Origin of the sequence: Burkholderia sp. LFS061 (assembly GCF_047978125.1) — a bacterium.
GTDB classification, from domain to species: domain Bacteria; phylum Pseudomonadota; class Gammaproteobacteria; order Burkholderiales; family Burkholderiaceae; genus Burkholderia; species Burkholderia pyrrocinia_C.
In genome coordinates this window covers 56,543-139,097 of the sequence record NZ_JBFPFS010000015.1, presented here as the reverse complement: position 1 = coordinate 139,097, position 82,555 = coordinate 56,543, and the positions used below count along the sequence as shown (strand labels likewise).

Below are 82,555 nucleotides of genomic sequence, written 5' to 3'. Positions count from 1 at the left end.
CCTGATGCACCGGTACAACTGGATACGGCCGCATCAGTTCAACGACGGACTGGCGCCGGCCGTTGCGGAAGAAAAACTTAACGCAGTGTCCGGGATTAGTTGACCACTACAGTGCCAAGCGCTCGAGCGTACGCAACCCATGCTGCCGATGGGCTTCGGCTACGTCGAAGGCGTCACGCACGATTATGTTCGTCACGGCACCACCACATTGTTTGCCGCCCTGAATGTACTCAACGGCGCCGTACTCGCCACCTGCAAACCACGCCATCGACATCAGGAATTCCTGTCGTTCCTGCGCGAAATCGACAAGGCCGTCCCGGCTGATCTCGACGTGCACTGCATCGTTGACAACTACGGCAGTCACAAGCATCCGAAGGTCAAAGCGTGGCTCGCGGCACGCCCCCGCTGGCACATGCATTTCATTCCCACCTACAGTTCGTGGCTCAACCAGGTCGAACGCTTCTTTGCGTTGATCACCGACAAGGCGATCCGCAGAGGCTCGTTCAGTTCGGTCAAACAACTGATCAAGCGTATCGATCAATTTGCTTCCCACTACAACGAAAACTGCAAACCGTTCGTCTGGACCGCCTCAGCCGACTCCATCCTCGAAAAGCTGCATAGACTTTGTTCGCGAATCAGCGGAACGGGACACTAGACGACAATCGCATTTCCTGAACGTCTTCCGTTGGCGGGGGAAAACCATGGACATGCAGTTAGCGGGTGAAGAACTGATAGTCAGATTCCGGGAAACGATCGACAAGGGCGTGAGCGGAATTCTGAGGCCGTGGCAGATCAGGCGGGAGGACCGCGCGCGACTGCAGGACCACCTACGCCGAGCTTCGGTTATTAGATCTCACGGTGTGGACGTCTTTTGACGGCCGATGACAGTCATCAGCCGCGAGGCGGCGTGACTATGCGGGAGATTTTTCCAAAGACAACTTTTCTGGGAATTCCCGCACCCAAGGACGTCATTTCTGAGACGGGCGATATCGAGTCATCTCGGAAGAGATGTCCGAGTTATTGATTTCAATAGGGTGCCAAAGACACCTTTTCTGAGAGCCCACAGGTGGTCTTTTTGTAGACCCGCAAAGCATGTTTGCCGCGTTACCCGGTCGCCGCTGCTTCGAGCGAACAACAATAGCGAAGCAAGTTATCTACCTATCAGGACAACCCGTCACGCGCGTTGCGTATGGGCGTCCGCATGTTTCGCGTGCCCGGTGCCGCCACGTATTTCCTGTTCCAGAAGCGCTTTCGCGGCTTGCCACGCTCGCCCTGCGGACGCCGAATCGTTGAACGCTCTCGCTTCGACTGTCGCACCGTCCAGCAGCATCATATAAACGGCCGCCAGCCGTTGTGCCGTTTCGGGCGAAACGAGAGCCGCGAGCAGTTCGGCGATCCATTCGACCATCTTGCGGCGATAGCGGATCGCGACATCCGAGATGGGGGCATACGCCGTTCCGAATTCGGCCAACGCGCGCTCGAACAGGCAACCGGCGAATGCCGGCGTATTGAACCACGCTTCGTACCAGTCGAAAATCGTCTTGACCCGCTCGATCGGATCGGTAACGTGCTGCAGCTGCGCGTCGATACTGCCTACGATCAGGTCGTAACGCTGGACCAGCACTTCCCGGATCAGTTCGTCCTTGCTCGGAAAATGCCGGTATAGCGTCATTCGGGCGACGCGAGAATCGTCGATGATCCAGTCGACACCGACCGGATGAAAACCGTGCTTCGAGAACAGTTCGGTAGCTTTATCTACCACCAACTGGCGTTTGCTGGCTCGCACGAACGGCTCCCTCCTTGATCCTTCCGACTGCGTAGATACAACATTCTAGCATTGTACCGCTCGGTCACATCCGGTCTGGCCACTGGCCTCCTGGATTGGTCGGTCCCGCCCATGACGCGTGTTCGCAAGTTGTCTTGACTATGATATAGACCGATATGTATCATTTGAAACCGAAAAATGATGGTCGACGATGCGTGCTTTGAAAAACCAGGAACGTCAGCCATCGGTTCACCGCTCGACGGTGCCGCAGCGGGCGCAGTGGCGGAATTGAAAGAATGCGGGGGCGGCACCCAGTGCCGCTTGCCGGCTTCTGACGATGCAGTGGTAATACAAGACGACAAGAGAACCTGAGAGAGCCTTGGGCTGCGTGTCGGCGTTGGCGGATGTATTCGCACGCGCCGTGCGCAAACCGGTGCGCGCTCGCGGGGCGGGATCGCGCGAAGCAATCGGCGCGAATAAAACTCGAGGAAAGCACAAAAATGTACCGCCGTTTACTCGCACCGGGGCTGCTGTTGCTGCTGGCCGCGTGCGCGCAGGATCCGTCCGTGACCAGCAACACGGTGCGGATCTGCGACGACACCGGCTGTTCCTATCGACCTAAAGATCAGGTCTCCTACCAAAAGAAGGACGATGCGGAAGATCGCGAAGACCCTCGCATCGTCGCGCTGAAGGAGGCCGCGAAGGCCCAGCCGAAGGCTGCCTACGATCTCGGCCTGCGTTATTTCCGCGGCGACGGCGTGCGCCAGGACAGCTACCAGGCACTCAAGTGGATGCGCGACGCCGCCGAGCGCGGCGACCTGCGTGCGCAGAAGGCGCTCGGCAGTTTCTACCTGTTCGGCCTCGAGGAAATGGGCTCGGATCCGCGCGAAGCGGACAAGTGGCTGTCGATCGCGGCCGGCCGCGGCGACAAGGAATCGAAGAAGCTGCTCGAGCTCGCGCGCAAGGCGAAGAAGGAAGACGAAGAAGACTGGAAATGGCGCACGCAATGGCGTGACGTCTATTACGGCTACTGGAACTCGGGCTATCCGTACTACGGCGTCTGGAATCAGACGTACTGGTACTACTGACCGGGCCGGAAGCAACGGGGGCGGCAGCGGGGAGACCACCATCGCGCGCCACGCCGGGGGGCTTATCGACGTTCGTACGGACACGTAAGCCGAACAACGACTCTATCGATCGATAACGACATGAAGACCATCCTTTCCCATCGCCTCACCCAAGGTGCGCTGGTTGCAGCGCTTTGCGCGTCCGTCGCGGGCTGCGGCGGCGTGGTGACGCCCGGCGGCCAGAACGCCGGCGTGACGGGCGCCGCGGCAGGCGGCACGAGCGCCGGCGCCGATTCGGGGCTGCAGCGCTGCGCGTCGCCGCTCGGCACGATCGCGGTCGACGACGGCCGCAACGCCGACTGGTGGGGCCCGTTCGGCAGCGCGACCAAGATGACGACGATTGACCCGCTGCTGCGCCTAGCGGTGCAGCAGTCGAACTGTTTCGTGATCACGTCGATCGGCAACCAGAAGAGCGACGCGCGCCTGTCGCGCATCACGCAGTTGCAGCGCAGCTCGGGCGAATACCGCGCGGGCTCGAAGCAGCAGAAGGGCCAGCGCGTCGCGGCCGACTACTACATGGAACCGCAGATCGTCATCAACGATTCACCGATCGGCGGGATCGGCAGCATGATCGGCGGGCTGATCGGCAACGGCGCGGTGGCGGCGGTGGCCGGCCACCTGCAGGCGAAGGCATCGGTCGTGACGCTGACGCTGTTCGACGTGCGCTCGGCCGTGCAGATCGCGGCGTCGGAAGGCAGCTCGACGGCGACCAACTACGGCGCGGCGCTGGGCGGTTTCGGCGGCGGCGTGGGCGGCGCGCTTGCGGGCTTCTCGTCGACGCCGGAGGGCAAGGCGACGGTCGTCGCGTTCATCGACGCGTACAACAAGATGGTCGTCGCACTGCGCAGCTACAAGGCGCAGGACGTCAAGGGCGGCCTCGGCCGCGGCGGCCAGCTTCAGGTCAATTGACGTCCACGGACCGGCGGCGCGCCGCCGGCCGATTTCCGATACGTGAATGTCCGTGCGTGCGGCGTGATCTGCACGTATCGGCTTCGTTCGTCCTTTTCGTTCCGAGGTGACTCCGATGAAAGCCGTTGCATTGATCGCATTGACCTGTCTGGCGCTGACCGCTTGCGGCGGCGACAACAATTCCTCGTCCGCATCGTCCGGCAGCGGATCGGGCACGAGCAATAACGGCGGAAGCGGCGGCACTGGCGGCACGGGTTCCGGCGGTACGGGAAGCGGTGGCAGCGGCGGTTCGAGTGGCTCGGGCGGCAGCATGCTGACGCTGCGCTACGACGCCCAGCCGACCGCGGCGGATCAGGCCGGCTTCCTGACGCTGCTCAACAGTGAAGGCGCGAAGGGCTATCGTTATCTGGGCGACTACTTCTACAACGCGTCCAACGGCGGTTCGCGCTCGATCTTCGTGAGCGACGGCACCGCACAGACGTACACGTACCAGCTGCAGTCGACGCCCGCCGACATGACGGGCTTCGTCAGCCAGGCCAACGCGCAAGGCGCGAGCGGTTACCGCTTCGAAGGGCCGCTCACGTACGGCTATCTCTATCGCAAGGACGGCGGCTCGTCGGCCACCTATACGTATGCGACAACGGGCCTGCCGGCCGACACGAACGCGTTCCTCGCGCAGGCGAACGGCCAGGGCCAGTCGGGCTACTGGTTCGTGGGCCCGATGATGGTCGGATCGGTGCAGGCGAACGTGTACATGAAGAACAACGCGTCGAATTCGACTTATACGTACAACGCACTGGTGCCGACGTCGAACGTCGGCGACTTCATCGCGCAGGCCAACAGCGAAGGCGCGAAGGGTTATCGCGCGAAAGGCGGGATGCTGTTCGGCAGCACGATTTCGTGGGTCTACGTGAAGGACCAGACGCAGTCGCCGACCTTCACGTACCAGTCGGCCGCGATCCAGGCGACCGGCGCCGGCTTCGTCCGGCAGTCGAACGATTTCGGCGCGCAGGGCTCCGCGTATCTGGGCGATCTCGCGCTTGGCACGACGACCCCGGTGATGGCGTCGTTCTATTTCAAGCCAGCCAACTGCACGGGCTTCCTGTGCACGACGCTGAATCCGCTCACGCAGAACTGAGCGGGTGCCTCTGGCGCAGCAGCATTGCGCAGGTCATTCGCTGCTGAATGACCCGCGCCCGCTGGATCGAGTGCCTCAGGTGCGCCACGTCATCCGTGGACGCATCTTTTGCCGCCGGCTTGCCGGCGGTATTTCGTTTTCGCGTACGGCAGAAGCCGGCCAAACGCCGGCCCCTTTTTGTCCGGCGGACCAGAAAATCGGCCGGAACCGAAGCGAAGCTGCCGGCCTCCATCGACCGCCGGGCCGGGGAAACGCTGATTCGTTTTCCTGAGGGACAGAAGCCGTGCCGGACGCTGGTTTCCGCGAGTGCATCACCTACAATGTAAAGATGGTCGCGACCTGTCAAGGAGGCTGCCATGACTCAGTCAATGATTAGCTTTGTAGTTGGCCTGGCGGTCGTACTCGCCATCGCGGTCATGCTGGCGCTGCGTTACCTGCGCGACCACAAGGGCGAAGGGATGGTTCAGTGGCTTGACGCACATCACATGGGCTGGATGCACCACAAGCACTGACGGCGTGGTCGATGATGCGGTTCCGATCACGCTCCACGAAGCAGTGACGACAGTTGTGCGCGACGCTGAACAAGCCGCCGCGCACGCTGCGCGTCGTTTGGGTCGTGGGGCCGGGAAAATGCTGGCCGGCGGCCGCCCAGTCCGGTTGATGACAATAGTGTGGCCTGGAGGGAATCGTGCCGTTGATGGCCCTTGACGCGAGATAGCGCTTGCATGGCCGTGATATAGGGCGCATTCTCATGAGGTTCGATGTGTGCGACCGGTGATTTTGTTTCGACTCCTTACGCTTCCCCCTGTCCGCACGGTTCCGCAGAACGCTCACCACGATGACCCCGCGCGCGAACGTCGAAGCTGCGAACGTCGTGCGTCAACCCGGCCTCCCCGCGAGGCTCGATCCGGCAGTTCAGTGCGCAACAGAGGCCGTCGGCGGCAAGCCCGCGGGTAGTCCGTTCGTGCCTCCTGGGCCGGACGACGACGAAATTCGGTCGCCGCGACGGTCCTGACATTTGAAATTCATTTTTCGGGAACCGGCATGCCCAAGCAAACCGAAGGAAAGTCAGCCACGTCCGTCAGGCAAAACGATTACGTCGACGCGCAAAAGTCCCGCGCCCAGGCACTGAAGCGCGCGGACATCGAGCGCGCCGAGAAGCGACGCGAAAATGATGCCCGCCTCGATGTCAACGCGAGCAAGTGGCGTTATATCTGCCAGGAGGGTTAGATGGGAAAAATCGACGCGGCACTCAACTTCCCTAATCCCAGTCGCACCTACGACATGTCCAGACACTGCGTGTGCTTCTGGGGCTACGACAATGCTCGCGAGATTACCTTTCTGGTCGACGATGCGATGCTGGCGAAACTGAACTCCGACATGGATTCGAGCGAGCCCGCGTTGCTGGCGGCCTTCGACCGCAACCGCGACCGGATCCTGGGGCTCGCCAGAGATCTTTACAAGGGCGGCCCCCAGAACAGGTACATGATCTCGTGAGACGGGGCCGGTTTGCGCACGCACCCGACCCGACGTGTGCCTTCCTTCTGACCTGCACTGGCCGTGAGTAGTCGTCTGCGGGCGTCGGGACTGCCGATCGTTCGGGCGGAGAGCACGGACGGCTCGGTCCGGCGGGCACGCGACCATTTCCTGTCGATCGCATACTGAAGAGTTCGGGGAAAACAAGCACTCGCACCTCGGCGAATTCGACGTTGAAGGAAGGGGAAGGCGCGCGCCGGATTCCCCGACATGATGACGGCCGCGCTTCAGCGTCGAGCCATCCGGTTTTGTACAGTGCGTATGCGGTATTCCGGGTCTGAGGTGGACATGGATCGGTTAAGGCATGCGCTGCTTGATTATCACGAACGCAGCAAGCACCGTCTCGACTTGTACGCTCCCGGCCCCGGGAGGCTCGACTGGGCAACCCAGCCGGACCCGTTCCGGGTGTTTCGCGGCGCACCGCGCGTTGCTCTGCCATTAGCCGCGGACACGCTGGCCACGCGCTACAACGCGTTGCGTTGCGGCAACCTGCCGCCCGCGCACGAATTCGATCTGTCCAGTCTGGCAATCCTGTTCGAACTCTCGCTCGGCTTGTCGGGGTGGAAATCCTATGGCGCCCAGCGATGGGCACTGCGCTGCAATCCTTCGAGCGGGAATCTGCATCCAACCGAGGGCTATCTTCTGTGTCCGGCCCTGCCCGGCTTGTCCGCAGGCGTCTACCATTACCTGAGCCGGGATCATGCATTCGAACATCGTGTCGCGGTGGACGAGCCGCAATGGACCGACGCGTTTTCGGGAAGTGGCGTCCTGGTCGGCATCAGCTCGATCCATTGGCGCGAAGCGTGGAAATATGGCATGCGCGCGTGGCGCTACTGCCAACAGGATTGCGGCCATGTCGTCGCTGCGATGAGTTATGCAGCAGCTGCGCTCGGCTGGCAGACGCGATTGATGGAGGCGGCTGCGGATGATGCAGTGGCCGATTTGCTTGGCGTGGACCGCCGCGAAGATTTCAGCGAAGCCGAAGCGGAGGCGCCGGATCTTTTGCTCTGGATCGGCAACCCCGAGATGCGACCCGATCTCGACAGCATGCGGATCGCTTTGGGCAGCGCACGGTGGCACGGGCGCGCGAATCAACTGAGTTCGGGGCATGTGGCCTGGCCGGACATCGATTCGATTCATCGCGCCACGCACAAGACCCGTACTCGCGAACCACCGTCGCCGAACCCGGAGCCGTGCCCGGCGCCGGCGACGCCAGCCCTCGATCTCGGCTTCGCCCGAATCGCCAGACAGCGTCGCAGCGCCGTGAATTTCGATGGCACGACGCGCATCGGCGACGCGGCCTTCTTCAGCATGCTGACCTGCCTGCTGGCACGTCCCGGCACACCGCCGTGGAATGCGCTGACGTCTCCTGCCGCGGTGCAGGCGGCGCTGTTGGTGCATCGCGTCGACGGCCTGGAGCCGGGCCTCTATATGCTCGCAAGAAACCCTGGCGCACTGCAGGATCTCAAGCGATCCCTGCGTCCGGAATGGCTGTGGCAAAAGACCGGGCCGGACGACCTGCCGCTCTATCTTCTACTGCCTTACGATTTGCGCGCGGTGGCAAGGTTGATCTGCTGCCACCAGGATATCGCCGCCGATTCCTGCTTTGCGCTCGGGATGATCGCGAGATTCGAAATCGCGTTGAAGCAGCCATGGCGTTATCGCCATCTGTTCTGGGAATGCGGGATGCTTGGCCAGGCGCTCTATCTCGAAGCAGAAGCCGCCGGCGTGCGCGCGACGGGGATCGGCTGCTTTTTCGATGATGAAATGCATGCATTGCTCGGCGCGAAGGATCATGCCTGGCAATCCCTGTATCACTTCACCGTCGGTGGCGCGATGGACGATCCACGTCTGTCGGAATTTCCGCCGTACGAGAGGCAGCCTTGACGGACAGTCCACGCGTCGATCCTGTCCCGATTCGACCTCTCCGGTCAATTTCACCCGGAGTGCTAGGATGATTGAACACGTGCAGAAAGTCATCATGGACGATTTCACATTCAGTACCAAAACGCACTTTGCGCGCATTCGTGTGATGGAATCTGCGCGTGGTGCGTACCGAGGTTATGTGTATTTGCGCCGCACCAACGAGGGGCCGAACGATGATCCCCCATATCCGACCGATTTCGATCGGGAGCAGTACGATCTCGCGCTCGAAGATGCCAAGATCCTCGCGCAGCGTCTGCTTCGCGAGTTCGAGTCTTGAGCCGATGACGCGTCGTGGCGTCGAGCCGCTCCGGGTGGAGGCCGCAATCACTGCGGGAGCGACCTATGTCGGGGCAGCCATCTCCGATTGACAATCATCTGCTCGCAGCCTTGCCGGCAGAAGCTCTGGCGCATATTTCGCCGCATCTTGTGCTGGTCGACATGCCGTTGGGAAAGGTGCTGTACGAGTCGGGTGGCGCGCTCAGTCATGTCTATTTTCCGACGACATCCATCGTCTCGCTGTTGTACGTGATGGAGGACGGCTCGTCAGCCGAAATTGCCATCGTCGGCAACGACGGGTTGATCGGCATAGCGCTGTTCATGGGGGGCGAAACGACCCCGAGCCGCGCGATCGTCCAAAGCGCCGGACACGCTTACCGACTCGATGCACGCATCCTGAAAGACGAGTTCCGTCGAGGCGGGTCGATGCAGCGGCTCTTGCTGCGCTACACCCAGGCGCTCATTACCCAGATGGCGCAAACCGCCGTCTGCAATCGACACCATTCAATCGATCAGCAGCTGTGCCGCTGGCTGCTGCTCAGTCTCGACCGGTTGCCATCGAGCGAACTGAAAATGACGCAGGAGTTGATCGCCAACATGCTCGGTGTCCGACGGTCGGGCGTGACGGAAGCTGCGCTGAAACTTCAGGATGCCGGATTGATCCGCTACAACTATGGACACGTCGAGGTATTGGATCGCTCCGGGCTCGAAAAGCGTGTGTGCGAATGCTACGGCGTGGTCAGGCGAGAATTCGACCGCTTGCTTCCCGATTTGAAACGCCTTTAGAACCGGCACCGAGGCCACGCGCCTGTCCGTGCCATCGGGTCCGTACGGCAGCGTACCGACTGCCGGCGCCCGCAGGCGCATGGTCTTATATGACGCACAGACTGCTGATCGGCCGCGGACGTCATGGAGAGAGGTATGCCGTGATGGAAGCGGGCCGTTGCGATCCGTATCGCCTGCGCAGCTTGATCTCGACTCGGGCGGTGCAAGCCAATCCATGACGAAACGCGGTTTCCTGAGGGAGCTTGTCGATGAACGATCATCCGAAACGAGAAAAGAATTCGCAGGACGGGCAACAGGAACAGGCGGACGCACGCGCGACCGACGACGGCATGCCCGTTGTTCATCCGGACTGGCAAAGACGCCCTACCTTTTCGTGGAAAGCCGTCACACCCAAGCAACGCATTTCCGATGCAAGGAAACGTCTGGGCATGGGTTTTATGTCGAACCATTAACCGAGGCGTAGCAAAACTCCTCGCTCTCAAACAGAACGAGGGGCCGCCCCAGCAAGGCGGAAATCGAAGCCGGCCAAGCGCCGGCTTTTTACTTTGGCACGTCGCTCGTTACGACAAACAGATGAATCCGCTGAGCCTTGTTCGCGAGCTACGCCAGGACAAGTTCGCGGCACGAGGACCGCGATGCGGTTACGCCATTTCGTTCGTACACTCGGCCACTAACGCTTCGCGGCTTATATGGCTGGCGCGATTTCGCCACGGCATCGATTTTGTCCACGAGCTCCTTGGCGCATTGCTCATACAGTGCATCGACCCGATCGGTCGCTCCGTGGCCCTGTCCGGGTACGTCACCGTACAGATTTGCAGCGCAATCCGGCGCACGTTCTGAACGGGTACCCAAACCGCTGATGCCTGGGTGCCAGAGGGCAACCGGGCGAACGGGTGTCGTGCTTCGTGACGCTGCCGGAAGTCGGCATCATCGAATGGAGCGCCGCCATGAATCCCGTCACACTATTTCTTTCCGCCGCCTTTATGCTTGCCGCGCTAGCCGTCGGCGCCTTGGTCAATCCGTATCTCGCGTTACCCTTCTTCATCGTCGCCGTCCTTGTCGCGCTCTCCGTGAAAGTGGCAAATGTCTGGGAGAAGTTCGTGATCCTGCGCGTCGGGAAACTGCAGAGCGTCAAGGGTGCCGGTTTTTTCATGATTATCCCGATACTGGACAACGTCGTCGCAGTGATCGACGAGCGTATTCAAACGACGGCGTTCAACGCACAGGAGGCGCTGACCAGGGATACTGTGCCGGTCAACGTCGACGCCATCATTTTCTGGCACGTACACGACGCTCAGAAGGCGGCACTCGCCATCACTGATTACCGGCAGGCCATCGATCGCGTCGCCCAGACCTCGCTGCGGGAGATGATCGGTTCATCGATGCTGGCCACGCTGCTCTCCGATCGAAAGGCTGCCGATGAACACCTGGCAGACGAGATCGGTAGAAAAACCGCAGACTGGGGTATCACGGTACGGTCCGTGGAAACCCGGGATGTGGCGATCCCTGTCGCGCTGCAGGATTCGATGTCACGGCAGGCGCAGGCGGAACGCGAGAAGCAGGCGCGCGTGATACTCGGTTCGGCGGAGGCCGAGGTGGCGGCGAAATTCGTCGAAGCTTCGAAAGTCTATGAAAATCACCCGTCCGCACTTCAGTTGCGGGCAATGAACATCATCTATGAAACGACGAAGGAGCGCGGGGCCACGATCCTGATTCCGAGTTCGATGGTGGACAGCTTGAACCCGGTCCTGGCGTTGGCAATTGCCGGGCATGACGTGGCGGAGTCGACATCGCCGCCGACGCTCAAGACAGCGGCCTAGCCATGCAGACAGCGCGTGTCGCTCGCGACCGCGCTGCTCCGTGGCGCGGAGCCGTTACCGGGCCGAAGCGCAGAACGAGGAAACGCTACGCAGATATGGGTTGGGCACGCCGGACGACGGGCCCCGGTCGCCCGAGCGGTGTCGTTGTGCGGAGCAGCGCTGGATCAAGGCCAGTGCCGAATGCTCGACCCGCCTTGGCCAGTGTGTCTGATGCCGCAACGTCTGCGTTGCAGCCTGCGCGATGCGCGCACGACGACACGAGGCGCGAACGTCAACCGCCGCCTGCGCCGGGAGCAGTGTCGCGTCATTTATTTCACCTGATGGTCGGGACGGAAGTAGCGCCACTTGCTCGCATTGGAGTCGATGCGGGCGTCGTTTTGCGTACGCTTGTCGGTCCGTTCGATGTCGGCCCGGGCGAGGTCGTCTCGCTGCTTTTGCCGGGTTGCCTGATCGCGTCGATCGATTGCCGTGCTTTCCTGGTATTTCATGATTCCCTCGGAGCGAGGTGAGCGGGTTGTCGGCCAGTCGCGGCGAATTCGCCGCGGTTGGTGGGTCGGATCTCTGCTGGAGCGATCTCGTTATCGACGATGTCCCTGCCGAATTGCATCGCCAGTTCGACGGCGAACACCGCCGTTTGCGGCGCGCCTTCGTGGAAAACGGCCGTGTCGCGTGGCGCGGCCGCGGAGGCGGTCGAGGCCGGGCAGCAGCCAGCGGCACGGTTGCCGATCGATCGAGTGATGCGGTTGCAGACGGCGGTCTGCGCCATCTGCGTGATTGGACGCATTGTCGCTCGTGCGAGTGCTGCCGCGATCAGACATGCTCCCTGAGGTAGCGGATGCACTTCATCCGTAGACTCGCCCGACCCGCGAGAGCGTCTCGTGGAGGGGGCGCCGGGTCTTTCGCCGCACCAACGAGCGGCTCCGAAAATGCAGCGTTGTCGACCGGGCGGACCGACTTCGCTATCTGAAGCGACGCATGGCCTATCCAGACACGATCGCGCCACTCGCATTTCGCGCGATGGACGATCAGCCAGCCTTGCAGCGATTCGACGAGCTGAAAGGGCGACAGCCACTCGCGAGACTGCCTTTGGGTGACGAGTTGCAGGACAACCAGGAAATAGAGCAAATCAACGTACTTGGTCGGGACGCGCATAGTCCATCTTCTGGTTGTCGATGCTCGCGAGTGTGGCGGCGTCGGCTCATCCCTGGATGCTGAGCGCCTTCTCGATCGCGGCAATCAGTTTGAACGCATCGTCCCGCCCGATCAGAAAACCGCGGCTGGTGTACTCGCATCCGAACGCATAGAAGCTCGGCAGCAGTGTCACCATGTCTTTCTGCTGATCGAAATCGACTTCGCATTTCGTCAGCGGGAAAAACGGCGGCTCTTCGTCCGGCATCTTGTACACGATGTGCTCCCTAGTACATTTTGCGGGGCGGCAACATGCGCTTCGCGCGCAGGCGCTGCCTGGAAACGGCGCTGGCCTTTTTCCGCTTGCGTTCCGTCGTCGGTTTTTCGTAGCTGGTGCGACTGCGCAACTCGCGAATCAGCCCGGTTTTCTCGATGGTGCGTCGGAATCGCCGCAGCGCGACGTCGATCGGTTCGTTGACCTTGAGTGTGACTGTTGTCATGTGGATCCTGTTTGGGAACGTTTGAACGGAAAACTAGCCGAGTCGTGTCATGACGGCGCTCGCTATCTCGTCGGACTCGAATTCCGAATATCCGGCTCCCATCGATAGCGCGCGTACCGCCACGAACATTTGCAGTTCTTGCTGATGGCTTCGTGCCGAGTCGGCGATTCCGGCGGGCAGGACGGTGCCGGTCCAGGTGACCTCACGCCGTCTGATCAAGCCGAGTAGTTCGTCGATGATCATGTTGTCCTCCAAATCGCCGACCGATTGCGTTGCGTTGCCGCGGCGTGTCAGAGCCCGTTGGAAAAGAAGCCCTGTTTCTCGCGATTGTCGTCGATGATGTTCTCGGCGTAGCGCGACGTGCGTCACCGGCGCTGTCAAACGGGGAGTTGTCGCGCAATCTGAACGTCTGGCTCTGCGTCACCGTGTCGGGGGTGCCGCGAAGGCAAATCTTGACTGCCGCGTCGAAACCGGCATCGTAGTTATGCGGACTGCCATCCGGCGCCGGTACGTGGGGGTAAATCAGTGGATAAATCTCGAATCCACGGTAGACATGCATGCTCATGGCAATCTCCTGGCGTTCGGCCACCACGAATTGCATGGGCGAACACATCCGGCCAGTATCGCCGTTGCAGGGCGTGCCGGTGGGGTGAAAGGGACAACGTTGCAGCGCGAGGGAGGGGCGATGCAGCAAGAGGGTAGATGGAGGGGTGAGCAGTCAGACGGCAAGTGATCGCCCGAATAAAGCCATCATACGCGCATCGTTTGTTGGGCGTTCAACTTATTCCGGATTGTGCGCGTCGACGCGCTTCGGCCCATCACGCCGAGATCGCGCTGCACGGCAGCGGTGGCCGCCTCTTTGCCTCTTCGTCGCGCAGCGGTTGGCTCGTTCCGCTATTACGGAGCAGGCGGGCGCTTCTTCGGGCGCGATTTCTCGATAGCGGGAGCCTTGGGCGGCACCCAGTTCAATGCCGTGCCGAGCTTGGGCAGGGTCATGGCAGGCTTGGCACGCGGAGGCGCCTTGTTACTGCGAGGTTGACTTCTGGTCATGCGGGTTCTCCTGCTGCGCGGCTTGAGCGATCCGCCGAGCGGGACTCGTCCGATCACGCACGCGCGGCTGGACACGCGCGCTGCGCGGGGGCTGGGCATCTGCATACGCGCATGTTCGACGTCCGAATGCGAAACGGATGACCCGGTCGAGCTTGCATCGGGACGCGTGGCGCCCGCGATGGAGGTGCGTATGCGCAGGAAGCGGCAGTTACGTGCCGCTCCGTGAACGGGACTGACGGCTTGTGGGGACTTACAGGCCGGTAATGTTCGACGCCTGCAGGCCTTTGGGGCCGCTCTTGGTTTCGTAGCTGACTTTCTGGCCTTCGGCGAGCGTTTTGAAGCCGTCGCCGCGAATCTCCGAGAAATGCGCGAACAGATCGTCTCCGCCTGCGTCGGGCGTGATGAAGCCGAAGCCCTTGCTGTCGTTGAACCACTTGACGGTACCGGTATCCATGTTAGATCTCCTGAAAATGGACGAGCGTATGCGCCCTGAATGGACGCGGGAAAAAATAATCAAGGAGGGAGAGGACAACGAATACCGCAGGCCGCGGTTAATGATGGGCAGCAATCGCGCTTCTTGAATACTTCAGCGGCTGACAGTACGCCTCGGCAACGAAGGTGTCAAGCGCTTTCGGCCGAGGGGCAGAACAAGCGACTGCCCAGGAAAATCAGCATTCCATAAAAATGCGCGAAAAATCCCTGCGCGCGGCCCTTCGTCGGCCCTGGCCGTACGCCGTCCCGACTGCAACGTCAGAGGGTTGCCAGCAAATGCAGCTGATGCTCGGTCTCGGTTCCGGTGATCAACGTGAAGAACCCTGTTTCCCGACGCTCGATCATCGAAAGGCCCTCTGCATCGGAGAAGATGTTCCACGCGACGTCATCGACATGTGCGTACCTTCCGCGCGTTCGCGCGAACGCTCGCAGCAGCGGGCTCGCTTCGCGGCGGAGCACCAGGCGGTCTGCATTCAACACATAGGGTGGCCAGCCGGCACGAAGGACGAGGTAGTGGGGAATGGAACTGCGGTCGATTTTCATGGGTGGCGCTGTTTGTTCCAGGGAGGGCTTACGTTAGCCGGTCCAACTCGTGTCATTGCGGTCCTTCGAACAGAGCGTCGATGTGGACGCGAGAGACCGTTGGTGACGTGCTCGTCGCTTGTGCGTCGACGCTGCTCGATTCGCTGGACATCGTCGAATGCATCTTCAGTATCGATATTCCCGGTTCGTGCAAACCAGGTACTGCATGCTTCGAATTCATCGGTGCTTCATGATGCCGGCCATGAGCATCGGCTCCCATGCGTGACCTGCCTCCTGAATGCCGGAGCCGTTTTCTGGAACCGGAGGTGCAGCTAGCCCAACTATACGCGCTGCCGTCGTGACTCACACCTCGCTACAGTACGAAGGCACGCTCCGGCGACGGGAATTCAATCGAAATTTCGCTACACAAACGTATAGAACGGCGTAGCATCGAATTATCGGGTGACCAATGACCGATCCCAGCGCCTTGCTCAGCGTGCCCCTCTGAATGCGATTCGGCCTCTCACCGTGGCCGATCGTCCGGGCACCATTGATAGTGCTGACGTTCCCCTCTTGTCCCGTCGCTTGAGCGTGGCTTCGGAGGTATTCCGGAGCAACGGGCTTTCATTTCTGCCTACGGGCGGCACTTCATTCGCCGGTCTATCCGCGACCATCGCTGCGAGGTCGATGCGGATGCTTTCCTGATGTTCGTATCGGGTCGTGCGCCACACTGCAAAAGCGAGATGGCGAGTCGTGAATCCTGTCAGGAGGCCGATCGGACAATGGCACTTCTTGAAGTCCGACGCTTTCTCGCGCTGCTCCCGCGACAGCCTGGTTCGCGGTAACCCAACAGGGAGGAGCCCATGCTCTTCAATTCGACACGGTTCCGAATCGATCCGACACCCCGCAGGGCTGACGGAGAGTACATCGCGCATGTGAGGATCACCACGGTTCTTCTGGATGGAGGCGAGCGGGAAGTGCACGCCAGCGGCGATCTGGCTGGTTTCGATGCGCGCGATGACGCGGTTGCATACGCGACAAAATGGGCCGAAGGATGGCTGACCGCCCAATTTGGTTGAAGCGAGCGCTGCTTGGAGCAAGTCTCCGTCGCACTCGTTTGCGTCGACTGTAACTTCAGCGACATGACCCGCATTTGTGCTCGGTGTTGAGGCCGTTTGCGGCAGCAGGATCGTGCACAAGACACTCGTTCTACTTTCGCAAGCGGCCAAGGACACAGGCGGCCGACACAACGCCGGATCTGCGGCGTGTGGCTCGCACGGCGACGGCAGGGTGTCGACGAACGCGCTGCAGTCCTGCCGAGCGATTTCGGCCTGGATCACCGCGTTGCCCGGGAAATGGTCGATCGCCCGAGGACGTCGAAATCCTTGTGCAGACGAAGCGACAGCGTTGTTGTCTTGTTCGGCATACCCCTACCCCCTATATGGAAAATCCTTTCCGGATATACTCCCCCCCGGTATATGAAAGGATTGCCATGAGCCACACCGTCAAGGAAAAGCAGAAGCTGCTGAATCGTGTCCGCCGGATCAAGGGACAGGTCGAAGCGATCGAACGCGCGTTGGAGGAAGAGCGCGGTTGCAACGAAATCCTCCAGCTCATCACGAGCGGCCGCGGTGCGATGAACGGCCTGCTCGCGGTCGTGCTCGAGGATCACATCCGCAGCCATCTTGTCGATGCCGAAGGGCACGAGGACGAGGGCAGCGCGACCGAACAGCTGATCGAAGTCGTTCACAGCTACTTCAAATAATCGGGGCAGGGATGAGCGACTTCAGGAACGACGCCTTCGGTGCAGGGCACGACCACATTTTTCTCGGCGTGGCACACGAACAGAACGAACGCAGGACCTGGATGGTCATCGCGCTGTGCGCGGCAATGATGGTGGTCGAGATCGTCGGCGGGTCGATTTTCGGCTCGCTGGCGCTCATCGCGGACGGGCTGCACATGTCGACGCACGCGGGCGCGATGCTGATCGCCGCGCTCGCGTACACCTACGCGCGCCGGCATGCGAGCGACCCGCGATTCGTGTTCGGCACGGGCAAGCTCGGCGACCTGGCCGGCTTCACGAGCGCCATCGTGCTCGCGATGATCGCGCTGCTGATCGGCTATGAAGCGGTCGCGCGTCTGCTCGCGCCCGTTCCGATCCATTTCGACGAGGCCATTCCGATTGCGGTTGCCGGCCTGCTCGTCAACATCGCGAGCGTCTGGCTGCTGAGCGGCGATCATCATGGGCACGGTCATGGACATCGCCACGGGCATGGGCACGACGATCACGACCATGACCACGATGAGGCGACGCACAAGGTCTTCGACCAAGGCGGCGCGTTCTTCGTGTCGATCTTCGAAGACGGCGTGCCGCCTGTGTTCCGGATCGCACCGGCGATCTCCGGCACGACGCTCGGCGACTTCACGGCTGCATCGATCACGACGATTCGTCCGGACGGTACGCGGCAGGCGTTCGCGATGAGCGTGCGCGGTGCGTGCCTGGAGTCGGTCGAGAACATTCCCGAGCCGCATGAATTCAGGGCGATTGTCCGGTTGAACGGGCGCGAGCACGAACTCGCATTCGAGGAGCACGACCATGGCGCGTCCGCGGCGGCGGCGCGCGATCACAACATCCGGTCGGCCTACGTCCACGTGATCGCCGACGCGGCGGTCTCCGTGCTGACGATCGTCGGGCTGCTGCTTGCGCGCGCGTTCGGCTGGCTCTGGATGGACCCGCTGGCCGGCATCATCGGTGCGCTCGTGATCGCGAACTGGTCATACGGATTGATGCGCGACACCGGCGGCATCCTGCTCGACATGAGTGCGGACCGTCGGTTGGCGGACAACGTGCGCAGCGCAATCGAAGGCGGCGGCGACACGATCAACGACCTGCACGTCTGGCGTCTCGGGCCGGGGCACATGAGCGCGGTCGTGTCGGTGGCGACGGACGACCCGAAGCGGGATTCGCGCTTCTATCACGGCGTGCTCCAGCGGTTCAAGGATCTGTCGCATGTCACCGTCGAAGTCGTGCCGGCGACGCGGAGGCAATAAGCATGGCGGTCAAATCGCCCTGCATCGACGTGTGCTCGTTCGACGGCAGAACGGGCTATTGCGTGGCGTGCCTGCGAACGCGGGACGAAGCGCGCGCGTGGAAGAAGATGACGGATCATCGGCGTCACCAGATCGTGAACGACCGGGGCCGGCGGCAGGCAAAGCTGGCACGGGAAACATCGGACTGATCGCGCACGCGCGGCAATCGCGGTGGCGGCGGCCGCGATCCGGAAAACCTGGATTCGACAAAGGCATCGATCCGTGCGCCGGCATCGGCCGGATCGAATTCGGCGCCGACGCTTTACCATTTCGCCATGTCACAAGCGCTGTTCCCGGCGTTACCCGCGCTTGCGCACCCGCCACCGCGCACACTTGAACAGCAACCGAAGCGCACCGACACCGCCCGCTACCGGAATCCGCGGCAGCAGAAACGGATCGTCGGACGCGTCGGCGCACCCGCGCCGGGTCGTCGTCGCATTGCCGTACCCGGCGGCGATGACCTGATCGCGGACGCGCGCGTCCAGATCGCCGTACGGATAGCAGAACGATTCGACGCGCCGGCCGCTCAACGCTTCGAGCCGCCGCTTCGACTCGGTTACCTGAAGATCCGACACGTGCGCCGGCACGTGTGACAGCGCGACGTGATCGAGCGTGTGCGAGCCGATTTCATGGCCGTGATCGTGCCACGCGAGCATGTCCTTGCACGTCATCAGCGGCGAGCGTGCGGTATCGGCGCCCGCATCCCAGTCGTTCTCGCCGCCGAACCGGCCGGCGACGAAATAGCAGGTCGCGGTGAACCCGAGCTCGTCCAGCACGGGCATCGCGTGCGTGAGCACGTTGAGAAAGCCGTCGTCGAACGAAATGCCGAAGACCTTCCCGCTGCGCTCCCCGCGCAGATACGGCTGCAGTTCGCGCACGCTCAGGCCGCGGTAGCCGAGCCGCCTGAACAGCGTCATCTGGCGGCGGAACGCGTCGGGCGCGACGCTCAGGCCGCGCAGCCGGTCGGGCGGCAGCGGGCGTATCTGGTGATACATCAGGATCGGATAGCGCGTGGCGGATAGAAGCATCGGCGGATCGTGACAAGGCAAGGGTTATGCGTCCTTGCGGAAAATCCGCAGGGTCTTGAAGTCGCCGACCTCGACGAAATCGGCATTCGCCGCCCATTGCTCGATGATCGGTTCGGCCTTCCGATAGGCCGACGAGCCCTTGTAGAACAGCAGGTGACCTTCGCGTGCGGTATGGCGGGCAAACAGGTCGAGCACTTCCGCGTCGGTCTTCGCGCCATAGCGGCTGTTCGTCTCGTCGCGGAATTCGCACAGGTGGAACAGCGTGACGACGTCGAACGACGGCAGCAGGTCCGAGTTGCTTGTATAGACGTCGCCGAAATACGCGAGGTAGGTCTTGCTGACTTCCGGCTGCCGCGTGACGAGATCGACATACGACTTGTATTCCTTCGGCGACGCCGTCACGCCGAAGACCGTGTTGTTGAGGTGAGGCCGCGCGCATGCCACGCCGACATGGTGGTGGCCGCCGGTGCCGAAGTGATAGATGCGGATGCCGTTGAGGCGAACGGATTCCAGCCACTCGACGAAGTGCACGTCGCACGGGCACTCCTGCGTCCGGAGGTCCCAATACTTCTTCCAGATATTCATGGCCATTACATGGACCTCAACGATGCCACCCAGCGATACGGGTTGTGTCGAATCGATTTCTGATAGACGGACAAAGTTGCGTCGACGAATGTGTCGAACGAGAACTCGCGCTTGCCTTTCAGCCGCGCGCTGCGTCCCATCGCGCGGACGCAGCCGGGCTCGCGCACGATCGCGCGCAGGATCTCCCCGATCGCTTCGGGCTCGCGCGGCGGAACGACCCATCCGTCCACGCCCGGCTCGACGTTCTCGGGCAGCCCGCCCACGCGCGTCACGATCGCGGGGCAGCCCAGCGACATCGCTTCGCGGCACGCGTACGACAGGCTCTCGTGGTACGACAGCACGAACGACACGTCGATGATCGAGAACGGCGCGCATACGTCGTCGAGCCGTCCGGTGAATGCGATGCGCGACGTCATGCCGTGCCGCGCGATCTGCTCGCGCTGGTCGCATGACGGCTCCGCACCGACCAGCAGCACGCGAAACCGCTCGCGCTCGTGCTCGGGCAGGCGGCCCAGTGCCGCGATCAGATCCATCCAGCCTTTTTCCGGCGCGGTGCCGGCGCTGCTGCCCAGCACGATCGCGTCCGCGCCGGACGGCCCGAACAGCGCGACCTTGCGGCGGCGAATCTCGTCGCCCGCCAGTCGTTCCGCGGCCTGCCTGCGCACGCCGTGCTTGACGACCGTGACGTTCCCGTACGGCGACCGGAGCGCGAGCATGCCCGCGACATAGTCGCTGACCGCGATGGTGTGGTCGGTCGCAAGCCGTGCACGCAGCAGGTTGCCGAAGCTGTCGGCGCGATACGTGTTGTGCTTGGTGAGCACGACCGCGGGCCGGTGCCGGCACCCGAGGAGCGCCAGCATCACCTGCCGGTGATCGGCTGATCCGTTGACGTGAACGACGTCGAAGCGCTCGGCGACGATCCGCTGGCGCAGCCGGACAAGCTCCTGGCACAGCCGGTTCCAGCGCGGTTTGAATTCCATGTCGAAGATGGCCACGTCGGGGCTGTCCTTCAACAGCCGCGACAGGCGGCTTCCCTCCGGCGACGCGACGGTCACGCGGTGATGCCGGCTCATCGCGGCGGCGAGATCGCGGACGTAGGTATCTTGGCCGCCGCCATAGTCGCCGTGGAAGTTGGTGTACAGAATGTTCATCACGATGCCGATTTTTCCCGTTCATTCATTGGGAGGACTGCTTATCAAGCGAACGACCCGCCCTGTCTGGAACAATGGCTCGAACGCGGCTGCGCATTCCCGACTCGCGATTGCGCATTGCCGCTCGGGCGTGACGGCAACGCGAATCATTTCGAAATATTACATAGAGGTTACGTCCGGTAGTGTCGAGGTCTGCGCATCTTTGTGCGAATGTGTCGCGATCGTCTTCCCGTGTCGTCGCGGGTCGACACGGGCGGCCTGTCCGTCGAGGTCGCGGCGCTCGATGGCCGCTCGCGCCGTTCGGCCGGATCGCGACAAAACCCGCCTTTCCGGCGGCCGCATGGACGCAGATCAACCGCCTTTTCTTTCAGATTTGAAAGCAGACGCGCCATTTGCGTTAGAATGCCCCCCCTGTCCGCCCTGGCGACCGCCGGAAGCGGGCCTGTCGCACGCATGGCGACGTGAGTTCCGATTCACAGCCGGACGCGAATGATTTCCCAGCCGTTAGAAGCACACGCTCTGTAATTTGGATTGCTAATGAAGAAGAAGCACAACATTACCAAGTACATCGTCGTCGCGATGATTCTTGGTATCGCAGTGGGTTACGCGTGCCATAGCGCGTTTCCCGACCCGAAGATGGCCAAGGAAGTCGCCGGCTACGTGTCGTTGCTGTCCGACGTGTTCCTGCGATTGATCAAGATGATCATCGCGCCGCTGGTATTCGCGACGCTGACCGTCGGCATCGCGCAGATGGGCGACGGCGGCGCGGTCGGCCGTGTGGGCGTCAAGGCGTTCGGCTGGTTCTTCATCGCGTCGTTCACGTCGTTGCTGCTCGGCCTGCTGACCGCGACGATCCTGCAGCCGGGCAGCCACCTGAGCCTGCCGTTGCCGGCGTCCGACGCGGGCCTCAACCTGAAGACGGGTGCATTCACGCTGAAGGATTTCGTGGTCCATCTGGTGCCGAAGTCGATCGCCGAGGCGATGGCGAACAACGAAATCCTGCAGATCGTCGTGTTCTCGATCTTCTTCGGCACCGCGCTGTCCGCGCTCGGCGAAGCGGGCAAGCGCCTGACCGGCGTGATCGACGATCTCGCGCAGGTGATGCTGAAGGTAACGGGCGCGGTGATGTGGTTCGCGCCCGTCGCGGTGTTCGCGGCGCTGGCGTCGACGATCACGACCGAAGGGCTCGGCATCCTGCTCACGTTCGCGAAGTTCATGGCCAGCTTCTATCTGGCGCTCGCGCTGCTGTGGGGCGTGCTGACGCTCGCCGGCGTGACGTTCCTCGGCAAGCGCGCGTTCACGCTGATCCGGCTGATCCGCGAGCCGTTCCTGCTGTCGTTCGCGACGGCGAGCTCCGAGGCCGCGTATCCGAAGCTGCTGGATGCGCTCGACCGCTTCGGCGTGAACCGCAGGATCTCGAGCTTCGTGCTGCCGATCGGGTACTCGTTCAACCTCGACGGCTCGATGATGTACTGCACGTTCGCCGTGCTGTTCATCGCACAGGTGTACGGCATCCATCTGCCGCTGGGCACGCAGATCACGATGCTGCTGATGCTGATGGTGACGTCGAAGGGGATGGCGGGCGTACCGCGCGCATCGCTGGTCGTGATCGCGGCGACGCTCAACCAGTTCAACATGCCCGAAGCGGGGCTGCTGCTGATCATGGGCGTCGACATGTTCCTCGACATGGGGCGTTCGGCCACCAACGCCGTCGGCAACTCGATCGCGGCTGCCGTGGTCGCGAAGTGGGAAGGGCAGCTCGACGCGCCGCGCGACGACGACGATCCGGACGGAGGGCGCGTCATGCAGGTGAAGGTGCCGGAGACGTCGGCATCGGCATGATGCGTGGCAACGCGGCGACGACGGCGCTTTGCCTGCTCCGCGATCAATGACAATCGCCGGCCTGGATTCGAAACGGATTCAGGCCGGCGATTTGTTTTTGGGGCAATGATTCCGCATTGCATGCGGTATTTTTCCCGATTCGCCGGAAACGGCATTCGCGGTTTCAATCTTTCGTCGTTGAACCAGCTGCGATATTCCCGCGGGCGAACGGCCTGATTTCTCCGATTTCCCTCATTCCCGATCGAGCGCGCAAGTGAACATTCACTGTCGCACCGCCGCGCCCGCTGTCGGGGTGCCCGGTTGCCACGGGCGATGCGATCGAAGCCGATTCGGCGAAAAGCGCCGTGGCACGGACGGTCCGCAATTTTTTTCGATTTATATAACGCTATTCTCGCCCTGCTCATTATCGAACGCATGCCGCACGTAATACCGACTGCGCCGGATGATTCAGCGGAACAATTTACGCATCGCGGATTTCAAGTCATCCGGCCGGCCGCCCCCTCATGTGAATGTTTGCCCCATTCAGGAGAGCATCAGTCATGGTCGCTGGAAAACGTATTCAGGCTGCGCTTCTTGCCGGCGCAATCGCCGCGATCGCGCCGGCCGCTCACGCAGGCAACACCACCGACTGGCTGGCGAACACATACGGCACGCTCGCGGCTCATGTCGGCAACGTCGCGCGTTCGATGTGGGTCGCGCCCGAAGGCGTCATCTACACGGCGTCGATGTGGGACGAAGATGAAGGCGGTGTCGCGATCTACCAGAACGGCAAGAGCGTCGGCTCGATGGGCACGCATTCGGAATTCCAGGGCAGCGCGATCACGGGCAACGCGACGTCGCTGTTCGTCGCGCTGCAGCCCGGCAAAACCTACGGCAGCGGCGCGGTCGGGCGGTACAACCGCGCCACGAAGTATCGCGACCGAGTGATCCAGATCAGCGCGGCGACCAACCAGCCGCGCATCGACGTCGTCACCGGGCTCGCGACGGCCGGCTCGCTGCTCTATGCGAGCGACTTCTACGGCAATCGCGTGCGCGTGTTCACCACCGACGGCGTCTGGCAGCGGGACATCAACGTGTCGGGGCCGGGCGCGCTCGCGGTGGATGGCGCGGGCAACGTGTGGGTCGCGCAGAAAAGCGCGGGCTCGGTCGTCGGCTTCAGCCCGGCCGGTGCGCTGCTGAACACGATCCGGCTGCCGGCCGGGTCGCAGCCGTCGGCGCTGTATTTCGATGCGGCGGCCGGGCAGCTCATGGTGGGCGACGAAGGCCCTGACATGAACGTCAAGCGCTATACCGTGTCGGGCCGGCCCGCGCTGGCAGGCACGTTCGGCGTGCGCGGCGGCTATCTCGACACGACGACGGGCATCAAGGGGCAGGTCGGCGCGAAACGCTTCACGCGCATCGCCGGGATCGGCAAAGACAGCGCCGGCAATCTCTATGTGCTCAACAACCCGTGGGGCGGAAGCTGGGATCTCGGCCGCAACGGCGCCACCGACATTCATGCGTACAGCAGCGCCGGCAGCCTGCGCTGGACGCTGCAGTCGCTGAACTTCGAAGGCATCGCCGCGCCGGACCCGGTCACGGACGGCGCGCTGTTCTATGGCGGCACGCACGTATACAGCGGCAGCGCGGGCGGCACGTTCGTCGCGAACACCGTCGATCCGTTCACGTACCCGTCGGATCCGCGCATCAACATGAGCGACACGCAGCGCGACGAGCATTTCGGGCTGCTCGCGTCCGTCGGCGCGAACCGGATCCTCGTCGCGGCGGGGCAGAATCCGCCGGTCTTCTATTTCTTCCATTTCAACGCGGCGAACGGCTATGTCGCGATTCCGGACGGATCGATTCCGGGCCCCGCGTTCAACACGACGCAGCGCGTCACGAGCGGGTTCAGCCTCGACAGCAAGGGCGGCGTGTGGGCCGGCCAGGACAAGACCGGCGCGATCTATCACTACCCGCTGACCGGTTTCGACGCGAGCGGCAAGCCGTCGTGGGGGGCGGGCGTCGCGACCCGCGTTCCCGCCAGCATCCAGCCGCTGACGCGCATCGTCTACCTCGCGGACAGCGACACGATGGTGCTCGCGCAGGGCGCGGTCGGGACCAACGACTGGACGTCGATCGGCACGCGCATCGAGGTGTATCACGGCTGGAGCGCGGGCAACACGTCGAAGCCGGATCCGGTGATCACGCTGCCGCACAGCGGCGCGAAATCGATCGACGCGGCCGGCAACCATCTGTTCGTCGGCTACTGGTTCAGCAGCAGCGGGCCGCTGTGGCCGAACGTCGACGCGTTCAACCTCACCACCGGCAACCTCGACACCACGCTGGTCAACACGAGCCCCGCGACCGTCGATACCAGCAGCGCGATCGATGCGATGTACAGCATTCGCGCGTACCGCCGGTCGAACGGCGAGTATGTGGTGATGAAGAACAACGTGAAGGGGAACAGCATCACCGTGTATCGATGGACGCCTTGACGGCGGTGCGGCCGGTGCCGGTGAAGCGTGCCGGTCGCCGCTTCGACTGGCGGCCGGGCCCGCGAAGCAACGATCGTATGCGACGTCTACGATGAACGGCGCGCGCAACGCGCGCTTCGCCGCCTCGTGCGGCCGCCCCCGACCTCCCGACGCGCAAACGCGGTTCCGTGCACAATGACAGCGGCACGGGCGGAGGCTGCCTGTGCTCGTGATGTCGAACCTGAATGAACGGTTGCGCCGATGTGCTGCTGCGTCGGCGAATCTGCGCGGCAGCCCCATGCCGCGTTCCTTGAGCACGAAGCGATCAAACGATGAAGATGAAAACGACACCGAACCGCCTGTTGCTGATTGCCGCGCTGGCGGGCGTGCTGAGCGGTCCTGCTCTCGCCCAGACGGCGGCTGCGTCGCTGCCGTCCGGCGCGACGGCAACCGTTGCGACCGTCAACGGCACGGCGATCACGCAGGCGGACGTCGATGCGGTGCTGCGCGCGTCGGGGCAGCCCGACTCGCCGCAGATCCGCGACGCGATCAAGCAGCAACTGATCACGCGCGTGCTGGTTCAGCAGGCCGCGGAGAAAGCGAACTACGCGGACAAGCCCGAGGTCAAGGCGGCGATCCAGCAGGCGAAGACGAATGCCGAGGTGCAACTGTACGTGCGCGACAACGTGAAGCCCGAGCCGGTGACCGACGAGCAGGTCAAGGCGCGCTACGACGCACTCGTCGCGGCGCTCGGCAAGAACGAGTACAAGCCGCGGCTGATCGTCGTCAGGGATCCGGCGACGGCCGCGACCGTGCTGAGCGAGCTGAAGTCGGGCAAGTCGTTCGACGGGCTGGCGCGCCAGTACAGCATGGCGCCGAGCCGCGATGCCGGCGGCGAGCTGCCGTGGGTGAGCTTCAATACGCCGGCGGCGGAAGGCAAGACGGGCGGATTGCCGCTGCCGATCGCACAGGCGCTCGAGAAACTGACGGTCGGCGCAGCGACGAAGGATTCGATCCCGGTCGATGGCGTGCGGGCCATCGTGAAGCTGGATGCGAAGCGGCCGACGCAGGTGCCGGGCTTCGAGACGGCGAAGCCGGTGCTTCAGCAGCAATTGCAGGCGATTGCGGTCGAGAAGGCGAGTGCGCAGATGATCGGCAAGTTGCTGAAGGACGCGAAGATCACGCAATAGCGCGGCGTCGATATGTGACGCGTCACGCGCGCCAGACGAGGCTCGCACTCGTTTCCGTTTCCGATGCGGGCCGGAAGCCGAGCCGTTCGTAGAGGCGCCGCGCCGGATTGCCGTGCAGCACGCTGAGCGATATGCACACGTTCTCGCGTGCCGCATCGGTCAGCAGTTCGCGCAGCACGGCTTCGCCGATGCCCCGGCCCTGGCGGGCAGGGAGGATCTGGATCTGATGGACGTGCCATTCGCCGGCGGAGCGCGTCACCTTCAGCAAGCCGATTGCATCGGCGCCTTCGCAGACGATCATCGCGTCTTCGAAGTGCGCGCGGATGCGCCGGTCGTGCGCTTCGTCGTCGGTCGGCGCGCCGACCCGTTGCAGATGCTCCGTCATCGTGAGCCGGCGGAGGGTCTGCAGGAAGGGGAGGTCGGCCAAGGAGGCAGGACGTAGATCGATCGCCGGTTTCATGATGAATGACGGGTTGCGTTGGGAGCGTGGCCTTCGACGCGGATCAAAGGCCGGGCAACTGAATCTGCAGGCCGGCCGGGCGATGTTCGAGGACATCCGTGACCTCGTATTCGGTTTTTGCGCCGTCCGAGGTTTGCCACTGCTGCATTCGGACATTGCAGACGAGCACGTCCCCCTTGCTGAAGCTGATCTGGCTGTTGTTCACGCGCGACAGGAAGCGGGTATCCGTGATCGCCGCGTGAATCGTCGATGAGCCGTCGTACAGTCGCCACTTGTTGTCGTCCTTGAACGCGAGCGACACGATCGAGAACGCCATCTTTCGATGCTCGTCGAGAAGGAGCGCATCGGCTTGTTCGGGCGCGATAAACCACGCGATCTCGTTGCGGGTGACCGTCTCGATGACTTCCGTATCGGTGCCGGCCGCGAACATCACGATGCCTTCACGCGCGAGCGGCGCAAGGACTTGTGCGGTTGCGTTGCGAACGCGGACGTCGCGCAGCAGGGTGAGGACGGGCAGGTCGATCTCGAGTTCGTCGCCGTCGACGTGCAGCACCGCGGTGTGGTCCTGCATCCGCACTTGCTGGATCTCGCGCCCGCGCAGCCATTTGAGGACGGCGAAGAGCCCCTTTCTTGCCCGGGGCGCGGCGATGCCGAGCGCGGTCAGGATCGTGACCGCATTGGCGAGCGCCGTGCCTTCGTTGCCGCTCAGCATGTCGCGCATGCGGCCGAGCAGCGATGTCGCGAGCGTGAAGTCGACGCCGAAGCTGCCGGTCTTGAAGCTGCCGCGCACGTTCACCTGCGGCCGAACCTGATCGCCGCACAGCGCGCGGGTCGACGCGTCGAGCAAATCGCCGATTGCAAGCAATGCGGGTGCAAGTTCGCGCACGTCCATCTCGGACGATTCGAGCGCGGGCCCGTCGTACGTGACGCGAAATCTGCTCATTGCATCAAAGGGGCCGATATCGGCCGTGCCGGTACGGTTTCCATTGGGTGTGGTCATACGGAATGTTGGCTGGAGACGTGGACGATACCTGAAACGAACACTTTCGGATGCCTTTCATGTTAGGCGTGATCGACCGGCTGCGCGCGATTTTGGCCGTCCGGCCAAGACGACACGCTGACGTGTCCTGATAGCGTCCGGCAAACGACGAACTTTTCCGATACTTTGCCGGTCACAAGCGTCGACTTGCGGGGGTACCGCCGGCCGATCGATGCGCTTCCGGCTCCGGTATTCCCCCGTCCGCTCCCGCCGCATATCATGCGCACATCGCGTACGCGCCGGTGGCCGGTGCGCCTGCCGTTGACAACGCGGCCGGCGCGCTCGCCCGCACGGCGCAGCACACAGGAATCCTCGATGGACACCAAACGTTCCCGCCCGGGGCTCGTCGCCGCGCTGTTCTGGGCGGTGCTGTATCTCGCGACCGGCTACATCTCGCACGAGTTCAACGGCCCCGTCCGGCTGACGGGCTATATCTGGCTGCCGGCCGGCGTGACGGTCGGCGCGTTCATGTTGCGGCCGTTGCGCGAATGGCTGACGCTGGCCGGCGCGTTCCTCGTCGCGCAGCTCGCGCTGACCGGCATCGAACACGGCAGCCTGGTCAACGCGGTGCTGTTCACGGTCGACGAAGTCGGCGCGGCCGCGCTCGCGGTGTGGCTCGTTCAGCGCGTGCGCTTCTCGCTCGAAGGGCTGTATTTCCTGCGCTCGGTGATCCTCGCCGGGCTGATCGCGGGCGTCGTCGGCGCGATCGGCGGCGCGGCGTGGTACGCGACGCTCAAGGACGCGTCGTTCTTCGACGTGTGGTTCGTATGGGCAGCTTCCGATTTCGTCGGCGTGCTGCTGGTCACGCCGGTGCTCGCGTCGTGGTCGCGCTTCCGCGCGCACCGTTCGGGCGATCACGAGCGCTTCGACCTGATGCTCGGCGTCGTCGCGTTCGTGCTGCTCGCGATCGTCGCGCTCGTGATCTTCGACGGCGACACGTCGCGGAAATTCGGTACGGGCGCCGGCTTCGCGTTCACGTATGTCCCGCTGTTCCTGACCGTCGCGGTGACGCTGCTGCTCGGCGGCCGCGCGGGTTCGTCGTCGGTGCTGATACTTGCATTGATCGTGATCGAGCAGACCGCGCAGGGCGACGGCCCGTTCGCATCGTTCCACGAGCACTACGGTAGTTCGCTGCTCGAGGCGCAGCTCTATCTGGCGGTCGCGTCGCTGCTGGTGCTGACGGTGAGCACGCTGAAGACGACGCGCGAACGCGTGCACGAGCATGCGGCGGTGCTGCAGAACAACATGGAGCTCGCGCTCGCGAGCGCCGGCCAGATTGCATATGTGCTCGATCCGGAGTCGGGGCGGATCGAGTGGAGCGGCGACGTCGAGCGCGTGTTCGGCGTCGGCGTCGAACACGCGCAGATCGCGAGCGTGCCGCTCGTGCTCGAACGCGTGCAGCCGGGCGACCGCGCTGCACTGAGCGACTACTGGAATGCGGAGATTGCGGGCGAGGATCGCGCGTCGCTGTCGCTGCGTGTCGTGCAGCGCGACGGCGGCACGCAGACGATCACCGATCACGGCGCGCCGCTGCTCGATTCGAACGTCGACGTGACAGTAGTCGCAGGCGTCTGGCAGATCGAGCGTGTGTGGCCGGCGGACGAATGAGCGGACGCGCGTCATGACAGGCCGCACGGGCGTCCTGCTGATCCACGGGCTCGGCGGCACGCAATACGATCTCGGTTCGCTGCACAAGGCGATGCGGCGCGCGGGCGGCGACACGCACATGATCACGCTGCCGGGGCACGGCACGCGCCCCGAGGATCTGATCGGCGTGCGCGCTGAGACGTGGCTCGACGCGGTGACCGAGCAGTATCGCGCGCTGGAACGCGAGTACGACACGCTGCATGTCGTGGGCATGTGCATGGGCGCGCTGGTCGCGCTGCTGCTGTGCCGCCGCGTGCAGCATGCGCGCGGCCGGCTCGCGTTGCTGGCCACGCCGGTGTTCATCGACGGATGGTCGACGCCGTGGTATCGGTCGCTGCGGCATGTGCTGTATCGCGTGCCGGGTGTGGCCGAGCGGATGCGCGTCGAGGAGGGCGAGCCGTTCGGCATCAAGAACGCGACGATCCGCGCGATCGTGAAGAAGAAGTTCGAGCGGCAGGACGGTTTCCACTATGCGTGGGTGCCGCTCGCGTGCGTGCGGCAGGTCGACCGGATGCGCGACTGGGCGCTCGAGGCCGCGGCCGATACGCGATGCCCGACGCTCGTGCTGCATGCGCGCGAGGACGAGCTGACGAGCCTGCGATCGGCCGATTTCCTGCTGGAGAAGATGCCCGACGCGCGCGGTATCGTGCTGGAGAACAGCTACCACATGATCTGCGCGGACAACGATCGCGACGACGTCGCGCGGCACGTGCTCGAATTCTTCGGGTTCGATCCGGGGTGCGCGGCGAGTCCGGCGATGGCGCGCAGGATGGGGCGGCTGGAGTCGTGACGGTCGATGCGCCGGCCTGTTGCCGGCACCAGGAACCGATGACGGCTTACGCCACTTCCGGCCGACGCGCGATCCGCTCGCGGATCTCGGGCGACGCAAGGCACGTGGCAACCGCTTCGTAGCCGGGGGCGCCCGGGTAAGGCGCCACGCGCGAAGGCGGGCTGTGATTGGCAGGGCACAGGATGATCGATTCGTTCGGCCCGACCGCCGACAGATCGAGGATCGCCGACGAGCGCGTCAGCAAGAACAGCGGCCGCATCCCGGCGGTTGCGCGTTCGCGCAGATGGGCGATCAACGCCTGTTGCGTGGGCCGGTCGAGATCCTGTTCGATCATGTCCACGACCAGCGCGCGCGGGCCATCCGCTTCGAGACTGACGAGCAGCGCAGTCAACGCTGCCGACGGCGTCGCGCCGTTGCGGGCAAGCGCGGCCGATGCGCGGTCGACGCGCGACTTCAGTTCCGGATCGACGCGCAACGCATCGCATGCGGCAGCGCCATCGTTTTTCAGCCGATCGAGGCCGACGAACGCGGCGCCGGGCAGCGCGTCGGCCAGCCGAAGCGCCAGCCGCGTCTTGCCGCTTCCCAGCGAGCCGATGATGTAGTTCAACGGCCGGATATCGCGACACTCGAACCACTCGCCGCCCCACGGCCACGGCAGGCTGAACGCGACGCCGGCGCCGGTATCGTCGAGCAGCCGCGCCAGTTCGCCGTCGGCCGGCATCCGGCCGCGCGCAAGGCCGGCACGGATCGCGCGCACGCTGTCGACCTTGCGCACGAGATCCTGAATGCCGTGCTCAAGCACTGCTTCGTGAGCGGCCAGCGCGCCGTCCAGGCCGCGTGCATCGCCATCGAGCACGCTCGCCACCTGTGCCAGACTGAGGCCGAGCGCTCGCAGCGCCGCGATGTCGGCCGCGCGTGCGAGGTTGTCCGGGCCGTAGGCACGGTATCCGGCAGGCGTTCGCTCCGGTGTCACGAGGCCGTGCTGTTCGTATAGCCGCAGCGCTTTGACCGATACGCCGAGCTGCGCGGCTGCCGCCGATGCGCTCAAACGGGGCGTGGACGTACCCATCCGTCACCTCTCTCTGCTGTCGATCCGTTGTGGACAGCATAAAGGCGACCCCAAGGGCCGGGTCAAGCACGATTACGGGCGACGGGGCGAATACGCGACTGGGCGGATGCCTGATCGACGAGATGGGGAAAGGCGCGGAAAGCGGCGTTATCCGCGAGCCGGCCGGAATGGCTCGTCGAGCGCAATCCGGTAAACGCGCACCGCGTTGTCATGCCAGATCGCGCGGCGTGCCGCGTCGTCGAGGTTCGCCATCGCGCGGGCGAACGTGCGCAGCAGCGCGGGATAGGACACGCGCAGGCCGGCCACCGGGAAGTTGCTGGCGAACAGGCAGCGTTCCCAGCCGAAGATCGCGATCGTGTCGCGGATGATCCGCGCGTTGTCCGCATCGTTCCACACGGCGTCGCGCAAGCCGAGTTCGGAAATTTTCACGACCACGCGCGGCGATGCCGCAAGCGCTTCCATGCCGCGGCGCCAGCGCGCGAGCCCTGCGTCCGAGCGATCCCACGGCAGCCCCGCGTGTTCGAGTACGACGTCGACAGCGGGTGCGTCGGCGAGCAGCGCGGCCGCGTCGCCGAGATGCCAGAACGGCACGCGCAGATCCCAGCACAGGCCGTGCGCGGCGACGCGTTCCAGCGCGGTCGGCCAGCGCGGATCGTGCAGCGTGCCGGGCCCGTCGACGGGCGTATCCGGCGACGATGCGGTGCGCGGCTTGAAGCGTATGCCGCGCACGCGCGGCCACGCGGCTTGTTCGGCGAGCCGTTCGTCCGCATCGCCGGCCAGCAGGTCGACCCACGCGACGACTGCCGACGGCAGCCCGTGCGCCGCCGCGACTTCGTGCAGCCAGCGCGTTTCCGCCAGCGCTTCGTCGCGTGCGCGTTCGGCCTCGACGTGCACGCTGGCGACGATCGGCGCGCGCTGCGCCGCGTGCCGGAAATCGTCCACGCCGAAATCGCGGCACAGCGCCGCGTAATCGCCGAACATGAAGCGTGCCGGATCGTAGTGCGTCTGCAGCCACGGATAGTGCGCGCCCGCATCGAGCCGCCACAGGTGGTGATGCGCATCGACGAGCGCGTCCGGCATGCCGTCGGGCGGTGATCCTTCTGGCGGCGATCCGTCGCGCATGTCAGCGCGCTGCCGCGAGCACGTACGACGCATCGGGCTCGCGCAGCGTCGCCACCGCACCGACGAAACGCCAGGTTTCGAGATCGAGTTCGCGCACGTAGTCGTCCTGGAACGACACGTAGGCGACGCGCCGCGACGGATGGAACGACAGCGCGGTCGGGTTCGCGGGCAGCGCGATGCGTTCGATTTCCTCGAGCTGGCGTGCATCGAACACGGAGATCGACCGTTCGCCCGAGTTGGTCAGCAGCAGCAGGTCGCGGCCGTCCGGCGCGCTGGTCCGGTAGATGCGGTTCGGATCGCTGCGCGTCTTCACGCGGCGGCCGCAGGTCATCGTTTCCGTGTCGATCTCGACCAGCGTGTCGTCGCCGCGATTCGCGACGAACAGCGTGCGCTCGTCGGCCGACAGCGCATTGCCTTCGGGGCGCGGGCCGGGCATCACCGCGCGCGGCGCGACCGTCGCGTCGCGCGGATGAAACTGCGTGACCGTGTTCGACAGCAGGTGCACGCCGTACGCGCGGCTCGCGTCGCGTGTGAGCGTCACGAGGTGCGTCTTCACGCCGCCGGACGGCACGGCCATGTTCGGCACCGGTTGCCGGGTCGGCTCGTCGAACACGAGCAGCATGTCGTGCGCCTCGCTCATCGCGTACAACCGGCCGTCGCGGTCGCTCGCCATGCCGTGTGGCCGGTAGTACGGCCACAGGTCGAGCATGCGCGTGTGCGAGCGCTCGACCAGGTCGATCTCGGCGATCCGGTGGTCGCCTTCATGGCCGCGCGACCACGCGGTCTCGATCCCGAAGATGCCGACATACGCGTAGCGCTCGTTCACGTCAACGGTGAACTCGTGCGGGAAATTCGGCAGCACGATGTGCTTGAGCGCGGCTTTCGTATCGAGGTCGTAGAAACTGAAGGTATGGGCGCATTTCTGCACCAGCAGCAGGATGTCGTTCAAGGTGTGTCTCCGTAATTTCGTTCGCGGGCCTGCGTGTCAGGTATCCCGTATCAGTCCTCGCAGCGCTTCGGCAGCGTCAGCGCGAGCAGGCCGGCCACCGCGAGCGTGACCGCCAGGCTGTACACACCGGCCGCCGAGCTCACGTGCTGGGTCAGCACGCCGACCGCATACGGGCCGCAGAACCCGCCGAGATTGCCAAGTGCATTGATCAGGCCGCGTGCGCTGCCGGCCGTCTCGACGCTGCACAGCTTCGGCGGAATCGCCCAGAACACGCCGGCGGCTGCCTGCAGGAAGAAGCCGCAGCCGATCAGGAACGCGAACGACACGGCCATCGACGCGTGCGTGAGCACCGACAGCGCGAGGCACGCGGCGAAGCCGACGAGCGGCAGCAGCACGAACAGGCGTCGTTTGCCGGTTCGGTCAGACAAATACGACGTGACGAACATCCCGATCACCATCGCGACATACGGCAGCATCGCGAGCAGGCCGACCTTTCCCATCCCGCCGTGCGTGAGGTTCTTCAGCAGCGTCGGCAACCACATCGTATAGCCGTAGATACCGACCTGATAGCAGAAGTTGATCGCGATGAGCAGCCAGATCGTCGGGTTGCGCAGCATTTCGCCGAACGATGCGGCGGCCGGCGTGCCGGCCGCGCGCTTGCGTTCCTGCTCGTCGCGCAGCGCGTCGAGGATGTACGCCTTCTCGCGCGGCGACACCCAGCGCGCGGTCTCCGGGCCGTCGTCGGCGAGCAGCATCCACGCGACCAGGCACAGCAGCGACAGTGCGCCCGCGCTGTAGAACAGGTGACGCCAGTCGTACGCGGCGAGGATGAAGCCGGACAGCGGCGCGGTGATCATGCCGGCGAGCGGCACGAACATGATGACCATCGCATTCGCGCGGCCGCGTTCGCGGTCGGGGAACCAGTGGCTGACCATCGTGAGCACGACGGGCAGCATGCCGCCCTCGGCCACCCCGAGCAGGAAGCGCAGCGCCAGCAACTGCCAGGTGTGCGTGACGAGCCCGGTCAGCACCGACAGCACGGCCCAGCTCACGAGCGACCACGCGATGAACTTCTTGCCGCTGCCGAGCGCCGCGCGCCGGCCGCCGGGAATCTGCAGGAACAGGTAGCCGAAGAAGAAGATGCCGCCGGCGAGGCCGGCCATCGTCGCGTCCATGCCGAGCTCGGCGTTCATCCCGCCGGGCATCGCGAACGCGATGTTCACGCGGTCCATGTAGGAAATGATGCAGGCGAGCAGCAGCGGCGGAATCACGCGCAGCCAGCGGCGGCGCGGAATGGCTTCGCCGGCTTCGTATGCCGGGGTGGCCGGGGTCAACGAATTCATGATGTCTCCAATATTGTCGATCTGCTGCAGCGATCTTCCGATGGACCGCTGTCACGCCGTGACGAATCCGCACGGGGTTAACCGCCTATGTGCAACGCATGTACGCATTCCCCATCGGCGCGAACGTCTGTCCGGTCGCGCGGCACGCGCCTCGGGCCGGAGCCGTGAAGCGCACACCGCATGCACCTGAACGTCTAATGCCCCCAGCGCAGCACGAGCGGGTCGAGCCGGCGCGCGACGTCGAGCAGCCCGGCCCGCACCTGCGGATGCAATTCCGGCCATGGCGCGCGCGGCCGGTCGCACGCGATCACACCACCTTCCCGCATCAGCGCCTTCGCGGTCAGGAAGCCCGACTGGCGGTTCTCGTAGTTGATCAGCGGCAGCCAGCGCGCGTACTGCTCGCACGCTTCGTCGCGGCGCCCGGCGAAATACGCGTTGGTGATCCGGCGAATTCCGTCCGGATAGCCTCCGCCCGTCATCGCGCCGGTCGCGCCGGCATCGAGATCGGCAAGCAGCGTGATGCCTTCCTCGCCGTCCCACGGCCCCTCGATCGCGTCGCCGCCGAGCGCGATCAGCTCGCGCAGCTTCGACGCGGCGCCGGCCGTCTCGATCTTGAAGTACGACACGGCATCGATCTCGCGCGCGAGCGTCGCGAGGAACGACGCGGACAGTGCGACGCCGCTTGCGGGCGCGTCCTGGATCATCAGCGGAATGCGGAGCCCGTCGGCCGCTTCGGCGAAGAACGCGCGAACCTGCGCTTCGGGCACGCGAAACGTCGCGCCGTGGTACGGCGGCATCACCATCACCATCGCCGCCCCCAGCGCCTGCGCGTGCCGGTTGCGTTCCGCGCAGATCCGCGCGCTGAAGTGCGACGTCGTGACGATCACCGGCACGCGGCCTGCGACGTGCTCGAGCGTGGTGCGCGTGATCAGGTCGCGTTCGTCGTCGCCGAGCGCGAACTGCTCGGAGTAGTTCGCGTGGATGCAGAGGCCCTGCGAACCGGCATCGATCATGAAGTCGATGCAGCGGCGCTGGCCGTCGAGATCGAGCGCGCCGTGCGCGTCGAAGATCGTCGGCGCGACCGGAAAGACGCCCTGGTAGCGTGCGTTCATGGTCGGCCTCACTCGACGATGTCGAACTGGTCGAGGAATTCGGTCTTCAGCGTGAGGCCCAGGCCCGGCACGTCGTCGCGCAGTTGCAGGAAGCCGTTTTCGGCCACCGGCTCGCCGTCGAAGATGTAGTAGAACAACTCGTTGCCGACCTCGACGTCGAACATCGGGAAGTACTCGCTCATCGGCGACGCGAGCGTGCTCATCGTCAGGTGATAGTTGTGCATCTGGCCCGCATGCGGAATCACCGGCACGCTGTACGCCTCGCACAGCGCGTTGATCTTGTGCGCCATCGTGATCCCGCCGACGCGGTTCGTGTCGTACTGGACGACCGACACGGCCTTGCGGTCGAGCAACTGCTTGAAGCCGTACAGCGAGAACTCGTGCTCGCCGCCGGAGATCGGAATGCGTGTGAGCTGGTTCAGCTCCGCGTAGCCGTCGATATCGTCGGCGATCACCGGCTCCTCGAGCCAGCGCGGCTGGTATTTCTCGAGCTTCGGCAGGATGCGCTTCGCGTACTCGAGATTCCAGCCCATGTAGCACTCGAGCATCAGGTCGTTGTCGTAGCCGATCACCTCGCGGATCGCCGCGACCGACTTCAGGTTCTCGACCACCCCCTGCTGCCCGTGCGCCGGCCCGTAGCCGAAGCGCATCTTGAACGCGCGGAAGCCTTCCTTCAGATAGCGCTGCGCCTCGTCCTGCATCGCCTTCAGGTCGGTGCGGTAGAGCTTCGAGTAGTAGCAGGGGATCTTTTCCTTGGTGCGGCCGCCGAGCAGCTTGAACACCGGCTTGCCGACGCTCTTGCCGAGGATGTCCCAGATCGCGATGTCGACCGCCGAGATCGCGGCCATGCCGATGCCCTTGCGGCCCCACGCGTGGGTGGCGCGATACATCCGCTGGTTAAGGTATTCGTAGTCCCATGGATCCTGGCCGATCACGAGCGGCGCGAGGTACTGGTCGATGATGACCTTCGCGACGTGCGGCGCGAGCGCGACGTTGCCGAGGCCGACGATGCCGTCGTCGGTCTCGACTTCGACGACCGTCCACGAATGGAAGCGGAACGTGCTCATCGTTTCCTGCGGCGCATACAGCAAATCCATCGCATTCGAGCAGAAGTTGCCCTGCGGCGGGACGGTCTTGCCCTTCCACTGGAATACGCGTGCGCGCACGGACCGGATTTTCATGATGGTGTCTCCGAGAATCGATGTTGTCGTGTGTGAAAGGCGGGCGGCAGGCGTGGCCGTCACGCCGAAACGGCGGGAGTGCGGCGCGCGGCGCCCATCCGGCACGCGATCTGCAGCGCCTGCCAGGTCGCGCCGACGTCGGCCGTGCCGCGGCCCGCGATGTCGTACGCGGTGCCGTGCGCGGGCGTCGTGATCGGCACGGGCAGCCCGCCCTGCACGGTCACGCCGCGCGAGAAGCCGAGCAGCTTGATCGCGATCTGCCCCTGGTCGTGGTACATCGTGACGATCGCCTGGTAGTCGCCGGCCTGCGCCTTCAGGAAGATTGTGTCGGCGGGGAACGGGCCGTGGAACGGCGCGTCGGTCGGCCAATCGCGCGACTGCAGCCTGCGCACCGCGGGCTCGATGATGTCGACTTCCTCGCGGCCGCAGCTGCCGCCGTCGCCGCCGTGCGGGTTGAATGCGGCGATCGCGACCTTCGGCGCGGCGACGCCGTTCGCGAGCAGCGACCGGTAGATCAGTTCGGATGCCTGTTCGATCCGCTCGATGCTCAGGCAGCCTGCCGCGTCCTTCAGCGGGATATGCGACGAGATGCGCGCGGTCCACAGTTCGCCGAGCGTGTTGAATTCGCAGAAATAGCCGGTCACGCCGAGCGCTTCGGCGAAGTGGTGCAGTTCGTCGTCGTGCTTCAGCCCGCCGAGCTTCATCGCGTACTTGTTCAGCGGCGCGAAGCAGATCGCGTCGATGTCGCCGGCGAGTGAGGCTTCCAGGCACTGATCGAGCACGGCGAGCGTCGAACGGCCGCCGGCCGCGCCGGCCTGGCCGACCGTGACCTGCGCGCGATCGACCGTATCGACTTCGACGAACGCGGCGCGCGCGGCGGACGGCCGTCCGCGCACCGTGGCTAGCGATGCGACGGGTTCGACGTCGATCTGCACGCCGGCCACGCGCTGGCCGGCTTCCCACAGCCAGCGATCGCCGATCAGCACGAGATTCGCGTGCGCCGTCGCGTCGGGCCGCGCGAGCAGTTTCGCGATCAGTTCGGCGCCGATGCCGGCGGGGTCGCCGAGCGTCAGCGCGACGACGGGCAGGGGGGCGGCGGTCGTCATGCGGCGTCTCCGTGGCGGGCCGCGCGTCGGGCGGCGGTCGGTTTCGTGTTCATGCTGCGTCTCCGGTGGCGGCGCGTGGCCGTTCGTGTATGGGGTTCATGCTAGGTAGACGGAATGAGTCGGTAAATTGAAAACTCTTGATGAATCGATAACCTGGAGTAATCGAAATGGGCTCGATCGATCGACGAGACTCGACTCCCCAATTGCTGAACCGGCTGCGCATGCGGCAGATCGCGCTGTTGCTTGCCGTGGACGAATGCTCGACGCTGCGCGCGGCGGCCGAGCAGATGGGCCTCACGCAGCCGGCCGCGACGAAGATGCTGGCCGAACTCGAGAGCGCGCTCGGCCAGCGGCTGTTCGATCGCATCGGGCGCGGGCTGGTGCTGAATCCGGCCGGCGCGCGCGTGCTCGGCTATTTCCGTGGAATCCGCGGCAGCATGGAGGCGCTGAACCGCGAGCTCGCCGAGCTGCAGCTCGGCAGCGCGGGGCGGCTGGCGATCGGCAGCATCATGGCGGCGTCGCCGGGGCGGCTCACCGAGGCGTTGGTGCAGTTGAAGGCGCGTTACCCGCTGCTCGCGATCGACATCGCGGTGGACACGAGCGACCGGCTGATGCCGCAGCTTCGCGAAGGCGTGCTCGAGGTGGTGATCGGGCGCAACGTCGGGACCGATTGCGACTTCCGGGTGGTCGACGACGAGGCGCTCGCGATCATCGCGGGCCGCGACCATCCGCTCGCGGGCGCCGGGCCGGTCGAATTCGACGCGCTGCTCGATTACACGTGGATCCTGCAGCCGGCCGGCAGCCCGGCGCGCGAGGTCGTCGAGCGCGAGTTCCGCGCGCGCCACCAGCCGATGCCGCGCGGGCTGGTCGAAACGGGCTCGATCCTGACCACGATGAACCTCGTCGACCGTTCGACGATGCTCGGCGTGATTCCGCTGACGGTCGCGCAGCGCAACGCGGAGCACGGGCTCGTCGCGATCCTCGATTACGAGCTCGATCAAAAGCTGCCGTCATACGGCAGCCTCGTGCGGCGCGACCGGCCGCTGAGCATTCCCGCACAGCAGTTTCTCGTGCTGTTTCACCGGGAGGGAGTTCAGGACGACGACGATTGAAGGGAGGGCTCGAGGGGTATGCCGGATTTGCCGATCACGCATCGCGGAACGGAGCGATGCGTGATGGCGATAGCGGCGATACCGGCAACCCGGGCGCCACGGCTGCGAACCGCTTCAGCGCGCCGACGGCGCGGCGGGCGCATCGGCGAGCGATGGCATCGATGCCGACAGCGTGCGATCCGGACGAATCCGCAGCGCGGCGACGATGCCGATCATCAGCATCGCGACCGACCCGATGAACGGCACCGTCCAGCTACCCGTGCGGTCGACCAGATATCCGAACAGGATCGGCGACAGGATCCCCGCGATCGCGGAACCCGCGTTCATCATTCCGCTCGCGATGCCGGCGTGGGTCGGCGCGATGTCGCTCGGCACGGCCCAGATCGGCCCGATCGTCAGTTCGAGGCACAGGAACGAACCGGACAGGCACAGCGCAATGCCGGCCGTGGAATGCACGAACGCGAGCGGCAGCAGGCAGACGAGCGCGCCGGCGAAGCTCGTCACGATCACGCTCTGGCGCGACAGCGCGAGGTTGCCGGTCTTCCGGAAGATGCGGTCGCAGAGCCAGCCGCCGAGCGTGTCGCCGACGACGCCCGCGAAGAACACGCCGGACGCGAACAGCGCGGTCGATTTCAGGTTCAGGCCCTGGCCGTTCAGGAAGAACGTCGGCAGCCACGTGAAGAACAGCCACGCGGTCCAGCCGTAGCAGAAGTAGACGAAGATGGTCGGCGCCATCCGGCGGAACAGCGGCCCCCACGGCGTCGGGCCGGACGGCGCGGCGGGGCGCGCGGCGCCGCGCGCGCGGCCGCCGTCGTCGTCGCCGAGCGGGTGCTCGCGGAAGCCGACGGTCCACCACGCGAGCCACACCAGCGTCACCGCGCCGATCACGAAGAACGCGGCGCGCCACGACAGCCACGTCATCAGCGCGGCGACGATCGGCGGCGTGACCGCGTTGCCGAGCCGCGAGAACGAATGCGTGAAGCCCTGCACGACGCCGCGCCGCTCGCGCGGGAACCAGTGCGTGATCGCGCGTGCCTGGGCGGGCAGCGTCGCGCCTTCGCCGATCCCGAGCAGCAGGCGCGCGGCGAACAGCAGCGCGAGACTGTGCACGAGCCCGGTCGTGAAGGTCGAGACGACCCAGATCAGCCCGCAGCCGATCAGCGTGATGCGGGCGCCGAAGCGGTCGGCGATCCAGCCGCCGCCGATCTGGCAGATTGCATACGAATACGCGAACGCGGAGAACGCGATACCGAGTTCGGTGTTCGACAACCCGAGTTCGGCCTTGATCGCGCCGGCCGCGGTCGCGAGGTTCACGCGGTCGACGTAGAGGATGAATGACAGCGCGCACAGCAGCCACAGCGTGTGGCGCCGTTGACGGTGATCGTTAGGCATGTGTCTCGCTCCGTTGTCGTGCGCGGCGTTACACGGACGCCGCGTCGATGGGCGCAGCCAGCATCGCGCGCCGGGGAGGGGCCGTCTAATGAATCTTTTGGATCGGTTGATAACCTGCGGCATTCATTTCCGCCCGAGCGCATGACCCGATCCGTGGCGGCGCGGTGGACCGCAGGTTCCGTGCGGTAGCGCTTGCCGTTGCCCCTCGCCTCTCGCGGCGTCGACGCAGCGCATGCGCCGCATGGCACGCACGCCGTCCCGAACGTCCTGTTCCAGGCGCGCGGCATTCATGAATGCGCGTGAACGCGCTTGTGCCGCACACAAGCCGCCTTGCTACGCGACAGCCGCTGCCTGCCGCGGCCTGCGTCTTGCCGCTCGGCGCCTGAGCACGGCAACCATGCGCGCTCGATCCGCCGCGAAACGCGTTCTGCTTACCTCCTCGCTTCGAACAATTCTTTAAATCAACTTAACAATCAGGGGTTTAAGGAGGCGAATTTCTATTTTTCGTACTTGTACTAGCAGTTTGCGCGCGTAACTCCGAACTCGTCCCATTTTCCCCTGGCATCCATATCCATAGACTAGCGTCAGTGGGATTTTTCTCCCACGCATCGAATTTCGATTGATTAATAACTCGTCGTGGTTCGATTTTGGAAACCCATTTTTCTTTAATAGAGATTATTCGATGAAACTCAGCAAACTCGTTCTGGCAATGGGCGTCACCACGGCGCTGTTCGGCATGGCACACACGGCACAGGCCGATACGGTGTCGAAGAAGATCACGCTGACCGCGCAGATCAACGACGGCATCTTCGTGTCGAAGCCGGACGGCTCGACCTGGTACGGCACGGAAGAACTGAACGCCACCGACTACACGCAGGCCAAGTTCGAAAAGATGCTGCCGATCCGCGTCTGGTCGAAGAACGCCGACTTCAACGTGTCGCTCGCGCAACCGCTGAAGATGTCGAGCGGCCGGTACGAAATGAAGAACGCGAAGGTTTCGCTGTCGGGTAACAGCGGCGACGCCGAAGTCAAGTTCGGTGCGGTCCAGAAGATCACGCAAGTGACGGCCGGCAACGGCGGTTTCGACGAAATCCACAACTTGACGATCAACGTCGACGCACCGACCCAGATCGGCACGAACAGCACGAACGGCAGCTACAGCGGCGATCTCGTGATGGTGTTCGAGCCGGTTGCAGCAGCGGCACCGTAACCGTCCCTTATGGAGCCCCGATTCGATCGGGGCTCTTCCTGAAGAACCCCCGATGCCAACCCCTCCCACCCCTCCATAGAAGAAATCAGCGTGGTCGCCTATCAAGCTCCTTTCCGTTTCAACAAGCTGTGGCTGGGTGCATTTCTTTTTGTTTCGTCGCACTCATTCGCAGAACTAAAAGTCACGTATGGCGTGCCTGAAGGATTCAGCGCGGCCGAACTGGACGATAGCGCGAACTATGTTGCCACCTTCAACGGGCGTACGCTGCCGGGGTTCATCAGTTATTCGTCGAAGGACGCGTCGCTAGAATTCGACGCGGCCAAATATGCAGCAAACGGTATCTCGCCCGAGAACGTCGAAACGATCCGGGGCGTGATCTCGCAGCTCGACTACAAGCGTTGCAGCAAGGGCTGCGACGAATCGATAGCCGGGTACCACGTTACCGTCGACAAGCTGAAGCGGTCGATCTCGATCCGCGATTCGCGCGAAGACTACATCGCGCCGGAAACGGGTTTCGGGCTGGTCAACAACCAGGCGCTCGACTTGCGGGCGGCGTCCGACGGTTACCGTGCGGTCAACGTGAACGGCAACACGTATGTCGGGCTTCCGTTCCAGAGCTTCGGCTACATGAGCTGGTACGCGAACCGTACCGAAACACGCAATTCCAGCGCCAGCCAGCAGGGGCTGTCGTCGTACTACCTGCAGAAGAATTTCGCCCGAACGTACGTGCGGGCGGGCAAGCAGAACAACATCGATTACGCGGCCGGCACGGTCAACACGTTGCTGTCTCCGAGCTTCGACCAGTTCGTGACGGTCGGCAGCCAGACCCACCTGCAGGTCGACACCAAGGCCGGCTCGCTGATCCTCTACGCGTCGGCCGAAGGCAACTACGAGTTCTACCGGAACGGGCGGCAGATCCTCAAGCGACCGGCGGTGCTCGGCCGCAACGAGATCAGCTTCGCCGATCTGCCGGGCGGCTACTACTCGGTCGAGGTTCGCCTCGTCGATCGCAACGGTAATGTGGTCAACCGGGAAACCCGCGAGGTCAACAACCTCAATTTCGGCGCGAACAGCGGCAACGCATGGCATGTGACGGCCGGCAAGGAGATGGGCGACGGCGGCTATCTGCTCGAGGCCGCGGTCAGCCGGAACTTCAAGCAGTTCTACCTGAACGGGTCGATGCTCGCCGGAAAGGGCGGCAAATGGGCGGCCGAAGTCAACATCACGCGGCCGATGCAACTGGGCGGCATCGACATCGAGCCCACGCTCGGCCTGTTGAGCGGAGAGCGCAGCACGGGCGGCTACGTCAACCTGTCGATGGCGAGCGAGGCCCTCGGCAGCCTGATGGTCAGCCGCTACCAGAACACCGGCGTATCGCGCTTTTACGTCGGCCAGCCGAGCACGGCGGTGTCGTATAGCCGCGCGTTCCGCGGCGTGACGTTCGGCTACAACTACCAGCGCTCGACGTTCAGCGAATCGCAGCAGGCCGAGGCGCGCTGGAACTACCGGCCGAACGGCCTGTGGAGCACGTTCGCGCTCGGCGTGCAGAAGGGCGGCTATCAGGGCAGCGGCGGCTACGGCGTGTATTTCAACATGACGATGATGCTGGACAAGGCGCAGGCGAGCTTCAGCGCCGCGCATTCCGGCGGCCAGACGCAGATCAGCGGCGACGTCCGCAAGGATTTCCAGGACGGCTTTGGCACGACATCCGTCGGGCTGTCGGCGAACCGGATCGGCACCAATTACGGCGTGAACGTCTACGGCACGCGCTCCGGCACGCGCGGCGACGCATCGCTGAACCTGGGCCAGAGCACGGGCGGCGGCAACGTCGATTTCAACTACCGCGGCATGGTCGCGGCCAGCAAGGACGGCATTGCGTTCGGCCGTTACAGCTCGAGCGGCAGCGCGATGCTGTTGAAAACGCCGGACCTCCAGGGCATGAAGTACGGGTTCAACGTCGAAGGCAGCCCGGTGGCCGGCAACAGCACGTATGCGGTGCCGCTCAATGCGTATCGCGACGTGCCGTTCGCGCGCGTGATGAGCAACAGCGAGCAGTTCGACATGAACGTCGAGGTGCCGGCGAACATCGTCCGGGCTCACCCGGGCCAGGTCTACGCGGCATCGGCGAAGGTCGACATCAATATGGTGTACAGCGGCTTCCTGAAGGATACGAATGGCAAGCCGGTGAGCGGCAAGGTGATCGAAACCGGCGACACGGTGCATCCGAACGGGCTGTTCTCGATCGTCAGCAAAACCCTGCTGTCGCAGATCACGCTCGATCAGAACGGGCATCGCTACACGTGCAGCCTGAAGGACGCCAGCGGAAACGACTTCCGCTGCCAATGACGGCGCATTCAACCATTTACAGGAATTGACGACATGAAACTGAACTTGCGAACCGCGCTTCCGATAGCGTGCGCTCTGCTGTTTGCCGCCGCTCAACCGGCGCATGCCGACGGTGAGCTGATGGTGATGCCGGCCACGACGAAGGTGTTCAACAACCACGACCAGAACGTCACTGTGAAGAACATGGGCGACGCGCCGCTCTATCTGTCGATCTCGGTGCAGAAAGTGATGAATCCGGGCAAGACGCCGGAAGAGAAGCAGAACCTCGGCGAGCTGCAGCATCCGGGCATGCTCGCAAGCCCGGACAAGCTGACGCTCGGCCCGAACCAGTCGCGCTCGATCACGCTCAGGTCGCTCGCGGAGCCTGAGAACGAAGAGCTGTATCGGCTCTATATCGTGCCGGTCAGGTCGCTCAAGGTGGACGATGCGCCGCAGGACAAGATCACCGCGCCGATGTCGGTGTCCGTCGGCTATGGCGTGCTGGTGCGGCACATGCCGCCGCCGGGCAAGCAGCGCGTGGGCTGGGCGCATCGTTGCGAGAGCGGCGGGCTGACGCTCGAGAACACCGGCAACGTGCGCCAGGTGTTCACCGACGTGAAGTATGACGGCGCGGCGTCCGCACAAACGATCGCCGTATTTCCGGGCACGCCTCAGCACTTCGCGACGAAGCGGATGACGTTGCGTGTCGACGACAAGCCGCAGACGCTGGAGTGTCCGTGATGATGCGCGTCGCGCGCACCGCAATCGGGATGCTGGCCGCGCTGGCCTGCACCTGTAGCATGGCCGCCGGCGTGCTGAAGCTGTCGCGCATGGAGCTGACGCTCGAGCCGGAAAAGCCGGTGCCCGAACTGTATGTCGAGAACGCCGGCGATACACCGCTTTACCTGGACATCGAGCAGCACCTGCTGACCAATCCGGGCGATTCGCCCGAGCATCTGGTGCCGGTAGGCGACGTGGCGCAGCCCACGTTGCTGGTAGCGCCCGGGCGCTTGGCGCTGGCGCCCGGGCAGAAATATCGAATCGGGCTGAAGCAACTCGCTGTTCCTTCGAAAACGCAGGTATGGCGAGTCACGTTCAGGCCGAACGAGCGGATTGCCGTCGATGCCGGGCAGAGTGAAGGTGCGCCGGCGCCGCTGTTCGTCAATGTCGGGTATGGCGTGGTGATCTACCAGCGTGCGAAGTTGGCGCAGTAACCCGCGTGTATCGAAACGAAGCATGCCGGTGCCTCGAAGATGACGAGGGCTGAAAGCGATCGAGCATGGGTGCCGGTTGATCAGGCCGTCTAGCACACCGTCAAACGTGCAACGCGGATTTCGGAGACCATTTGCGGTGACGATGGTCTCGACGTATTGACCAAATCGGAATGAAGAGATCGATGAAAAAATTGGGAATTATCCGGCGATGGCAAGCTTGTATCTTTGGCGTAGGACTGATGATGTTTTCATTCAATGAAGCTGCCGCCGCCAACTATGTGCCTGCGAAAGTGATCGACAGCTACGGCGGGTGCACGTGGAAAAACAATGGAGATGGGACTAGTACGGTACAGGTTCTCATAAATTATCGTGCCGTTGATAGTTCCAACATTGGTACGTCGGCTACATTTGTTTCTCGAAGCGTTCTTTTCTATACGTATGACGCCACTGGTAAAGTGAAGCCAAACAAAAATGCGGTGCAGTATGTCACGATGAATGGCACACGAAACAGTGGGGCCTATCTCGGCGATACGTACGTGAGGTATACGGGGAACAACGGTATGTCCCCCTTGGTAGGTTGGGATAACAAGGGACCGCACACGGCCATAGTCGAGGCAATGATCAACAATTCCGCCATCAGGGATTGGCCCGCCGTTTCCATCTTTGCCGGCATCTTCACGAACGGTTTCTACGTCGTCGACTGGAGCGGCGCGGCTTATGTCAGCTTTGGCAGCGCCGGCGCATGCACCGTTACCAATCCGGAAGTCCCGAAGCCAAATCCGCCGCCCTCTATCGCGATAGATGTGGCGGCGCCCGACTGGAATCTCGGGGAGTTGCCGCGAGGCGATGATGAAAAGACGCTCGCCGGTGCCGAACAGCAGCTGTGCTTCACGTACACGGGCTTCAACGATTATCGCAATTTCGTGATCAATGCGACGAGTGCAAATGGTGTTTTGGGTAACCGGTATTTGCTCAAAAATGCGAGCAAGCCGTCGCAGACGGTTCCTTACGACCTGACGCTGGACAGCGGCAGCGCAACGTTCCGGTTGCCGAATGCGAGCGCCAGCCCCGTGCAGTTAAGCAACAACTCCCGCACCTGCTTTGTTCCGACGTTCAGGACTTCGGTGGGCACGAACGCGGATGCCGGCGATTACAGCGATGTGCTGTCGTTCACGGTCGTCACGAAATCATAGGAACAGAGATGCGCAAGATCCTCCTGAGCGGATTGCTGGCGGCCCTGATGCTCCAGCCGATGTACGCGTCGGCGCAAACCCTGATAATTAGGGGCAAGGCGCAAAGCAAGATTACAGCCAAGGTTGTCCGTCCGAACAACCTGATCATCACCGACGACAAGGGCGGCTGGTTCGGGCAGGGCCTGACGATGCAGCAGCTCGGCGGCTGGGAGACTCCGTACGAGGTGGACGCGCGGCTGCGCGTGGTATCGACGACGGGCAGATTTCAGGTTCGCATGGATCAACCGCTCGATATCCGGAACCAAGCCAAGCCGACGCTCGCGTTCCGCAAGCCGGCGGTCAGCATCGGCGCCGAAGGCGCCGACCAGAAGCCGCTCGTCGTCGGGCAGGTGGTCGAGTTCGACAACCCGGCGCCGCCGTCGCCCAATGTCGATTCCGAAGGCTATTACCATCTCGCAGTTTCCGCGTATCCGCCGGAAGGCGACTTCAGGAGCACGGTCGGTACCTATACGGGCACACTGTCGCTCGTGTTCGAGCCGGTCGTCGTGAATCAGCAGTAGCGGTGGCCGTCTCCCCGTCGCGGAGACGTTCCGGCTCTTCACCGCCCGCCGTGTCGCGGGCGGTGTGCTTTGGATTTTCCGATTCCGAGTGTCGTCTGCGTCAAAGCTTGCACGCGCGCATGCGAATGGCAAACTGCGCACGACGGCAGCACCGGCATACCTTCCCGGGGTGCCGACTCAACTGGACCCCAACATGAGATTGCGTTCATTCTTTCTTCCGATTGCGGCAACGCTCGCCGGGCTGATTCCGGGTGTCGCGGTTGCGACGATCGACGTGTTACCGAAGGAAATCCCCGTCGATTCGGGCACGGCAAACGTGCAGATCGTCAACAACGGCGATCGCCCCGAGTACGTGACCATTTCATTGTCGCGCCTGCTCAACCCTGGCGTGCCGCTCAAAGACGAGAAGCTCGAGTCGGTCGGTAATGAAGCGAATCCGGCGCTCTATGCATTCCCGTTCAAACTGACGCTCGCGCCTGGGCAGACCAAGAACATCGCGTTGAAGCCGTTGAGGGCGGTTCAGGACGAGACGGTGTATCGGCTGGACGTCAAACCCGAGATCAAGGTGATGCCGCAGGGGCAGCAGAAGGCGACCGGGAGCATCGTCGTCAATGTGGGATTCAGTGCGCTTGTCCGGCAGATGCCGGAGAGTCCGAAAGAGGCATTGTCCGTTGCGTGCGACGCGCACGGCGCGCGGCTCACGGCAACCGGAACCGTACGTTATGCGGTGAAGGACGCGAAGGTGGATGGGCAGGCCGTCGAACCCTTCAATGTATATCCGGGCGTGCCGCGGCCGCTGCAAGGGCGTGTCGTCGAGATTCCGGGGCATCCAACGTGTCGCGGTGGGTCCGCTCCGCCGGACGCGAGCGCAAGCGGAACTGCCGGCCTTTGACCGCGTTGATAGGCGAGGCCGGCATCGCACGTCGGCGAAGGGGGGATGAATCTTTTGGATGATTTGATAACCTGACGCATTCGTTTGTCTGTCGGCCCGCCTCCCGCGCCGGATTGGGCGGGCGAGGCAACGCGATGCCCGGGGGCGGAATGGCACGGGCAGGTGAGACCGTGAACGATATCGACGAACTTTCGCTCCACCGGGACAGCCGCTTCTGGCAGTTGTCGCTGGTCGGCGCCACCGGCCCGCGCCCGCGTGCCATCCGCATCATCGATTCGCGGCGAACGCGAACACGATCTCGTCGATCGCCGCGCGGATGCGCGCAGTGTGCCGCAGGTCGCGGTGCGTGACGAGCCAGACCTCGTAAGGCGCCTGTCTCACGCGCTCCGGCCACAGGCGGACGAGCCCGTCGCGCTCGCCCATGTAGACCGGAATCTCGCCGATGCCGAGGCCCGAGCGCACCGCGGCGCGCGCCATCAGGTTCGAGTTCATTCGCGCGACGATGCGCCCGCCGTCGATCGGCTCGCCGGCGAGGGTCGGCGTGCGGCTGGTAGACGACGAGGTCGTGGCCCGCGAATGCGTGGCCGCGCTCGGGCTCGCCGTGCCGGTGCAGATAGTCGTGCGACGCGAACAGGCCCATGTCCCAGTGCGCGAGGCGGCGTGCGACCAGATCGGGGTTTTCGGGCCGTACCGTGCGGATCGCGATGTCGGCTTCGCGCTTCGCGAGATTCAGGATTTGCGTCGACGTGTTCAGCGCGAAGGAGACGTCGGGATGCTTCGCATGCAGCCGCGCGATCGACTACCGCAACGAGGATTTCGGCGAGGAGGTCGCGCGCTTCACGGGCGGCAAGGGCGTCGACGTGATCGTCGACATCATTGCCGGCGACTACGTCGTGCGCAATTTCGCGGCGGCCGCTGTAAATGGTCGCATCGTGCAGATCGGCGTGATCAAAGGCCCCGCGAAGGAGCTCGACCTGTTTCCGATGCTGACGAAGCGGCTCACGCACATCGGCTCGACGCTGCGCTCGCGCACCTACGCGGAGAAGGCGCAGATCATTCGCGAGCTCGAAGAGGCCGTGTGGCCGCTGATCCGGCAAGGGGCCGTCAAGCCGCAGGTCTACCGGCTATTCGATCTTCGCGATGCGCGCGCCGCGCACGAACTGATGGATTCGGGTCGTCATATCGGCAAGATCGTACTGGTGACGCCCGCGGCGGATCGATCGCTGCAGGCCGCCGTCGAGGGAAACACCACGCGTTCCACATGATCGGCAGCGGCTTCAGCCCCCGTCGGAGGGGCTGAAGCCGCAGGCAGGGAATGCCCGACAATCCGTGATACTGAATATGTCGCCGCATCCCGCCGGAACAGGCTGCCCGGCAGCACGACCGGTACCTCCGGGCCTCAGATTTGACCCAACAGCACCAGCACGACGACGATGACGACAATCAGCCCGACGGTGCTCGACGGCCAGTAGCCCCAGCTTCGGCTGTGCGGCCATGTAGGAAATGCTCCGATGAGCAACAAAATCAGTATGACGATAAGGATCGTACCGAGCATCGCATCCCTCCTGGAATATGGTCGACTTGACGGCGGTTGGCGCCGCAATTCCCGTGCCGCCGGGCGGTGTCCGGCAAACGAGCCCGATGGGAGGGCGACTGAATTCATGAAGTGAATACCAGACGATTCAGAAAATAAATTTCAAAAATGCATGGCCGCCCCCTATGCTGAATCCTTCTGATCTGGCGGGCATGCGATGGCTGAACTCTTTCTGGTACGGCACGGGCAGGCGTCGTTCGGCACCGACGACTACGACCGGCTTTCCGCGGCCGGCGAGCAGCAGGGCGTGTGGCTCGGCGAATACTTCGCGCGTCAGGGCCTCGCGTTCGATCGCGTGATCTGCGGCACGCTGAACCGCCACGCGCAGACGGTCGACGCGATCCTGCGCGGGATGGGCCGCGAAGGCGTGTCGTACGACCGCCATCCGGGCCTGAACGAATACGACTTTCACGGGCTGTTCGCGGCCGCGGCCAGCGACTATCCGAAAATCGCACGCCTCGCCGCCGGCTCGATGAAGGAGCACTTCCGCGCGCTCCGGCAGGTGCTGCACCTATGGTCGGACGACAAGCTGGGGGATTCGGCCCCCGAAACCTGGGCCCATTTCCAGCAGCGCGTCGCTGCTGCGCGCGACGCGATCCGTCACGCAGGCGGCCAGCGCGTGCTCGCCGTGAGCTCCGGCGGCCCGATCGCGGTCACCGTGCAGCAGGTGCTCGCGGCGCCGCCGCCGAGCGCGATCGCGCTGAACCTGCAGATCCGCAACAGCAGTCTTTCGCAGTTCTTCTTCAACGCCGATGCGTTCCACCTGGCATCGTTCAACGGCATCCCGCACCTGGAAGACCCGGAACGGCACGCGTTCCGGACCTACGGCTGACCGAAGCTGAAGTACCTACTCACTCACGTATTCACGAACGATCGCGACGATGACGAACCCCTCCCAGCAACTCGATGTGGCCCGCCTCACGCGCTATCTGGAAGCGCACGTGCCGGGCTTCGAAGGCCCGGTCGACACGGAGAAGTTTGCCGGCGGCCAGTCGAATCCGACTTTCCTGCTCCACGCGATGAGCGGCCGCTACGTGCTGCGCCGCCAGCCGCCGGGCGAACTGCTGAAATCCGCGCATGCGGTCGACCGCGAATTCCGCGTGCTGACCGCGCTGTCGGGCACCGCGGTGCCGGTCGCGCGTCCGTATCACCTCTGCGTCGACCGCGACGTGATCGGCAGCATGTTCTACGTGATGAGCTTCGAGGACGGCCGGATCTTCTGGGATCCCGCGCTGCCGGAACTGCCGAAGGCCGATCGCGCGGCGTGCTACGACGCGCTGCTGCGGACGATGGCCGCATTGCACGACGTCGATGTCGAAGCGGTGGGCCTTGCCGACTACGGCCGCCCCGGCAATTACTTCGAGCGCCAGATCGGCGTGTGGACGAAGCAGTATCGCGCGGCCGAAACCGAGCGCCTCGACGCGATGGAGACGCTGATCGACTGGCTGCCGAAGGCGTGCCCCGAGGACACGGGCCGGCCGGCGCTGGTGCACGGCGATTTCCGGATCGACAACCTGATGTTCGCGCGCGACGGCTATCGCGTGCAGGCCGTGCTCGACTGGGAGCTGTCGACGCTCGGCAACCCGCTCGCCGATCTCGCATATTTCTGCATGTGCCTGCGGCTGCCGTCCGGCGGGCAGGTGCGCGGGATCGCGGGCCTGGATCGCGCCGAGCTCGGCGTACCGGATGAGGCGGCGATCGTCGCGCGCTATTGCGAACTGCGCGGGATCGAGCCGATCCGCGACTGGCATTTCTACCTCGCGTTCAGTTTCTTCCGCCTCGCGGCGATCGCGCAGGGCGTGAAGGCACGCGCGCTGCAGGGCAACGCGTCGAGCGAGCAAGCGCTGCGCGTCGGCGCAATGGCCGGCCGGCTCGCCGAACTGGCCGTGAGCGTGATCGACGCGCATCGCTGAAATCGCCGGCATCGCCGGGATCGCAGAACGGCGACACGACAAACCATCAATGGAGGAGCACAACGACATGGCAACGAATCTGTTCGACCTGACCGGCAAGATCGCGCTGGTGACGGGCGCGAGCCGCGGCATCGGCGAGGAAATCGCGAAACTGCTTGCAGAGCAGGGCGCACACGTGATCGTGTCGAGCCGCAAGTTCGACGACTGCCAGGCCGTGGCAGACGCGATCGTCGCGGCGGGCGGCCGCGCCGAAGCACTGGCATGCCACGTCGGGCGGCTGGAAGACATCGCCGCGACGTTCGAGCATATTCGCGGCAAGCACGGGCGGCTCGACATCCTCGTGAACAACGCGGCCGCGAATCCGTATTTCGGGCACATCCTCGATACCGACCTCGCTGCGTACGAGAAGACCGTCGACGTGAACATCCGCGGCTACTTCTTCATGTCGGTCGAGGCCGGCAAGCTGATGAAGACGCACGGCGGCGGCGCGATCGTCAACACGGCGTCGGTGAACGCGCTGCAGCCGGGCGACCGGCAGGGCATCTACTCGATCACGAAGGCGGCGGTCGTCAACATGACGAAGGCGTTCGCGAAGGAATGCGGGCCGCTCGGCATCCGCGTGAACGCGCTGCTGCCGGGTCTGACGAAAACGAAGTTCGCGGGCGCGCTGTTCGCCGACAAGGACATCTACGAGAACTGGATGGCGAAGATCCCGCTGCGCCGCCACGCAGAGCCGCACGAGATGGCCGGCACCGTGCTGTATCTCGTGTCGGACGCGGCGAGCTACACGAACGGCGAATGCATCGTCGTCGACGGCGGCCTGACGATCTGAGCGCGCGATGAAAATCGACAGCTACGCCGGACAGACCGTGATGATCACCGGCGCCGCGAGCGGCTTCGGCGCGCTGCTCGCGAGCGAGCTGGCCGCGATGGGCGCACGGCTGGCGCTCGGCGACCTGAACGGCGAAGCGCTCGAACGCGTGGCCGCGCCGCTGCGTGCGGCCGGCGCCGACGTGATCGCGCAGCGCTGCGACGTGCGTGTCGAAGCGGACGTCGCGGCGCTGGTGCATGAGGCCGCCGCGCGCTTCGGGCGGCTCGACGTCGGCATCAACAACGCGGGCATCGCACCGCCGATGAAGGCGCTGATCGACACCGACGAAGCCGATCTCGACCTGAGCTTCGCGGTGAACGCGAAGGGCGTGTTCTTCGGGATGAAGCACCAGATCCGCCAGATGCTCGCGCAGCGCGAAGGCGTGATCCTGAACGTCGCGTCGATGGCCGGGCTCGGCGGCGCGCCGAAGCTGGCCGCATACGCGGCGTCGAAGCATGCGGTGGTCGGGCTCACGAAGACGGCCGCGCTCGAATACGCGCGCCACGGCATTCGCGTGAACGCGGTGTGCCCGTTCTACAGCACGACGCCGATGGTCACCGACAGCGATCTCGGCGACCGCCAGGATTTTCTTGCGCAGGGCTCGCCGATGAAGCGGCTCGGCCGGCCCGACGAAATCGTCGCGACGATGCTGACGCTGTGCGCGAAGGAAAACACTTATCTGACCGGGCAGGCCGTCGCCGTCGACGGTGGTGTCTCGGCCTTCTGACCGAACCGAACAAGGAATCTCGAGGAGTCGATCATGGACTTTGGCTACACCCCGAAAGTGGAAGAACTGCGCGAACGCGTGCGCGCGTTCATGGATGCGCACATCGTGCCGCGCATCCGTCAGTGGAACGAGGAAGTGCATGCGGGCCAGTATCCCGTGTCGTTCATGGAGGAGCTGAAGGAACGCGCGAAGGCGGAAGGGCTGTGGAACCTGTTCCTGCCGCACCTGAAGGGCGACGAGCCCGGCACGGGCCTGACGAACCTCGAATACGCGCCGCTCGCCGAGATCATGGGGCGCGTGAGCTGGGCGTCGGAGGTGTTCAACTGCAATGCGCCGGACACGGGCAACATGGAGCTGCTGCACATGTTCGCGACGCCCGAGCAGCGCGAACAGTGGCTGCTGCCGCTGCTGCGCGGCGAGATCCGCTCGGCGTTCGCGATGACGGAGCCCGACGTGGCGTCGTCGGATGCGACGAACATCACGACGCGCATCGAGCGCGCGGGCGACGAGTACGTGATCAACGGCCGCAAGTGGTTCATCACGAACGCCGCGCATCCGAACTGCAAGATCTTCATCGTGATGGGCAAGACCGATCCCGGCGCCGAGTCGCACCAGCAGCAGAGCATGATCCTCGTGCCGCGCGACACGCCGGGCGTGACGATCGTGCGCAACATCACGGTGGTCAATCACCATGCGCCGGAAGGGCACTGCGAGATCACGTTCGACAACGTGCGCGTGCCGGCGCGCAACCTGCTCGGCGACGAAGGCAGCGGCTTCGCGCTCGCGCAGGCACGCCTCGGGCCGGGCCGCATTCATCACTGCATGCGTTCGATCGGTGCGGCCGAACTCGCGCTGGAACTGATGGTCGACCGCGCGCAGTCGCGCGTCGCGTTCGGCAAGCCGCTGAACCGGCACGGCACCGTCGGCGAATGGATCGCGCGCTCGCGCATCGAGATCGACCAGGCGCGCCTGCTGGTGCTGAAGGCCGCGTGGATGATCGACAAGGTCGGCGCGAAGGCCGCGCGCAAGGAGATCTCGATGATCAAGGCGCTCGTGCCGACCGTGTATACGGACGTCTGCGACCGCGCGATGCAGGTGTTCGGCGCGGCGGGGTTGAGCCCCGATACGCCGCTCGCCGATCTGTGGACCTGGGGCCGCGCGCTGCGCTTCGCCGACGGCCCGGACGAGGTGCACCTGCAGGCGATCGCGCGGATGGAGATCAAGGACGGCGAGCCGGGCTCGACGGCGCCTTACCTGACGCCGCCGCCGCGCGATTGAGCGGCGCGCCGGGATGCGCAACGCGTGTGGTGCCGCTCGCGGGGCCGGCATGGACGAACGAATGGCGCACGCCGTAAGATGCCGGCAAGGAGATCCGGCGATGCGCCTTTCGAAGATTGATTTGAACCTGTTCGTCGTATTCGAGGCGATCTACAACAAGCGCAATCTGACGCGGGCGGCCGAGGTGCTGAACCTCACGCAGCCGGCCGTCAGCAATGCGCTGGCGCGGCTGCGCAAGACGCTGAACGATCCGCTGTTCGTCAGCACGCCGGCCGGGATGATGCCGACGCCGATGGCCGAGAACATCGTCGGCCGCGTGCGCGAGGCGCTGCAGCTGCTCGATTCGAGTGCGCACGAGGGCGACGTGTTCGATCCCGCATCGTCGGCACGCGTGTTTCGGCTCAGCATGAGCGACCTGACCGAAGCGCTGCTGCTGCCGGCGCTCGGCGAACTGCTGCAAACGCATGCGCCCGGCATGCATGTGCGCAGCTACACGATGGACCGCCGCGAAGTTGCCACCGCGCTCGCGAACGGCTCGGTCGACATTGCGATCGACGCGCCGCTGATCGGCGATCCGCATCTGCACCAGGCGCTGCTCGTGCGCGACCGCTACGCGTGCATGATCCGCGACGATCACCCGTTCAAGGGCAACACGCTGACCATGGACGACTACCTGTCGATGGGGCACATCCACGTGTCGAGCCGCCGCAAGGGCAGCGGGCACGTCGACGCGGAATTGACGCGTCTCGGGCTGCGCCGCAACATCCAGATGCGCGTGCAGCACTACATGGTCGCGCCGCTGATCGCGATGCGCGGCGATCTCGCGCTCACGGCGCCGCTGCGGCTGCTGCAGCGCTATCCGGCGCGCATCTTCGAACTGCCGTTCGAGATGCCGGGCCTCGATTACTTCTGCTACTGGCATCGCAGCGCCGATCAGGATCAGGGCAGCCGGTGGCTGCGCGAACAGTTGATGACGCTGATGGGCGGGATGGGCGGGATGGGCGAGCCGCGGTGACGCTCGACGTTCTGCGGGCAGAGCGCGTGTGCGCTTAAAACGGATCGTCGTCCACGCGGGAGGATACTTGCCGGCGCTTCATGCCTTTCAGCCAGTCCCTGACCTTTTCCGGATCGTCGAACTCGCGCAGCGCCGCGTTCAGGTCGTGGTTGCTGCGCTGCATGCCGGCAATGTCGCGCGCGAGCATGCGGACGACGGTATCGGGCGCCAGCTTGACGGACGGCGCGATTCCATACGTCCGCCGGAAACCGGTCTCGACGTGCAGAATCTCCTGATCCAGCTCGCGGATCTGTTCCTCCAGGATGCCGTTGTAGCGCGTCAGCCGATCTTCACCGAGGCCGGCGATCGCGCGCCGGTCGATCTGCTCGATCTCCAGTTGCAGCTCCAGCAGTTGCAGGAGATTGCCTTTCGCATAAGCGCGGTTGACCCGCTGCATCAGCACGGTCTTGCGTTGCTGCTCCCGCGGATCGGATTCGCGATCGGGGTGCAGCGCGCTGGCAAGCTTGCGATAGACCTCGCGGATCGACTTGTTCGATTCGGTCTGCTCGGCTTCGCGTCGGGCCTGCGCGGCCGATTGCCGGGGTGCTTTCTTGCGCTTCGCGCGCTGTGCCTCGCGGGCCTCGTGGGCGGCCATGTCGCGCTTGAACTGTTCGTCCTGTTCGGCTTGCATGCGCTCGGCAAGTTCGTCGGGAGACAGCGTGTCGAGATCGTCTGCCGGTTCGGCGGCGGGTATCGGTTCAGGTTCCGGCTTCGTCCGCGCCGGGGCGGCCGCTGCGTGGCCGTCGTCGCGGGATGTGCCGTGCCGGTTGTAGATGACTTTCAACGCCGCGTCGTCACTGACGTCGAGCAGGTCGCGCGCCATATCGGCGATCAGCCCGGACAGCGTGCGCTGGTCGGCCTTGCTTAGTCCCTTCTGCAGGAACGCGTCGTCGAGCAGATTGAGCAACCGGATCCGCAACGCCGTCGACGCCTGTTCGAGCGGCAACAGCCCGTCGACGAATTTTTTCTGGAAGACCGGCATGACGGCTTCCCACGCACCGAGACGCTCACGCCGTTTTTCGATTTGCTCGACGAGCGCATTGAACGTCTTCTGGGCTTTCGACAGGCTGGCTGTCTCGTGGTTGGGCGCGATGACGACCGCGGCTCCGCGACGTGCGGTCATGATTGATGTCCTCCGGCCGCGGCAGGAGGCGCGGCAGGCCGGTATTTTAGCCGGACGAGCGCGCCCCCGAAACGACCGGCAGCGCGTTACCGCTTCATTGTCGCGACCGCCGGCGTGCCCGAATCCGTGCCCGGTGCGCCGTTCGCCCCGTAGGCGGCTTCCGCGCTCTTGCGTTCGGCGAGGCGCTTGGCGGCCAGGCGTTCCTGCGCGGCGACGATGTCGCCCGGATAGTTGTCGCCGTCGCCGGCAACCGGCTCGTAGCCGACCGATTCGAGGTCGAGCAGTTCCTGGCGCACTTGCGCGCGCGTGAGCGTCGAGTGCGACGACTGCGCGTACGACGCGGCCGGTGCGGCGAGAAGGGCGGTGGCGGTAGCGGCGACGATGGTGACGATGACGGATTTCACGGTTTCCTCAGATGATTTCGTTGCGGTTCGGCACGAATTCGTTTCGCTGAACCGACGAGACAAGTTTAGGAACCCGGACTGGCCGGATAAATGGCGATTCCTGACCAGCTGTGTTGCAGGATGAGTCAGAGTGAACGTGCGTGCGCAACACGACGAAGATCGACGTCAGGGGGAGGAGAGGTTGCGGTGGCGTGCGCAGTGCCGTTCCATCAATCGCCGAACAACTGCCCCTGCCCGGAGATGACGCGTTCGAAATCGTCGCGCAGGAACGGCAGGATCGCATCGGCGACGGGCTGCAACTGGCGGCTCAGGTAGAACGCGTAGTCGATCGGCGAGCGCATCGTTTCGAGCGGCTCGGGGCCGGCCGTCGTCATCACGTAGCTGATCCAGCCGCCGCGCTGGTACTGCAACGGCCTGCCGTGCGCCTGGTTGAACTCGTCGGCGATCCGCGCCGCGCGCACATGCGGCGGCACGTTGCGCTCATATTCGCGCAGCGGCCGGCGCACGCGCTTGCGATAGACGAGCTGGTCGTCGAATTCGCCGGCGAGCGTGCGCCGCACGTAGTCGCGGATGAAATCCTGGTACGGCTCGCGCCGGAACACGCGCCGGTACAGCTCGCGCTGGAACTGCTGCGCGAGCGGCGTCCAGTCGGTGCGCACCGTTTCGAGCCCCTTGAAGACAAGGTCCTCGCCGCCGTCGGCCGTCGCCGCGAGGCCCGCGTAGCGCTTCTTGCTGCCTTCTTCCGCACCGCGCACGGTCGGCATCAGGAACCGGCGGTAATGCCGCTCGTACTGCAGCTCCAGTGCGCTTTCGAGCCCGAAGTGGTCGCGCAGGTGCGCGTGCCACCAGCGGTTCACGTGCTCGACGAGCGCGCGGCCCTTGTGTCCCGCTTCGTCGTCGTCGTGCGCGCGACCGAGCCAGACGAACGTCGAATCGGTATCGCCGTAAATCACTTCGTAACCCTGAGCTTCGATCAGCTCGCGCGTTCGATGCATGATCTCGTGGCCGCGCATCGTGATCGACGATGCGAGGCGCGGGTCGAAGAAGCGGCATCCCGTCGAGCCGAGCACGCCGTAGAACGAATTCATGATGATCTTCAGCGCCTGCGACAGCGGCGCGTTGCGCTGGCGCTTCGCGTCGTCGCGGCCTTCCCACACGCGCCGCACGATATCGGGCAGGCAATGTGCGGTGCGCGAGAAGCGCGCGCCGAGAAAACCGGGCACCGATGTGTCGTCGCCGGGGTTCGCGAGCCCTTCGATCAAGCCGACCGGATCGATCAGGAACGTGCGGATGATCGACGGATAGAGGCTCTTGTAGTCGAACACGAGCACCGAGTCGTACAGGCCCGGGCGCGAATCCATCACGAAGCCGCCGGGGCTGTTTTGTCCCGTCACGTCGCCGAGGTTCGGCGCGACATAGCCGAGCCGGTGCATGCGCGGCAGGTACAGGTGCGTGAACGCCGCGACCGAGCCGCCGGTGCGATCGGCGGCGAGCCCGGTGACGCTCGCGCGTTCGAGCGCGAAGGACAGCAGGTCGGCCTTGTCGAAGATGCGCGTGACGAGCTCGCAGTCCTTCAGGTTGTAGCGCGCGAGCGCCGGCTTGTCGTGGTCGAAGCGGCGCTGGATTTCGTCCATCCGCTGGTACGGATTGTCGATCGACTTGCCTTCGCCGAGCAGCGCTTGCGACACGTATTCGAGGCTGAACGACGGGAACGTCCATGTTGCGGATTTCAGCATGTCGATGCCGTCGAGGATCAGGCGGCCGGCCGCGCCCGCGAAGAAGTGGTCGGGCTGCTGGCCGTGCGCGCGCCAGTCGAGCACGCTGCCGCCGCGCCCGAGCTTCAGCGGCACGCCGTATTGCTCCGCGTGCGCATGCAGGATGCGCAGGTCGAACTGCACGAGGTTCCAGCCGATCACCGCATCGGGATCGTGTTCGTCGAACCAGTCGTTCAGCCGCGCGAGCATCGCGGGCCGGCTGTCGCAGTAGTCGAGGCGGAAGTCGACGGCGCTCGCGTCGCCGCTTTCGTCCCCGTTCGGCGGGCCGAGCATGTAGACCTGTCGTTGCCCGCAGCCTTCGAGCGCGATCGAATACAGTTCGCCGTGGACGCTGGTTTCGATGTCGAGCGACACGCAGCGCAGCGCCGGGCGGTAGCCGGTCGCGGGCTTCAGCTCGCCGCCGGTCAGCGTGTCGTCGTTGCCGGGCTGGCCGCGAAACTGCACGCATGCCGTGATGAAGCGCTCCATCGCGTAGCGGTCGGGCGGCTGCACGTCGGCTTCGTAGACGTCGACGCCGGCCGCCGCGAGGCGCTTCTGGAGCCCGGACAGGTGGCGATAGCGCCGGCAATAGAGACCGACGACCGGGCGCTGGCTGAAATCGCGCAGCGCGAGCGGGCGCAGTTCCGCATCGCGCTCGCCGGCCAGTGTGCGTTCGGCGAGCGCCTGCTGTTCGGCCGGGATGAACGCGACGGCTTCCTGCGGGCGCAACCGCACGCGGCGCGGACCGTGCTCGGTTGCCAGCCAGAACTCGATCTCGATACCGGTCGCGGTGTCCCGCCAGTGGCGGGTAAGGATGAAACCCTGCTCGAACGCAGTCAAAACGCTTGCTCGTCGTGGATGCTCAGGCGGCGGATTTTAGCGCTTGGGCGCGGTCCGTGCCGATGGCGGGCGCATATGGCATCAGGTGGCAGGAAGCCGCGGTGCGACGCGCCATCCTGTGTGTGCCGCATCGGTTGAGGGCTGGGCGTCGAATCTTCGCGCGCGGGAGGGGCGATCCTTTGTTCCGAATGGGCACGCGGTTGCTGCGCTCGATCGCAGCGCGCCGGCAATCAGCGGTGCCCAATTCGTTCCCGTGACCGGCTACTGGCTAGCGCTGTAGAACATTGCCCGACTCGAAACCTGTGCCGGGGACCGGACTCGAACCGGCACCCTCAAACATGCCCCTCATGCTCGATCGCCCCACCGCGCCCCGTCCTTGCCGCAACCATCACCGGCGCCCCTGATATCCGCGCCGCCCGCTTCGCCCACATCGCCGTCAGAATCGGCACGAGTATCGCCGTAACGAGGCACGCAGTCGCGACGATCGCGGTCGCGGCCGGCACCATCGGTTTGAACTTCGGAATCATCTCGCCGATGATCGCCGGGTTCGCGACCGCGGCGCCGGCCGTCGACGACGCCGCGAGCCCGGCCGTGCCGTTGCCGCCGCCGACGAATTTGTCGGCGAGGATCAGCGGCACACCCGTCACGACGATCACCGCGAGCCCGAGCGCGATGCCCGGCAGGCCGCTTTTCGCGATCACGTTGAGATCGATGCCGTTGCCGAGCGCGAAGCCGAAGAACGGGATCAGCGGATGCACGCAGCGCCCGAACAGCTCGCGCAGGTCCGCATCGAGGTTGCCGAGCGTGAAGCCGATCAGGAACGGCAGCACCGCGCCGACGAACAGCCGCGTCTCGAACACCGCGACGCCGGCCGCGCCGAGGATCAGCATGCTGACGAGCGGCCCCGATTCGATCGACATCAGCACGAACGCGCCGGCTTCCTCCTTGCTGCCGTACTGCTGCATCACGGCCGCATAGAGGCCGCCGTTGGTCATGTCCATCGACGTCGTGATCGCGAGCAGCGACAGGCCCGCGAACAGGCCCGTCCGGATGCCGTCGTCGGGGATGAACCGCGCGGCGATCAACGTCGCGAGCCACGCGACCACGATCTTCGTCGCGAGCAACGTGCCCGATTTGCGCAGCACGACGCCCGTCGCGCGCAGGTTGATCGTCGCGCCCATGCAGAAGAACCACACGGCGAGGATCGGCACCGTGCCCGCGATCAGGCCGTTGGTGAACGAGCCGAAATACTTCCCGGCATTCGGCGAGAACGTATGCACGCACGCGCCGAGCAGCATCGGGACCAGCATGAGCCCGCCGGGAATGCGGTCGATGGCCTGTTTCAGCTTCACATCTCCTCCGCGGACGTCGATGCGTCCCGTTGTCAAATGATGTCTGCTGACTGACTATAGGACATGATTCGGAACGTCGGTCCGTTTTTATGAATTTGTCGGATAGTCGTATACCCGTAATTCAATAAATTGCTGATAAAAAATGGATTAATTGCACAGTGGCGCGACGCGAAGAATTCGGTTCGTCGTTCCGAATCTGCAAAATTTGTGCTTCAATTCATCGTATGACCGTCGGCCGCACAGGCATCGGCGGCGTGTCCATCCCCCACGGAGAACCGGCATGGAAGTGCGGCAGGGCATACACAGCGAACACGCGAAAGCGCTCGATACGGCCGGCCTGCGCCGGCATTTCCTGGTGGAAAACCTGTTCGCGCCGGACGCGCTGTCGCTCACCTACAGCCATATCGACCGCATCATCGTCGGCGGCGCGTGGCCGGCCACGCGGCCGGTCGAGGTGCCCGCGTCGCTCGGCGCCGCGATGGGCGTGAGCCATCTGCTGGAGCGGCGCGAACTGGGCGCGATCAACATCGGCGGGCCCGGCTGGGTCGAGGTCGACGGGCAGCGTCACGCGGTGGGTACCGAGGAGGCGATCTACATCGGGCAAGGCGGGCAGGGCGTTGTATTCGGCAGCGACGATCGCGCGCATCCCGCGAAGTTCTACGTGAACTGCGCGCCCGCGCACACCGCGTATCCGACGCGCACCATCACGCTTGCGCAGGCGTTGCCCGAAACGCTCGGCGATGCGGCGACGAGCAATCGCCGCACGATCTACAAGTTCATCGTGCCCGACGTGCTGCCCACGTGCCAGTTGTCGATGGGGATGACGAAGCTCGAGCCGGGCAGCCTGTGGAACACGATGCCGTGCCATACGCACGAGCGCCGGATGGAGGTGTATTTCTACTTCAACCTCGCCGACGATGCGGCCGTGTTCCACATGCTCGGCGAACCGCGGGAAACGCGCCACGTGGTCGTGCACAACGAGCAGGCGGTGATCTCGCCGAGCTGGTCGATCCACTCGGGCGTCGGCACGAAGGCGTACACGTTCATCTGGGGGATGGTCGGCGAGAACCAGGTGTTCAAGGACATGGACCATATCGCCGTCGCCGACCTGCGCTGACACCATGAAACGCGACAACCCCGATCTTCCTTCCGCCGATGCGCGTTCCGCGTTCGCCGGCCTGTTCGACCTGACCGGCAAGGTCGCGATCGTCACCGGTTGCAACACGGGGCTCGGCGCGGCGATGGCTGTCGCGCTCGCGTCGGCCGGCTGCGACATCGTCGGTGCGAACCGCTCGGCGCCGGATGCGACGTCGGCACGCGTCGCAGCGGCCGGGCGGCGCTTCGTCGACGTGCGCGCGGACCTGTCGACGCTGGAGCCGGTCGAGCGGATCGTCGGCGGCGCGGTCGATGCGTTCGGTCACGTCGACATCCTCGTCAACAACGCGGGCATGATCCGCCGCTGCGACGCGCTCGATTTCACCGAGGCGGACTGGGACGCCGTCGTCGACGTGAACCTGAAGAGCGTGTTCTTTCTGTCGCAGGCGGTTGCGCGGCAGATGTTGCGGCAGGGGCGCGGCGGCAAGATCGTGAACATCGCGTCGATGCTGTCGTTCCAGGGCGGCATCCGCGTGCCGTCGTACACGGCGTCGAAGAGCGGCGTGCTGGGCCTCACGCGGCTGCTCGCGAACGAATGGGCCGCGCGCGGCATCAACGTGAACGCGATCGCGCCCGGCTACATGGAGACCGACAACACCGCGCAGCTGCGCGAGGACACTCGGCGCAGCGACGAAATCCTCGGCCGCATCCCGGCTGGCCGCTGGGGCGTGCCCGACGATCTCGCGGGCGCGGCCGTGTTCCTCGCATCGCGTGCGTCGGACTACGTGCACGGCCACACGCTCGCCGTCGACGGCGGGTGGCTCGCGCGCTGACCGTATCGCGCGGCGGACGCGTTATGCTCTCTCGATTCGCATCTCATGGATTCACGGACATGACAGCAACGCCCACGCAGCGCAAGCGCGATCAGGCGAACATGGCACCGCGGGCCGGCCGTCCGGCGGCCGACCCGTCGGCGGCCGGCGCCGTGGAGAAGGTCGATTCGGTCGCGGCCGTCGGGAAGGTTTTCACGATCCTCGCGGCGCTCGGCGATCGCCGCGAGATCGGCATCAGCGAGCTGTCGCAACAGCTCGGCATGTCGAAGACGACGGTCCATCGCTTCCTGCAAACGCTCAAGACGCTCGGCTATGTCGCGCAGGAAGGCGAGACCGACCGCTACCGGCTGACGATCAGGCTGTTCGAGCTCGGCAGCAAGGCGCTGGAGAGCGTGGACCTCGTGCGCGAGGCCGATCTCGAGATGCGCCGCATCGGGCAACTGACGCGCGAAGCCGTGCACCTCGGCGCGTTCGACGAGGACGCGATCATCTACATCCACAAGATCGACGCCGATTACGGGCTGCGCATGCAGTCGCGGATCGGCCGGCGCAATCCGCTCTACAGCACGGCGATCGGCAAGGTGCTGCTCGCGTGGATGTCGCCCGACGAGGCGCGCGCGGTGCTGGCCGGCATCGAATTCAGGAAGTCGACCGCGAAGACGCTGTCGTCGGCGGACGCGGTGACGAGCATCCTGCCGCATGTGCGGCAGCAGGGCTACGGCGAGGATAACGAAGAACAGGAAGACGGCCTGATGTGTCTTGCCGTGCCCGTGTTCGATCGTTTCGGCCGCGTGATCGCGGGGCTGTCGATTTCGTTTCCGACGATGCGCTGCGGCGCGGATACGAAGGCGCATTACATCGCATTGCTGAAGGAATCGGGGCAGGCGATTTCGGCGCGGCTCGGGCATCGCCCGGAAGCGGCCGGCATCGAGCGGGCGGCGGTCGCGCAGGATTGAGCGTTCGAGGTGCGCGCAATATGGCCGCACACCTCGGCGGCAACGCCGCTACGCCCATGCGCAATCGCGCCTCAGGTTCGCCGCCCGCTGCGGCCATTGATACAGGTAGCCTTGCGCATACTGAATCCCGATCGCCTCCAGCGCGCAATGCTGTGCTTCGGTCTCCACGCCTTCGGCGATGATCTTCAAGCCGTAGTAATGCGCGACGGCGGCGATCCCCTCGATCAGCCCTGCGCCGCCATCGCTCAGTCGTGCGATGAACTGGCGATCGATCTTCACGTAGTCGAACGGAAAGCGCGACAGCATGTCGAGATTGCTGTGATTCGTGCCGAAATCGTCGATCGCGAACTTCGCGCCTTTCGACCTGAGCGCATGGAATATCGCGGTGGTCCGTGCGTTCTTTTCGAGCAGGATGCGCTCGGTGACTTCGAGTACCAGCGTAAAGCCGGGCGGCAGCGAGCGGATTGCTTCGTCGACGATGGACACGAATCGCGCGCTTTCGAGATCCTTCGGCGAGACGTTCACGGCGATGCGCAGCGGCACGGACGGCGTCAGCGCGGTCAATTCGGACACTGCCGTCCGCAGCACGAATTCGGTCACCTTCGGCAGGATCGTGCTCGATTCGACCTGCGGGATGAACAGGGCCGGGCTGATTGCCCCCCATTTCGGATGGTGCCAGCGCAGCAGCGCCTCGACGCCGACTGTCCTGCACGTCCGGACGTCGACGATCGGTTGGTACACGACATGGAACTCGTTGCGCCTGAGCGCTTGGCGAACGGCCTTCAGCAACAGCCGCCGCGGCGCCATCGCCAGCAGGTAGGCGGCCATCACGAGGCCATCGGCGAGCAGCGCGATCGTCATGCAGATCAACCGATAGTGGCGCTGGACCTGCGACGCGTAGTGCGTCGACGCGGCGACCGACACCGTGAACGGCCATCGGTGCGACGCGATCATGCTTCCGTCTGCGAGGCCCGCGTCCGATTCCGGCGCGTACTTTCCATGCTGGTCGAGATGGCCCGAACCTGCGATCGACAGCATCGCGGTTTCCGTGCCGTGATGGGCGCCGCGCGCGAGCGCGTCGGCCACGTAGTCGCCTTCGATCAGGTAGAGAACACCTGCGCCGCGCGCGGTGGCGCGAAACACGGACAGCGCCGGAATGCCGTGCTGAAACGGTGTCTGGCGCAACAGCGTGACGATTGTCGATCCCGGTTCCGGCTCGCGCGTGTATGCGTCGAGCGGCACGTCGATCGCGCCGAGCGCCGACGAGCACGTGACGCGACCGTGGTTCACCAACCCGACGGCACGCAGGTAGCGCAGGCGAGTGCCCACTTCGGCCAGCGTCCGGAATATCGTCGCGCATGGCCGCCCGACGAGCGCGGTCAGTTCGTCCGCATGTCGCAGACGAACGCCGTCGAGGATGCGGTCCACCGATGCCACGATATCGTTCGCGGTGACGCGCTCGTGAGTGGTGACGGCATCGCGCGCGTAGCGATCGGCAAGCACGATCGCCAAGGTCGGCACGAGCACGCAAACGATTAGCGCAACGAAAAAGACAACCCGCGGCCACGCGCCGCTGCGCTGGAAAACTGGCTTAGAGCCTGGCGTGAGCGCCGACATTCCCGCAGTTGCCTTTCGTGTTGTTCGCATGGAGACGCAGGCCGAACCGGTCGATGCGCAAACGGCAAGCATGCGTCATGCCGGGTCCGGCAATAAATACGGCGCGCGCGCGCCGATATCCCGATGCTAATCGATTCAACGGTCGCGAGGGCCATGGGCGGCAGCACCTCGCGATCGGCCATTCATCCCGCGGCTCGCGTCCATGACATGTGCCTGTTGCGCATGTACGTTGACGGAGCACACCGAAAAAAAACCCCGGCCACAGGGTCGTGCGGCCGGGACGAAAGACACCTTCTCTTGGCACGAGGATGGTGCGCGCCAAGTATAAGGCGCGACGCGAGATTCCGGAATATTGTTATTCAACAAATGGTGTAATTTTGTGATTACATCTCGACAGGAAATATTTCTGCGCGGCGCGGTTTTCGTCGATTCGATGCCGGGTGCATGAGTGGTCGCTGCTGTCGAAAGGTGAACGACAGGAATGGCCGGGGCCGCTCGATCGCAGTGCCGATCCCGCGATGCGGGCCGGTATCGCAGGCACGTCCATGCAGGTGCTGAAGCGGTCTGGTCGGATGATCGATGAGGTGCCGGCGCGTCGCACCGGCCGCGATTCAGAAATCGTTGCGCATCTTGTGAAGCAGGTCGCCGGGCGACTGGTGCGTGTCGACCGCGGTGAGGACATTGGTCAGGAACCACGGCAGGTTCAGTTGCGTGTCGGAATCGCCGACGCATACGCGGATCGGCGGCGCCTTCGACGGGAAGCGGGGGGTGTGCGCGGCGTCTCGGGACGGGACGCAATTTTTTGCGTTTGCTTGAACCGGAACCGGCGCATCGGCGCCGGACGATGATGCGCCGGCGGCTGCCGGCAAGCTGACGGCGGCAAGCAGGGTCAGGACAGCGACAGCGGCAACGCGTTTCATGGGAATCTCCGGCGATGCATGTTCGACAGCGCGGGCGGACGCGAGTTCGTCGATGCCGCGGCGCCCCGCTCATCCTCTCATCCGCGCGCGACGCGTGCACCGCGCGTCACATCACTGATACCCGTAACACTGCTTCAGCCCCGCGTAATCATAGAAGTGGCTGCCCGGCGCGATCTTCGCGCCGTCGCACGCGGCCTGGAAATCCGTCTCGCGCTCGTTGTACAGCATCTTCACGATCAGCCGCGACCCGTTGCGATAGACATCCCACTGCACGTTCGCGGCCATCGGCGACACCTGGTCGCCGCGCCACGGGTTGTTCGCATAGGTATAGGTCTGCGCCTGCGGCGTCGGCACGAACACGTTCTTCAGGTTCATGATCGACGCGAACGGAATCACGATCTCCGCATGCGTGAAGCGCAGCTTCGCGGCGCGGGTCAGGTCGCCGCGCGCGATCGCGTCGACTTCGCCGAAGAAGTCGTCCTGCAGCACCTTCGCCATCCGGTACGTGACGGGGTTCGCTTCCTGGATGCCGGGCCCCTTCTGGTAGTAGTCCTCGGCATCCTGCAGATAGGCCAGATACTGCGCCTGCTCCGCGCCGATGTATTTCTCCATCGTGACGCCGCCGGTTTCCGCCTTCATCGCAGGCGCGATCTGCAACAGGTTGTACAGCACGTTCGCCGCATCGACGGCCGTCGCGATCTTCGTCTTGCCGTCGCCCTTCAGCGTGTTGGTGAATTTGCCGTCCGCCGACGTGAATGCATGGGTTCCCGTGTTCGCGAACGTGTAGCCGTCGGTGCCGAGCTTCGCGATGAATGCCGGCGACACCAGCGCGGACAGCACCGTTAGCGCAACGTCGGCCGCTTGCGGTGCGGCCTTGATCGCCTTCAGCTTCGCGGCCACCGTCGCGTCGTTCGCGTAGGCCTGGTAGGCCTGGCTTGCCTGATAGGTCGCGTAGTTCGGATCGCTCGCATCGGTCACGAGATCGGTGGCCGGTTTCAGCGAATGGAAATACAGCAGGAAGCGGTTGGTGCCGGCCGGCTGCGCGGCCGGTGCGTTCGCCGGATAGCCGGACGGCGCGGCCGGCAGCATGATCGCGGCGGCCAGCGCCGGCTGCGCGGCGACGAGCGCCGCGGAGAAAAACGTCGAGCTGTCGACCGCGCGATCCTGGCCCGAGTTGACGACGACAACCTGCCGGTTGCCCGCCGAGAACAGCGTGGGCAGCCGCTGCGCGAGACGCGCGGCGAGCTGCTGGTGTTCGCGGATGCCGGTTTGCGTGAGATTGCCGTATCCGGGCGTCGAGATGCCCGGCACACCGTAACCGAGCAGCGCATTGGCCTTCATCATCGCGTACGTATCGGCCTTGAGCTGCGCGCCGAGCGCGGTCAGCGCGCCGTCGGCCTCGGCCTTGACCAGCATCGCGTAGATCGCGCCGTCGTACTTGAAGCCCGACAGCCCGCGCGAGCCGTGGCGTGCGACGAGTTCGGCGTAGACAGGCGCGTAGCCGGCGGGCGGCGCTTCGTACGTCGCGGCGTCCTGCTGCGGGCGGTACGGCGTCTTCGTCTGGTAGTAGGTTGCGGGAACCGGCGTTGGCTGAGGTTGCGGCTGCGGTGTGGGCGTCGAGCCGCTGTTGTCGGTCGACGTGGCGGGCGGTGTCGAGGTTTCCCCGCCGCAGGCGGCAAGCAGCAGGCAGGCGATTGCGAGTGCGGCGGTGGTGTGGGTCGGGCGTGTCATCGTGGCGTGTAACGGGCGGGACGATGCGGTATCGCGTCGTTCCGTTTCCGGGAGAGATCGGTCGAGCCCGGAAGTGTTGCAAGCGACTTTGACGGCGGAATGTCAGGATCGAGTCGGGCAATCGTCGGATTGCGGCCCGATCGACGATGGCCGGCTGCCGCCGGCCCGTGTGCCGGCGTTCAGTGCAGGCCGGCCGATGCGATCGAGCGCACCGTATCGGTAATGTTCACGCAGCGCGACAGACCGAAATGCTCGGCTTCGCGGCGTTCGGGTTCGCTGCTCGCAATCGCCACCGCACGTTCGGGCGGCACGCCGAGCGCTTGAAGCGCCACGTCGAAAGGATGCTGGTTTGATCCGGAGTCCTGCTGATTGGCGTCAGTGACGACGACCGAGAAGCGGTCGAGGTTCGCGCGGCCGAACTGGCCTTCGAACATGTCGCTGAGCCGTGCGGCCGGCAGCGTCGTGACGAGACCGAGTCGATATCCTTCTTCCGACGCACGGACGAGCCACTGGATGATTGCGTCGCGCTGATGGCGCGATTCGCGCGAATCCGGTGTTGCTTCGATCTGTGCGAATGCAGCGTCGAGACGGGTGACGATGGCTTCGATAACCACGGTGATTCCTCTTCAGAAACGTGATGATCCGTTCGCCGACGGGAATGCCACACACCTTAGCGTCGATCCGGAATATGCAACCAATTAATATTTTTATCCGACTCATACGATTCGACTAATGAATCGGGTTGTGAGCCAGCGTGGGCGCGGGATGCGTGTCGCGCAATGTTTTTTCACGCAATGCATCGTATCGACAGCTTTCAATGTGATGCACCAAACTCGCGCACGTTGCGCATGCACCGGTCATATGCATGTGAAAAAAACGGCGTATCGGGCGATGCGTGCCCGATACGCCGTCATGCGCTGTCGCGTGTCGGCAGGCGATCAGTGCAGCTTGATCGACGGCTGGTTGCGGCTTTGCAGCCAGTGGCTCAGCGACTGGAACAGCGCGCGCTTCGTGCCGTACACGCTGAACAGGTGCTTGCGGTACAGGAACTTGTACAGTCCGATCGCGGCGAGCCCGTCGACGATCAGCGAGCGCGAACGCACGCCGAGGTCGGCCTGGTACACGGCGCCGGCGTGCCCGAGCGACACGACGGTGCCCGCATCGCGGAACGTGAAGCCGGCCACCGGCTTGCCGGCGACGCGGCGTGCGAATGCATGGACCAGATACACGGCCTGCTGGTGCGCGACCTGTGCGCGCGGCGGCAGGAAGCCGCTCGCGCCGGCCGACGGGCACGCGGCGCAGTCGCCGAACGCATACACGTGCGGATCGTCGGGCGTTTGCAGCGTGTCGGTCACGATCACCTGGTTCGAGCGATTGAGCGCGATGTCGCCGATCTCCCGCAGGATCGCAGGCCCCGCGACGCCGGCCGCCCAGATCGTGATGTCGCTCTCGAGCCGTTCCCCCGTCGCGGTCGTCACGGCATCGGCGCTCACTTCCGCGACGCGCGTATCGGTCAGCACGTCGACGTTCAGCGCGCGAAGCTGCGCATGCATCTTCGCGGACAGCCGCGCGTCGAGCGCCGGCAGGATGCGCGGGCCGCCTTCGATCAGCCGGATGTGCACGTCGCGCGCGGACACCAGCGCCTTGAAGCGGTACGTCGTCAGTTGCTGGATCGCGTGCCGCAGCGCGGCGGCCAGCTCGACGCCCGTCGCGCCCGCACCGATCACGTTGATGCAGATCGGCGCCGCGCGCTTCGCCGGATGCTGCTCGGCCTGATGATTCGCCTTCGTGCAGGCCGCGAGAAACTTGCGGCGGAAATCCTCGGCCTGGTCGAGGTTTTCGAGCGGCAGCGCATGGCGTGCGGCGCCCGGCACGTTGAAGAAGTTCGTCACGCTGCCGACCGCCAGCACGAGATCGTCATAACCGAGCTCGCGCTGCGGCAGGATTTCCGTGCCGTCCGCGTCCTGCACGCCCGCGATCGTCGCCGTGCGTGCCGCGCGGTCGACCTGCTGCAGCGCGCCCTGCACGAAGCGGAAGCCGTGGCGCTTGGCCTGCGCCGCGTATTCGATCGTGTGGGATGCCGGGTCGCGATGGCCCGATGCGGCTTCGTGTAGCAACGGCTTCCAGAAGTGCGTCGGATAGCGATCGACGAGCACGACTTCGGCTTGCCCGCGGCGTCCGACCGTATCGCCGAGACGCGTGGCGAGCTGCAGGCCGCCGGCGCCGCCGCCGACGATCACGATGCGCGGCATGCGCGGCGCGCGGTCCGTTGCAAGGTTGGGCGTGATGTTGTCCATGTTGGGCTCCCGCTGATGACGATTCGGATGACATTGCTCAAGAACCGACGATATAGTTTCGAACCCAGTCGAACAATTTAATGTTTATAAGCGACTCATATGTATTCACTTATAGGAAAGACCGCGACGTTCCGGCAGTTGAAGGCGCTGGACATGATTGCGCGGCTCGGCAGCGTGTCGCGCGCGGCCGAGGAGTTGAACCTGACGCAGCCGGCCGTGTCGCTGCAGGTTCGCCTGCTCGAGGAGGCCGTGGGCGCCGCGTTGCTGCAGCGGGTGGGGCGCGGCGTGCAGCTGACCGCGGCCGGCGAGATCGTGTCGCGCTATGCGCGCGAGATCCTGCATCTGTGGAGCGAGGCCGGCGACGAAGTGGCCGCGCTGACAGGCGATCTCGGCGGTACGCTGCGGATCGGCGCGATCACGACGGCCGAGTACCTGATCCCGCCGCTGCTCGTCAAATTCACCGCGACGCGCCCGCATGTGAAGACGTATTTCAAGGTCGGCAACCGCGACGACATCATCCGCATGCTCGCGACGCATGAAATCGATCTCGCGGTGATGGGCAGCGCGCCGAAGGAGCTGCGCACGCACGCGGTCGAGTTCGCGAAGCATCCGATGGTGTTCGTCGCGGCACCCGGCCATCCGCTGATGCAGCGCAAGCGCGTCGCGCTGAAGGATCTCGAATCCGCGCACCTGCTCGTGCGCGAACGCGGTGCGGGCACGCGCTCGACCGTCGAGAGCCTGTTCAAGACGGCCGGCTACCGCTTCCATGTGGGGTCCGAATTGTCGAGCAACGAGGCCATCAAGCAGATGGCCGAAGCGGGGCTCGGCATTGCGTTCCTGTCGTTGCACGCATGTGCACTCGAACTGCGCACGGGGCTGCTCGGGCAACTGCCGTTCCCCGGCAACCCGATCGAGCGCGAATGGTATGTGGTCACGCTCGCCGACCGGCGAATCTCGCAGGTGACGGGGCTGTTTCGCGACTTCCTGATCAAGCAGGGCGCGCCGGTGATCGACGGCGCGACGGTGGCGCCGCACGAGCGGCGGCGCAAGTAGGTGGATGACGTCGGCCGGGCGGCCGCTCGGTCAGACTAGCCCGAAGTCGTCGTTGCTGTCGGGAATCGACGCGAGCAGCCGTTCGAGCCGATACCAGCCGACGATACGCAGGCACCAGGCGGCGATGGCGGTGCTGGCGTTGCGGGAACGCGGGCCGGATGAAGGGCGGGTGGCAGAGGACGGCGATGGCGCGGTGAGCGCGGCGCGTTGCGGACAGCAATGGGGCATGACGGTCTCCGTAGGTGTCGGATGGTGCGATCGTAAGCGTCGCGTCGCCTGCCGGCGCGCACGCAAGGATCGTCCTGAGCAGAAACGGATGATCTTTTTCTGTCCGTCCGGATACAGCCCCCGCAGGCCCGGCACGCCGGCCGAAAACGCGTCACAATGCGCGTTCGATACACGATCTGGTGGAGCCAAGCCATGAGCGATGCGATTCTTGCCGCGCCGCCGGACAACGGCGTGCCGGTCAGCCTGCGTTCCAGCCGCGGGCTCGGCTGGCGGGGCTTCGGCGCGGCGTTGCTCGACATTCGCGCCGGCACGTACCGGATTCCGGCGGCCGACCATCACCGCATCGGCGTGCACATCGGCGGGCCCGTTCGCGCGGACTGCGTGTGCGACGGCGAGCGTGTGTCGCGCATCCAGGCGCATGGCGACGTCGACGTGATTCCGGCCGGCCTGCCCGGCCAGTGGACCGACAGCGCCGACTGCCGGATCCTGCACATCATGCTCAGCGACACGTTCGTGCGGCGCACCATCGAGCACCTCGAACTGAAGCCGTCGCAGGCGCAGATCCGCCGCCGGCTGCAGGTGCGCGATCCGCGCCTGCAGCATATCGCGTGGGCGATGGCCGCCGAGCTCGAAGCGGAAGACGCGTCGGACCCGCTCTACGCCGAAAGCCTGTGCACGGCGCTCGTCGCGAGGCTGGTCGACGGCCAGCCGGCGTTCCGCGAGCGCCGGCGCTCGCTTGCGCCGAAAGCGGCGGCGCGCGTGATCGATTATGTCGAAGCGAACCTCGACCGGCGCCTGACGCTTGCCGAACTCGCGGCACTCGTGTCGATCAGCGTGCCGCATTTCAAGGTGCTGTTTCGCGAAACGCTCGGGATGCCCGTGCACCAGTACGTCGTGCGGCGCCGGGTCGAGCGCGCGAAGGCGCTGCTGCTCGAAGGCCGGCTCAGCATCAGCCAGATCGCGCTCGAAGCGGGGTTCGCGCATCAGAGCCACATGGCGAACTGGATGAATCGCGTGCTGGGCGCGACGCCGATGGAGATTGTGCGGTCGGGGGCTCGGGGCGGGCTGCGGCTGGCTTATGGTGGTGAGGGTAGCGGGGGCGACGTGTGAGTGTCGATTCTCTCGCCGGGATCGAGCTCTGATGCTCGATCTGCTGCGCGGTTTATGTTCGTCTGGAGTAGCAGCTCGAAGAGCTTAACGTCGCGCGCATGGAGTCTAGTGCCCGTCGGATGCGGCTGGCTTGCCGTCGACGCTGAAATCTGTGGCGCCTTCGTCGATCACGCAAGCGCCGTGCAGCGGGCGTGTGCACCGATCTCCAGTGCGTGCAACGGCATGTCCCAGGACCAACCATGTTGGACCAGCGAGCGTGAGATTGAGAAAATTCGGCAGCCAAATTGTCCCCTATGGGTTACAATGGCTTCATGTTCAAAGTCCTGACCACTCCCCAATTTGATGAATGGCTCGATGGGCTTCGCGACCCTGTCGGTTGCGCGGCGATCAACTTGCGCATCGAGCGGGCAAAGCTCGGCAACCTCGGCCAATGGCGGGCAGTCGGCGACGGCGTCAACGAAATGAAGATCGATGTAGGGCCGGGATATCGAGCCTACTTCGTGCGACGCGGGAAAATCATCGTCGTGGTGTTGTGCGGTGGGGACAAGTCGACCCAGAAGAAGGACATCAGGGTGGCGAAGCAAATCGCCGGCGAACTGGAGGATTGAGTATGAAAATAAGCGAACTGGCCGAATTCGACGGCTCGAAGTACCTGAAGGACGAGGAAACGATTCGTCACTACCTGGCGCAAGCGTTCGAAGATGGGGATCCGCGGCTGATCCAGGCCGCGCTCGGGAATGTCGCGAAGGCACGCGGTATGACGGCGCTGGCGCGCGAATCTGGCGTGAAGCGTGAAGCGCTCTACCGCGCACTGTCGGAAGGTGGAAACGCCGAATTCGCAACGATCATGAAGGTTGTCAGCGCGCTGGGATTGCACCTGACCGTAGCTCCGGCCGCGCCAGCGGCCGAATCGGCGTCGGCGCCTGCTCCCGCACCAACGCGTGCGCGCTCGCGCGCTCGCCCGGCGGCGCACGCATAGCGGTCATTGGCGGCCGGTGCCCATACCGTAACGCACCGGCCCACGCGCGTTCATCCAGCCGGCGTTGCCGGCGGGATGGCGTACGGATCAAAGCTCACAATTTCTTCGCCGTGCCAGTCGTTCAAATGCAGAAAACGCGACTGCAACGGCGCACTTACCGCTGCACCGTCGGCCTGTTGAGCCGCAATGCCTTCTGCGTGAACGGTTCATTCATCACAGGCGTGTCGCTGTCCGTCATCGGCAGACCGTACGATTCAAAGTGAGCGGCAACGAAGCGGGCAATACGCGTCGCCGCCACCACCACACAATCCTTCATCCTTTCCTGTCCGAATCATCCCTCCCTGCGCGCCGTCCCGGCCGCGCATGCAGACAATCACCACACCTTCATCCCCCAGGAGCAGATCGTGTTCGTGATCTTCGGTGCATCAGGCAACGTCGGTTTGTCGACCGTAACAACCTTGCGCAACGCAGGCCATCCCGTGCGCGCGGTGCTGCACGACGTGCGCCATCGTGAGCGTTTCGCGCAGCTCGGCTGCGACGTGGCGATCGCGGCGCTGACGGATGAGCGCGCGGTCGCGTCGGCGATCGACGGCGCGCAGGCCGTGCAGATGCTATGCCCGGTGCCCGTCGCCGACCCCGATCCTGCCGCGACGATGGAGCGGACAATCGACGTCGCGACCGCCGCGCTCGCCGCGAACCCGCCGGCGGCGTTGCTTGCGCTGTCGGACTACGGCGCGGAGCGCGACGGCAACACGGGCATCACGCGCCTCTTTCATCACTTCGAGGAACGGCTCAGGACGATCCCGACGCAACTGACGCTGCTGCGTTCGGCCGAGCATCTGCAGAACTGGACGCGGATCCTGCCGGTCGCGCTCGGTACCGGTGTGCTGCCGAGCTTTCATCATCCGGTGGCCAAGGTATTTCCGACGGTCTGGGCGCCCGATGTAGGCGTCGTCGCGGCGCGGCTGCTGCTCGATGCGCCCGAAGGCGGCAACAGGCCGCGCATCGTCAGCATCGAAGGGCCGCGGCGGGTGAGCGTGACGGCGATCGCGGATACGCTCGGCACGGCGGCCGGCCGCGCGATCGTCGCGCACGAGTTGCCGCGCGACACCTGGAACGAGACGCTGCTGCGCGCGGGCCTCAGCGAACGCCATGCACAACTGATCGTCGATCTGTACGACGTGCACAACGCCGGGCAGATCGACGTCGAGGCCGGCGTGTCGGAGCGGCTTTACGGCACGACGACGCTGGCGGACGCGCTCGCGCAACTGGTGCGCCAGCACGCGCGATGATCGCAGCGGCGCCGAGCGGCATGCATGACGGTCGCAACGTGTATCACGCGGGGCGCCGCACCTTGTTCAGTACCACATACGAAAGCGACCCGATCACGATCCCCCAGAACGCGGCGCCGAGCCCGAGCCACGTCATCCCCGACGCGGTCGCGAGGAACGTGATCACCGACGCTTCGCGGTGGTTCTCGTCCTCGAAGATCCCGTGCACGTTCGCGCCGATCGCGCCGATCAGCGCGAGCCCCGCGAGGATCGCGACGAACGCCTTCGGCAACGCGAAGAACACCGTGACGATCGTGCCCGCGAAGAGTCCGCCGATCAGGTAGAACGCGCCATTCGCGAGCCCGGCGACGTATCGCCGGTCCGGATCCTCGTGCGCGTCCTTGCCCGTGCAGAGCGCGGCGGTGATCGCCGCGACGACGATCGTGATCCCGCCGAAGCACGCGACGACGAGCGACATCACGCTGGTCGCCGTGATGATCGGGCGCGCGCTCGTGTGATAGCCGGACACGCGCAGGATCGTCATCCCCGGCAGGAACTGGCCGGTGAGGCTGACGACGACGAGCGGCAGCGCGAGGCTGAGCGTCGTGCCGAGCGTCCATTCGGGCGAGATGAAGATCGGCCGCGCGACGCTCGGCGACACGTTGCCGAGATGCGTCATGCCGAGCAGGGTCGCGAGCGCGGCGCCGGTGAGCAGCACGAGCACGATGCTGTAGCGCGGCAGCAGACGCTTGAAGATCACGTAGGCCGCGATCATCCCGAACGCGAGCGCAGGCTGTTCCGATGCGGCGGCGAACGCATGCGTGCCGAACGGCAGCAGGATGCCGGCCATCATCCCGCACGCGATGCCGCGCGGAATGTGGCGCACGAGCCGGTCGAAATAGCCGGTCACACCGATCAGCAGGATGATCAGCGCGGCCGTGATGTACGCGCCGATGGCCTGGTTGAGCGTCAGTTGCGGAAACAGGCCGACGAGCAGCGCGGTGCCGGGCGCCGACCACGCGGTCACGACGGGCACCTTCAGCTTCCAGCTCGCGAACAGGCCCGATACGCCCGCGCCGATCGAGATCGCCCAGACCCACGACGACACCATCGCGTTCGACGCGTGAGCCGCCTGCGAGGCCTGGAAGAAGATCGCGAGCGGGCCCGCGTAGGAAATCAGCACCGCGAGAAACCCCGCGGTGATCGCGGAAACGGACCAGTCGTTGCCGATCGCGCGGATCGCGCCGGGCGGGGTGTTCGGTTGCATCGTCGTCGGAGAGTGGGATGCCCGGCCACGGGCGGAGCCGGGGCGAATGGCTTGTTTTGCGAACCCCGGATGACCCGCCATTCTGGGCATTGCCTACGCGATTGGCAATTCGCCGACGCGCCTCTGCCTTGTCGGCATTTCGTAAGGAATCCGCGCCGGCGCGGACGGATCGGCATGGCGTGCGGCCTTGCGCCTGTATCGTCGAATCGGGCGGCTTCACTACGACGTGCGGCGCCGTCGAACGTCACGTACTGATCTGCAGCACCTTGTCGACCACCGCCACCTTCACCCCGCCACCCGTCGACGGCGATGCCGTGCCCTGATCGAACGGATGCACGGGCGCATCGGTCGGCGTCCACGCGTGGCGCGCCAGCAGCTCGCGATACCCGCCGCGGATCACGAAGCCGCCGCACTTTTCCGCATACGCGTCGCGCCGCATCCGGTACGCGCGCGGCAGGTCGTACCACGGCAGTTTCGGCAGGTCGTGATGGACGAGGTGATAGTTGTTGTTCAGGTACAGCAGCCGCATCGCGAAGCCGGCTTCGTTGATCGCGATGCGCGCCTTCGGATGCCGTGCGGCGCGGTGCTCGTACAGCGAGCGGATCATCGCGAGCGACAGCGCGGGCCACGTGACTGCCAGCAGGTAGTACCACCACGGCACGCCGATCGCTCGTTGCAGCCACGCGAGCAGCGCGACCACGCATGAAGCGTGCGTCGCCCACATCGGCAGGTAGCGAAAGTCGCCGCGCCGGAACGCGACGAACGCATCGGCGAATGTCGCGGCGATGGCGAGCGGCGGCCCGGCGACGAGCCGCCCGGCGAAGGTCGTGCGTGCGACCGTCAGCGCGCGACGCCAGCGCGGCAGCCGAGCCCAGCGTTCGCGCGATACGTAGTTCGTTTCGGGATCGACGCCGGGCACGGTCAGGTCTTCGTCGCGATGATGGTCGAGGTGCGTGTCGCGATACAGCGCGTACGGATACCAGACCGTCAGCGGCGGATAGCCAAGCAGCTTGTTCACGAAGGCGGAACGTGTCGGATGGCCGTGCAGCAGCTCATGCTGCAGCGACAGGTGCCACGCGCCGAGCAGGATCAGCGGCGGCGTCGCGGCCGCGAGCGACAGGTGCTGCGCGCGCACGAGCAGCAGCACGGCGAGCCAGCCGCCGTAGATCGCGACGATCAGCAGCCAGGTCGGCCATTCGGTGCGGGCGGTGAAGCGGGCGTCGAGCGCGGCGATCGCGCGCGCGTGGTCGACGTCGAAGTATTCGGCCATGGTGCTGAAGCGGGATGGAACGGGCGGCGTGCAGCCGGCCCGGATGCTCGGGTGTCTCGCGGATCACGGTCGGCTTGCCCGGCATGCGCGCGGCGGCGATGCGGGAGCAGGCATCGGGACGTTACCGGGATGGCGCGGCATGGCCAACCAATCGATTTGCATTTGCTTATCGTCGCGCGGCCGATAAGCTTTCAGGCCGCCGCGGTGCGTGCGGTGCCCGTTTTCGTGCGATCGAACCGGGTTCCGCGGCGCCTGCGCCGATGCGTAGAATGCGCGCATGAGCCAATGGATCGCAGAACTGCCGATGTACAACGTGACGCCGCGCCACGCCGTGCTGTGACGCCGCGCCACGCCGTGCTGTGGCGCGCGCTGCTGCGCGACGCGCTCGATGCGTTCGCGAACGCGGGCGGCCCGGCGGACGTCGTGCTGCCCGACGAACCGTTCGATGACCTGCACGCGCTGTGGCGACGCGACGATCTGCTGCTGTCGCAGACCTGCGGCTATCCGTATCGGATGCTTGGCTTGCGCGACACCGTGAGATTGATCGCGACACCGGTTTTCGACGCGGACGGCTGCCAGGAGGCACGCTACCGCAGCGTGCTGGTCGTGTCGGCCCGCGCGCACGCGGGCGGCGCGACCACGCTTGCCGCCTGTCGCGGGCTGCGGGCCGCATTCAATGGCGGGGATTCGCACAGCGGAATGAACGCGTTTCGGCACGCGGTCGCGCCGCATGCGCACGACGGAAGATTCTTCGGGTCGGTCACGCCGTTCGGCTCGCATCTGAACGTGTTGCGTGCGCTGGCGTCGGGCGAGGCCGATTGTGCGGCGATCGACTGCGTAACGTTCGCGTATGTGCGCGACGCGCTGCCCGAATTGCTGAAGGAGATCCGGATCATCGGCACGACGGCATCCGCGCCGGGGCTGCCGTTTATCGCCTCGCGGGCCCTGGAGGAAAGGCAGGTCGCCGCATTGCAGGATGCGCTCGATCGCGCGGTCGCGGCCGATGCGGAACGCTCGCGCATGCTGAGATTGAAGGGATTCGAACGGCTTTCGCCGGACGACTACGACACGATTGCGCGGTTTGCGCGGGAGGCCGCCGCGCACGGGTATCCGGAACTGGCGTGAGGTGCGGGCAAGTGCCGGGCGGCGCGAAACGGTGCGACCGTCCGCGCCGCATCCCGTCATTCCTCGTCCATCAACCGGACCTTGACCCGCTTGCCCTTGATCTTCCCCGCATTGAGCTTGCGCAGCGCGTCGTGCGCGACGCCGCGCTCGATCGCGACATAGGTGGAGAACTCGGTCACGTTGATCTTGCCGATCTGCTTGCCGTCGAACCCTGCATCGCCGGTCAGCGCGCCGAGCACGTCGCCCGGGCGGATCTTGTCCTTGCGTCCGCCGAGGATCTGCAGCGTTTCCATCGGCGGCAGCAGCGTATCGTCGCCGGCCGGCTTCAGCTCGGCGAGCGGATGCCATTCGACTTCGCGCTTCTGCGCCTGCTCGATCGCGCCGACGCGGCCCATCTCGTCCATGCTCGCGAGGCTCAGCGCCCAGCCGTCCTGATCGGCGCGGCCCGTGCGGCCGATGCGGTGCACGTGCACTTCCGGGTCGGGCGTCACGTCGACGTTGATCACCGCTTCGAGCTGCGCGATGTCGAGCCCGCGCGCGGCGACGTCGGTTGCTACCAACACCGAGCAGCTGCGGTTCGCGAACTGGATCAGCACCTGGTCGCGCTCGCGCTGGTCGAGCTCGCCGTGCAGCGCGAGCGCGTGGAAGCCCTGCGCATGCAGCACGTCGAGCAGGTCGCGGCACTGCTGCTTCGTATTGCAGAAAGCGATCGTGCTCACGGGGCGGTAGTGGTTCAGCAACTGGCCGACCGCGTGCAGCCGCTCGTTCTCGGTCACTTCATAGAAGCGCTGGCGGATCTTGCTGTTGTCGTGACGCTCCTCGAGCTTCACTTCCTTCGGATTGCGCAGGAACTGCTGGCTCAGCTTCACGATGCCGTCCGGATAGGTCGCGGAGAACAGCAGCGTCTGGCGCGTCGATGGGCACATCCGCGCGACCTTCGCGATGTCGTCGAAGAAGCCCATGTCGAGCATCCGGTCGGCCTCGTCGAGCACGAGCGTGTTCAGTGCATCGAGCTTCAGGTTGCCGCGATCGAGGTGATCCATGATGCGGCCCGGCGTGCCGACGACGATGTGCGCGCCGTGCTCGAGGCTCTGCGCCTGCGGGCGCATCGGCGTGCCGCCGCACAGCGTCAGCACCTTCACGTTTTCCTCGGCGCGCGCGAGGCGGCGCACTTCCTGCGCGACTTGATCGGCGAGCTCGCGCGTCGGGCACAGGATCATCGCCTGTACGTCGAAGCGGCGCGCGTCGAGGCGCGACAGCAACGCGAGCGAGAATGCGGCGGTCTTGCCGCTGCCCGTCTTCGCCTGCGCGATCAGGTCCTGGCCGGCCAGCGCGATCGGCAGGCTCGCGGCCTGGATCGGCGTCATTGGCGGTGCTGAGCGGGTGTTGTTTATACACCTGCGTTTCTTGGGGGTGGACTACCAGATCTTGTAGTGATTAGCGTATGAACGGGTTGGCTGCAGCCCACCGAATGAACTGTTGCATTATTGTGAAGAGGCAGGTTCATTCGTCGGCTGAGAGGCGGTAATGGCTTACTAACATCGCCGGGATGCAATGTTCTAAGTAGTTGGTTGGATTAGGCGCAATGAATCTAGTGCTAGCGCAAAGCCTTCTATGACGATGTGATTTTGCTTGTTGACAGAGATTCAGGTTGGTCTAGTCTAACGGCCTGTTTTCAACTTTAGTGGTGCTCAAAATGGAATTAGGGCAGCAGTTGGGATGGGATGCGTACTTTTATAGTATCTTTGCGCGAACCATGGATATGCAGGAGTTTACGGCTGTCGCGTTGAGGGCCTTGCGCGAACTACGGTTTGATTTTTTTGCCTACGGCATGTGCAGCGTGACCCCGTTCATGCGGCCCAGGACTTATATGTACGGCAATTACCCCGAGGACTGGGTGCAGCGATATCAGGCGGCTAACTACGCGGTGATCGATCCCACGGTGAAGCACAGCAAAGTCTCGTCGGCCCCCATTCTATGGAGCAATGAGTTGTTCCGGGGATGCGCGGACCTGTGGTCTGAAGCCAAGGATTCACATTTATGCCACGGCCTGGCACAACCCTCGTTCAACGCCCAGGGGAGGGTCGGGGTGTTAAGCCTGGCGCGCAAGAACAACCCCATCAGCCTTCAGGAATTTGAAGCCTTGAAGCCGGTGACCAGAGCCTTTGCCGCCGCGGCCCACGAGAAAATTTCCGAGCTGGAGAGCGACGTGCGTGTCTTCAATACGGGCGTGGCGTTCAGTGGGAGGGAATGTGATGTGCTGCGCTGGACGGCCGACGGCAAGACCTCGGAGGAAATCGGCGTGATCATGGGGGTGTGCACCGATACCGTGAATTACCATCACCGCAACATCCAGCGCAAAATCGGCGCCAGTAACCGCGTGCAGGCAGTGTCTTACGCAGTCGCGATGGGCTATATCTGAGGGGCATTCAAAAAGGACGACTCGGCCCGTATCAAGCTGTCTCTTTCAATAATGTGCCGGACATGAAGGCTGACGGTGCGACCGCGCTGCGATGGTGCTCGCGGTGGGCCGAGAGTTTGATGGCGAGGATTTTCTCATTCTGGTGCACCGTGACCGGGCCCAGCCGTTCGTAGTGGACTCCGTTGATTTTGTAATAGCGCTCCATGGTGCTGTTGACGATCCCGACGATGGCCTCTGCGCCCGCCAGGGCGGCCGTCTTGAGGCTTCTCCAGAACAACGGCATCGCCAATTGCGGTTCGCAGGTGGTGAAGCGAGTCATTTCCCAGACGGCTGGATGCTTGGGCGGCGCCCCGGCGCAGGCATGGCTGAACACCCCTTCAAGCAGGTTGGGGAGCGTGGTGGGAATCAGCCGGGCGCAGCCAACGATGGCGCGGTCTGCATTGAACGCCAGGAGGTAGCGGGCGTGTTCGGTGTCGTATTGATCCCATTCACAACCTGCCTGGCTCGGATGGGCGGGCAGCCGCCATCCGAGTTTCTCGACGAATTGTTCGTGCCGAAAGCGGCCGAGCATGAGTTTCAGCTCATCGTCCATTTCGCTCAGTGTGTGCTCTTCCATGTGCATTGCTGGGGTTCCTTAGGGATGGAGTGCAGTTTTATAGAGGACTTGCACAGGCTTGGCACCTGCAAGATCTGGTAGGGGCTTCGGTGGAATCGAGGTCAAGCCATTCGTTGGGGGGTCGACATAACCGAGCTGCGCGAGGTTGGCGAGCGTGGCGGGCGTCAGCGGCAGCGCGCTGAAGGGCGCTGCGGTCGGTTGGGTCATTCCAGGTCTCCGAGGTAAGGGCGGCCTTCCATCTGTTCGTAGACGATCGTGCCGTCGTCGGCTTCGAAGCGCTCGAGATAGTTGCGCGCGCCGCACAGCGGGCAGCGGAACAGCAGCCCCTGGCCCTCGTCCTTGATGACGACGTCGGACGTTTCCCACTGCGTGCCGCAGCTCTGGTTTCTGCAGGTAAACACGGTCTTTCTCCAGCTGAATTCGGTTGGTGGCGCGCCCGGGCGGGCGCGGCAACGGTGTGCGGCGCTCGCGCGGCTCGGGCGCGGGCCGCACCGGCGGTCGCTTGGACTGCGTCGATGCGGATGATGGATCGTGCGGCGACACGGGGTCGCGCGTGCCGCAATTCTAGCGGAAGCTGGCGACGCCGCCCGTGCGCGCCATGAAAAACGGCCGCCCCGGAGGGCGGCCGTGTCGTGCGGCGCGGCGGCGTTCGATGCTTACAGCGCCATGTCGGCCGACGCCTTCGCCGGGCGAGCCGGTGCGGTGCCCGTCGCCTGCGACGGCACGTCGACGTCGATCTTCGGCGGCGGCGCGAGCTGCAGCACGCCGCTCGTGTAGGTCCATTCCTCGACGACCTTCGCCGGGCTGTCGTTCAGCTTGGTGCCG

General features: G+C 64.8%; 85 protein-coding genes and 5 pseudogenes (1 of these 90 only partly in view). 46 read left to right on the top strand and 44 right to left on the bottom strand.

What is annotated here, in order from left to right; all coding sequences use genetic code 11:
- Positions 1 to 109: 109 nt before the first annotated feature.
- Positions 110 to 655: pseudogene (locus ACNQQL_RS16320) on the top strand (IS630 family transposase); the annotation flags it as partial.
- 519 nt (positions 656 to 1,174) lie between these two features.
- On the opposite strand, the gene ACNQQL_RS16315 reads toward ACNQQL_RS16320, so the two are convergent.
- The gene (locus ACNQQL_RS16315) at positions 1,175 to 1,786 is read right to left on the bottom strand and encodes a TetR/AcrR family transcriptional regulator (RefSeq protein ID WP_347064722.1); all 612 of its coding nucleotides are present in this window, start codon (positions 1,784 to 1,786) and stop codon (positions 1,175 to 1,177) included.
- 479 nt (positions 1,787 to 2,265) lie between these two features.
- On the opposite strand from ACNQQL_RS16315, the gene ACNQQL_RS16310 reads away from it, so the two are divergent.
- The 11 genes from ACNQQL_RS16310 to ACNQQL_RS16260 all read left to right on the top strand — a co-directional run bounded on the left by ACNQQL_RS16310 (position 2,266) and on the right by ACNQQL_RS16260 (position 11,283).
- The gene (locus tag ACNQQL_RS16310) at positions 2,266 to 2,853 is read left to right on the top strand and encodes a tetratricopeptide repeat protein (RefSeq protein ID WP_072438012.1); all 588 of its coding nucleotides are present in this window, start codon (positions 2,266 to 2,268) and stop codon (positions 2,851 to 2,853) included.
- Between the two features lie 120 nt (positions 2,854 to 2,973).
- On the top strand, positions 2,974 to 3,801 hold the full coding sequence (locus tag ACNQQL_RS16305; RefSeq protein ID WP_072438013.1) for a hypothetical protein: 828 nt from the start codon (positions 2,974 to 2,976) through the stop codon (positions 3,799 to 3,801).
- Positions 3,802 to 3,916: 115 nt separating this feature from the next.
- On the top strand, positions 3,917 to 4,939 hold the full coding sequence (locus ACNQQL_RS16300; protein ID WP_347064721.1) for a hypothetical protein: 1,023 nt from the start codon (positions 3,917 to 3,919) through the stop codon (positions 4,937 to 4,939).
- A gap of 356 nt (positions 4,940 to 5,295) precedes the next feature.
- Positions 5,296 to 5,451, top strand: coding sequence for a hypothetical protein (locus ACNQQL_RS16295; RefSeq protein WP_165948038.1), 156 nt, complete (start codon positions 5,296 to 5,298; stop codon positions 5,449 to 5,451).
- Positions 5,452 to 5,983: 532 nt separating this feature from the next.
- A complete protein-coding gene (locus tag ACNQQL_RS16290; protein WP_204422190.1) occupies positions 5,984 to 6,169 on the top strand; it encodes a hypothetical protein in 186 nt (61 codons plus the stop codon).
- Positions 6,170 to 6,436, top strand: a complete 267-nt coding sequence (locus tag ACNQQL_RS16285) for a DUF1488 domain-containing protein (RefSeq protein ID WP_034181437.1) — start codon at positions 6,170 to 6,172, stop codon at positions 6,434 to 6,436.
- A gap of 249 nt (positions 6,437 to 6,685) precedes the next feature.
- Positions 6,686 to 8,362, top strand: coding sequence for a SagB/ThcOx family dehydrogenase (locus ACNQQL_RS16280; RefSeq protein ID WP_347064720.1), 1,677 nt, complete (start codon positions 6,686 to 6,688; stop codon positions 8,360 to 8,362).
- Between the two features lie 67 nt (positions 8,363 to 8,429).
- Positions 8,430 to 8,678, top strand: coding sequence for a hypothetical protein (locus tag ACNQQL_RS16275; RefSeq protein ID WP_347064719.1), 249 nt, complete (start codon positions 8,430 to 8,432; stop codon positions 8,676 to 8,678).
- Between the two features lie 65 nt (positions 8,679 to 8,743).
- Complete coding sequence (locus ACNQQL_RS16270; RefSeq protein ID WP_347064718.1) at positions 8,744 to 9,463, top strand: Crp/Fnr family transcriptional regulator; 720 nt, start codon at positions 8,744 to 8,746, stop codon at positions 9,461 to 9,463.
- Positions 9,464 to 9,711: 248 nt separating this feature from the next.
- Positions 9,712 to 9,915 (top strand): hypothetical protein, encoded by a 204-nt coding sequence (locus ACNQQL_RS16265; RefSeq protein WP_072438017.1) that lies wholly within the window; start codon positions 9,712 to 9,714, stop codon positions 9,913 to 9,915.
- Between the two features lie 495 nt (positions 9,916 to 10,410).
- Complete coding sequence (locus ACNQQL_RS16260) at positions 10,411 to 11,283, top strand: slipin family protein (RefSeq protein ID WP_347064729.1); 873 nt, start codon at positions 10,411 to 10,413, stop codon at positions 11,281 to 11,283.
- Between the two features lie 308 nt (positions 11,284 to 11,591).
- Here ACNQQL_RS16260 and ACNQQL_RS16255 read toward each other — a convergent pair whose 3' ends face one another.
- From ACNQQL_RS16255 to ACNQQL_RS16215, 9 genes and pseudogenes are all read right to left on the bottom strand, one after another.
- Positions 11,592 to 11,771: a hypothetical protein gene (locus ACNQQL_RS16255; protein WP_072438019.1), complete on the bottom strand. Its 180-nt coding sequence runs from the start codon at positions 11,769 to 11,771 to the stop codon at positions 11,592 to 11,594.
- Positions 11,768 to 12,049 (bottom strand): hypothetical protein, encoded by a 282-nt coding sequence (locus tag ACNQQL_RS16250; RefSeq protein WP_347064717.1) that lies wholly within the window; start codon positions 12,047 to 12,049, stop codon positions 11,768 to 11,770. Before ACNQQL_RS16250 ends, ACNQQL_RS16255 begins: the two co-directional genes overlap by 4 nt.
- A 44-nt stretch (positions 12,050 to 12,093) precedes the next feature.
- Entirely contained in the window at positions 12,094 to 12,435 is a 342-nt protein-coding gene (locus ACNQQL_RS16245) for a hypothetical protein (protein WP_072438021.1), read from the bottom strand.
- Between the two features lie 46 nt (positions 12,436 to 12,481).
- Positions 12,482 to 12,679 carry a hypothetical protein gene (locus tag ACNQQL_RS16240; protein WP_072438022.1) on the bottom strand — a complete coding sequence of 66 codons (198 nt, stop codon included), beginning with the start codon at positions 12,677 to 12,679 and terminating at the stop codon, positions 12,482 to 12,484.
- 19 nt (positions 12,680 to 12,698) lie between these two features.
- On the bottom strand, positions 12,699 to 12,911 hold the full coding sequence (gene rpsU, locus ACNQQL_RS16235) for a 30S ribosomal protein S21 (RefSeq protein WP_034181433.1): 213 nt from the start codon (positions 12,909 to 12,911) through the stop codon (positions 12,699 to 12,701).
- A gap of 33 nt (positions 12,912 to 12,944) precedes the next feature.
- On the bottom strand, positions 12,945 to 13,154 hold the full coding sequence (locus tag ACNQQL_RS16230; RefSeq protein WP_072438495.1) for a hypothetical protein: 210 nt from the start codon (positions 13,152 to 13,154) through the stop codon (positions 12,945 to 12,947).
- Between the two features lie 47 nt (positions 13,155 to 13,201).
- Positions 13,202 to 13,476, bottom strand: a pseudogene (locus tag ACNQQL_RS16225) (hypothetical protein).
- Between the two features lie 735 nt (positions 13,477 to 14,211).
- Positions 14,212 to 14,415 carry a cold-shock protein gene (locus tag ACNQQL_RS16220; protein ID WP_034181431.1) on the bottom strand — a complete coding sequence of 68 codons (204 nt, stop codon included), beginning with the start codon at positions 14,413 to 14,415 and terminating at the stop codon, positions 14,212 to 14,214.
- A 296-nt stretch (positions 14,416 to 14,711) separates the two neighbouring features.
- Positions 14,712 to 14,996 (bottom strand): hypothetical protein, encoded by a 285-nt coding sequence (locus ACNQQL_RS16215; RefSeq protein ID WP_072438023.1) that lies wholly within the window; start codon positions 14,994 to 14,996, stop codon positions 14,712 to 14,714.
- A gap of 842 nt (positions 14,997 to 15,838) precedes the next feature.
- Between ACNQQL_RS16215 and ACNQQL_RS16210 the strand changes: the two genes are divergently transcribed.
- From ACNQQL_RS16210 to ACNQQL_RS16195, 4 genes are all read left to right on the top strand, one after another.
- A complete protein-coding gene (locus ACNQQL_RS16210; RefSeq protein ID WP_072438024.1) occupies positions 15,839 to 16,054 on the top strand; it encodes a hypothetical protein in 216 nt (71 codons plus the stop codon).
- Positions 16,055 to 16,467: 413 nt separating this feature from the next.
- Positions 16,468 to 16,740, top strand: a complete 273-nt coding sequence (locus ACNQQL_RS16205; protein ID WP_072438025.1) for a metal/formaldehyde-sensitive transcriptional repressor — start codon at positions 16,468 to 16,470, stop codon at positions 16,738 to 16,740.
- A gap of 11 nt (positions 16,741 to 16,751) precedes the next feature.
- Entirely contained in the window at positions 16,752 to 18,026 is a 1,275-nt protein-coding gene (gene dmeF / locus ACNQQL_RS16200) for a CDF family Co(II)/Ni(II) efflux transporter DmeF (protein ID WP_347064716.1), read from the top strand.
- A 2-nt stretch (positions 18,027 to 18,028) separates the two neighbouring features.
- On the top strand, positions 18,029 to 18,214 hold the full coding sequence (locus ACNQQL_RS16195; protein WP_175959801.1) for a DUF1289 domain-containing protein: 186 nt from the start codon (positions 18,029 to 18,031) through the stop codon (positions 18,212 to 18,214).
- A 150-nt stretch (positions 18,215 to 18,364) separates the two neighbouring features.
- Here the strand turns inward: ACNQQL_RS16195 and ACNQQL_RS16190 are convergent, their stop codons facing one another.
- From ACNQQL_RS16190 to ACNQQL_RS16180, 3 genes are read right to left on the bottom strand one after another with little or no spacing between them, the layout of a single operon-like run.
- Positions 18,365 to 19,093 (bottom strand): polysaccharide deacetylase family protein, encoded by a 729-nt coding sequence (locus tag ACNQQL_RS16190; RefSeq protein WP_347064715.1) that lies wholly within the window; start codon positions 19,091 to 19,093, stop codon positions 18,365 to 18,367.
- A 24-nt stretch (positions 19,094 to 19,117) separates the two neighbouring features.
- Positions 19,118 to 19,678 carry a hypothetical protein gene (locus ACNQQL_RS16185; RefSeq protein WP_072438499.1) on the bottom strand — a complete coding sequence of 187 codons (561 nt, stop codon included), beginning with the start codon at positions 19,676 to 19,678 and terminating at the stop codon, positions 19,118 to 19,120.
- Between the two features lie 5 nt (positions 19,679 to 19,683).
- Positions 19,684 to 20,829, bottom strand: a complete 1,146-nt coding sequence (locus ACNQQL_RS16180) for a glycosyltransferase (RefSeq protein WP_347064714.1) — start codon at positions 20,827 to 20,829, stop codon at positions 19,684 to 19,686.
- A gap of 537 nt (positions 20,830 to 21,366) precedes the next feature.
- Between ACNQQL_RS16180 and ACNQQL_RS16175 the strand changes: the two genes are divergently transcribed.
- The 3 genes from ACNQQL_RS16175 (at position 21,367) to ACNQQL_RS16165 (ending at position 26,314) form a co-directional block, all read left to right on the top strand.
- Positions 21,367 to 22,671 (top strand): dicarboxylate/amino acid:cation symporter, encoded by a 1,305-nt coding sequence (locus tag ACNQQL_RS16175; protein ID WP_347064713.1) that lies wholly within the window; start codon positions 21,367 to 21,369, stop codon positions 22,669 to 22,671.
- Between the two features lie 539 nt (positions 22,672 to 23,210).
- Positions 23,211 to 25,145, top strand: a complete 1,935-nt coding sequence (locus ACNQQL_RS16170) for an SMP-30/gluconolactonase/LRE family protein (RefSeq protein ID WP_347064712.1) — start codon at positions 23,211 to 23,213, stop codon at positions 25,143 to 25,145.
- A gap of 311 nt (positions 25,146 to 25,456) precedes the next feature.
- Positions 25,457 to 26,314 (top strand): peptidylprolyl isomerase, encoded by an 858-nt coding sequence (locus tag ACNQQL_RS16165; RefSeq protein WP_347064711.1) that lies wholly within the window; start codon positions 25,457 to 25,459, stop codon positions 26,312 to 26,314.
- 22 nt (positions 26,315 to 26,336) lie between these two features.
- Here the strand turns inward: ACNQQL_RS16165 and ACNQQL_RS16160 are convergent, their stop codons facing one another.
- A complete protein-coding gene (locus ACNQQL_RS16160; protein WP_347064728.1) occupies positions 26,337 to 26,774 on the bottom strand; it encodes a GNAT family N-acetyltransferase in 438 nt (145 codons plus the stop codon).
- Positions 26,775 to 26,817: 43 nt separating this feature from the next.
- Positions 26,818 to 27,774: a hypothetical protein gene (locus tag ACNQQL_RS16155; protein WP_347064710.1), complete on the bottom strand. Its 957-nt coding sequence runs from the start codon at positions 27,772 to 27,774 to the stop codon at positions 26,818 to 26,820.
- Positions 27,775 to 28,128: 354 nt separating this feature from the next.
- Between ACNQQL_RS16155 and ACNQQL_RS16150 the strand changes: the two genes are divergently transcribed.
- Positions 28,129 to 29,421: an MASE1 domain-containing protein gene (locus ACNQQL_RS16150; RefSeq protein WP_347064709.1), complete on the top strand. Its 1,293-nt coding sequence runs from the start codon at positions 28,129 to 28,131 to the stop codon at positions 29,419 to 29,421.
- Between the two features lie 13 nt (positions 29,422 to 29,434).
- Positions 29,435 to 30,250: an alpha/beta hydrolase gene (locus ACNQQL_RS16145; RefSeq protein WP_347064708.1), complete on the top strand. Its 816-nt coding sequence runs from the start codon at positions 29,435 to 29,437 to the stop codon at positions 30,248 to 30,250.
- Between the two features lie 46 nt (positions 30,251 to 30,296).
- Here the strand turns inward: ACNQQL_RS16145 and ACNQQL_RS16140 are convergent, their stop codons facing one another.
- From ACNQQL_RS16140 to ACNQQL_RS16110, 7 genes are all read right to left on the bottom strand, one after another.
- On the bottom strand, positions 30,297 to 31,319 hold the full coding sequence (locus tag ACNQQL_RS16140; protein WP_347064707.1) for a MerR family transcriptional regulator: 1,023 nt from the start codon (positions 31,317 to 31,319) through the stop codon (positions 30,297 to 30,299).
- A 147-nt stretch (positions 31,320 to 31,466) separates the two neighbouring features.
- Positions 31,467 to 32,441, bottom strand: a complete 975-nt coding sequence (locus tag ACNQQL_RS16135) for an amidohydrolase family protein (protein ID WP_347064706.1) — start codon at positions 32,439 to 32,441, stop codon at positions 31,467 to 31,469.
- 1 nt (position 32,442) lies between these two features.
- Complete coding sequence (locus ACNQQL_RS16130; RefSeq protein WP_347064705.1) at positions 32,443 to 33,390, bottom strand: YncE family protein; 948 nt, start codon at positions 33,388 to 33,390, stop codon at positions 32,443 to 32,445.
- Positions 33,391 to 33,440: 50 nt separating this feature from the next.
- Entirely contained in the window at positions 33,441 to 34,733 is a 1,293-nt protein-coding gene (locus ACNQQL_RS16125) for an MFS transporter (RefSeq protein WP_204422202.1), read from the bottom strand.
- Between the two features lie 194 nt (positions 34,734 to 34,927).
- Complete coding sequence (locus tag ACNQQL_RS16120) at positions 34,928 to 35,845, bottom strand: dihydrodipicolinate synthase family protein (RefSeq protein ID WP_347064704.1); 918 nt, start codon at positions 35,843 to 35,845, stop codon at positions 34,928 to 34,930.
- 8 nt (positions 35,846 to 35,853) lie between these two features.
- On the bottom strand, positions 35,854 to 37,026 hold the full coding sequence (locus tag ACNQQL_RS16115) for an L-rhamnonate dehydratase (RefSeq protein WP_072438050.1): 1,173 nt from the start codon (positions 37,024 to 37,026) through the stop codon (positions 35,854 to 35,856).
- Positions 37,027 to 37,085: 59 nt separating this feature from the next.
- Positions 37,086 to 38,132: a 4-hydroxythreonine-4-phosphate dehydrogenase PdxA gene (locus ACNQQL_RS16110; RefSeq protein WP_347064703.1), complete on the bottom strand. Its 1,047-nt coding sequence runs from the start codon at positions 38,130 to 38,132 to the stop codon at positions 37,086 to 37,088.
- Positions 38,133 to 38,299: 167 nt separating this feature from the next.
- On the opposite strand from ACNQQL_RS16110, the gene ACNQQL_RS16105 reads away from it, so the two are divergent.
- The gene (locus ACNQQL_RS16105) at positions 38,300 to 39,244 is read left to right on the top strand and encodes a LysR family transcriptional regulator (protein ID WP_347064702.1); all 945 of its coding nucleotides are present in this window, start codon (positions 38,300 to 38,302) and stop codon (positions 39,242 to 39,244) included.
- Between the two features lie 114 nt (positions 39,245 to 39,358).
- On the opposite strand, the gene ACNQQL_RS16100 is transcribed toward ACNQQL_RS16105, so the two are convergent.
- Complete coding sequence (locus tag ACNQQL_RS16100; RefSeq protein ID WP_347064701.1) at positions 39,359 to 40,636, bottom strand: MFS transporter; 1,278 nt, start codon at positions 40,634 to 40,636, stop codon at positions 39,359 to 39,361.
- A 682-nt stretch (positions 40,637 to 41,318) separates the two neighbouring features.
- On the opposite strand from ACNQQL_RS16100, the gene ACNQQL_RS16095 reads away from it, so the two are divergent.
- The 7 genes from ACNQQL_RS16095 (at position 41,319) to ACNQQL_RS16065 (ending at position 48,030) form a co-directional block, all read left to right on the top strand.
- Positions 41,319 to 41,846 (top strand): CS1 type fimbrial major subunit, encoded by a 528-nt coding sequence (locus ACNQQL_RS16095; RefSeq protein ID WP_347064700.1) that lies wholly within the window; start codon positions 41,319 to 41,321, stop codon positions 41,844 to 41,846.
- A gap of 90 nt (positions 41,847 to 41,936) precedes the next feature.
- Positions 41,937 to 44,192 (top strand): TcfC E-set like domain-containing protein, encoded by a 2,256-nt coding sequence (locus ACNQQL_RS16090; protein WP_347064699.1) that lies wholly within the window; start codon positions 41,937 to 41,939, stop codon positions 44,190 to 44,192.
- A 33-nt stretch (positions 44,193 to 44,225) separates the two neighbouring features.
- Entirely contained in the window at positions 44,226 to 44,912 is a 687-nt protein-coding gene (locus ACNQQL_RS16085) for a pilus assembly protein (protein WP_347064698.1), read from the top strand.
- A complete protein-coding gene (locus ACNQQL_RS16080) occupies positions 44,912 to 45,385 on the top strand; it encodes a hypothetical protein (protein ID WP_347064697.1) in 474 nt (157 codons plus the stop codon). The genes ACNQQL_RS16085 and ACNQQL_RS16080 overlap by 1 nt, the downstream gene beginning before the upstream one ends.
- A 170-nt stretch (positions 45,386 to 45,555) precedes the next feature.
- Positions 45,556 to 46,578 (top strand): hypothetical protein, encoded by a 1,023-nt coding sequence (locus tag ACNQQL_RS16075; RefSeq protein ID WP_347064696.1) that lies wholly within the window; start codon positions 45,556 to 45,558, stop codon positions 46,576 to 46,578.
- Positions 46,579 to 46,586: 8 nt separating this feature from the next.
- The gene (locus tag ACNQQL_RS16070) at positions 46,587 to 47,138 is read left to right on the top strand and encodes a hypothetical protein (RefSeq protein ID WP_347064695.1); all 552 of its coding nucleotides are present in this window, start codon (positions 46,587 to 46,589) and stop codon (positions 47,136 to 47,138) included.
- Between the two features lie 193 nt (positions 47,139 to 47,331).
- The gene (locus tag ACNQQL_RS16065; RefSeq protein ID WP_347064694.1) at positions 47,332 to 48,030 is read left to right on the top strand and encodes a hypothetical protein; all 699 of its coding nucleotides are present in this window, start codon (positions 47,332 to 47,334) and stop codon (positions 48,028 to 48,030) included.
- A gap of 267 nt (positions 48,031 to 48,297) precedes the next feature.
- Here the strand turns inward: ACNQQL_RS16065 and ACNQQL_RS16060 are convergent.
- Positions 48,298 to 48,829: pseudogene (locus ACNQQL_RS16060) on the bottom strand (LysR substrate-binding domain-containing protein); the annotation flags it as partial.
- On the opposite strand from ACNQQL_RS16060, the pseudogene ACNQQL_RS16055 reads away from it, so the two are divergent.
- Positions 48,819 to 49,295 (top strand): annotated as a pseudogene (locus ACNQQL_RS16055) (zinc-binding dehydrogenase); the annotation flags it as partial. The pseudogenes ACNQQL_RS16060 and ACNQQL_RS16055 sit on opposite strands and share 11 nt — an antisense overlap.
- Before the next feature lie 134 nt (positions 49,296 to 49,429).
- On the opposite strand, the gene ACNQQL_RS16050 reads toward ACNQQL_RS16055, so the two are convergent.
- Positions 49,430 to 49,585, bottom strand: a complete 156-nt coding sequence (locus ACNQQL_RS16050) for a DUF3309 family protein (RefSeq protein ID WP_072438058.1) — start codon at positions 49,583 to 49,585, stop codon at positions 49,430 to 49,432.
- Positions 49,586 to 49,781: 196 nt separating this feature from the next.
- Between ACNQQL_RS16050 and ACNQQL_RS16045 the strand changes: the two genes are divergently transcribed.
- From ACNQQL_RS16045 to ACNQQL_RS16020, 6 genes are all read left to right on the top strand, one after another.
- The gene (locus tag ACNQQL_RS16045; protein ID WP_347064693.1) at positions 49,782 to 50,456 is read left to right on the top strand and encodes a histidine phosphatase family protein; all 675 of its coding nucleotides are present in this window, start codon (positions 49,782 to 49,784) and stop codon (positions 50,454 to 50,456) included.
- Between the two features lie 49 nt (positions 50,457 to 50,505).
- Positions 50,506 to 51,537, top strand: a complete 1,032-nt coding sequence (locus ACNQQL_RS16040; protein WP_347064692.1) for a phosphotransferase — start codon at positions 50,506 to 50,508, stop codon at positions 51,535 to 51,537.
- 67 nt (positions 51,538 to 51,604) lie between these two features.
- Entirely contained in the window at positions 51,605 to 52,369 is a 765-nt protein-coding gene (locus tag ACNQQL_RS16035) for an SDR family oxidoreductase (RefSeq protein ID WP_347064691.1), read from the top strand.
- 7 nt (positions 52,370 to 52,376) lie between these two features.
- Positions 52,377 to 53,135 carry a glucose 1-dehydrogenase gene (locus ACNQQL_RS16030; protein ID WP_347064690.1) on the top strand — a complete coding sequence of 253 codons (759 nt, stop codon included), beginning with the start codon at positions 52,377 to 52,379 and terminating at the stop codon, positions 53,133 to 53,135.
- 33 nt (positions 53,136 to 53,168) lie between these two features.
- Entirely contained in the window at positions 53,169 to 54,413 is a 1,245-nt protein-coding gene (locus ACNQQL_RS16025) for an acyl-CoA dehydrogenase family protein (RefSeq protein ID WP_347064689.1), read from the top strand.
- Between the two features lie 100 nt (positions 54,414 to 54,513).
- Positions 54,514 to 55,428: a LysR family transcriptional regulator gene (locus tag ACNQQL_RS16020; protein WP_347064688.1), complete on the top strand. Its 915-nt coding sequence runs from the start codon at positions 54,514 to 54,516 to the stop codon at positions 55,426 to 55,428.
- A gap of 34 nt (positions 55,429 to 55,462) precedes the next feature.
- On the opposite strand, the gene ACNQQL_RS16015 is transcribed toward ACNQQL_RS16020, so the two are convergent.
- The 4 genes from ACNQQL_RS16015 to kdgT all read right to left on the bottom strand — a co-directional run bounded on the left by ACNQQL_RS16015 (position 55,463) and on the right by kdgT (position 60,940).
- Positions 55,463 to 56,590 carry a J domain-containing protein gene (locus ACNQQL_RS16015; protein WP_347064687.1) on the bottom strand — a complete coding sequence of 376 codons (1,128 nt, stop codon included), beginning with the start codon at positions 56,588 to 56,590 and terminating at the stop codon, positions 55,463 to 55,465.
- An 86-nt stretch (positions 56,591 to 56,676) separates the two neighbouring features.
- On the bottom strand, positions 56,677 to 56,994 hold the full coding sequence (locus ACNQQL_RS16010; protein ID WP_347064686.1) for a DUF4148 domain-containing protein: 318 nt from the start codon (positions 56,992 to 56,994) through the stop codon (positions 56,677 to 56,679).
- 209 nt (positions 56,995 to 57,203) lie between these two features.
- Positions 57,204 to 59,588 carry a DNA polymerase II gene (locus tag ACNQQL_RS16005; protein ID WP_347064685.1) on the bottom strand — a complete coding sequence of 795 codons (2,385 nt, stop codon included), beginning with the start codon at positions 59,586 to 59,588 and terminating at the stop codon, positions 57,204 to 57,206.
- A gap of 332 nt (positions 59,589 to 59,920) precedes the next feature.
- Entirely contained in the window at positions 59,921 to 60,940 is a 1,020-nt protein-coding gene (kdgT, locus tag ACNQQL_RS16000; protein WP_347064684.1) for a 2-keto-3-deoxygluconate transporter, read from the bottom strand.
- A gap of 280 nt (positions 60,941 to 61,220) precedes the next feature.
- Here kdgT and kduI point away from each other — a divergent pair, with 280 nt between their 5' ends.
- From kduI to kdgR, 3 genes are read left to right on the top strand one after another with little or no spacing between them, the layout of a single operon-like run.
- Positions 61,221 to 62,057 carry a 5-dehydro-4-deoxy-D-glucuronate isomerase gene (gene kduI / locus ACNQQL_RS15995; RefSeq protein ID WP_347064683.1) on the top strand — a complete coding sequence of 279 codons (837 nt, stop codon included), beginning with the start codon at positions 61,221 to 61,223 and terminating at the stop codon, positions 62,055 to 62,057.
- Positions 62,058 to 62,061: 4 nt separating this feature from the next.
- Positions 62,062 to 62,868: a 2-dehydro-3-deoxy-D-gluconate 5-dehydrogenase KduD gene (kduD, locus tag ACNQQL_RS15990; RefSeq protein ID WP_347064682.1), complete on the top strand. Its 807-nt coding sequence runs from the start codon at positions 62,062 to 62,064 to the stop codon at positions 62,866 to 62,868.
- A gap of 59 nt (positions 62,869 to 62,927) precedes the next feature.
- Positions 62,928 to 63,824 (top strand): DNA-binding transcriptional regulator KdgR, encoded by an 897-nt coding sequence (gene kdgR, locus ACNQQL_RS15985; protein ID WP_347064681.1) that lies wholly within the window; start codon positions 62,928 to 62,930, stop codon positions 63,822 to 63,824.
- Positions 63,825 to 63,872: 48 nt separating this feature from the next.
- On the opposite strand, the gene ACNQQL_RS15980 is transcribed toward kdgR, so the two are convergent.
- The 5 genes from ACNQQL_RS15980 to ACNQQL_RS15960 form a co-directional block, all read right to left on the bottom strand.
- Positions 63,873 to 65,513: an EAL domain-containing protein gene (locus ACNQQL_RS15980; protein ID WP_416392621.1), complete on the bottom strand. Its 1,641-nt coding sequence runs from the start codon at positions 65,511 to 65,513 to the stop codon at positions 63,873 to 63,875.
- A gap of 539 nt (positions 65,514 to 66,052) precedes the next feature.
- Positions 66,053 to 66,361 carry a hypothetical protein gene (locus ACNQQL_RS15975; protein ID WP_347064679.1) on the bottom strand — a complete coding sequence of 103 codons (309 nt, stop codon included), beginning with the start codon at positions 66,359 to 66,361 and terminating at the stop codon, positions 66,053 to 66,055.
- Positions 66,362 to 66,472: 111 nt separating this feature from the next.
- Positions 66,473 to 68,092, bottom strand: coding sequence for a histidine-type phosphatase (locus ACNQQL_RS15970; protein WP_347064678.1), 1,620 nt, complete (start codon positions 68,090 to 68,092; stop codon positions 66,473 to 66,475).
- 179 nt (positions 68,093 to 68,271) lie between these two features.
- Positions 68,272 to 68,706: a phosphatase gene (locus tag ACNQQL_RS15965; RefSeq protein ID WP_347064677.1), complete on the bottom strand. Its 435-nt coding sequence runs from the start codon at positions 68,704 to 68,706 to the stop codon at positions 68,272 to 68,274.
- A gap of 324 nt (positions 68,707 to 69,030) precedes the next feature.
- Entirely contained in the window at positions 69,031 to 70,389 is a 1,359-nt protein-coding gene (locus ACNQQL_RS15960) for an NAD(P)/FAD-dependent oxidoreductase (protein ID WP_347064676.1), read from the bottom strand.
- A gap of 99 nt (positions 70,390 to 70,488) precedes the next feature.
- Here ACNQQL_RS15960 and ACNQQL_RS15955 point away from each other — a divergent pair, with 99 nt between their 5' ends.
- Positions 70,489 to 71,442 (top strand): LysR family transcriptional regulator, encoded by a 954-nt coding sequence (locus tag ACNQQL_RS15955; RefSeq protein ID WP_047901940.1) that lies wholly within the window; start codon positions 70,489 to 70,491, stop codon positions 71,440 to 71,442.
- A 30-nt stretch (positions 71,443 to 71,472) separates the two neighbouring features.
- Here the strand turns inward: ACNQQL_RS15955 and ACNQQL_RS15950 are convergent, their stop codons facing one another.
- Positions 71,473 to 71,670, bottom strand: coding sequence for a hypothetical protein (locus ACNQQL_RS15950; RefSeq protein WP_204422226.1), 198 nt, complete (start codon positions 71,668 to 71,670; stop codon positions 71,473 to 71,475).
- Between the two features lie 192 nt (positions 71,671 to 71,862).
- Between ACNQQL_RS15950 and ACNQQL_RS15945 the strand changes: the two genes are divergently transcribed.
- Complete coding sequence (locus ACNQQL_RS15945) at positions 71,863 to 72,780, top strand: AraC family transcriptional regulator (RefSeq protein WP_347064675.1); 918 nt, start codon at positions 71,863 to 71,865, stop codon at positions 72,778 to 72,780.
- Positions 72,781 to 72,885: 105 nt separating this feature from the next.
- Here the strand turns inward: ACNQQL_RS15945 and ACNQQL_RS15940 are convergent, their stop codons facing one another.
- Positions 72,886 to 73,017 carry a PAAR domain-containing protein gene (locus tag ACNQQL_RS15940; RefSeq protein ID WP_072438102.1) on the bottom strand — a complete coding sequence of 44 codons (132 nt, stop codon included), beginning with the start codon at positions 73,015 to 73,017 and terminating at the stop codon, positions 72,886 to 72,888.
- Between the two features lie 74 nt (positions 73,018 to 73,091).
- Here ACNQQL_RS15940 and ACNQQL_RS15935 point away from each other — a divergent pair, with 74 nt between their 5' ends.
- Both ACNQQL_RS15935 and ACNQQL_RS15930 read left to right on the top strand, forming a co-directional pair.
- Complete coding sequence (locus ACNQQL_RS15935; RefSeq protein ID WP_072438503.1) at positions 73,092 to 73,388, top strand: type II toxin-antitoxin system RelE/ParE family toxin; 297 nt, start codon at positions 73,092 to 73,094, stop codon at positions 73,386 to 73,388.
- 2 nt (positions 73,389 to 73,390) lie between these two features.
- Positions 73,391 to 73,759, top strand: a complete 369-nt coding sequence (locus ACNQQL_RS15930; RefSeq protein ID WP_072438104.1) for an addiction module antidote protein — start codon at positions 73,391 to 73,393, stop codon at positions 73,757 to 73,759.
- A 154-nt stretch (positions 73,760 to 73,913) separates the two neighbouring features.
- On the opposite strand, the gene ACNQQL_RS15925 is transcribed toward ACNQQL_RS15930, so the two are convergent.
- Positions 73,914 to 74,075: a hypothetical protein gene (locus ACNQQL_RS15925; protein WP_347064674.1), complete on the bottom strand. Its 162-nt coding sequence runs from the start codon at positions 74,073 to 74,075 to the stop codon at positions 73,914 to 73,916.
- Between the two features lie 88 nt (positions 74,076 to 74,163).
- On the opposite strand from ACNQQL_RS15925, the gene ACNQQL_RS15920 reads away from it, so the two are divergent.
- Positions 74,164 to 75,051: an NAD(P)H-binding protein gene (locus ACNQQL_RS15920; protein ID WP_347064673.1), complete on the top strand. Its 888-nt coding sequence runs from the start codon at positions 74,164 to 74,166 to the stop codon at positions 75,049 to 75,051.
- A 43-nt stretch (positions 75,052 to 75,094) separates the two neighbouring features.
- Here ACNQQL_RS15920 and ACNQQL_RS15915 read toward each other — a convergent pair whose 3' ends face one another.
- On the bottom strand, positions 75,095 to 76,297 hold the full coding sequence (locus ACNQQL_RS15915) for a benzoate/H(+) symporter BenE family transporter (protein ID WP_347064672.1): 1,203 nt from the start codon (positions 76,295 to 76,297) through the stop codon (positions 75,095 to 75,097).
- A gap of 244 nt (positions 76,298 to 76,541) precedes the next feature.
- Positions 76,542 to 77,567, bottom strand: coding sequence for a fatty acid desaturase (locus ACNQQL_RS15910; protein WP_347064671.1), 1,026 nt, complete (start codon positions 77,565 to 77,567; stop codon positions 76,542 to 76,544).
- 277 nt (positions 77,568 to 77,844) lie between these two features.
- Between ACNQQL_RS15910 and ACNQQL_RS15905 the strand changes: the two are divergent.
- Positions 77,845 to 78,692, top strand: a pseudogene (locus ACNQQL_RS15905) (phosphate/phosphite/phosphonate ABC transporter substrate-binding protein).
- Between the two features lie 56 nt (positions 78,693 to 78,748).
- On the opposite strand, the gene dbpA reads toward ACNQQL_RS15905, so the two are convergent.
- Positions 78,749 to 80,059, bottom strand: a complete 1,311-nt coding sequence (gene dbpA, locus ACNQQL_RS15900; RefSeq protein WP_347064670.1) for an ATP-dependent RNA helicase DbpA — start codon at positions 80,057 to 80,059, stop codon at positions 78,749 to 78,751.
- 329 nt (positions 80,060 to 80,388) lie between these two features.
- Between dbpA and ACNQQL_RS15895 the strand changes: the two genes are divergently transcribed.
- On the top strand, positions 80,389 to 81,114 hold the full coding sequence (locus ACNQQL_RS15895) for an autoinducer binding domain-containing protein (protein WP_038635113.1): 726 nt from the start codon (positions 80,389 to 80,391) through the stop codon (positions 81,112 to 81,114).
- Between the two features lie 31 nt (positions 81,115 to 81,145).
- Here the strand turns inward: ACNQQL_RS15895 and ACNQQL_RS15890 are convergent, their stop codons facing one another.
- The 4 genes from ACNQQL_RS15890 to mqo form a co-directional block, all read right to left on the bottom strand.
- The gene (locus ACNQQL_RS15890) at positions 81,146 to 81,736 is read right to left on the bottom strand and encodes an acyl-homoserine-lactone synthase (protein WP_038635110.1); all 591 of its coding nucleotides are present in this window, start codon (positions 81,734 to 81,736) and stop codon (positions 81,146 to 81,148) included.
- A gap of 12 nt (positions 81,737 to 81,748) precedes the next feature.
- Positions 81,749 to 81,937, bottom strand: a complete 189-nt coding sequence (locus ACNQQL_RS15885) for a hypothetical protein (protein WP_347064669.1) — start codon at positions 81,935 to 81,937, stop codon at positions 81,749 to 81,751.
- Positions 81,934 to 82,131, bottom strand: a complete 198-nt coding sequence (locus ACNQQL_RS15880) for a hypothetical protein (protein ID WP_072438116.1) — start codon at positions 82,129 to 82,131, stop codon at positions 81,934 to 81,936. Before ACNQQL_RS15880 ends, ACNQQL_RS15885 begins: the two co-directional genes overlap by 4 nt.
- A 255-nt stretch (positions 82,132 to 82,386) precedes the next feature.
- Positions 82,387 to 82,555, bottom strand: partial view of a malate dehydrogenase (quinone) gene (gene mqo, locus ACNQQL_RS15875; RefSeq protein ID WP_347064668.1) — the 3' portion only. It continues 1,493 nt past the right edge of the window; only the last 169 of its 1,662 coding nucleotides appear in the window; its start codon lies beyond the right edge, outside the window; the stop codon is at positions 82,387 to 82,389.

Coding starts and splice junctions, on each gene's coding strand:
- ACNQQL_RS16015 (WP_347064687.1), bottom strand. CDS start 56,590: ATGACCGCACGTCGCGGAGCCGCGGTCGTCATCGCGCCCAACCACGAG.
- ACNQQL_RS16230 (WP_072438495.1), bottom strand. CDS start 13,154: ATGATCATCGACGAACTACTCGGCTTGATCAGACGGCGTGAGGTCACC.
- ACNQQL_RS16155 (WP_347064710.1), bottom strand. CDS start 27,774: ATGACCACACCCAATGGAAACCGTACCGGCACGGCCGATATCGGCCCC.
- ACNQQL_RS15950 (WP_204422226.1), bottom strand. CDS start 71,670: ATGCCCCATTGCTGTCCGCAACGCGCCGCGCTCACCGCGCCATCGCCG.
- ACNQQL_RS16295 (WP_165948038.1), top strand. CDS start 5,296: ATGACTCAGTCAATGATTAGCTTTGTAGTTGGCCTGGCGGTCGTACTC.
- ACNQQL_RS16280 (WP_347064720.1), top strand. CDS start 6,686: ATGATGACGGCCGCGCTTCAGCGTCGAGCCATCCGGTTTTGTACAGTG.
- ACNQQL_RS15925 (WP_347064674.1), bottom strand. CDS start 74,075: ATGAAGGATTGTGTGGTGGTGGCGGCGACGCGTATTGCCCGCTTCGTT.
- ACNQQL_RS16175 (WP_347064713.1), top strand. CDS start 21,367: ATGAAGAAGAAGCACAACATTACCAAGTACATCGTCGTCGCGATGATT.
- ACNQQL_RS16115 (WP_072438050.1), bottom strand. CDS start 37,026: ATGAAAATCCGGTCCGTGCGCGCACGCGTATTCCAGTGGAAGGGCAAG.
- ACNQQL_RS16245 (WP_072438021.1), bottom strand. CDS start 12,435: ATGCGCGTCCCGACCAAGTACGTTGATTTGCTCTATTTCCTGGTTGTC.
- ACNQQL_RS16095 (WP_347064700.1), top strand. CDS start 41,319: ATGAAACTCAGCAAACTCGTTCTGGCAATGGGCGTCACCACGGCGCTG.
- ACNQQL_RS16065 (WP_347064694.1), top strand. CDS start 47,332: ATGAGATTGCGTTCATTCTTTCTTCCGATTGCGGCAACGCTCGCCGGG.
- ACNQQL_RS16270 (WP_347064718.1), top strand. CDS start 8,744: ATGTCGGGGCAGCCATCTCCGATTGACAATCATCTGCTCGCAGCCTTG.
- ACNQQL_RS16250 (WP_347064717.1), bottom strand. CDS start 12,049: ATGGCGCAGACCGCCGTCTGCAACCGCATCACTCGATCGATCGGCAAC.
- ACNQQL_RS16265 (WP_072438017.1), top strand. CDS start 9,712: ATGAACGATCATCCGAAACGAGAAAAGAATTCGCAGGACGGGCAACAG.
- ACNQQL_RS15885 (WP_347064669.1), bottom strand. CDS start 81,937: ATGACCCAACCGACCGCAGCGCCCTTCAGCGCGCTGCCGCTGACGCCC.
- ACNQQL_RS16290 (WP_204422190.1), top strand. CDS start 5,984: ATGCCCAAGCAAACCGAAGGAAAGTCAGCCACGTCCGTCAGGCAAAAC.
- ACNQQL_RS16125 (WP_204422202.1), bottom strand. CDS start 34,733: ATGAATTCGTTGACCCCGGCCACCCCGGCATACGAAGCCGGCGAAGCC.
- ACNQQL_RS15960 (WP_347064676.1), bottom strand. CDS start 70,389: ATGGACAACATCACGCCCAACCTTGCAACGGACCGCGCGCCGCGCATG.
- ACNQQL_RS16080 (WP_347064697.1), top strand. CDS start 44,912: ATGATGCGCGTCGCGCGCACCGCAATCGGGATGCTGGCCGCGCTGGCC.
- ACNQQL_RS16285 (WP_034181437.1), top strand. CDS start 6,170: ATGGGAAAAATCGACGCGGCACTCAACTTCCCTAATCCCAGTCGCACC.
- rpsU (WP_034181433.1), bottom strand. CDS start 12,911: ATGACAACAGTCACACTCAAGGTCAACGAACCGATCGACGTCGCGCTG.
- ACNQQL_RS15945 (WP_347064675.1), top strand. CDS start 71,863: ATGAGCGATGCGATTCTTGCCGCGCCGCCGGACAACGGCGTGCCGGTC.
- ACNQQL_RS16215 (WP_072438023.1), bottom strand. CDS start 14,996: ATGAAAATCGACCGCAGTTCCATTCCCCACTACCTCGTCCTTCGTGCC.
- ACNQQL_RS15895 (WP_038635113.1), top strand. CDS start 80,389: ATGGAATTAGGGCAGCAGTTGGGATGGGATGCGTACTTTTATAGTATC.
- ACNQQL_RS15910 (WP_347064671.1), bottom strand. CDS start 77,567: ATGGCCGAATACTTCGACGTCGACCACGCGCGCGCGATCGCCGCGCTC.
- ACNQQL_RS16220 (WP_034181431.1), bottom strand. CDS start 14,415: ATGGATACCGGTACCGTCAAGTGGTTCAACGACAGCAAGGGCTTCGGC.
- ACNQQL_RS16210 (WP_072438024.1), top strand. CDS start 15,839: ATGCTCTTCAATTCGACACGGTTCCGAATCGATCCGACACCCCGCAGG.
- ACNQQL_RS16300 (WP_347064721.1), top strand. CDS start 3,917: ATGAAAGCCGTTGCATTGATCGCATTGACCTGTCTGGCGCTGACCGCT.
- ACNQQL_RS16145 (WP_347064708.1), top strand. CDS start 29,435: ATGACAGGCCGCACGGGCGTCCTGCTGATCCACGGGCTCGGCGGCACG.
- ACNQQL_RS16140 (WP_347064707.1), bottom strand. CDS start 31,319: ATGGGTACGTCCACGCCCCGTTTGAGCGCATCGGCGGCAGCCGCGCAG.
- ACNQQL_RS16040 (WP_347064692.1), top strand. CDS start 50,506: ATGACGAACCCCTCCCAGCAACTCGATGTGGCCCGCCTCACGCGCTAT.
- ACNQQL_RS16185 (WP_072438499.1), bottom strand. CDS start 19,678: ATGAATATCTGGAAGAAGTATTGGGACCTCCGGACGCAGGAGTGCCCG.
- ACNQQL_RS15980 (WP_416392621.1), bottom strand. CDS start 65,513: ATGCTTGCCGTTTGCGCATCGACCGGTTCGGCCTGCGTCTCCATGCGA.
- ACNQQL_RS16050 (WP_072438058.1), bottom strand. CDS start 49,585: ATGCTCGGTACGATCCTTATCGTCATACTGATTTTGTTGCTCATCGGA.
- ACNQQL_RS16190 (WP_347064715.1), bottom strand. CDS start 19,093: ATGCTTCTATCCGCCACGCGCTATCCGATCCTGATGTATCACCAGATA.
- ACNQQL_RS15970 (WP_347064678.1), bottom strand. CDS start 68,092: ATGACACGCCCGACCCACACCACCGCCGCACTCGCAATCGCCTGCCTG.
- ACNQQL_RS16075 (WP_347064696.1), top strand. CDS start 45,556: ATGAAGAGATCGATGAAAAAATTGGGAATTATCCGGCGATGGCAAGCT.
- ACNQQL_RS15930 (WP_072438104.1), top strand. CDS start 73,391: ATGAAAATAAGCGAACTGGCCGAATTCGACGGCTCGAAGTACCTGAAG.
- ACNQQL_RS16165 (WP_347064711.1), top strand. CDS start 25,457: ATGAAGATGAAAACGACACCGAACCGCCTGTTGCTGATTGCCGCGCTG.
- ACNQQL_RS15935 (WP_072438503.1), top strand. CDS start 73,092: ATGTTCAAAGTCCTGACCACTCCCCAATTTGATGAATGGCTCGATGGG.
- ACNQQL_RS16020 (WP_347064688.1), top strand. CDS start 54,514: ATGCGCCTTTCGAAGATTGATTTGAACCTGTTCGTCGTATTCGAGGCG.
- ACNQQL_RS16170 (WP_347064712.1), top strand. CDS start 23,211: ATGGTCGCTGGAAAACGTATTCAGGCTGCGCTTCTTGCCGGCGCAATC.
- ACNQQL_RS16105 (WP_347064702.1), top strand. CDS start 38,300: ATGGGCTCGATCGATCGACGAGACTCGACTCCCCAATTGCTGAACCGG.
- ACNQQL_RS16150 (WP_347064709.1), top strand. CDS start 28,129: ATGGACACCAAACGTTCCCGCCCGGGGCTCGTCGCCGCGCTGTTCTGG.
- ACNQQL_RS16100 (WP_347064701.1), bottom strand. CDS start 40,636: ATGCCTAACGATCACCGTCAACGGCGCCACACGCTGTGGCTGCTGTGC.
- ACNQQL_RS16030 (WP_347064690.1), top strand. CDS start 52,377: ATGAAAATCGACAGCTACGCCGGACAGACCGTGATGATCACCGGCGCC.
- ACNQQL_RS16275 (WP_347064719.1), top strand. CDS start 8,430: ATGATTGAACACGTGCAGAAAGTCATCATGGACGATTTCACATTCAGT.
- ACNQQL_RS16305 (WP_072438013.1), top strand. CDS start 2,974: ATGAAGACCATCCTTTCCCATCGCCTCACCCAAGGTGCGCTGGTTGCA.
- dmeF (WP_347064716.1), top strand. CDS start 16,752: ATGAGCGACTTCAGGAACGACGCCTTCGGTGCAGGGCACGACCACATT.
- ACNQQL_RS16310 (WP_072438012.1), top strand. CDS start 2,266: ATGTACCGCCGTTTACTCGCACCGGGGCTGCTGTTGCTGCTGGCCGCG.
- ACNQQL_RS16035 (WP_347064691.1), top strand. CDS start 51,605: ATGGCAACGAATCTGTTCGACCTGACCGGCAAGATCGCGCTGGTGACG.
- ACNQQL_RS16195 (WP_175959801.1), top strand. CDS start 18,029: ATGGCGGTCAAATCGCCCTGCATCGACGTGTGCTCGTTCGACGGCAGA.
- ACNQQL_RS16070 (WP_347064695.1), top strand. CDS start 46,587: ATGCGCAAGATCCTCCTGAGCGGATTGCTGGCGGCCCTGATGCTCCAG.
- dbpA (WP_347064670.1), bottom strand. CDS start 80,059: ATGACGCCGATCCAGGCCGCGAGCCTGCCGATCGCGCTGGCCGGCCAG.
- ACNQQL_RS16240 (WP_072438022.1), bottom strand. CDS start 12,679: ATGCCGGACGAAGAGCCGCCGTTTTTCCCGCTGACGAAATGCGAAGTC.
- ACNQQL_RS16135 (WP_347064706.1), bottom strand. CDS start 32,441: ATGCGCGACGGATCGCCGCCAGAAGGATCACCGCCCGACGGCATGCCG.
- ACNQQL_RS16045 (WP_347064693.1), top strand. CDS start 49,782: ATGGCTGAACTCTTTCTGGTACGGCACGGGCAGGCGTCGTTCGGCACC.
- ACNQQL_RS16120 (WP_347064704.1), bottom strand. CDS start 35,845: ATGAACGCACGCTACCAGGGCGTCTTTCCGGTCGCGCCGACGATCTTC.
- kduI (WP_347064683.1), top strand. CDS start 61,221: ATGGAAGTGCGGCAGGGCATACACAGCGAACACGCGAAAGCGCTCGAT.
- ACNQQL_RS16025 (WP_347064689.1), top strand. CDS start 53,169: ATGGACTTTGGCTACACCCCGAAAGTGGAAGAACTGCGCGAACGCGTG.
- ACNQQL_RS15890 (WP_038635110.1), bottom strand. CDS start 81,736: ATGCACATGGAAGAGCACACACTGAGCGAAATGGACGATGAGCTGAAA.
- ACNQQL_RS16260 (WP_347064729.1), top strand. CDS start 10,411: ATGAATCCCGTCACACTATTTCTTTCCGCCGCCTTTATGCTTGCCGCG.
- ACNQQL_RS15975 (WP_347064679.1), bottom strand. CDS start 66,361: ATGAAACGCGTTGCCGCTGTCGCTGTCCTGACCCTGCTTGCCGCCGTC.
- ACNQQL_RS15915 (WP_347064672.1), bottom strand. CDS start 76,297: ATGCAACCGAACACCCCGCCCGGCGCGATCCGCGCGATCGGCAACGAC.
- ACNQQL_RS16160 (WP_347064728.1), bottom strand. CDS start 26,774: ATGAAACCGGCGATCGATCTACGTCCTGCCTCCTTGGCCGACCTCCCC.
- ACNQQL_RS16180 (WP_347064714.1), bottom strand. CDS start 20,829: ATGAACATTCTGTACACCAACTTCCACGGCGACTATGGCGGCGGCCAA.
- ACNQQL_RS16085 (WP_347064698.1), top strand. CDS start 44,226: ATGAAACTGAACTTGCGAACCGCGCTTCCGATAGCGTGCGCTCTGCTG.
- ACNQQL_RS15955 (WP_047901940.1), top strand. CDS start 70,489: ATGTATTCACTTATAGGAAAGACCGCGACGTTCCGGCAGTTGAAGGCG.
- kdgR (WP_347064681.1), top strand. CDS start 62,928: ATGACAGCAACGCCCACGCAGCGCAAGCGCGATCAGGCGAACATGGCA.
- kduD (WP_347064682.1), top strand. CDS start 62,062: ATGAAACGCGACAACCCCGATCTTCCTTCCGCCGATGCGCGTTCCGCG.
- ACNQQL_RS16110 (WP_347064703.1), bottom strand. CDS start 38,132: ATGACGACCGCCGCCCCCCTGCCCGTCGTCGCGCTGACGCTCGGCGAC.
- ACNQQL_RS16205 (WP_072438025.1), top strand. CDS start 16,468: ATGAGCCACACCGTCAAGGAAAAGCAGAAGCTGCTGAATCGTGTCCGC.
- ACNQQL_RS16255 (WP_072438019.1), bottom strand. CDS start 11,771: ATGAAATACCAGGAAAGCACGGCAATCGATCGACGCGATCAGGCAACC.